Origin of the sequence: Halomonas sp. DN3 (assembly GCF_024137905.1) — a bacterium.
Lineage (GTDB): Bacteria > Pseudomonadota > Gammaproteobacteria > Pseudomonadales > Halomonadaceae > Halomonas > Halomonas litopenaei.
Genome location: NZ_CP099965.1, coordinates 4253569 through 4365653, shown reverse-complemented (window position 1 = coordinate 4365653; position 112085 = coordinate 4253569). Strand labels below are relative to the sequence as shown.

The 112085-nt window shown below is 63.9% G+C and carries 109 protein-coding genes, 5 tRNA genes, 3 rRNA genes and 1 pseudogene (1 of these 118 running past the window's edge); 80 read left to right on the top strand and 38 right to left on the bottom strand.

The window, feature by feature from the left end; all coding sequences use genetic code 11:
* The 9 genes from panC to dksA form a co-directional block, all read right to left on the bottom strand.
* Positions 1–702, bottom strand: the 5' portion of a protein-coding gene (gene panC / locus NKF27_RS18905) for a pantoate--beta-alanine ligase (RefSeq protein WP_253554265.1). Its footprint begins 147 nt before the window's first position; the window shows 702 of its 849 coding nt (coding positions 1–702); the start codon lies at positions 700–702; its stop codon lies off the left edge, out of view.
* A 10-nt stretch (positions 703–712) separates the two neighbouring features.
* The gene (gene panB / locus NKF27_RS18900) at positions 713–1504 is read right to left on the bottom strand and encodes a 3-methyl-2-oxobutanoate hydroxymethyltransferase (RefSeq protein ID WP_045993297.1); all 792 of its coding nucleotides are present in this window, start codon (positions 1502–1504) and stop codon (positions 713–715) included.
* A gap of 206 nt (positions 1505–1710) precedes the next feature.
* Entirely contained in the window at positions 1711–2229 is a 519-nt protein-coding gene (gene folK, locus NKF27_RS18895) for a 2-amino-4-hydroxy-6-hydroxymethyldihydropteridine diphosphokinase (protein WP_253554263.1), read from the bottom strand.
* Between the two features lie 5 nt (positions 2230–2234).
* Positions 2235–3641, bottom strand: a complete 1407-nt coding sequence (gene pcnB, locus NKF27_RS18890) for a polynucleotide adenylyltransferase PcnB (protein WP_045993295.1) — start codon at positions 3639–3641, stop codon at positions 2235–2237.
* A gap of 1122 nt (positions 3642–4763) precedes the next feature.
* On the bottom strand, positions 4764–6158 hold the full coding sequence (locus NKF27_RS18885; protein WP_108448695.1) for a sigma-54 dependent transcriptional regulator: 1395 nt from the start codon (positions 6156–6158) through the stop codon (positions 4764–4766).
* Positions 6136–9132 (bottom strand): ATP-binding protein, encoded by a 2997-nt coding sequence (locus NKF27_RS18880; RefSeq protein ID WP_253554261.1) that lies wholly within the window; start codon positions 9130–9132, stop codon positions 6136–6138. Before NKF27_RS18880 ends, NKF27_RS18885 begins: the two co-directional genes overlap by 23 nt.
* Positions 9122–9298 carry a hypothetical protein gene (locus NKF27_RS18875; RefSeq protein ID WP_045993292.1) on the bottom strand — a complete coding sequence of 59 codons (177 nt, stop codon included), beginning with the start codon at positions 9296–9298 and terminating at the stop codon, positions 9122–9124. The genes NKF27_RS18880 and NKF27_RS18875 overlap by 11 nt, the downstream gene beginning before the upstream one ends.
* Before the next feature lie 7 nt (positions 9299–9305).
* Entirely contained in the window at positions 9306–10223 is a 918-nt protein-coding gene (gene gluQRS, locus NKF27_RS18870) for a tRNA glutamyl-Q(34) synthetase GluQRS (RefSeq protein ID WP_124805259.1), read from the bottom strand.
* Positions 10224–10340: 117 nt separating this feature from the next.
* Positions 10341–10778, bottom strand: coding sequence for an RNA polymerase-binding protein DksA (gene dksA, locus NKF27_RS18865; RefSeq protein WP_045993290.1), 438 nt, complete (start codon positions 10776–10778; stop codon positions 10341–10343).
* Between the two features lie 283 nt (positions 10779–11061).
* Here dksA and NKF27_RS18860 point away from each other — a divergent pair, with 283 nt between their 5' ends.
* Both NKF27_RS18860 and sfsA read left to right on the top strand, forming a co-directional pair.
* On the top strand, positions 11062–12228 hold the full coding sequence (locus NKF27_RS18860; RefSeq protein WP_253554258.1) for an aminotransferase class I/II-fold pyridoxal phosphate-dependent enzyme: 1167 nt from the start codon (positions 11062–11064) through the stop codon (positions 12226–12228).
* Positions 12225–12986 (top strand): DNA/RNA nuclease SfsA, encoded by a 762-nt coding sequence (gene sfsA, locus NKF27_RS18855; protein ID WP_253554257.1) that lies wholly within the window; start codon positions 12225–12227, stop codon positions 12984–12986. The genes NKF27_RS18860 and sfsA overlap by 4 nt, the downstream gene beginning before the upstream one ends.
* Positions 12987–13011: 25 nt before the next feature.
* Here the strand turns inward: sfsA and NKF27_RS18850 are convergent, their stop codons facing one another.
* From NKF27_RS18850 to NKF27_RS18820, 7 genes are all read right to left on the bottom strand, one after another.
* Complete coding sequence (locus NKF27_RS18850) at positions 13012–14346, bottom strand: RNA polymerase sigma factor (protein WP_253554254.1); 1335 nt, start codon at positions 14344–14346, stop codon at positions 13012–13014.
* Positions 14336–14806: a DUF4426 domain-containing protein gene (locus tag NKF27_RS18845; RefSeq protein WP_253554251.1), complete on the bottom strand. Its 471-nt coding sequence runs from the start codon at positions 14804–14806 to the stop codon at positions 14336–14338. The genes NKF27_RS18850 and NKF27_RS18845 overlap by 11 nt, the downstream gene beginning before the upstream one ends.
* 107 nt (positions 14807–14913) lie before the next feature.
* Positions 14914–15510, bottom strand: coding sequence for a methionine biosynthesis protein MetW (gene metW, locus NKF27_RS18840; protein WP_045993286.1), 597 nt, complete (start codon positions 15508–15510; stop codon positions 14914–14916).
* Positions 15500–16675 carry a homoserine O-acetyltransferase gene (locus NKF27_RS18835; RefSeq protein WP_045993285.1) on the bottom strand — a complete coding sequence of 392 codons (1176 nt, stop codon included), beginning with the start codon at positions 16673–16675 and terminating at the stop codon, positions 15500–15502. The genes metW and NKF27_RS18835 overlap by 11 nt, the downstream gene beginning before the upstream one ends.
* A gap of 63 nt (positions 16676–16738) precedes the next feature.
* The gene (locus NKF27_RS18830) at positions 16739–17332 is read right to left on the bottom strand and encodes a YggT family protein (protein WP_045993284.1); all 594 of its coding nucleotides are present in this window, start codon (positions 17330–17332) and stop codon (positions 16739–16741) included.
* A 20-nt stretch (positions 17333–17352) separates the two neighbouring features.
* The gene (gene proC / locus NKF27_RS18825; protein ID WP_253554249.1) at positions 17353–18177 is read right to left on the bottom strand and encodes a pyrroline-5-carboxylate reductase; all 825 of its coding nucleotides are present in this window, start codon (positions 18175–18177) and stop codon (positions 17353–17355) included.
* Positions 18178–18255: 78 nt separating this feature from the next.
* Positions 18256–18951: a YggS family pyridoxal phosphate-dependent enzyme gene (locus NKF27_RS18820; RefSeq protein WP_253554245.1), complete on the bottom strand. Its 696-nt coding sequence runs from the start codon at positions 18949–18951 to the stop codon at positions 18256–18258.
* 66 nt (positions 18952–19017) lie between these two features.
* Here NKF27_RS18820 and NKF27_RS18815 point away from each other — a divergent pair, with 66 nt between their 5' ends.
* Positions 19018–20124, top strand: a complete 1107-nt coding sequence (locus NKF27_RS18815) for a type IV pilus twitching motility protein PilT (RefSeq protein WP_301271162.1) — start codon at positions 19018–19020, stop codon at positions 20122–20124.
* Between the two features lie 29 nt (positions 20125–20153).
* Here NKF27_RS18815 and NKF27_RS18810 read toward each other — a convergent pair whose 3' ends face one another.
* On the bottom strand, positions 20154–21287 hold the full coding sequence (locus NKF27_RS18810; RefSeq protein WP_253554244.1) for an anhydro-N-acetylmuramic acid kinase: 1134 nt from the start codon (positions 21285–21287) through the stop codon (positions 20154–20156).
* 178 nt (positions 21288–21465) lie between these two features.
* On the opposite strand from NKF27_RS18810, the gene tyrS reads away from it, so the two are divergent.
* The 6 genes from tyrS to NKF27_RS18780 all read left to right on the top strand — a co-directional run bounded on the left by tyrS (position 21466) and on the right by NKF27_RS18780 (position 30152).
* Complete coding sequence (tyrS, locus tag NKF27_RS18805; RefSeq protein WP_045993280.1) at positions 21466–22668, top strand: tyrosine--tRNA ligase; 1203 nt, start codon at positions 21466–21468, stop codon at positions 22666–22668.
* Between the two features lie 982 nt (positions 22669–23650).
* Positions 23651–25188: ribosomal RNA gene (locus NKF27_RS18800) — 16S ribosomal RNA — on the top strand.
* A gap of 113 nt (positions 25189–25301) precedes the next feature.
* Positions 25302–25377: transfer RNA gene (locus tag NKF27_RS18795), tRNA-Ala, on the top strand.
* A 200-nt stretch (positions 25378–25577) separates the two neighbouring features.
* Positions 25578–28582: ribosomal RNA gene (locus tag NKF27_RS18790) — 23S ribosomal RNA — on the top strand.
* A 107-nt stretch (positions 28583–28689) separates the two neighbouring features.
* Positions 28690–28805, top strand: a 5S ribosomal RNA gene (rrf, locus tag NKF27_RS18785).
* Together the 16S, 23S and 5S rRNA genes with 1 tRNA gene alongside form the textbook arrangement of a ribosomal RNA operon.
* Positions 28806–29588: 783 nt before the next feature.
* Positions 29589–30152 carry a type 1 glutamine amidotransferase domain-containing protein gene (locus NKF27_RS18780; protein ID WP_108449166.1) on the top strand — a complete coding sequence of 188 codons (564 nt, stop codon included), beginning with the start codon at positions 29589–29591 and terminating at the stop codon, positions 30150–30152.
* Between the two features lie 158 nt (positions 30153–30310).
* On the opposite strand, the gene nhaC is transcribed toward NKF27_RS18780, so the two are convergent.
* Together nhaC and NKF27_RS18770 are read right to left on the bottom strand one after the other, a co-directional pair.
* A complete protein-coding gene (gene nhaC, locus NKF27_RS18775; protein WP_108133873.1) occupies positions 30311–31804 on the bottom strand; it encodes a Na+/H+ antiporter NhaC in 1494 nt (497 codons plus the stop codon).
* 21 nt (positions 31805–31825) lie between these two features.
* On the bottom strand, positions 31826–32965 hold the full coding sequence (locus NKF27_RS18770; protein ID WP_253554233.1) for a PLP-dependent aspartate aminotransferase family protein: 1140 nt from the start codon (positions 32963–32965) through the stop codon (positions 31826–31828).
* 153 nt (positions 32966–33118) lie between these two features.
* Here NKF27_RS18770 and NKF27_RS18765 point away from each other — a divergent pair, with 153 nt between their 5' ends.
* The 49 genes and pseudogenes from NKF27_RS18765 to NKF27_RS18530 all read left to right on the top strand — a co-directional run bounded on the left by NKF27_RS18765 (position 33119) and on the right by NKF27_RS18530 (position 68319).
* Complete coding sequence (locus NKF27_RS18765) at positions 33119–33799, top strand: FadR/GntR family transcriptional regulator (protein WP_222517136.1); 681 nt, start codon at positions 33119–33121, stop codon at positions 33797–33799.
* Positions 33800–34167: 368 nt separating this feature from the next.
* The gene (locus tag NKF27_RS18760) at positions 34168–35220 is read left to right on the top strand and encodes a biotin--[acetyl-CoA-carboxylase] ligase (RefSeq protein WP_253554227.1); all 1053 of its coding nucleotides are present in this window, start codon (positions 34168–34170) and stop codon (positions 35218–35220) included.
* The gene (locus NKF27_RS18755; protein ID WP_045990874.1) at positions 35217–36056 is read left to right on the top strand and encodes a type III pantothenate kinase; all 840 of its coding nucleotides are present in this window, start codon (positions 35217–35219) and stop codon (positions 36054–36056) included. Before NKF27_RS18760 ends, NKF27_RS18755 begins: the two co-directional genes overlap by 4 nt.
* Before the next feature lie 55 nt (positions 36057–36111).
* Positions 36112–36222: pseudogene (locus NKF27_RS21265) on the top strand (type III pantothenate kinase); the annotation flags it as partial.
* A gap of 210 nt (positions 36223–36432) precedes the next feature.
* A tRNA-Tyr gene (locus NKF27_RS18750) sits at positions 36433–36516 on the top strand.
* Positions 36517–36634: 118 nt separating this feature from the next.
* Positions 36635–36708 (top strand) — tRNA-Gly (locus NKF27_RS18745).
* 41 nt (positions 36709–36749) lie between these two features.
* Positions 36750–36824, top strand: a tRNA-Thr gene (locus NKF27_RS18740).
* Positions 36825–36967: 143 nt separating this feature from the next.
* A tRNA-Trp gene (locus NKF27_RS18735) sits at positions 36968–37043 on the top strand.
* A gap of 72 nt (positions 37044–37115) precedes the next feature.
* Positions 37116–37484 carry a preprotein translocase subunit SecE gene (gene secE, locus NKF27_RS18730; protein ID WP_045990873.1) on the top strand — a complete coding sequence of 123 codons (369 nt, stop codon included), beginning with the start codon at positions 37116–37118 and terminating at the stop codon, positions 37482–37484.
* 8 nt (positions 37485–37492) lie between these two features.
* Positions 37493–38026, top strand: a complete 534-nt coding sequence (nusG, locus tag NKF27_RS18725; protein WP_045990872.1) for a transcription termination/antitermination protein NusG — start codon at positions 37493–37495, stop codon at positions 38024–38026.
* Between the two features lie 141 nt (positions 38027–38167).
* Positions 38168–38599, top strand: coding sequence for a 50S ribosomal protein L11 (rplK, locus tag NKF27_RS18720; RefSeq protein ID WP_045990871.1), 432 nt, complete (start codon positions 38168–38170; stop codon positions 38597–38599).
* Between the two features lie 2 nt (positions 38600–38601).
* Entirely contained in the window at positions 38602–39294 is a 693-nt protein-coding gene (rplA, locus tag NKF27_RS18715; RefSeq protein WP_045990870.1) for a 50S ribosomal protein L1, read from the top strand.
* A gap of 256 nt (positions 39295–39550) precedes the next feature.
* Entirely contained in the window at positions 39551–40054 is a 504-nt protein-coding gene (gene rplJ / locus NKF27_RS18710) for a 50S ribosomal protein L10 (RefSeq protein WP_045990869.1), read from the top strand.
* A gap of 80 nt (positions 40055–40134) precedes the next feature.
* Positions 40135–40509 carry a 50S ribosomal protein L7/L12 gene (gene rplL / locus NKF27_RS18705; protein ID WP_108133877.1) on the top strand — a complete coding sequence of 125 codons (375 nt, stop codon included), beginning with the start codon at positions 40135–40137 and terminating at the stop codon, positions 40507–40509.
* 234 nt (positions 40510–40743) lie between these two features.
* Complete coding sequence (gene rpoB, locus NKF27_RS18700; protein ID WP_045990867.1) at positions 40744–44823, top strand: DNA-directed RNA polymerase subunit beta; 4080 nt, start codon at positions 40744–40746, stop codon at positions 44821–44823.
* Between the two features lie 87 nt (positions 44824–44910).
* Positions 44911–49128: a DNA-directed RNA polymerase subunit beta' gene (rpoC, locus tag NKF27_RS18695; RefSeq protein ID WP_045990866.1), complete on the top strand. Its 4218-nt coding sequence runs from the start codon at positions 44911–44913 to the stop codon at positions 49126–49128.
* Between the two features lie 148 nt (positions 49129–49276).
* Entirely contained in the window at positions 49277–49651 is a 375-nt protein-coding gene (gene rpsL / locus NKF27_RS18690) for a 30S ribosomal protein S12 (protein ID WP_045990865.1), read from the top strand.
* A gap of 112 nt (positions 49652–49763) precedes the next feature.
* Complete coding sequence (gene rpsG / locus NKF27_RS18685) at positions 49764–50234, top strand: 30S ribosomal protein S7 (RefSeq protein WP_023007554.1); 471 nt, start codon at positions 49764–49766, stop codon at positions 50232–50234.
* 30 nt (positions 50235–50264) lie between these two features.
* Positions 50265–52385: an elongation factor G gene (gene fusA, locus NKF27_RS18680; RefSeq protein ID WP_045990864.1), complete on the top strand. Its 2121-nt coding sequence runs from the start codon at positions 50265–50267 to the stop codon at positions 52383–52385.
* A 28-nt stretch (positions 52386–52413) separates the two neighbouring features.
* A complete protein-coding gene (gene tuf / locus NKF27_RS18675) occupies positions 52414–53607 on the top strand; it encodes an elongation factor Tu (protein WP_045990863.1) in 1194 nt (397 codons plus the stop codon).
* Between the two features lie 160 nt (positions 53608–53767).
* Positions 53768–54079 (top strand): 30S ribosomal protein S10, encoded by a 312-nt coding sequence (rpsJ, locus tag NKF27_RS18670; protein WP_045990862.1) that lies wholly within the window; start codon positions 53768–53770, stop codon positions 54077–54079.
* A gap of 152 nt (positions 54080–54231) precedes the next feature.
* Positions 54232–54870: a 50S ribosomal protein L3 gene (rplC, locus tag NKF27_RS18665; RefSeq protein WP_045990861.1), complete on the top strand. Its 639-nt coding sequence runs from the start codon at positions 54232–54234 to the stop codon at positions 54868–54870.
* Positions 54871–54884: 14 nt separating this feature from the next.
* The gene (gene rplD, locus NKF27_RS18660; protein WP_045990860.1) at positions 54885–55493 is read left to right on the top strand and encodes a 50S ribosomal protein L4; all 609 of its coding nucleotides are present in this window, start codon (positions 54885–54887) and stop codon (positions 55491–55493) included.
* Positions 55490–55786, top strand: coding sequence for a 50S ribosomal protein L23 (gene rplW / locus NKF27_RS18655; RefSeq protein ID WP_045990859.1), 297 nt, complete (start codon positions 55490–55492; stop codon positions 55784–55786). Before rplD ends, rplW begins: the two co-directional genes overlap by 4 nt.
* Before the next feature lie 17 nt (positions 55787–55803).
* Positions 55804–56634: a 50S ribosomal protein L2 gene (gene rplB, locus NKF27_RS18650; protein ID WP_108133879.1), complete on the top strand. Its 831-nt coding sequence runs from the start codon at positions 55804–55806 to the stop codon at positions 56632–56634.
* Between the two features lie 33 nt (positions 56635–56667).
* Complete coding sequence (rpsS, locus tag NKF27_RS18645; protein WP_045990857.1) at positions 56668–56943, top strand: 30S ribosomal protein S19; 276 nt, start codon at positions 56668–56670, stop codon at positions 56941–56943.
* Between the two features lie 18 nt (positions 56944–56961).
* Positions 56962–57294 (top strand): 50S ribosomal protein L22, encoded by a 333-nt coding sequence (gene rplV, locus NKF27_RS18640; RefSeq protein WP_045990856.1) that lies wholly within the window; start codon positions 56962–56964, stop codon positions 57292–57294.
* Between the two features lie 11 nt (positions 57295–57305).
* Entirely contained in the window at positions 57306–58004 is a 699-nt protein-coding gene (gene rpsC / locus NKF27_RS18635; protein ID WP_045990855.1) for a 30S ribosomal protein S3, read from the top strand.
* 15 nt (positions 58005–58019) lie between these two features.
* Complete coding sequence (gene rplP, locus NKF27_RS18630; protein ID WP_045990854.1) at positions 58020–58433, top strand: 50S ribosomal protein L16; 414 nt, start codon at positions 58020–58022, stop codon at positions 58431–58433.
* Entirely contained in the window at positions 58433–58624 is a 192-nt protein-coding gene (gene rpmC, locus NKF27_RS18625; protein WP_045990853.1) for a 50S ribosomal protein L29, read from the top strand. Before rplP ends, rpmC begins: the two co-directional genes overlap by 1 nt.
* Before the next feature lies 1 nt (position 58625).
* Positions 58626–58886, top strand: a complete 261-nt coding sequence (rpsQ, locus tag NKF27_RS18620) for a 30S ribosomal protein S17 (protein ID WP_045990852.1) — start codon at positions 58626–58628, stop codon at positions 58884–58886.
* A gap of 48 nt (positions 58887–58934) precedes the next feature.
* The gene (gene rplN / locus NKF27_RS18615) at positions 58935–59306 is read left to right on the top strand and encodes a 50S ribosomal protein L14 (protein ID WP_009723896.1); all 372 of its coding nucleotides are present in this window, start codon (positions 58935–58937) and stop codon (positions 59304–59306) included.
* A 14-nt stretch (positions 59307–59320) separates the two neighbouring features.
* Positions 59321–59638: a 50S ribosomal protein L24 gene (rplX, locus tag NKF27_RS18610; protein ID WP_045990851.1), complete on the top strand. Its 318-nt coding sequence runs from the start codon at positions 59321–59323 to the stop codon at positions 59636–59638.
* Positions 59639–59656: 18 nt separating this feature from the next.
* Positions 59657–60196, top strand: a complete 540-nt coding sequence (gene rplE, locus NKF27_RS18605) for a 50S ribosomal protein L5 (protein WP_045990850.1) — start codon at positions 59657–59659, stop codon at positions 60194–60196.
* Between the two features lie 10 nt (positions 60197–60206).
* On the top strand, positions 60207–60512 hold the full coding sequence (rpsN, locus tag NKF27_RS18600; RefSeq protein ID WP_045990849.1) for a 30S ribosomal protein S14: 306 nt from the start codon (positions 60207–60209) through the stop codon (positions 60510–60512).
* A gap of 32 nt (positions 60513–60544) precedes the next feature.
* On the top strand, positions 60545–60937 hold the full coding sequence (rpsH, locus tag NKF27_RS18595; RefSeq protein ID WP_045990848.1) for a 30S ribosomal protein S8: 393 nt from the start codon (positions 60545–60547) through the stop codon (positions 60935–60937).
* A gap of 9 nt (positions 60938–60946) precedes the next feature.
* On the top strand, positions 60947–61477 hold the full coding sequence (gene rplF, locus NKF27_RS18590; RefSeq protein WP_045990847.1) for a 50S ribosomal protein L6: 531 nt from the start codon (positions 60947–60949) through the stop codon (positions 61475–61477).
* 9 nt (positions 61478–61486) lie between these two features.
* On the top strand, positions 61487–61837 hold the full coding sequence (rplR, locus tag NKF27_RS18585; protein WP_045990846.1) for a 50S ribosomal protein L18: 351 nt from the start codon (positions 61487–61489) through the stop codon (positions 61835–61837).
* Between the two features lie 11 nt (positions 61838–61848).
* Positions 61849–62349, top strand: coding sequence for a 30S ribosomal protein S5 (rpsE, locus tag NKF27_RS18580; protein WP_045990845.1), 501 nt, complete (start codon positions 61849–61851; stop codon positions 62347–62349).
* Between the two features lie 6 nt (positions 62350–62355).
* A complete protein-coding gene (gene rpmD / locus NKF27_RS18575; RefSeq protein WP_045990844.1) occupies positions 62356–62538 on the top strand; it encodes a 50S ribosomal protein L30 in 183 nt (60 codons plus the stop codon).
* Between the two features lie 3 nt (positions 62539–62541).
* Complete coding sequence (gene rplO / locus NKF27_RS18570; protein ID WP_045990843.1) at positions 62542–62976, top strand: 50S ribosomal protein L15; 435 nt, start codon at positions 62542–62544, stop codon at positions 62974–62976.
* Positions 62977–64308, top strand: coding sequence for a preprotein translocase subunit SecY (gene secY / locus NKF27_RS18565; protein ID WP_045990842.1), 1332 nt, complete (start codon positions 62977–62979; stop codon positions 64306–64308).
* Between the two features lie 49 nt (positions 64309–64357).
* Positions 64358–64471 carry a 50S ribosomal protein L36 gene (gene rpmJ / locus NKF27_RS18560; RefSeq protein WP_031384759.1) on the top strand — a complete coding sequence of 38 codons (114 nt, stop codon included), beginning with the start codon at positions 64358–64360 and terminating at the stop codon, positions 64469–64471.
* Positions 64472–64593: 122 nt separating this feature from the next.
* Complete coding sequence (rpsM, locus tag NKF27_RS18555; protein WP_253554226.1) at positions 64594–64950, top strand: 30S ribosomal protein S13; 357 nt, start codon at positions 64594–64596, stop codon at positions 64948–64950.
* 39 nt (positions 64951–64989) lie between these two features.
* The gene (rpsK, locus tag NKF27_RS18550) at positions 64990–65376 is read left to right on the top strand and encodes a 30S ribosomal protein S11 (RefSeq protein ID WP_013331014.1); all 387 of its coding nucleotides are present in this window, start codon (positions 64990–64992) and stop codon (positions 65374–65376) included.
* Between the two features lie 12 nt (positions 65377–65388).
* The gene (gene rpsD, locus NKF27_RS18545) at positions 65389–66009 is read left to right on the top strand and encodes a 30S ribosomal protein S4 (RefSeq protein ID WP_045990840.1); all 621 of its coding nucleotides are present in this window, start codon (positions 65389–65391) and stop codon (positions 66007–66009) included.
* 80 nt (positions 66010–66089) lie between these two features.
* A complete protein-coding gene (gene rpoA / locus NKF27_RS18540) occupies positions 66090–67088 on the top strand; it encodes a DNA-directed RNA polymerase subunit alpha (protein ID WP_108133880.1) in 999 nt (332 codons plus the stop codon).
* 39 nt (positions 67089–67127) lie between these two features.
* The gene (gene rplQ / locus NKF27_RS18535; protein ID WP_045990838.1) at positions 67128–67517 is read left to right on the top strand and encodes a 50S ribosomal protein L17; all 390 of its coding nucleotides are present in this window, start codon (positions 67128–67130) and stop codon (positions 67515–67517) included.
* Between the two features lie 226 nt (positions 67518–67743).
* Complete coding sequence (locus NKF27_RS18530; RefSeq protein WP_253554225.1) at positions 67744–68319, top strand: lysozyme inhibitor LprI family protein; 576 nt, start codon at positions 67744–67746, stop codon at positions 68317–68319.
* Between the two features lie 162 nt (positions 68320–68481).
* On the opposite strand, the gene uvrA is transcribed toward NKF27_RS18530, so the two are convergent.
* Complete coding sequence (gene uvrA, locus NKF27_RS18525) at positions 68482–71352, bottom strand: excinuclease ABC subunit UvrA (protein ID WP_045990837.1); 2871 nt, start codon at positions 71350–71352, stop codon at positions 68482–68484.
* Positions 71353–71536: 184 nt separating this feature from the next.
* Here uvrA and NKF27_RS18520 point away from each other — a divergent pair, with 184 nt between their 5' ends.
* Together NKF27_RS18520 and ssb are read left to right on the top strand one after the other, a co-directional pair.
* A complete protein-coding gene (locus tag NKF27_RS18520) occupies positions 71537–72922 on the top strand; it encodes an MFS transporter (protein WP_108133424.1) in 1386 nt (461 codons plus the stop codon).
* Positions 72923–73189: 267 nt separating this feature from the next.
* On the top strand, positions 73190–73855 hold the full coding sequence (ssb, locus tag NKF27_RS18515; protein WP_253554222.1) for a single-stranded DNA-binding protein: 666 nt from the start codon (positions 73190–73192) through the stop codon (positions 73853–73855).
* 191 nt (positions 73856–74046) lie between these two features.
* On the opposite strand, the gene nadE is transcribed toward ssb, so the two are convergent.
* Together nadE and NKF27_RS18505 are read right to left on the bottom strand one after the other, a co-directional pair.
* Positions 74047–74877 carry an ammonia-dependent NAD(+) synthetase gene (gene nadE / locus NKF27_RS18510; RefSeq protein ID WP_253554218.1) on the bottom strand — a complete coding sequence of 277 codons (831 nt, stop codon included), beginning with the start codon at positions 74875–74877 and terminating at the stop codon, positions 74047–74049.
* Between the two features lie 26 nt (positions 74878–74903).
* Positions 74904–75428 carry a CinA family protein gene (locus tag NKF27_RS18505; protein ID WP_045990833.1) on the bottom strand — a complete coding sequence of 175 codons (525 nt, stop codon included), beginning with the start codon at positions 75426–75428 and terminating at the stop codon, positions 74904–74906.
* Positions 75429–75633: 205 nt separating this feature from the next.
* On the opposite strand from NKF27_RS18505, the gene NKF27_RS18500 reads away from it, so the two are divergent.
* The 3 genes from NKF27_RS18500 (at position 75634) to NKF27_RS18490 (ending at position 78311) form a co-directional block, all read left to right on the top strand.
* Positions 75634–76407, top strand: coding sequence for a sulfite exporter TauE/SafE family protein (locus NKF27_RS18500; protein ID WP_045990832.1), 774 nt, complete (start codon positions 75634–75636; stop codon positions 76405–76407).
* A gap of 237 nt (positions 76408–76644) precedes the next feature.
* Positions 76645–77541 (top strand): sugar nucleotide-binding protein, encoded by an 897-nt coding sequence (locus tag NKF27_RS18495; RefSeq protein ID WP_108133427.1) that lies wholly within the window; start codon positions 76645–76647, stop codon positions 77539–77541.
* Complete coding sequence (locus NKF27_RS18490; protein WP_253554208.1) at positions 77538–78311, top strand: 1-acyl-sn-glycerol-3-phosphate acyltransferase; 774 nt, start codon at positions 77538–77540, stop codon at positions 78309–78311. The genes NKF27_RS18495 and NKF27_RS18490 overlap by 4 nt, the downstream gene beginning before the upstream one ends.
* Positions 78312–78380: 69 nt before the next feature.
* On the opposite strand, the gene NKF27_RS18485 is transcribed toward NKF27_RS18490, so the two are convergent.
* From NKF27_RS18485 to fabA, 3 genes are all read right to left on the bottom strand, one after another.
* The gene (locus NKF27_RS18485) at positions 78381–79136 is read right to left on the bottom strand and encodes a M48 family metallopeptidase (RefSeq protein WP_253554205.1); all 756 of its coding nucleotides are present in this window, start codon (positions 79134–79136) and stop codon (positions 78381–78383) included.
* 292 nt (positions 79137–79428) lie between these two features.
* Positions 79429–80646 carry a beta-ketoacyl-ACP synthase I gene (gene fabB / locus NKF27_RS18480; RefSeq protein ID WP_045990828.1) on the bottom strand — a complete coding sequence of 406 codons (1218 nt, stop codon included), beginning with the start codon at positions 80644–80646 and terminating at the stop codon, positions 79429–79431.
* 13 nt (positions 80647–80659) lie between these two features.
* Positions 80660–81175, bottom strand: a complete 516-nt coding sequence (gene fabA / locus NKF27_RS18475) for a 3-hydroxyacyl-[acyl-carrier-protein] dehydratase FabA (protein WP_045990827.1) — start codon at positions 81173–81175, stop codon at positions 80660–80662.
* A 222-nt stretch (positions 81176–81397) separates the two neighbouring features.
* Here fabA and NKF27_RS18470 point away from each other — a divergent pair, with 222 nt between their 5' ends.
* On the top strand, positions 81398–83254 hold the full coding sequence (locus tag NKF27_RS18470; RefSeq protein WP_045990826.1) for a bifunctional diguanylate cyclase/phosphodiesterase: 1857 nt from the start codon (positions 81398–81400) through the stop codon (positions 83252–83254).
* A gap of 19 nt (positions 83255–83273) precedes the next feature.
* On the opposite strand, the gene NKF27_RS18465 is transcribed toward NKF27_RS18470, so the two are convergent.
* The 10 genes from NKF27_RS18465 to NKF27_RS18420 all read right to left on the bottom strand — a co-directional run bounded on the left by NKF27_RS18465 (position 83274) and on the right by NKF27_RS18420 (position 93000).
* Positions 83274–83774, bottom strand: a complete 501-nt coding sequence (locus NKF27_RS18465; protein WP_253554202.1) for a DUF2878 family protein — start codon at positions 83772–83774, stop codon at positions 83274–83276.
* Positions 83775–83785: 11 nt separating this feature from the next.
* The gene (locus NKF27_RS18460) at positions 83786–85054 is read right to left on the bottom strand and encodes a cyclopropane-fatty-acyl-phospholipid synthase family protein (RefSeq protein ID WP_108133432.1); all 1269 of its coding nucleotides are present in this window, start codon (positions 85052–85054) and stop codon (positions 83786–83788) included.
* Complete coding sequence (locus NKF27_RS18455) at positions 85051–85860, bottom strand: DUF1365 domain-containing protein (protein WP_045990823.1); 810 nt, start codon at positions 85858–85860, stop codon at positions 85051–85053. Before NKF27_RS18455 ends, NKF27_RS18460 begins: the two co-directional genes overlap by 4 nt.
* Entirely contained in the window at positions 85857–87188 is a 1332-nt protein-coding gene (locus tag NKF27_RS18450) for an NAD(P)/FAD-dependent oxidoreductase (RefSeq protein WP_253554199.1), read from the bottom strand. Before NKF27_RS18450 ends, NKF27_RS18455 begins: the two co-directional genes overlap by 4 nt.
* Positions 87185–87997 (bottom strand): SDR family oxidoreductase, encoded by an 813-nt coding sequence (locus NKF27_RS18445; protein WP_253554192.1) that lies wholly within the window; start codon positions 87995–87997, stop codon positions 87185–87187. Before NKF27_RS18445 ends, NKF27_RS18450 begins: the two co-directional genes overlap by 4 nt.
* A gap of 219 nt (positions 87998–88216) precedes the next feature.
* Complete coding sequence (locus NKF27_RS18440; protein ID WP_253554191.1) at positions 88217–88657, bottom strand: nuclear transport factor 2 family protein; 441 nt, start codon at positions 88655–88657, stop codon at positions 88217–88219.
* Positions 88658–88795: 138 nt separating this feature from the next.
* Positions 88796–90226 (bottom strand): deoxyribodipyrimidine photo-lyase, encoded by a 1431-nt coding sequence (gene phrB / locus NKF27_RS18435; protein ID WP_253554190.1) that lies wholly within the window; start codon positions 90224–90226, stop codon positions 88796–88798.
* Positions 90227–90305: 79 nt separating this feature from the next.
* Positions 90306–91217 carry a MerR family transcriptional regulator gene (locus NKF27_RS18430; protein WP_045990818.1) on the bottom strand — a complete coding sequence of 304 codons (912 nt, stop codon included), beginning with the start codon at positions 91215–91217 and terminating at the stop codon, positions 90306–90308.
* A 315-nt stretch (positions 91218–91532) separates the two neighbouring features.
* Positions 91533–91919: a sirohydrochlorin chelatase gene (locus tag NKF27_RS18425; RefSeq protein WP_108133438.1), complete on the bottom strand. Its 387-nt coding sequence runs from the start codon at positions 91917–91919 to the stop codon at positions 91533–91535.
* Between the two features lie 52 nt (positions 91920–91971).
* Entirely contained in the window at positions 91972–93000 is a 1029-nt protein-coding gene (locus tag NKF27_RS18420; RefSeq protein ID WP_253554189.1) for an NAD(P)/FAD-dependent oxidoreductase, read from the bottom strand.
* Positions 93001–93359: 359 nt separating this feature from the next.
* Here NKF27_RS18420 and NKF27_RS18415 point away from each other — a divergent pair, with 359 nt between their 5' ends.
* The gene (locus tag NKF27_RS18415) at positions 93360–94271 is read left to right on the top strand and encodes a TIGR01777 family oxidoreductase (RefSeq protein ID WP_253554188.1); all 912 of its coding nucleotides are present in this window, start codon (positions 93360–93362) and stop codon (positions 94269–94271) included.
* A 256-nt stretch (positions 94272–94527) separates the two neighbouring features.
* Here the strand turns inward: NKF27_RS18415 and rapA are convergent, their stop codons facing one another.
* Complete coding sequence (gene rapA / locus NKF27_RS18410; protein ID WP_253554186.1) at positions 94528–97467, bottom strand: RNA polymerase-associated protein RapA; 2940 nt, start codon at positions 97465–97467, stop codon at positions 94528–94530.
* 343 nt (positions 97468–97810) lie between these two features.
* Positions 97811–98620 (bottom strand): TlpA disulfide reductase family protein, encoded by an 810-nt coding sequence (locus tag NKF27_RS18405; protein WP_108133442.1) that lies wholly within the window; start codon positions 98618–98620, stop codon positions 97811–97813.
* 169 nt (positions 98621–98789) lie between these two features.
* Between NKF27_RS18405 and NKF27_RS18400 the strand changes: the two genes are divergently transcribed.
* Entirely contained in the window at positions 98790–99050 is a 261-nt protein-coding gene (locus NKF27_RS18400; protein WP_253554183.1) for a hypothetical protein, read from the top strand.
* A gap of 9 nt (positions 99051–99059) precedes the next feature.
* Here the strand turns inward: NKF27_RS18400 and NKF27_RS18395 are convergent, their stop codons facing one another.
* Positions 99060–99479, bottom strand: a complete 420-nt coding sequence (locus NKF27_RS18395; protein ID WP_045994223.1) for a glyoxalase/bleomycin resistance/dioxygenase family protein — start codon at positions 99477–99479, stop codon at positions 99060–99062.
* A 411-nt stretch (positions 99480–99890) separates the two neighbouring features.
* On the opposite strand from NKF27_RS18395, the gene phnC reads away from it, so the two are divergent.
* From phnC to NKF27_RS18325, 14 genes are all read left to right on the top strand, one after another.
* On the top strand, positions 99891–100760 hold the full coding sequence (gene phnC / locus NKF27_RS18390) for a phosphonate ABC transporter ATP-binding protein (protein WP_253554181.1): 870 nt from the start codon (positions 99891–99893) through the stop codon (positions 100758–100760).
* 58 nt (positions 100761–100818) lie between these two features.
* Complete coding sequence (phnD, locus tag NKF27_RS18385) at positions 100819–101850, top strand: phosphonate ABC transporter substrate-binding protein (protein WP_253554179.1); 1032 nt, start codon at positions 100819–100821, stop codon at positions 101848–101850.
* An 89-nt stretch (positions 101851–101939) separates the two neighbouring features.
* On the top strand, positions 101940–102734 hold the full coding sequence (gene phnE, locus NKF27_RS18380) for a phosphonate ABC transporter, permease protein PhnE (protein ID WP_045994226.1): 795 nt from the start codon (positions 101940–101942) through the stop codon (positions 102732–102734).
* Between the two features lie 134 nt (positions 102735–102868).
* Entirely contained in the window at positions 102869–103636 is a 768-nt protein-coding gene (gene phnF / locus NKF27_RS18375; RefSeq protein WP_253554177.1) for a phosphonate metabolism transcriptional regulator PhnF, read from the top strand.
* The gene (phnG, locus tag NKF27_RS18370; RefSeq protein WP_253554175.1) at positions 103633–104076 is read left to right on the top strand and encodes a phosphonate C-P lyase system protein PhnG; all 444 of its coding nucleotides are present in this window, start codon (positions 103633–103635) and stop codon (positions 104074–104076) included. The genes phnF and phnG overlap by 4 nt, the downstream gene beginning before the upstream one ends.
* A gap of 2 nt (positions 104077–104078) precedes the next feature.
* A complete protein-coding gene (gene phnH / locus NKF27_RS18365; protein WP_253554173.1) occupies positions 104079–104777 on the top strand; it encodes a phosphonate C-P lyase system protein PhnH in 699 nt (232 codons plus the stop codon).
* A complete protein-coding gene (locus NKF27_RS18360; RefSeq protein ID WP_253554169.1) occupies positions 104777–105976 on the top strand; it encodes a carbon-phosphorus lyase complex subunit PhnI in 1200 nt (399 codons plus the stop codon). Before phnH ends, NKF27_RS18360 begins: the two co-directional genes overlap by 1 nt.
* Entirely contained in the window at positions 105973–106821 is an 849-nt protein-coding gene (locus tag NKF27_RS18355; RefSeq protein ID WP_253554168.1) for an alpha-D-ribose 1-methylphosphonate 5-phosphate C-P-lyase PhnJ, read from the top strand. Before NKF27_RS18360 ends, NKF27_RS18355 begins: the two co-directional genes overlap by 4 nt.
* Positions 106818–107639, top strand: coding sequence for a phosphonate C-P lyase system protein PhnK (gene phnK / locus NKF27_RS18350; protein ID WP_253554167.1), 822 nt, complete (start codon positions 106818–106820; stop codon positions 107637–107639). The genes NKF27_RS18355 and phnK overlap by 4 nt, the downstream gene beginning before the upstream one ends.
* Before the next feature lie 23 nt (positions 107640–107662).
* Entirely contained in the window at positions 107663–108436 is a 774-nt protein-coding gene (gene phnL / locus NKF27_RS18345; protein ID WP_253554166.1) for a phosphonate C-P lyase system protein PhnL, read from the top strand.
* Positions 108433–109578, top strand: a complete 1146-nt coding sequence (locus NKF27_RS18340) for an alpha-D-ribose 1-methylphosphonate 5-triphosphate diphosphatase (RefSeq protein ID WP_253554164.1) — start codon at positions 108433–108435, stop codon at positions 109576–109578. The genes phnL and NKF27_RS18340 overlap by 4 nt, the downstream gene beginning before the upstream one ends.
* On the top strand, positions 109578–110120 hold the full coding sequence (phnN, locus tag NKF27_RS18335; protein WP_253554162.1) for a ribose 1,5-bisphosphokinase: 543 nt from the start codon (positions 109578–109580) through the stop codon (positions 110118–110120). The genes NKF27_RS18340 and phnN overlap by 1 nt, the downstream gene beginning before the upstream one ends.
* Positions 110121–110239: 119 nt before the next feature.
* Positions 110240–111019 carry a phosphonate metabolism protein PhnP gene (gene phnP / locus NKF27_RS18330; protein WP_045994231.1) on the top strand — a complete coding sequence of 260 codons (780 nt, stop codon included), beginning with the start codon at positions 110240–110242 and terminating at the stop codon, positions 111017–111019.
* Between the two features lie 212 nt (positions 111020–111231).
* Positions 111232–111951 carry a DapH/DapD/GlmU-related protein gene (locus NKF27_RS18325; RefSeq protein ID WP_253554160.1) on the top strand — a complete coding sequence of 240 codons (720 nt, stop codon included), beginning with the start codon at positions 111232–111234 and terminating at the stop codon, positions 111949–111951.
* Positions 111952–112085: the final 134 nt, after the last annotated feature.

Sequence of the window (112085 nt, the reverse complement as noted above, 5' to 3'; positions counted from 1 at the left end):
GGAGGCCAGACGCGCGCGGCCCTCTTTAAGGGTGGCGTCGATGTCGGCGCCGGCCTCGAGGCTGCGCGCAAGCATTGCCAAGGTGGCCTGCAGTTCGGCGGCGGTGGCGTGCTCGGCCTCGCTCAGGTAGCCGTTGCGCGACGATAGCGCCAGACCCGAGGCCTCGCGCACCGTGGGCACCCCGACGATCTCGATCGGCATGTGCATGTCGTGGACCATGCGGCGAATGACCGCCAGTTGCTGGTAGTCCTTTTCGCCGAAGCAGGCGAGGTCAGGCTGGACGATATGGAACAGCATGCTGACCACGGTCGAGACGCCGTCGAAGTGGCCGGGGCGGGCGCCGCCACACAGGCCTTCGCTGACCTCGGGCACCCGCACCAAGGTCTGGCCGTCGAGGCCGTCGGGGTACATGGTCGCCGGGGTCGGGGTGAACACCATGTCGCAGCCGGCGGCCTCGAGCTTGGCCAGGTCCGCCTCGAGGGTGCGCGGATAGTTGTCCAGGTCTTCGCTGGGGCCGAACTGCAGCGGATTGACAAAGATCGAGGCGACCACCAGGTCACAGCGCTCGCGGGCCGCTTCCACCAGCGCCAGGTGGCCCTGGTGAAGGTTGCCCATGGTCGGCACCAGGCCGATGCGGGCACCACTGCGGCGGTGAGGCGCGAGCGCTTCGCGAAGCTTGGCGATGGCGGAATGGACGTGCATCGCAGACCTCCTAGAAGCAGTGCTCGGCAGCCGGGAACTCCCGCGCCAGCACCGCTTCGTGGTAGCGACGGAAGGCGCCTTCGATGTCCTCGGCTTCGGCCAGAAAGTTCTTGACGAAGCGCGGGGTCCGCCCGTGGGTCACGCCGAGCACGTCGTGCATCACCAGGATCTGGCCGTCGGTGTCGGGGCCGGCGCCGATACCGATCACCGGCACTTCCAGAGCTTCACTGACGGCACGGCCGAGACTCGCCGGCACGCACTCCAGCAGGATCACCGAGGCGCCGGCCTCGACCAGCGCCCGGGCGTCCTCGAGGATACGGCTGGCGGCTTCGGCCTCGCGCCCCTGGACCTTGTAGCCACCGAGCTGATGCACGGTCTGGGGGGTCAGCCCCAGATGGGCGCAGACAGGCACCCCGCGACGGGTGAGTTCACGGATGTCATCGGCCATCCAGCCCTCACCCTCGACCTTGACCAGCTCGGCGCCGGCCCGCATCAGCGCGGCGGCGTTGTCCAGCAGGCGCTCGCGACTGGGATTGCCCATGAATGGCAGATCGACCATCAGCAGGCTGTCGCCCTTGCCGCGTGCCACGCAGCGGGTGTGGTAGAGGATGTCGTCCATGGTGACCGGCAGGGTGCTGTCGTGCCCCTGCAGGACCATGCCAAGGGAATCCCCGACCAGCAGCACGTCGATGCCGGCGCGCCCGGCGGCGGCGGCAAAGGAGGCGTCATAGGCGGTCAGGCAGCTGAAGGGTTCACCGGCGCGCTTGCGAGCCTTCAGCGAGCTCAGGGTGACGGAAGTCATGGCGTGTTCTCGTGTTGGCGGTGGGGCGAGTTCTATGACCGCCCCAGAGTGATCACCGCGGATTGTTACCGATGGGTGAATCTGTGTCGATAGGTAACGTTGACCAAGGCAGTGCAGGGTTCAAGGTAACAGCGACCAAAGTGGTAGAGGTCGATCGGCGTCTAGTGAGTGCCCGGGAGGCTTCGGGCCACCTGGGGTCCAGGAGCTCAGCGAACGGCCTCGGTGGCGTTCAATGGGGATAGATCACCCGAGGTGAGGGCGCCGTTCCAGCGCTCGGCCAGCGATGCCAGGGTCTGACCGTCGGGCAATCTGAGGTCTGTTGCGATCTCGGCCAGCGGCAGTACTACGAAGGCGCGGTTCGCCAATTCCGGGTGTGGCAGCGTGAGGCGCGGGTGGCGCCACTCGGCGGCATCCATCCACAACAGGTCGAGATCCAGGGTGCGGGGCCCCCAGTGGCGCTGGCGTACGCGTCGATGACGTTGCTCCAGCGCCTGCAGTTGGTCGAGCAGGGCCAGCGGCGACAGCCGGGTGTGGAGTTCGGCCACGGCGTTGACGTAGTCGGGCTGGTCCTGGGGACCGACCGGGCGGCTGGCGTACAGCCGAGAGGCCGCGACTCGACGCGTCAACGGCAGCCGGTCGAGCTCCTCGAGAGCCTGCTCGACCTGACGACGGGGGGCGTCGAGATTGCTGCCGAGGCCGATAAAGGCCTGGGTATGGCGCCCCACCTGGTTCACTCGTCCGACTGCGGCGGTTGTTGCGGGCGCGGCTTGCGCCGCCGACGGCGGCGCTTGCGCGGGGCGGCGGTGCCGGCAGGGTCGGCGCCTACCTTGCCCAGCAGACGGCGCTGTTCGTGCTCGTCGGCTTCCTGGAAGGCGGTCCACCAGTCACCCAGTCCCGGTTCGAGTTCGCCGGCGGCCTCGCGCAGCAGCAGGAAGTCGTAGGCGGCACGGAAGCGCGGATGGTCCCGGGTCTGGAAGGCACGCTTGCCACGACGTAGCGGCAGACGCTGCTGCAGGTCCCAGATGTCTCGCATCGGCATGCTGAAGCGCTTGGGCAGCGATACGTGCTGCAGCTCGCGGCTGATGACCTGCTGGGCGGCGGTCTGCAGGGCAGGAACGGGAGGCATGCCGTCGGCCTCGAGATCGCGCTGGCGCAGCTGCACCGGCCCCCACATGAAGGCGGCCAGCAGGAAGGCGGGCGTGACCGGGCGATCCTCGCGAATGCGACGGTCGGTGCTTTCCAGTGCCTGCTCGATCAGCGGCTCGGCCCAGGGTAGCTCGGCCATGCACTCGTCGGCTTCGGGGAACAGCATCGCGAACAGGCCATAGTCCCGCAGCAGACGGAAGGTGGTCAGACCTTCGCCGGACAGGAACAGCTTGAGGATCTCGTCGAATAGCCGCGCCGGTGGAATCTGCAACAGCAGCGGCGCCATCTCGGCGATCGGCGCCTCGGTATCCGGGGCGATATCGAAGTCGAGCTTGGCGGCAAAGCGGATGGCCCTGAGCATGCGCACCGGGTCCTCGCGGTAGCGGGTCTCCGGGTCGCCGATCAGGCGCAGGGTGCGCGACTCGATGTCGTCGACCCCGCCGGCGAAGTCATGCAGGCTGAAGTCGGCGATGCTGTAGTACAGGGCGTTGACGGTGAAGTCGCGACGCAGCGCGTCTTCCTCGATATTGCCCCAGACGTTGTCGCGCAGCAGCAGGCCGTCATCGGACTGGGAGGCGACATGCTCGCCGTGGTCGTCACGGGGCTTGCCACGGAAGGTGGTGACCTCGATGACCTCGCGGCCGAAACGCACGTGCACGATACGGAAGCGGCGGCCGATGATGCGTGAATTGCGAAACAGCTGCTTGACCTGCTCCGGTGTGGCGTCGGTGGCCACGTCGAAATCCTTGGGAGCGATCCCGAGCAGGGAGTCACGCAGGCAGCCTCCGACCAGATAGGCTTCGTAGCCGGCGTTGTGCAGGCGGTAGAGCACCTTGAGGGAGGCTTCGCTGAACTGGCGACGAGACACGGGGTGTTCGTCGCGTGTGAGTACGCGGGGCATCGGCGGTCCTGCGGCGGCTTCCTGAGCGCCGAACAGCGACTTCAAGTGCTCGCCTGGGCTCTGTAGAAAGCGGGTAAATCCTTTGATCATGCGGCGATTTGGACTCGCGGGGTACGGAAAGGTGATGAGTGTAGCGGACGCTCCCGGCCTTGCAAAGCGCAGTGGACAAAGCCGCTCGGGTGTCAAGGACGACAGTCGGCGCAGTGTTCGAGCTGCGAAGAGGCGCAAAGCGTCTTGTTGCCCATGGCGATTTCGCCCTTGGGGGCTGTCTCGTCTGGCGGGGCAACGACTGGCTTGACGCTCGGAGGCCAGACAGCAGAAGGGGAGGCCAAGGGCCTCCCCATCAAAGCAGGATGCAGCGTCCGTGCTGCTAATTTTTCTTCGTGATGGCGCATCGCCTTGAATACGCACCACAGTCACCAAGGAGTTTCAGGCAAGCAATGATGTTGTTGTTATTGGCGCTCCTGACGGCGACCGTCTCGTATTCAAAACAATAGTCCAACCACGACGGCATGGGATCATGCCTCCTCCCGGATTATTGGCATTGTTGCCGGGAGTGCGCTCTGACGACCCTGTTGTTCTTGTTGGTCGGTCATCGTTGGCGCGTCGCGTCCTGGTACTCCGGGCCTCGTCGTCTTGTTGTTGTTCGACGAGTGATAGCTCCGCAGGTCCGTATTGTTGTTGTCAAGGCTGCGGTGCCTAGTGCCCAATCCGCCTGCTTCACCTGGAAGCGTTGTTGTTGTTGGGGCGGCGGATTCGATCGTGGCGGTGCAGGTTATTGTTGTTGGCTGCCCACGATCGCCGGAATTTGTTGTTCTTGCCCAGACTTACTGCAGTTGTCGTGCCTACTTTGATTTTTTTCTTTTTTATCAGCCGCTTGCTTCATTGTCGTTGGTTCGAAGCAAGCCGCCGGGTCATTTGTGTTACCTCGGGCTACCCATTTTGGCGCACTCCCCTGTGTGGGATGGTAACAACCGGTGCATCAAGAGGTAGCTGGCGTGCAGGGCCTACAATGCCTGTATTGATCGCTACAGACACTTGCACCATGGTCGAATGAACCAAAGCAGGGGGCATGGCAGGAAGCGGCAGGCAAGGGCGAGCCGAGGGGTGAGTCGAGGGGTGAGTCGAAGGGAGGGCAAGGTGAGCGGCCCAAGGGAGGCCGGGGCGAAGCGCGGGGCCAGGGCCCCAGGGTGTTGAGCCTGTGGTCTCGCGTCAGTGGCGCCGCGCCGCCTTCTTGCGTGGGATACCCAGACGCTGGCGGCGCTCCCACAGGCACTTGCGTGAAATTCCCAGCTTGTTGGCCAGCTCCGTCTCGCTCATCTGGTCCTGATGTTCGAGTACGAAGTGCTGGAAGTAGTCTTCCAGCGACAGGTCGTCCTCGGTAGCCGTGTCGGATCTTTCGGAGGCGGGCGCCTCCAGTGACGTGGCCGCCTCCTTGGGGGGACTGGGCGGGCGCGTTACCGGCACCGTTGCCAGGCCCAGGTCGTCCGGATGGATCAACTGGCCTTCGGCGAGGATCACGCCACGCTCCAGGGCATTTTCCAGCTCCCTGACGTTGCCTGGCCAGGGGTAGTCGGCGATGTCCCGCCGTGCGGCGCGAGACAGGTGCAGACCGTCGCGGGCGTGGCGCTTGCAGGCCTTGGCCAGCAGCACGTCGGCAATCTCGAGAATGTCGTCCTCGCGCTCGCGCAGCGGAGGCAGGTCGATCTGCATGACGTTCAAGCGGTAGTAGAGATCGAGACGGAAGTCTCCGCTGCGTGACAGGGCGCGCAGGTCACGGTGGGTGGCAGCGATCAGCCGAACGTCGACGTGGCGCGTTTCCACCGAACCGATGCGGCGTATCTCGCCTTCCTGCAGCACCCGCAGCAATCGGGCCTGGGCGTCCAGCGGCAATTCGCCGATCTCGTCGAGGAACAGGGTGCCGCCGTCGGCGGCCTCGACCAGCCCGGTACGCATGGCGCTGGCCCCGGTAAAGGCGCCCTTCTCATGACCGAACAGCTCAGATTCGATCAGCGTCTCGGGGATGGCTGCACAGTTGACGCAGACCAGCGGCGCCTCGGCACGGCGGCTCTGCTGGTGCAGGGCCTTGGCCACCAGCTCCTTGCCAGTACCGGATTCGCCCTGGATCAGTACCGTCACGTCTGCCGGGGCGGTCTTGCGGATACGGGTGTAGACCGCCTGCATCGCCGGGCAGTTGCCGATCATGGTGTGGCGCCGTCCACCCTCGTCGGCGATGGCGGGCGGCGTGCTGCGCTGACTCGCCTGGCGGTGCAGTACTCGAGCCACGGTTTCCAGCAGTTCATCATGATCAAACGGCTTGGCGACGTAGTCCACCGCGCCGAGTTTCAGCGCATCCACCGCCGAGCGCATGCTGGCGTAGCTGGTCATGATCAGTACCGGGCAGGGGGCGGCGGCCTTGATCAGGTCGGTGCCGGGTGCACCGGGCAGGCGCAGGTCGCTGATGATCAGGTCGTACTCGCCAAAGCCCTGCCCGCATGCCTGCTCCACCGACTCGCATTCGCACACGCGGTGGTCGTGGCGTTCGAGCAGGCGGCGCAGGGCGCTGCGGATGATGGCTTCGTCTTCAACGATCAGGATTCGGCTCATGGATCGGCATATCCCCGGCAGGTCGATGGACATCGGGAGAAGGTAACCATACCTGAATTCTGGTGCCACCGGCCTGCCCCGGCAGGGGCGACTCCACCTCGACCTTGCCCTGGTGCTCGGCCACGATGCTTACCACCAGGGCGAGACCAAGACCGGTACCTTGGCTTGGCGGCTTGGTGGTGGTGAAGGGCTCGAACAGGTTTTCGCGCACGCTGGGATCGATGCCGGGCCCCTGGTCGGTGACCGCCAGCCAGTGACGCTCACCCTCCTCGCCGGCGTCGATGACCACCAGGCCGTTGGCCGGGCTGGCGTCACGAGCATTGCTCAGCAGGTTGATCAATACCTGCAGCAGGCGCTGCTCGTCTCCCGTGATGTCGAGCCGCGCCGGACAGCGATTGTCGTAGCGAACATCGTCGCTCTTGCGGGCCAGCTTGAGCAAGTGCAGCGCCTGGTCGGCCAGATGCCTGGCCGATACCGGCGCGAAGTCGCTGCCGGTGACGTGGCGACCGCCGTGGGCAAAGCCCACCAGTGAGCCAACGATACGCGACACGCGCTTGGTCAGTGTCTGGATCTGTTCGGCGGTCTCGAGCACGTGGGGATCCGTGGTGTCATAGCGCAGGTTCTGGGCCAGCGATGAGATGCCGGTGATGGGGTTGCCAATCTCGTGGGCCACGCCGGCGGACATCTGGCCGATGGAGGCGAGGCGAGCCGCGTGGATGAGTTCGTTCTCCAGCCATTTCATCTCGCTGTGGTCCTCGACCAGGATGACCGTACCACCAGCGGCGTCTGCCGCAGGCTCGTCCACCAGGCTGGCCTTGAGCAGGCTGACGTAGCGCAGCCCCCGGGGCAGCTCCACGGCTTCCTGGTAGAGGTGGTCCTTGTCGCTTTCCAGAATGGTCCCGAGCAGCTCGGCCCAGGGCGCAGGCAGGGCCTGCCGATGGGCGCCAATGATCTCCTCGCCGGAAATCTCGCTGAGCTCGGCCAGGGCGTCGTTCCACATCAGTACCTCGCCGTCGTCACCGAAGGCACACAGCCCAACAGGCAGTCGCGTCAGCATGCGGCGATGGTGACGTCGCAGCTCGTCGAGTTCCCGCGCGAGGCCAGTGAGGCGAGATCGGTAGGCCTCCAGGCGGCTTTCGACGAAGTGGATATCTTCCTTCGGCGCTCGCCCATCGCGCCGATAGGGCAGGTAGTGATCGACGATGTCCTGGGCGACCGATGGGCCCATCAGGCCGGACAGGTTGGCCTGGATACGGTCGCGCAGACGTCGCAGCGCGTAGGGCCTGGCATCCTTGGCAGATTGATGGAGGCTTGCCAGCGCCCGGGTCACTTCGCGCTCGGCGACCTCGTCGCCGAGCGCCATGGCCAGGCGCCGCCTGACGTCATCACTGTCGGTCAGATTCAGCGGCAGGCGCTTGGGGCGGATGACCGCATCCACCGAGCAGGCCTCGGCGGCCGCTCGTTCTCCGGCGGAGGTGGGGGTGATCAACGACACCAGAATCAGGCTCAGGCCATTGGCGCCAAGCGATACCAGGGCGACCGGATACCAGGCGGGCGAGTCGGTGACAGCCTCGTCGCCCAGGAGCCCGAGCAAGGCGTCCAGCGGCGCAAGCAGCGGCGGCAGGTCGCTGAGCAGCGGCAGCCACAGGCCGGCACACCAGATCGCCACACCCAGGCCGAGGCCGGTCATCACCCCCTTGCGGTTGGCACCGGGCCAGTACAGCAGGGCCAGCAGACCCGGCAGACACTGAGCCATGCCAACCACCGCCACCAGCCCCAGTCGGGTCAGCTCGGTATTGGCGTCGACGGCCTGCGCGAACAGCCAGCCGGCGAGAATGATGGCGCCGATCAGGCCGCGCCGTAGCCAGCGTAGCCAGCGATAGAGGTCGGGGTGCTCCACCGGGGGATGGGCGACCAGCACCAGATGGTTCAGCACCATTCCGGCGAGCGCCAGCGCGCTCAGGATCAGGGTGCCGCAGGTGGCGGCCAGTACCGCGACAAAGGCCAGGGCGGTGACGGCGGGGCTATCGGACAGCGCGAAGATGACGTAGGCGGCCCCCTGGATATCATCGGCCACGCCCATGCGCTGACCGGCCCACAGCACCAGCGGCACCGGCAGTGCCATCAGCAGCAGCACCAGCGGCAGCCCCCAGCCCGCGCTGAGCAGGGTTCGGCGACTGAGCGGGCGGGCGAAGGTCACGTGAAACATGTGAGGCATCAGCAGCGCAGCGGCGAAGAACAGCAGCAGCAGGGTTCTCCATTGGGCGGCATCGAACTGGCTCGCCTGTGCCTGGTGGACGCGGCCGGGCCCGTCCAGCCAGTGCTGCAAGTCGCCGGGGCCGTCGAAGATGGCGTAGAGCGCAAAGGCGCCCAGCCCGAGAAAGGCGACCAGCTTGATCAGCGACTCCAGGCCGATGGCGGCGGTCAAGCCGTCGTAGCGCCGATGGACGTGGGTATGACGGGCGCCGAACAGTATCGCGAACAGTGCGATCAAGGCACACAGCAACAGCGACAGCAGGCCTGGAGAGGCAGCGTCGGTGTAGCGATGGATGGCATGTCTCATGGCCTCCACCTGCATCGCCAGCAGCGGCATGACCGCCACCAGGCTCAGCAGGGTGACGCAGGTGCCGACCCAGCGGGAGCGAAAACGAAAGGCGAACAGGTCCGCCAGAGAAGACAGCTGGTGGGTTCGCGTCATGCGCTGCAACGGCAGCAGCAGGACCGGTGCCAGCACAAAGGCGCCGGCGGCACCCAGGTAGTAGGCGAGATAACCAAATCCCCGCTGGTGGGCCACGCCAAGGCTGCCGATCACCGCCCAGGCGTTGGCGTAGACGCCCAGGGCCAGGATGCCGATCAGTGGGTGATGGACCAGCCGCCGCGGAATCCAGCCGCGCTCCACCGCGCTGGCGGTAGCGAACAGTGCCGACAGGTAGCCAAGCCCCAGCAGTACAAGGGAGACGAGCTCAGCGCTCATCCAGCGCTCGCTTCTGCTCGAGCCACAGGGTCAGGGCGATCAGTGCCCCCCAGATCAGGAACGGGCGGTACCAGGCGTTGCCGGGCTGGCCCCAGCCGGTCATCAGCAGCGGCGAGAGCAGATACCCGCAAAACACAAGCAGCAGCATGATGCGGTAGACGTACATGGCAGGCTCACTCGTTGGTGTCAGCGTCGTCGCCGTCCACTTGCAGCCCCTGCGAGGCGATGTCTGCGCGGGGGATCTGGCGAGGGCGCCAGCGGCGGCAGGCGGCCTCGAGCTGCTCGGCCACCGGCGCCTCGCTCGCCGCCGGGTCGGGGGACTGCCCCAGCAGTGCCAGGGTGGCATGCAGCAGCCGGCGTACGTCACGAGGATCTTCGGGCAGTGGCCGGGCCAGGTTCTGCTTGGACAGCTTCTGCCCATCCTGCCCTATCACCAGCGGCAGGTGAAGATAGCGCGGCGGCTCGGCACCGAGGGCTTCGAGCAGCTGCAGCTGCCAGGGGGTGTTGTCGAGAAGATCGGCGCCGCGCACCACGTCGGTGATGTGCTGGTCGATATCATCCACCACCACCGCCAGCTGGTAGGCCCAGAGGCCGTCCTTGCGCTTGAGCACGACGTCACCCAGGGCGGCAGGGTCGAAGCGCTGCAGACCCTGCAGCCGATCGTGCCAGCTGACCGGGCGCTGCCCCAGGTCGCTGCGCAGGCGCCAGGCCTGGGGGGCCTCGGGCTGGCATACGCCGTCGCGGCACCAGCCTGGATAGATGCCGTGGTCCCGCCACTGCTTGCGCGAGCAGCTGCAGGGGTAGGCCATGCCCTGCTCGGTCAGCCGCGCAAGGGCACGTGCATAGGCGTCATGGCGATGACTCTGGTAGCGCACCTCGCCGTCCCAGGCGAGGCCAAAGGTCTCGAGCTGGCGCAGGATGGTATCGACGCTGCCAGGAGGGCAGCGGGGGGGATCGACATCCTCGATGCGCAGGCTCCAGCGGCCTTGCTGGCTACGCGCATCCAGATAGCTCGCCACCGCGGCCACCAGCGAGCCGGCGTGAAGCGGACCTGAGGGGGTGGGGGCAAAGCGACCATGGACGTGGTGCATGGGGGCTCCAGCGCTATCGGGAACAGGCAACCCTCGTGAACAGGCAGCCGGGGGGCAGGTGATCACGCAAACGGGCACCCTGAGGTGCCCGTTGTCGAAGGTCCGGCGAGGGGGGGATCAGCCGCCGAGCTGCTTTTCCTTCAGTTCGGCCAGGGTCTTGCAGTCGACACAGAGGGTGGCGGTGGGACGCGCTTCCAGGCGACGGATGCCGATCTCCACGCCGCAGGCATCGCAGAAGCCGTAGTCGTCCTCATCGATCATCTCGAGGGTCTCGTTGATCTTCTTGAGCAACTTGCGCTCGCGATCGCGGGTCCGCAGCTCCAGGCTGAAGCCCTCTTCCTGGGTGGCACGGTCAGCCGGGTCGGCGTAGTTGTTGGCCTCTTCCTGCAGATGGCGAACAGTACGGTCGACTTCTTCCATCAGCTCCTGCTTCCAGCCAAGCAGGATCTGGCGGAAGTGCTCGAGCTGCTTCTCGTTCATGTATTCTTCACCCGCCGCCGGCTCGTACGGGATGAACTTCTTGGGCGCTTCCGGTTTTTTCTGTGCAACTGGCATGGGATTGCCTCATTACTTTAGTGACTGCTGATCAATACCCCACGCTAGGCTAAGGTATCTCACGCCAAAGGGAAGGTTGTTTAGCGGATATTTGGCCGTAGTGCAATAGTTTTGCGCGATAACTACCAGTTTTCTCCCCGAAAGTCGTAGCCCGCATCGTCCGGATCAATGATTGGCGTCCCGGACGGTGACGGACGGCGACGAGGTTCCATGTTTCAATACCTCCATTGGACCATCAAGCAGGGCTCGGGTTCGCTGCGGGCCGCGATCAAGAGAGGAAGCCATGAGCTTTAACGCCAGGGTCGAAGGGGTCGCCCCTTTCCGTGTGATGCATCTGCTGGAACTCGCTCAGCAGCGCGAGGCGGCCGGCGAGGACGTGATCCATCTGGAGGTCGGCGAGCCGGACTTCTCGACCCCACCTGCGGTGCGCGAGGCCGGCCACCGTGCCCTGGACGAGGGACGCACCCGCTATACCCCTGCCACCGGTATTCCTGCGCTTCGCGAGGCGATTGCCGGCCACTATCGTGAGCACTTCGATGCCGAGGTGGCGCTGGAGCGGATTATCGTCACCCCCGGCGCGTCCGGGGCGCTGCTGCTGGCGAGTCAATTGCTGGCGGGGCCTGGAGACGGCGTGCTGATGGCCGACCCGAACTATCCCTGCAATCGCCACTTCATGGCGCTGGCCGGCGCCCGGGTGGACGCGGTGCCGGTAGGGCCCGACAGCGGCTGGCAGCTGAACGCCGAGCTGATCGAGCGGCATTGGCGCGACGATACGCGCCTGGCGATGCTGGCCTCGCCGTCCAACCCTACCGGCCATGTGCTCGAGCGCGCGGCGCTCGGCGCGGTGGTGGACGCGGTGGCCGAGCGCGGCGGTGAGCTCTTGGTGGACGAGATCTACCAGGGGCTCAACTACGGCATGGCGCCGCTGTCGGTGGCGTCACTCAGCGATCGGGCCTTTATCGTCAACAGCTTCTCGAAGTACTTCGGCATGACCGGCTGGCGCCTGGGCTGGCTGGTGGCGCCCGAGGACGCCGTGGAGCCGCTGACGCGTCTGGCTCAGAACGTCTTTCTGGCCGCCTCCACGCCGGCCCAGCACGCGGCGCTGGCCGCTTTCAGCCCGGAGTGTCAGGCGTTGTTCGAGGAGCGCCGGCGAGAGCTCCAGACACGCCGGGACGCCTTGCTGGAAGGGCTGTCGCGGCTCGGCCTGGCACCGTCGCTGCCGCCCCAGGGGGCTTTCTATCTTTGGCTCGACATCTCCGCCTACAGCAACGACAGCCAGGCGTTCTGCCTGCGCCTGCTCGAAGAGGAGAACGTGGCGATTACCCCGGGGACCGACTTTGCCCTGCAGGGCGGCGAGCACCACGTGCGCATCGCCTTCACCACCGAGGTGCCGCGTCTGCAGGAAGCCCTGGCGCGTCTGGAACGTTTTCTGGCACGGCAGGGCTCATGAACTACCCCACCCTGGTCGGCGGCGTATTGCTGCGCCGCTACAAGCGATTTCTGGCCGATGTGCGCCTCGACGACGGGCGCGAAGTGGTCGCCCACTGCCCCAACACCGGCTCGATGCGCGCGGTCAATGTTCCCGGCGCCCGGGTCTGGCTGTCCCCCAGCGACAATCCGGCGCGCAAGCTGGCCTGGACCTGGGAATTGATCGAACTGCCGTCTGGCGACACCCAGGCCGGTGCTGCGTCGGCGTTGGCCTCGGTGCATACCGGGCGAGCCAACCGGATCGTCGAGGAGGCCCTGCGCTCGGGGACGGTGGCCGAACTCAGGGGTTATTCGGCGATCAAGCGCGAGGCCAAGGTGGCCAACGCCCGGCTGGACTTTCGCCTGGATGACGACGAGCGCCCGAGCTGCTTCGTCGAGGTCAAGCAGGTCACCCTCAAGGAAAGCGATGGCCACGGTTACTTTCCCGACGCGGTCAGCGAACGTGGGCGCAAGCACCTGGAAAGCCTGGCGCAGCTGGTGGCCGAGGGGAAGCGAGCGGTGTTGCTGTTCCTGGTCGCCCACGAGGGCATCGACGATGTGGCCCCGGCGATGCACCTGGATCCGGGGTACGGCGATACCCTGAGACGGGTGATGGCCGAGGGCGTCGAGGTGCTGGCCTACCGCATCCGCGCCCGGCGAGACGACCAGGGCAGGCCACTGGCGCTGACCCTGGATGCATCCTTGCCGGTGCGGCCGATGGCGCAGTTCGTCGAGGACTGAATCGGCGCTTCTGTGAGGGGCTGGTTCAGTCTGCTGCGGACGGACGGCAGTCGGGCAGGGCCGCGAGGACGCGCAGCATGGCGGTGTCGCCCTTGGCTCCCTCGCTGACCTGGTCCCACCACTGACGATGGATGCCGCGGACGCGCACCTCGACCCGTGGTATGCCGATCACCTGGGCCATGGCCATGCGGTGCAGCCCCTTGTTGATCTTGACCAGCTCGCCGTGCCGATCCACCGCCGCGCCCAGACGGTCCTTGCCGAGGCCATTGTCGAAGCCGAAACAGGCCATGGCCTCCATGTACAGGAGGTATCGGCGCAGATAGGCGAGGATGCGTTCGGGACGATCCAGCACCATGCCGTCGGAGTGCGAGGCCACCGGCTTGCCTCTGGCCAGGCGTTCGGCCAGCTGGTGGTAGCTGCGGCTCTGGCTTGGGTCGCGGCGGTGTGCCCAGATGTCGGCGATGAAGTGCATGCGACGGCTCGACAGGGCGTGGGTCGTCGACAGATCCCAGTCGCCGTCCCATAACAGGCGATCACTGATCCGGTGACGCTCGCGCCGATCCGGGAAGGAGCGTGGATAGTGGATCTGCTTGAGCAGCCGGCGTGGGTCGACGCTGACGTCCAGGGCCTCGCCGTAGCGTGATTCGATGCCGCGTCGGGGCAGGCCGCGGGCCTCGAGGGGCCGGCTGCCTGGGGCCTCGGACAGCCACAGGCGCAGGGCCAGGTGCTCCAGCGGCAGTGTCAGCGAGCGATTGACCAGTCCCTTGGCCCGCTGGGCCAGTCGTGACAGGCTCATGCGCGGGCCCAGGCTGGGATCGTACAGGCTGGGGTCGGCGGGCTCACCGCCGGGCGTCAGCGGCATGTCGCGGCTGGCATCCAGCAGGCTGATGGCACAGCACAGTCGTGCCTTCAGGGCATCATCCACCGACGCCGGAGGCAACTGCTGGTACAGCGCCATCAAGGCGTCCAGCGTCGGGCGCTGGGCATCCGTCAGCGGAGGCGGCAGAACGACGCGGTCGACATCGAGCCGCCAGGGCGTGGCATCGGCCGGTGTGGCCAACGCCAGGCGCTGGCTCGCCAGGCGCGAGGCGAACACCTGCATCAGCCACGCATGGGGGGACTCGGCGGCGGGGTCGAAGCGCCAGATGTTGTGCCATGCCAGCACCAGGGTGTCGTGGATCACGTCCTCGACATCCCTTGGCGCGTCGAGAAAGTGGCGGGCGATGGCGGTCAGGTGAGGCACCGTCAGCCTGGCAAGGGTCTCGAGGCCGCCGGTGGCGCCCTGAGCGCATTCTTTCAGGGCGTCGCCGACCGCCGAGGTGACGGGTGGCGCCGAAGAGAAAAGGGTATCACTGGTCACGATAGAACCGTTTCAAGAAGCTGACTGCCTCGGGGGAAGCGTTGCGGTCAAGCTGCAGCGAGAGCCGAAAGCGCATCGGCGCACTGGTGTCGATGGCGAAGGTGGCGTAGCGCGAGATGCCATCGCCTTCCCGCAGGGTGCGAAAGGCCAGAGGTGTCTCGCCGGGCTTGCCTACCACCGAGACGCTGCCTTCGGTGGCGACGTTGAGGGCCTGGCCATCGGCGTCGCGAACGCTGAGGCTGACCAGACCCTGGTGCGGGCTGCGCTGGATATCCAGACGGCGGGCCATCTCATCGGGGAGAAAGTCGGTGGTGATGGCGCTGTAGTGCGCCTCGATATCGCCGAAGCGCTCGAACTGCTGGGCCTGGGCTGGCGCCGTCGGCAATGCCTGCAGCGCCAGCAGCACCAGCACAGACAAGGCGAGCGCGTATCGTCGGTGGCTGGCTCGATTGACGTTCATCTCATGCTCCTTGGCAGCAGGCCTGCCTGCTGACGTCCGACCCATTACGGCCTTGACCCTCGGCCCATCCTGTCGCGCCGAGGCCTGTGGCGCGCCCGCGCCAGGTGTCAGCCGTCGCGGCTCACGCGAAAGATCGCGATCTCGCCAAACAGGTTGGGCCACAGCCGTGACAGCCGTCTACCTTCGTGGTCCTTGATGCCCACCGCGCGGTCGACGATGGTCACCCCCTTGTCACGACACAGCGCCTCGAAGTCATTGAACGTCGACAGGTGGATGTTGGGGGTGTCGTACCAGGCGTGGGGCAGCGACTTGGACACCGGCATGTAGCCGCGTAGCCCAAGATGGACCCGGTGGCGCCAGTAGGCGAAGTTGGGGAAGGTGATGATGCATTCCCGGGCCACCCGCAGCATTTCGTCGAGCATGCGGTCGGGGCGGCGCAGCGCCTGCAACGCCTGGGTCATGATCACCAGATCGCAGGCGTCATCCTCGAAGTTGGCGAGTCCTTCGTCGAGGTTCTGCTCGATGACGCTGACGCCCTTCTCGATGCAGGCGGTGATGCCGTCAGGATCGATTTCCAGACCGTAACCGGTGACGCCCTTGTCGCGCGCCAGAGCGTGCAGCAGGGTGCCGTCACCGCAGGCCAGGTCGAGCACATGGGCGCCCTCGGGAATCCAGCCGTGAATCAGGGTGAGGTCAGAGCGCATGGTCGGCCTCCTGGCGTGACGGCAGCTTGAGGTCATCGGCGACGCGTCTCATGAAGCCGGCGAAGATCGCTTGATAGCGCGGCTCCGGCATCAGGAAGGCATCATGGCCGTGGGGCGAGTCGATATTGGCGTAGCTGACCGACTTGCCGGCACGAATCAAGGCGTTGACCAGCTCCTTGGAGCGTGACGGCGGGAACCGCCAGTCGGTGCTGAAGCTGACCACCAGGAACGGACACTCAGCCGGGGCCAGGGCCTTGGCCAGGTCGCCCTGGTGGGACGAGGCCGGGTCGAAGTAGTCCAGCGCCTTGGTCATCAGCAGATAGGTGTTGGCGTCGAAGGAGGTGGAAAAGGCGTCGCCCTGGTAGCGCAGGTAGGACTCCACCTGGAACTCCACGTCGAAGCCGAAGTTGAGGTCTTCGCTGCGCAGATCGCGGCCGAACTTCGAGCCCATGGCGTCTTCGGACAGATAGGTAATGTGGCCGACCATGCGCGCCAGCTTCAGTCCGCGGCGGGGCAGGGTCTCGTGATCGGCGTAGTGGCCGTCGTGGAAGTCGGTGTCCGAGCGAATGGCCTGACGCGCGACCTCGTTGAAGGCGATGTTCTGCGCCGACAGCTTGGGCGTGGCGGCGATGACCACCGCGTTGGCGATGCGTTCCGGATAGGCCAGTGACCACTGCAGCACCTGCATGCCGCCCAGGCTGCCGCCGACGACGGCGGCGAAGCGGCTGATGCCCAGCCGATCGGCCAGGCGAACCTGGCTGTCGACCCAGTCGCAGACGGTGACCATGGGGAAGTCCGGCCCCCAGCGGCGGCCGGTGTCCGGGTTGATGCTGGAAGGCCCGGTGGAGCCATGGCAGCCGCCGAGGTTATTCAGCGAGATGACGAAGAAACGATCGGTGTCGATGGACTTGCCGGGACCGATGTGGGCGTCCCACCAGCCTGGCTTGCGATCGGCCTCGTCATGATAACCCGCGGCGTGGTGGTGGCCGGACAGGGCATGGCAGATGAGGACCGCATTGCTGCGGTCCTGATTGAGGGTGCCGTAGGTCTCGTAGACCAGGTCGTAGGCCGGCAGCGTCTTGCCGCAGACCAGGGGCAGAGGGTCGTCGAAGTGCGCCACCTGCGGCGTCACCAGTCCGACCGAATCGCGAGTCGTCTCGGGCATCAGTCGTGTGTGTCCAGTGAAAGTTGGTGTTGTCGTGGCCGTGTACGCGAGCGTTGGTCGAGCCTAGAGCCCGACCAGCATCCCGGAGATACCGGCGGCCCGGACCAGCGAACCCACCACGATGCCATCGATCAGGTTGATGCCGATGAACACCACGATGGGTGACAGGTCGAGCATCCCCAGCGGCGGAATCACCCGGCGTACCGGCGCCATGATCGGCTCCACCAGTTGCATCACCAGCAGCGCGCCGGGATGGCTGGCGTTGGGGGCGACCCAGCTGAGGATGATCATCACGATCAGCGCAAAGAAGTAGATCTTCAGGATCGCGCTGGCCAGGGCCGCGACGCCGGCGATGGCCAGGCCATCGAGCCTGGGCATGCCGACACCGGCCAGCTGCAGCAGGATGATGATGCTGATCACCTTGACCAGAAAGCCCGCGGCCAGGGTGGCCAGGTCAAAGCGGCCCATCACCGGGCCAAGCACGCTCTGGAAGGGACGCACCACCGGCTGGGTAATCTTGACCACCGACTGGCTCAAGGGGTTGTAGTAGTCCGCCTTCGAGGCCTGCAGCAGAAAGCGCAGCATCAGCAGGAACAAGAAGATGTTGATCAGGGTGTTGACCAGCAGCAGGCCAGCGTTTCCCAGTTGACTGCCCATGTGGGCTCCTCCGTCTTTGATTAACCCTTGCCGAGTTCGGCAGACATTTCCTGAGCACGCTTGGCACAGGCTTGCATGGCGCCGTCGAGCGCCTGCCGCAGTCCTGCCTGCTCCAGATATTCGATGGCCCTCTCGGTGGTACCCCCCGGGGACATCACATTGCGTTTCAGTTCACCGGGATCACGGTCGCTCTGCATCGCCATCGAGGCGGCCCCGTAGGCGGTCTGCATCGCCAGTCGGCGAGCGCTTTCTGCGCTTAGCCCGAGTTTGACGGCGGCCTCTTCCATGGCCTCGAACATCAGGAAGAAGTAGGCCGGTGCACTACCCGAGACGGCGGTGACCGCTTCCAGCAGGGCTTCGTCTTCGACCCATTCGATGATGCCGACGGACGTCATCAGCTCGCCGACCAGGGCTCGCTGCTCGTCGCTGACGCGCGGGTTGGCATACAGCCCGGAGGCACCGGCACCGACCAGCGACGGAGTGTTGGGCATGCAGCGGACCATCGCCAGGCCGCCACCCAGCCATTGTTCCAAGGTCTCGGCGCTGAGGCCAGCCGCCACCGACACGATCAGCGGCCGACGCTTTTGCACCGACTCCCGTAGAGTCTCGCACACCTGGCGCATGATCTGTGGCTTGACCGACAGTACGACCACGTCGGCGTGCTCGATCGCCGCCAGATTGTCGGTGGTGGTATGGATGCCCAGGCGCTCGGCGAGCGGCGCCAGGGTGGCGTCACGGGTGGCGGTGGCGGTGATGGCATCGGCTGGGTAGCCGCTGTGCACCATGCCGCCGAAGATGGCGCTGGCCATGTTGCCGGCGCCGATAAAGGTCACGTTGCTGGCCATGCGGGGCTCCTTGAAGGGTAGGGCATTGGGTATTCGGACAAACAGGGTAGCGTCACCAGGCCTGTCGTGGCGACGGGCTCACTGGCGCGAGCCAAAGATCGCGGTGCCCAGGCGCACGATGGTGGCGCCCTCGGCGACGGCAGCCTCCAGGTCGGCACTCATGCCCATGGACAAGGTGTCCAGCGGTGCGTCCGGCAGCTCTCGACGCAGCGATGACAAGGCCTCGGCCAGTAGCCGGAAGGGCTCGCGCTGCGCTTCTGGGTCTTCGCTGGGGGCCGGGATGGCCATCAATCCGCGCAGACGCACGCGAGGCAGCGCCGCCGCCAGGCTCGCCAGCTCAGGCAGCTCCTCCAGGCTGACGCCTGATTTGGTTGCTTCGCCGCTGACGTTGACCTGCAGACAGATATTCAGTGCGGGAAGGCCATCCGGGCGCTGATCGCTCAGGCGCTGAGCGATCTTGGCACGATCGACACCATGGACCCAGTCGAAATGGCTGGCCACGTCACGTGTCTTGTTGGATTGCAGCGGTCCGATGAAGTGCCAGTGTATGCCAGGGCAGTCGCCCAGTTGGGCCTGTTTATCCAGCGCTTCCTGTAGATAGTTCTCGCCGAAGTCGCGCTGGCCCAGGGTATAGGCATCCCGGATCATGTCGGCTGGCTTGGTCTTGCTGACCGCCAGCAGCAGGGCCGCGTCGGGCGCTCTTCCCGCCGTTGCAAGTGCCTGATTCAGGCGTGTCCGGGCTTGGGTCAAGGATTCGGCAATCGTCGTGGTCATCGGCCTGGGTCTGTCCTATCGTGGGGCTCCCTGCCCCCGAGTCGGGGGTTCAAGCCTGGTAAGCCCATGGATATTACCGAACTGCTGGCACTCTCGGCAAAGCAGGGCGCCTCGGATCTGCACCTGTCGGCGGGACTGCCACCGGTGATGCGCGTCAATGGTGAACTGGAGCGTCTGCCTGGCCCGCCGATGGGCGATGGTCAGGTCAGATTGTTGCTCGAGTCGTTGATGGATGAGGAGCTGCGCGAGCAGTATTCGCGCACCCACGAGGCCGACTTTTCCCACCAGATACCGGGTCTGTCGCGTTATCGCGTCAATGCTTTCGTCCAGCGGCGCGGGGCGGCGGCGGTATTGCGTACCATCCCCGATCGCATCCCGACGCTTTCGGAGCTGGGGATGGGCGAGATCTTCGAACGTCTTGTCGCCCTGCCGCGGGGCCTGGTACTGGTGACCGGGCCCACCGGGTCCGGCAAGAGCACAACGCTTGCGGCGATGATCGACCATATCAACCGCCACCGTCGCGACCATATCCTCACCATCGAGGATCCCATCGAGTTCATCCACCACAGCCAGCAGGCGCTGGTGTCCCAGCGAGAGGTACACCGCCACACCGAGGGCTTTGCCGTCGCCCTGCGCAGCGCCCTGCGCGAGGATCCCGACGTCATTCTGGTCGGAGAGATTCGCGACCTGGAAACGGCGCGCCTGGCCATGACCGCGGCCGAGACCGGGCATCTGGTATTTGCCACCCTGCATACCGCCTCCGCGGTCAAGACCATCGATCGGATCATCGATGCCTTCCCGGGTGATGAAAAGAATGCGGTGCGGACCATGCTGTCGGAGTCCTTGCAGGCGGTTGTCTCCCAGGCGCTGCTGCCCAGCAGCCGGGGCGGGCGAGTGGCGGCGCGAGAGATCCTCTTGATCAATCAGGCGATCCGTCATCTGATCCGTGAGGACAAGTTGGCTCAGATTTACTCGTCGATGCAGACCGGCGGCCAGGCCGGCATGCAGACCCTGGACGCCGATCTGGCGAGACTGGTGGCCTGTGGCGAGGTGGCGCCGGAGGATGCCCGGCGCCTGACCCGTGAATCTCTGGTCGATAGCGGGCCGAGCGCCGGCTGGAGTGGCGGGCAGAACGAGGGCTGGGTGAGCCCCCAGGGCGAAGGCTGGGGGTGAGGCGGTGGTTCAGAGCCAGTCGTTACCCTTTAGCGGGCGTAGAGCCCGCCGAGCACGCGCTCTGCGCTGGCGCCGGTGACCGACGGCAGGTTGCCGGGTTGCAGATTCAGTCGGGCATGGGCCAGCCAGGCAAAGGCGGCGGCTTCCAGCCAGTCGGCCGGCCAGCCCAGGGATTCGCTGTCCAGTAGAGTGGCCTCCGGCAGCTGGCGCGCAAGGCGTGCCAGCAGGTCCAGGTTGCGTGAACCGCCGCCGCAGGGCACCAGGTCGAGGGAGGCCGGGGCGGTAAAGTGCTCCCGCGCCATCTCGATGCCCAGGGCGACGCTGGTGGCGGTCAGTTCCGCCAGGGTGGCCTGGACGTCCTGTGGTGACTCTGAACCGTTCAACTGCGCCTCTGCCCAGTCGAGAGAGAACAGCTCACGCCCGGTGCTGCGAGGCGGTGGGCGGTGAAAGTAGGGCTCCGCCAGCCAACGCTCGAGCAGCGCGGTATCCACCTGGCCGCCGGCAGCCCAATCGCCGTTGGCGTCGAAGGGGGTGCCGCGATGGCGTTGGTGCCAGGCGTCGAGCAGGGCATTGGCAGGCCCGGTGTCGAAGCCCAGCGGAGCGCGCGGGTCCGAGGTCGGCGGCAGTAGCGTCAGGTTGGCGATGCCGCCAAGGTTCAGCACCAGCCGCCAGCGTTCGGGGTGGCGAAATACCTGCTGGTGGAAGATCGGTGCCAGTGGTGCGGCCTGACCACCGGCGGCCAGGTCGCGGCGGCGGAAGTCGGCGACCACGGCACAGCGGGTCAGCTCGGCCAGCCGGCTGGGGTTGTCCAGTTGCAATGTATAGGGGGGCGAGCCTGGCTGGTGGCCGTAGGGGGCATGCTCGATGGTCTGCCCATGGCTGCCGATGGCAGCGATGTCCTCGGGTTCAAGCCCCTGTTGCTCGAGCAATCTCTGGACTGCCTCGGCCTGGCACTGACAGAAAGCCTCCTCGGCCCAGGCCAGGTCAGCAAAGCTGACCTGATCGGCGTGGGCCAGTTGCCACAGCCGCTCACGCAGAGCCTGCGGCATGGGAATGCCGACGCTGGCCTCCAGAGCTGCCGTGCCTGTGGCGTCAAAGCGCACCAGGGCGGCGTCGATCCCGTCCATGCTGGTGCCCGACATCAGTCCAATGAAGCGTTGCATGGGCCTTGTCATCTCAACCGGTGGAAAGGTTCATGGTAACATCCCCGCCACTGTCTATACCTGGCGCCGGCGCCGTGACGACGTGCCCCTGCTGACGGGGGCGTCGATGTCCGCGCAAGGGCCGATTGACCAAGCCAAGCCGAGCTGGAAAGCCGAATTGATAAGTGGAGTGAATACCATGAGCGATGTGGACGAGGCCCTTGCGCTGATTCAGCGCGGCACGCACGAGATTCTGCTGGAGGATGAGCTGAAGAAAAAGCTCGCTTCCGGGCGCAAGCTGAGAATCAAGGCGGGCTTCGATCCGACCGCGCCGGACCTGCACCTGGGCCACAGCGTACTGTTGACCAAGATGCGCCAGTTTCAGGATCTCGGCCACGAGGTCATCTTTCTGATCGGCGATTTCACCGGACGCATCGGTGACCCCACCGGCAAGAACGTCACCCGCAAGCCGCTGACCGAGGCCGAGGTCAAGGCCAACGCCCAGACCTACAAGGAGCAGGTGTTCAAGATCCTCGATCCCGACAAGACCGAGGTTCGCTTCAACGCCGAGTGGTTCTCCGAAATGAGCGCCGCTGACATGATCGAACTCGCCGGTCAGACCACCGTGGCGCGGATGCTCGAGCGCGATGACTTCGAAAAGCGCTACAAGGGTGGCCAGGCCATCTCGGTACACGAGTTCCTCTACCCGCTGGTGCAGGGCTATGACTCCGTCGCCTTGAAGGCTGACATCGAGCTGGGTGGAACCGACCAGAAGTTCAACCTTCTGATGGGCCGCGAGGTGCAGAAGCACTTCGGTCTCGAGCCCCAGGTCGTCATTACCATGCCGCTGCTGGAAGGCCTCGACGGCGTGCAGAAGATGTCCAAGTCGCTGGGCAACTATGTCGGCGTCGACGAAGCGCCGGGGGCGATGTTCAACAAGCTGGTATCGATGCCCGACAGCCTGATGTGGCGCTATTTCGAACTCTTGTCGCTCAAGGACAATGCCGCCATCGAGGATCTGCGCGCGCGGATCGAGCGCGGTGACAACCCTCGTGACATCAAGATGGAGCTGGCGCGCGAGCTGATTGCCCGCTACCACGGTGATGAAGCGGCGGCGAACGCACACCGAAGCGCCGGTAACCAGTTGGCGGAAGGTGAGCTGCCCGAAGACCTGCCCGAGGTCGAGGTGGTCTTTGAAGGCAGCGATCAGGCGCCGATTGCGGCAGTGCTCAATCGCTCGGGACTTGCCAACAACAGCGCCCAGGCCAAGGACATGCTGGGTAATGGACGTGTGCGCGTCGATGGCGAAGTGGTGGCCAAGGATCTGATGCTGGCGCTCGGCCAGAGCTATGTCATCCAGGCCGGCAAGAAGCGTTACGCCAGAGTGACGCTGCGCGGCTGATCCGCCGGTGTGACCATCGCTTCCGGGACGCTCGCCACTGGCGGGCGTCCTTCGTTTTGCCACCCGCCTGCCTGCGACCTGTCCACAGGCGGGTGCGAGAAGATGGCTGTGGGTAACATGAAGGCGCGAGTCGTGGGGCAGGCGAAGGCCAGGGCCAAGGCTGGCGCAGCAAGGAAGGTGCAGCAGGCAAGGTGCATCAAACACGGTGCAGCAAGGAAGAGACGCAGCAAGGGTGGCTTGGCAACGACAGGCGAGGCTTCCGGGGGCGCAGCGGGAAGTGAAAGGACAGGCCGGCTCGCTGCACCAATCAGCTATGGAGTACTGGTCTGGAATAGCGCAGTAGAGACGTGAAGTAGGGGGTGGGTGTTGGAGGCTTCTGGCTCATGACGATGTGATGACGCCGGCGTGAAATTTTTTTACACGAAGTGCTTGCCAAGGCCGGCCCCGATCCGTAAAGTACGCATCCGCTGCCGGCGACGAGCAAACGTCACAGGCGGTGAAGGGTGGTAAAGTGATTGTTTTGAAAAGGCTTTTTCAAGTCTTCGAAAAATTCTCCACTTGACGGGCAACGAGAAATCGGTAGAATGCTCGCCACTCGATCGGAGTCGCCAAGACGGCATCGCAGGATGTGCGTCAGGCTCGCTTCGCTTTCTCTTGGGTCCTGCAGGCATCGCTTGCACGGCGAAAAAAGAAAGCCTTGACGAAACGCTTCGATTCTGTAGAATACGCCTTCCTCGCAGGGCGCTGCGCCAACAGGCGCTGCAAAGCGAGACGCTCTTCCGGCCGGGTGCCGCAAGAGCAGCTCTTTAAGCTCTCTATAGAGCCCAGAGCACGCTCTTTAATAATTTGATCAGGTAATTCATGTGGGCGCTTGCCGATGAGTCAGTGACACTGTCACTGAAATATCAAGGCAAGCGACTCGTCAAACGAGACGTTTGAACCTTGAGCCAAGTTTGGTCCGCTTAACGGACTATCAGACTTTAAACTGAAGAGTTTGATCATGGCTCAGATTGAACGCTGGCGGCAGGCCTAACACATGCAAGTCGAGCGGAAACGATCCTAGCTTGCTAGGAGGCGTCGAGCGGCGGACGGGTGAGTAATGCATAGGAATCTGCCCGGTAGTGGGGGATAACCTGGGGAAACCCAGGCTAATACCGCATACGCCCTACGGGGGAAAGCAGGGGATCTTCGGACCTTGCGCTATCGGATGAGCCTATGTCGGATTAGCTAGTTGGTGAGGTAACGGCTCACCAAGGCTGCGATCCGTAGCTGGTCTGAGAGGATGATCAGCCACATCGGGACTGAGACACGGCCCGAACTCCTACGGGAGGCAGCAGTGGGGAATATTGGACAATGGGCGAAAGCCTGATCCAGCCATGCCGCGTGTGTGAAGAAGGCCTTCGGGTTGTAAAGCACTTTCAGTGAGGAAGAAAGCCTTGAGGTTAATACCCTCGAGGGAGGACATCACTCACAGAAGAAGCACCGGCTAACTCCGTGCCAGCAGCCGCGGTAATACGGAGGGTGCGAGCGTTAATCGGAATTACTGGGCGTAAAGCGCGCGTAGGCGGCTTGATAAGCCGGTTGTGAAAGCCCCGGGCTCAACCTGGGAACGGCATCCGGAACTGTCAGGCTAGAGTGCAGGAGAGGAAGGTAGAATTCCCGGTGTAGCGGTGAAATGCGTAGAGATCGGGAGGAATACCAGTGGCGAAGGCGGCCTTCTGGACTGACACTGACGCTGAGGTGCGAAAGCGTGGGTAGCAAACAGGATTAGATACCCTGGTAGTCCACGCCGTAAACGATGTCGACTAGCCGTTGGGCTCCTTGAGAGCTTTGTGGCGCAGTTAACGCGATAAGTCGACCGCCTGGGGAGTACGGCCGCAAGGTTAAAACTCAAATGAATTGACGGGGGCCCGCACAAGCGGTGGAGCATGTGGTTTAATTCGATGCAACGCGAAGAACCTTACCTACCCTTGACATCGAGAGAGCTTTCCAGAGATGGATTGGTGCCTTCGGGAACTCTCAGACAGGTGCTGCATGGCTGTCGTCAGCTCGTGTTGTGAAATGTTGGGTTAAGTCCCGTAACGAGCGCAACCCTTGTCCCTATTTGCCAGCGATTCGGTCGGGAACTCTAGGGAGACTGCCGGTGACAAACCGGAGGAAGGTGGGGACGACGTCAAGTCATCATGGCCCTTACGGGTAGGGCTACACACGTGCTACAATGGCCGGTACAATGGGTTGCGAATCCGCGAGGTGGAGCTAATCCCATAAAGCCGGTCTCAGTCCGGATCGGAGTCTGCAACTCGACTCCGTGAAGTCGGAATCGCTAGTAATCGTGAATCAGAATGTCACGGTGAATACGTTCCCGGGCCTTGTACACACCGCCCGTCACACCATGGGAGTGGACTGCACCAGAAGTGGTTAGCCTAACTTCGGAGGGCGATCACCACGGTGTGGTTCATGACTGGGGTGAAGTCGTAACAAGGTAGCCGTAGGGGAACCTGCGGCTGGATCACCTCCTTAAACGACACGTCATCTGACTGTCGGTAAGTGCTCACAATGAATTACCTGATCAAGCAAGAGTAGCGACTGAAGGGTCAACGCTCGAGGCTAGAGTAGCTGGACCCTTGTAGTATGGGGCCATAGCTCAGCTGGGAGAGCGCCTGCCTTGCACGCAGGAGGTCAGCGGTTCGATCCCGCTTGGCTCCACCATTTCTCGATCTCGAGTAAAACAGTCGTCAAGTTCTAAGCAAGATGCTTGTTCGCCACCAGGCGATATCAAGTCTCTCGCTTAGAGCTTTTGCTCTAACGCTCTTTAACAATGTATATCATGCTGACAAAGTAAGATACGTTTCAAGCGTATCCGGCAATTGTCGTGACATCATCGATTGACAGACCCTTTGGGGTTATATGGTCAAGCGATGAAGCGCATACGGTGGATGCCTAGGCAGTCAGAGGCGATGAAAGACGTGGAAGCCTGCGATAAGGTTCGGCGAGGTGGCAAACGACCTGCGACCCGGACATCTCTGAATGGGGAAACCCACCCAAGGTAACTTGGGTATCTCATGTTGAATATATAGACATGAGAGGCGAACCGGGGGAACTGAAACATCTAAGTACCCCGAGGAAAAGAAATCAACCGAGATTCCCCTAGTAGCGGCGAGCGAACGGGGACCAGCCCTTAAGCAACACAACTGGTAGGTGAACAGACTGGGAAGTCTGGCCATAGTGGGTGATAGCCCCGTAACCGAAACCTGAGTGTTGTGAAATCGAGTAGGTCGAGGCACGTGAAACCTTGACTGAAGACGGGGGACCATCCTCCAAGGCTAAATACTCCTGACTGACCGATAGTGAACCAGTACCGTGAGGGAAAGGCGAAAAGAACCCCGGAGAGGGGAGTGAAATAGATCCTGAAACCGTATGCGTACAAGCAGTGGGAGCCAACTTGTTTGGTGACCGCGTACCTTTTGTATAATGGGTCAGCGACTTATTTTCAGTGGCGAGCTTAACCGTATAGGGGAGGCGTAGAGAAATCGAGTCTTAACTGGGCGACCAGTCGCTGGAAATAGACCCGAAACCGGGCGATCTATCCATGAGCAGGTTGAAGGTTGAGTAACATCAACTGGAGGACCGAACCAGGATCTGTTGAAAAAGATTTGGATGACTTGTGGATCGGAGTGAAAGGCTAATCAAGCCCGGAGATAGCTGGTTCTCCTCGAAAGCTATTTAGGTAGCGCCTCACGTATCACCGCCGGGGGTAGAGCACTGTTTCGGCTAGGGGGTCATCCCGACTTACCAACCCGAGGCAAACTCCGAATACCGGTGAGTGCAAGCGTGGGAGACACACAGCGGGTGCTAACGTCCGTTGTGAAAAGGGAAACAACCCAGACCGTCAGCTAAGGTCCCGAAATCCTGGTTAAGTGGGAAACGATGTGGGAAGGCTTAGACAGCTAGGAGGTTGGCTTAGAAGCAGCCATCCTTTAAAGAAAGCGTAATAGCTCACTAGTCGAGTCGGCCTGCGCGGAAGATGTAACGGGGCTCAAACCAGGTACCGAAGCTACGGGTGTGTTCGCATCACTTAAGGTGATTCGATAGTGTCAGTTCGCTGCCATCGCGAAGCGATGGCAAAGCGCTTCCCGAACGTTGAGTCGGGCAGGGCAAGGTGAACGGCCTGAGTCATTTTAAGGATGCGAACACGCGGTAGAGGAGCGTCGTGTAAGCCGATGAAGGTGTGTTGAGAAGCATGCTGGAGGTATCACGAGTGCGAATGCTGACATGAGTAACGACAAGGGGAGTGAAAAACTCCCCCGCCGGAAGACCAAGGGTTTCTGTTCGACGCTAATCGGAGCAGAGTGAGTCGGCCCCTAAGGCGAGGCCGAAAGGCGTAGTCGATGGGAAACGGGTCAATATTCCCGTACCTCACAGTATTGCGATGGGGGGACGAAGAAGGCTAGGTGAGCCAGGCGTTGGTTGTCCTGGTGAAAGCCGGTAGGCTGAGGATTCAGGTAAATCCGGATCCTCAAGGCCGAGAGGCGAGACGAACTGACTACGGTCAGGAAGTCATCGATGCCACGCTTCCAGGAAAAGCCTCTAAGCTTCAGATACTGTGAGACCGTACCCCAAACCGACACAGGTGGTCAGGTAGAGAATACCAAGGCGCTTGAGAGAACTCGGGTGAAGGAACTAGGCAAAATGGTGCCGTAACTTCGGGAGAAGGCACGCCGCATTAGGGTGAAGGTCCTCGCGACCGGAGCCTGACGCGGTCGAAGATACCAGGTGGCTGCAACTGTTTATTAAAAACACAGCACTCTGCAAACGCGCAAGCGGACGTATAGGGTGTGACGCCTGCCCGGTGCCGGAAGGTTAAGTGATGGTGTTAGCTCACGCGAAGCTCCTGATCGAAGCCCCGGTAAACGGCGGCCGTAACTATAACGGTCCTAAGGTAGCGAAATTCCTTGTCGGGTAAGTTCCGACCTGCACGAATGGCGTAATGATGGCCACGCTGTCTCCACCCGAGACTCAGTGAAATTGAAATCGCAGTGAAGATGCTGTGTACCCGCGGCTAGACGGAAAGACCCCGTGAACCTTTACTACAGCTTCACACTGGACGCTGATGTTGCTTGTGTAGGATAGCTGGGAGGCTTTGAAACCCTGTCGCCAGATGGGGTGGAGCCAACCTTGAAATACCAGCCTGGCATCATTGGCGTTCTAACTCAGGACCGTAATCCGGTTCGAGGACCGTGTGTGGTGGGTAGTTTGACTGGGGCGGTCTCCTCCCAAAGAGTAACGGAGGAGCACGAAGGTACCCTCAGCACGGTTGGAAATCGTGCAGTGAGTGCAAGAGCATAAGGGTGCTTAACTGCGAGACAGACACGTCGAGCAGATACGAAAGTAGGTTCTAGTGATCCGGTGGTTCTGTATGGAAGGGCCATCGCTCAACGGATAAAAGGTACTCCGGGGATAACAGGCTGATACCGCCCAAGAGTTCACATCGACGGCGGTGTTTGGCACCTCGATGTCGGCTCATCACATCCTGGGGCTGAAGTCGGTCCCAAGGGTATGGCTGTTCGCCATTTAAAGTGGTACGCGAGCTGGGTTTAGAACGTCGTGAGACAGTTCGGTCCCTATCTGCCGTGGGCGTTGGAGATTTGAGAAGCGCTGCTCCTAGTACGAGAGGACCGGAGTGGACGTACCTCTGGTGTTCCGGTTGTCACGCCAGTGGCATTGCCGGGTAGCTATGTACGGACGGGATAACCGCTGAAAGCATCTAAGCGGGAAGCCCCCTTCAAGATGAGATCTCCCTGAGGCCTTGAGCCTCCTAAAGGACCCAGCAAGACCAGCTGGTTGATAGGCCGGGTGTGGAAGCGCTGCAAGGCGTTGAGCTAACCGGTACTAATGGTCCGTGAGGCTTGACCATATAACACCCAAAGGGTTTTGGTCGATGATGTCTCGAATCAATTGACGGATACGTGGGACGTATCGAGCAGGACTTTGTCAGTAGTGATGTACATTGCCTTTTTTCCGCCTGACGACCATAGCGAGTGGGAACCACCTGATCCCTTGCCGAACTCAGAAGTGAAACCGCTCAGCGCCGATGGTAGTGTGGGGTCTCCCCATGCGAGAGTAGGTCATCGTCAGGCATTTATTCAGAAGAAGCCCAATTCCGAGAGGAGTTGGGCTTTTTCGCATGCATGGGAAGACCCCTCTCTTTATATGTGGGGCCGCGCCGATAACCCCCTCGGCGCGGTCCGGCCGCTCGCAAGCTCGCGTCGTTCGTCCCCCCTTGCAGCTTCGCTGCAAAAGCTCGGGGTGACTCACCCCCATGCGAGAAACATTGTTACCTTGGTGGCGTCATTCGGCAGTCTTCAGGGGCAGAGCGGCGCCCTGGGCGGGCGCTGTAGATCAGAAGGTCGGCCCGTCCGTCAGGTATCGATTCAAAAGAAGGCCCAATTCCGAGAGGAGTTGGGCCTTCTTTTGTGTAAAGAGTCGTACCCGCGCCACCGGTGAGCGCCATCGCCTGGACGTTTGCGTGCCGGATGCGCTGCACCCGGGACAGGGCTACCTCGATAGCCTGTTCGCCATCAGCCCCTCGCTGTGAGGGGGCGACGGCTAGCTGCCGCCGCGGATTGAGCGGTGCATCAACGACTATCAGGCACGACTTGTACAGGCCTGTCTTCCCAGTCTGTGCTGTTTGGCGGCGAGGACCAGGGCAGTGTGGGGTGGCCAGCAGCATGTCAGCTCATCGAGCAGCTGAGCCATCGCTATCACCGGAATCTTCCACCAGAAGGGGGGAGTGGCGACCGACAAACTTGATTTAGGCTTGTGCGATACGCGGGTTGAAGCACGGCGGCTGGACCTCCATCTTGTACAAGCACGTGACAGATAAAGTCGATTGTCTAATTTATCGATCCATGGAGGATGTCATGACGCAGCAAGTGGAAGGCAAACGTGTCGCGATTCTCGCCACTCACGGTTTCGAGGAGTCGGAGCTGGCGGTACCCAAGGCGAAGCTTCAGCAGCAGGGCATCGTGGTGCACGTGGTCTCCCCGGAGGCCAAGGGCATCAAGGCCTGGGCAGAAAACGACTGGGGTGATACCTACGACGTCGACGTGGCCCTGGATGATGTCAGCGAACATGACTATCACGCCCTGGTGTTGCCCGGCGGCCTGTTCAACCCTGACGCCCTGCGCCAGGACGAGAAGGCCTTGAGCTTCGTCAATGCTTTCTTCCAGGCTCACAAGCCGGTGGCAGCGATCTGCCACGCCCCCTGGATCCTGATCAACGCCGGGGTGGTCGAAGGTCGCAGGCTGACCTCCTACCCGAGTGTCGAACAGGATCTGCGCAATGCAGGCGCCGATTGGGTCGACGAGCAGGTAGTGGTGGATAACGGCCTGGTGACCAGCCGTAAGCCTGATGATCTGGATATCTTCTGCCACAAGCTGGTCGAGGAAATCCACGAAGGGCGTCACGAGAAGCAGCACGCCTGACGCTGTTCGATACAGCAACCTGGCGGAACGCAACAGGCCCCCGGCGACTTGGTCGCCGGGGGCCTGTTGCGTGTCGAGGTGGTGTTGGCTGGTGATGTAGCCGAGCCAGTTCGACGGGCTAGTTTGACGGGCTGGTTCGAAGGGCCAGTTCGATGGGCCTATTTGACGGTGGAAGAAGCGTTCATTGATGGAGTGACCGAATCGGTCTGTTCCTCGCCAGTGGGCTCGATGCGCTTTACGCCGAACCAGCCGGTCCAGGGTCCGATCATGGCCAGCAGGATCGAGAAGACGATACCCAGGTAGTTGAACAGCGCCCAGGGAGCGTAGTCGAGGGTGGCAACACCCAAGGTGCCTGCCATGTAGACGGCGGAGACGGTCCAGGGGGCCAGCGGCTCGGGAATCATGCCGCCGTCTTCCATGCTGCGCGACAGATTGAGCTGGTGCAGGCCTCGCTTGCGATATTGCTCGGCGAACAGCTCACGGGTCAAAAAGAAGGTTACGTAGCTGTTGCCGGTGGCCAGGATGATGGTGCTGCTGGCCGCCAGCGAGGCCAGGATGGTGCCGCGGGCGGAGCGCACGTAGGCCAGGCTGCGATCGAGCACGACCTTGAGGATGCCGGCGGCCTCCAGCGCCGAGGCAAAGAAGAAGGCGCACAGCGCGAACAGCACTGCTCCGTGCATGCTGTAGAGCCCGCCACGGTTCAGCAGGCTGACCAGTGCCGGGGGCAGGGTGGCGACGTCCAGGCCCGGGTTGAAGCCGGCCAGCAGGCTGACGTTGAAGCCCGAGACTGCGGCCTTGGCCACCGCCTCGGGACTGGCGCCCTGGAGCAGTATCGCCAGCAGGGCGGCGCAGGCCGAGGCCAGGAACAGTACCACCAGGGTCGGCTTCTTGCGCACCGAGCCGAACAGCACGATGGCCACCGGCAGCAGCAACAGGAGGTTCAGCTGATAGAGCCCGCCGATGGTCTCGGCGCTGGCGGCGATGGCCTCCGGGGTGCCTTCTGCCAGGTCCATGTTGAGGCCGAGTATCAGGTAGACCACAGCGGCCACCACGCTGGCGGGCAGCGAGGTGTACATCAGGTGGCGGATGTGTCGGTACAGGTCTTCGCCTACCACCATGGAAGCCATGATGGTGGTGTCCGACAGCGGCGACAGCTTGTCGCCGAAGTAGGCGCCTGAGAGCACCGCGCCGGCGGTGATCGCCAGGTTGATGTCCATGGCCGCGGCGATGCCCATGATGGCCACCCCCAGGGTCCCGGCGGAGCCCCAGGAGGTGCCGGTGAAGGTGGAGACGATGGCGGTGCCGAAGAACGCCATGACGTACAGGTAGCGGGGATCGATCAGCTCCAGGCCATGGTAGATGAAGTAGGGAATGGTGCCCGAGATCATCCAGGTGCCGATGATGATACCGATGCTGTAGAGCACCAGTAGCGCGGACAGGGCGGTGCGTACCTTGTTGCCCATGATGTCCATGACGCCTTCCCAGGTCCCGCCGTGCAGCAGACTGAACAGGGTGGCGGCGGCGCCCAGGGTGATCAGCACCAGTTCGGTGGGTAGGCCCGCCACCACGATGCCGTAGACGATGGCGAAGGCGATGGCGGTCAGCAGGATCAGGGATGGAACAAGTCCAGGTTGTCGTTGTATGGCTGGCATGGGATGTCCTCCTCGTGGTGATCAGCGTTCGAGCGCGGCGAACCCTCGCTCGAGGTCGTCGACGATGTCGTCGATGTGTTCAAGCCCGATGGCCAGGCGAATCAGCGGTTGTCCGCTGCCGTCGGGGCGCATGGGAGACAGCGCAAGACTTTCGTAGCCGCCCCAGCTGACGCCGATACGCATCAGTTCGAGGGCGTCGATGAAGTTCGCGATGCGCGAGTAGCTGGGGTGGTGAAGCGCAAGGCTGAGCAGGCCCGAATGGCCGTGCAGCTGGCGGGCGGCCCAGTCGGCGGCGGCGCCTTTGGCGAGGCTCGGGTGATGCACCGCTGCGACCTGCGGGTGGTCAGCGAGAAAACGGGCGACCGCCAAGGCGTTGCGCTGATGCTCGGCCATGCGCACCGGCAGGGTGCGTAGACCGCGCAGGATCAGTGAGGCGCTGTGGGGCGACAGAGCGGCGCCCAGCAACTGGTGGCCGTTGGCGAAGAGCCTGTCGATCAGCTCGGCGTCGGCGATGACTGCGCCGCCGACCACGTCGCTGTGCCCGCCGATGTACTTCGACAGCGAGTGCACCACCATATCGATGCCGTGGGTAAGCGGCTTCTGGAACAGCGGGGTGGCCCAGGTGTTGTCGATAAGCGTGAGGATGCCGCGTTTCCGGGCGATGGCGGAGATAGCCTCGAGGTCTGCCAGCTCCATGCGCAGCGATGACGGACTCTCGATGTAGATCAGGCGGGTCTCGGGCCGCAGGTGGTCGGTCAGTTGCTGGTCACCGGCGATACCGTCGTGGCTGACGCCGTAGCGGGCCATATGGTCGAGCAACTCGACGCTCGGCCCGTAGGTCTGGTTGATGCGCAGGACGTGGTCGCCGTGCTTCAGCAGCGAGAATAGCGTGGCGGAGATGGCGCCCATGCCGGAGGCAAAGGCCTTGCAGGCCTGGCCACGTTCCAGCGCCGCCAGCTTGTCCTCCAGCAACTTGACGGTGGGATTGAGCCCTCGGCTATAGATGAAGCGTTCGCGTTCGGCCAGCTGTGCGCGGCTGAAGCTTTCGAGGTCTGGGAAGGTGAAGATGCTGGTCTGGTAGACGGGAGGTGCCACGGCGCCGTGATGATCCTGGCGCTGTTCGAAGGCGTGACTACAGATATGGCGATCCTGTGGGTCCACGGTGCGGTCTCCGCAAGCAGGGTGGATTGAGCTATCAGCCTGTCTGATAGCTAAGCTAGCACGGCCCTGCTGGCCCCACAATTGATCCAGAAGAGGTTTGCCGTTACCGTCGATCAGGCCCCAAGACGCCTTTCCTGCCTGGATGCCAACGTCATGAAACGACTCTACTTATCGGACACCGTCGCCGGAGAGATCAGCGCCTATATCGCCAAAGAGCAGTTGGCGCCGGGGGCGCGCCTACCTTCGGTGGGGGAGTGGATGGAGCGCCTGGAGGTAGGTCGATCTACCCTCCGGGAGGGCCTCAAGAAGCTCCAGGCCGAGGGCATCATCGAGGTGGTCAACGGCAAGGGGATCTTCGTCAGCGAACAGCGGACCTTTCAACTGCTGGCCAGTCTTGGCATCCACGACGCCAGGGCGCATCTGCTGGAGATGCTCGAGGTTCGCCAGGCGCTGGAGGCCCAGGCCATTCTGTTAGCCGTGCGGCACGCCGAAGAGGCCGCCTTCGAGGCCATGGCCGGCCACCTGGATGACTATCGACGTGCTCGGGCGAGGGAGGATTTCCTCGCGGTCAGCGAGGCCGACGCGGCCTTTCACCTTGCGATCTATCAGGCCTGCGGCAATCGCGTGCTGGTTGGGCTGATCCAGATGATGCACGACGAGCTGTACCTGTCCTGGGACTCGCCGGACGATCGTCATGAAGTCTTTGACGCAAGTTTTGCCCACCACGAAGACCTGCTCGAGGCCATGCGGCGGCGTGATGAGCAGGCCGCTCTGGCCGCCTTCGACAACCTGGTCGGTGCCACGCGCAAGAGCGTCGAGGCCATGGTGTCGTGAAGACGCCGGCCTGGTGGCTGGTTCGTTGCGCCTGCAGCAATAGCGTACAGGGCGGGCTTCGCCCATCAGATATTGCTGCTTCGATGCAGCAAGCAGCGACGCAGTGGCCAGTCAGTAGGCGGCTGGCATTGGCGTTGTGGAGGACTTTCGAGTCCAGGCTCCGGCATTGTCCGCGTGGCTACAATCGAGCAGAGTGGCGGACGCTTGCATGGTGCCATTTTCCTTTTGCTCGCCACCGCCCGCCGGTGCTCGTAACACCTGGAGGAGTTGCTCAGAGGCACACCCACAGGAGTGTTGCAGACGCGTGGATTTCCGGCGACAGGCGACATTCGATAGACTATGCCCTTTTCCCGTGGAAGGGGCGAGGGATGACCATTGGTGAGCTGATTCGGCTGTTGAGTGACGGCGAGTTCCACTCCGGCCAGCAGCTGGGGGACAAGCTGGGCGTGTCGCGGGCGGCGGTGTGGAAGCAGCTGCGCAAGCTTGAGGATCTCGGCATCCCCATGGAGGCGGTCAAGGGGCAGGGGTATCGGCTAGCCGAACCCCTTGAGCTGCTCGATGGGCCCTCGGTGGTAGCCGCGTTGTCACGCGAGTCGCGTCGACACCTCTCGCGCCTCTTCGTGGAAGACACCCTGCCCTCGAGCAACGAGTTCCTGCGCGAGCGTTTTCGTCAGGGAGCAGGGCACGCTGAGGCCTGCCTGGTCGAACAGCAGAGCGCCGGCCGTGGGCGGCGCGGGCGCACCTGGACGACCCCCTGGGGGCGCACGCTGATGTGCTCCGTGGGCTGGCGCTTCGATTCGGGTGTCGCTGCCCTGGAAGGCCTCAGCCTGGCCATCGGTGTGGTGCTGGCCCAGGTGCTGGAACGCCATGGGCTCAAGCCCGGGCTGAAGTGGCCCAACGACGTGCTGTTGCCCTTGGGCCCGCAAGGGTCGGCTCAGCAAGGATTGGATGAGCAGGGAGCGACCGGGCAGGGGGCGGGTCAGCAGGGCTTTGGCAAGCTGGCCGGTATTCTGGTCGAGATGAGCGGTGACGCCGCCGGCCCCTGCGAGGTGGTGCTCGGCATGGGCATCAACGTGGATCTGCCGGAGAGCTTCCGGGCGAAGATCGATCAGCCGGTCGCTTGTGTGCATGATCAGGCTCCAGGGCTATCCCGTAACGTGCTGGCGGCCGAATTGCTGGACGGTCTGCTGGGCATGCTGGCAGGTTTCGAGGAGCAGGGGTTCGATGCCTGGCGCGACGCCTGGAACGCACGTCACGCCTTTGCCGGTTGGGACATCGAAATCATTCGAGGGGAGCAGCGCGAGCTGGCCCAGGCAGGAGACGTGGATGGCAGTGGCAATCTCTGGGTGCGCAAGGGCGTTGACGGAGAGCGGCAAGAGCGCCTGGTGGGAGGAGAGATCAGCGTGCGGGCTCGCCCATGATTCTTGATCTGGATATCGGCAATACCCTGTCCAAGTGGCGCCTGAAGGACGCTGACAGCAGCGAGATTCGCTCCAGGGGCGCGGTGTGGACCCGGGAGGAGTGGAAGCCCGGGTCGGACATTCCCGACCTCGACGTGGTCGAGACGGTGCGCATTTCCAGTGTAGCGAGGCGTTCGGTGCTGGCGCAGACCGAGTCGCTGCTCAAGGACCGGGTGCGTTCGGTGCACGTGGCGCGCTCCTGCCACGAAGCACTGGGCGTCACCAACGGCTATCACGAGCCGGGTCGACTGGGCGTGGATCGCTGGATGGGGGTGCTGGCGGGCTATCAGCTCGCCGGTGCCAGCTGCACGGTGGACTGTGGCAGTGCCATCACCATCGACTTCGTGCTGCCAGGCGGGCGTCATCTCGGGGGGTACATCCTGCCGGGGCTGCGTCTGATGAAAGAAAGCCTGAAGCTGGGCACCCGCAACGTGGCCATCGACCCGGACAGCGAGGCAGACGAGCTGCTCGCTCCTGGGCGGCGCACGGTAGAGGCGGTCAATCACGGTATCTACATGGCCGCTGTCAGCGCGGTCAATCGGATCTACAGCGAGGTCTGCGACCGGGAGGGGGTGGCGCTGCCGATGCTGGTCACCGGCGGCGATGCCAGGGTGGTGTCTCGTGGTATTCGCGTGCCCCACGCGATCTGGCCGGACATGGTCTACGCCGGTCTTGAAGCGTGTTTCCCTCTGACAGCAGCGGAGCGTGCCGGCAAGATGGCCGGGGCGCCGGTGCCGCCGGCTCCGGTAGCGCTGGAAAAGATCCGGGCGGGGTTGGCCTTCTCGATGCTGCTTTGATGCGTTGGTGACATGACTGACGGTATAACCGCGCTGGAGGCGGCTCTCTTTCCGGCCTCTGACGGCGGCAGAACGTGCCGGCAAGATGGCGGGGGCGCCGGTGCCGCCGGCTCCGGTGGCGCTGGAAAAGATCCGCGCGGGCCTGGCGTTTTCGATGCTGCTGTGACCGTGGTTTTCCGGTGCGCCGTAAAAAAAGCCTATGGAAGCCTTGCGTTATCCATTCTGCTTTGACACAATGCGCCGCGTTCCGAGGTACAGCGACCCGCGGGTTGCAGGCTGCCGTCGAGACAGGTTGTAAGAATTTTGCGTACAGCTTGATTCTTTTAAAACAACCACTTGACTTCTCGGGGCAGGGCGATAAAATACGTCGCCAGTTGGAGGGGTTCCCGAGTGGCCAAAGGGAGCAGACTGTAAATCTGCCGCGAAAGCTTCGAAGGTTCGAATCCTTCCCCCTCCACCAGATTTTGATCGACCAGAGTTGTGGTTTCTGGTTGATATGGAGCAGGCGGTCGGACGCTGCCAGGCTGGTTTGGGTTCGGTGGGCTTTGCTTCAGCAAAGAAGGTTTAGAACCGATTTTGCGGGCATAGTTCAATGGTAGAACCTCAGCCTTCCAAGCTGATGATGCGGGTTCGATCCCCGCTGCCCGCTCCAGAGTTCAGGCAATGTGAAGTAGTTGGATTGCCGAAGAGTGCGCTCATGTAGCTCAGGGGTAGAGCACACCCTTGGTAAGGGTGAGGTCGACGGTTCAAATCCGTCCATGAGCTCCATCTAAGAAAAGCGAGCCTAGGCTCGCTTTTTCTTTCTCCGCCGCGTCTGCAGGGCGGAGGGGGTTGCCAGGCGAGATCCGTTTCGCTATCATGGCGCCCGCTGTTGCAGAGGCTGCCCGCAAAGGGTGGTTTGCATCGAGTACAGGCCAGTAGCTCAATTGGCAGAGCAGCGGTCTCCAAAACCGCAGGTTGGGGGTTCGATTCCCTCCTGGCCTGCCAGTCTTCCCCAGGCTGGCAGTTTTTTATATACTTTCGTGTTTCGATTGCCGCGCCCTGAGGAGTCTCGTTTTCATGAAGCATAACGCCGAGGTGCAGGAGTCGCGCCACGACGGGCTCAAGTGGGCGGTTGTCGTCGTTCTTCTGGTGCTGGCCGTCGTTGGCAACACCTACTTTGCCGACCAGCCGCTTCTGTATCGTGTTCTGGGCGTTGTTGCCCTGTCTGTCGTTGCTGCCCTGGTCGCATTGACCACCACCAAGGGGCGTGAATTGGTGGAGCTGGCGCAGAGCGCCAGGAAGGAAATTCAACGTGTCGTCTGGCCGACGCGCCCCGAGACCATTCAGACCACCGCCATCGTGCTGGTGGCTGTGCTGGTGGTCGGGCTGCTGCTCTGGTTGATCGACACGCTGCTCAGCTGGGCGATGTCCGGCGTCATCGGTTAGGAGTCTTCATGTCCAAGCGTTGGTACGTCGTCCACGCCTACTCCGGCTTCGAGAAGCACGTCATGCGCTCGCTGATCGAGCGCGTGAAGATGCACGGCATGGAAGATCTCTTTGGTGAGATTCTGGTGCCGACCGAAGAAGTCGTCGAGATGCGTGACGGCAAGCGCCGCAAGAGTGAGCGCAAGTTCTATCCCGGCTACGTGCTGGTCGAGATGGAAATGGTCGACGAGACCTGGCACCTGGTCAACGAGACGCCCCGTGTCATGGGCTTTATCGGCGGGACCAAGGAGAAGCCGGCGGCGATCACTCAGCGCGAGGCCGACGCCATTCTCAGTCGCGTCAGGGATGGGGCCGAAAAGCCGCGTCCCAAGACCATGTTCGAGCCCGGTCAGTCGGTGCGCGTCATCGATGGCCCCTTCGCCGATTTCAACGGCGTGGTCGAAGAGGTCAACTACGACAAGAGTCGTCTGCAGGTCAGCGTGCTGATCTTCGGGCGCGCCACTCCCGTCGAGCTGGAGTTTTCCCAGGTCGAGAAGGAGTAGGTCGACAAGTTTCTTACGGTGGGTCTGCTCAGGCAGGCCCGCCGTCATGTGCTGAAAGTTTTCAGTGCGTAGGGGTCGCCTCGAGAGGCGGCCGTTTTGTCCGGGGAGCCGCAAGGCGCTACTACCCAACTGGAGTCCATCATGGCCAAGAAAGTACAGGCTTACATCAAGCTGCAGGTTGCAGCTGGTAAGGCCAACCCGAGTCCCCCCGTGGGTCCCGCGCTGGGTCAGCACGGTGTCAACATCATGGAATTCTGCAAGGCGTTCAACGCCGAGACGCAGAACATCGAGCCGGGTCTCCCGACTCCCGTGGTCATCACCGTCTACTCCGACCGCAGCTTCACCTTCGTCACCAAGACACCGCCCGCCGCGGTGCTGCTGAAGAAGGCCGCTGGCATCAAGTCCGGCTCTGGTGAGCCGAACAAGAAGAAGGTCGGTACCGTGACCCGCGAGCAGCTCGAAGAGATCGCCAAGACCAAGGAGCCGGACATGACGGCTGCCGATCTCGACGCCGCGGTGCGTACCATTGCCGGTAGCGCCCGCAGCATGGGCCTCAACGTGGAGGGTCTCTGATCATGGCAAAGCTTACCAAGCGCGCAAAGCAGATTCGCGACAAGGTTGACGCCACCAAGGTCTACTCCATCGACGAGGCCGTGGCTCTGCTCTCCGAGCTGTCCACCGTCAAGTTCAAGGAGTCGCTGGACGTCGCCATCAACCTGGGCGTCGATCCGCGTAAATCCGACCAGGTGGTGCGCGGTGCGACCGTGATGCCCAACGGTACCGGCAAGGACGTGCGCGTTGCCGTCTTTACCCAGGGTGCCAACGAAGAAGCCGCCAAGGAAGCCGGTGCCGACATCGTCGGTATGGACGACCTGGCCGAGCAGGTCAAGAAAGGCCAGCTCGACTTCGACGTGGTCATTGCCTCGCCGGACGCCATGCGTGTCGTCGGCCAGCTGGGTCAGATCTTGGGTCCGCGTGGCCTGATGCCGAACCCCAAGGTCGGCACCGTGACCCCCGACGTCGCTACCGCCGTCAAGAACGCCAAGGCCGGTCAGGTGCGTTTCCGTACCGACAAGAACGGCATCATCCACACCACCCTGGGCAAGGTCGATTTCGAAGCCGACGCCATCAAGGGCAACCTGGATGCGCTGCTCGCCGACCTTAAGAAGCTCAAGCCGAGCACTTCCAAGGGCGTGTACTTCAAGAAGATGACCCTGTCCACCACCATGGGCCCGGGACTGACCGTCGATCACTCCGCGCTGGTGTGATGCGACACAACAGGCAAGACACTTTGCGGTCCCCGTGCCGGGTGATTCACCCGGCCGGCGGGGCACCGTCAAAGACCGCAGGCGCCGCCGCCTGACCTTCGGGTCTACCGGCGGCTTAATCGCCCCCCCCGGGCACCTGCGCAGATGGTGTTGCCGCCAGGCATCTGGTGAGCACCATCATTGAAGCCCCTCTTCTACGGAAGGGGAGATGGTAACCATCGGAGCCCTCGGGTTCCGGCACGAAGGAGTGATCACAGTGGCACTAGCACTCGAAGGCAAGAAGGCAATTGTTGCCGAGGTCAGTGAAGTCGCCAAGGATGCACTCTCCGTCGTAGTTGCCGACTCTCGCGGCGTCGCGGTCCACAAGATGACCGAACTGCGCAAGCAGGCTCGCGAGAATGGCGTCCAGGTGCGTGTTGTGCGCAACACCCTGGCACGCCGCGCCCTGACCGGTACTCCCTGGGAGTGCCTGTCAGAGACCTTCGTTGGTCCGACTCTGCTGGCCTTCTCCAACGAACATCCGGGCGCTGCCGCTCGTCTGTTCAAGGAGTTCGCCAAGGATGAGAAGAACTTCGAAGTCAAGGCGCTGGCCTATGAAGGTGAGCTGATCCCGGCAAGCGATATCGACCGTCTGGCGACCCTGCCGACCTACGATGAGGCGATCGCCAAGCTGATGTCCGTCATGAAGGAAGCTTCTGCCGGCAAGCTGGTTCGTACTCTCGCTGCGCTGCGCGACCAGAAGCAGGAAGAAGCCGCTTAAGGCGTCGTCCTGTCGACCGACCACGATCCATTTCGCGTTCTCGGGTGACCGAGACGCCCGCAAAGTTAGGAATCTAGACAATGGCACTGACCAAAGAAGATATCATCAACGCCGTCTCCGACATGTCCGTCATGGAAGTCGTCGAGCTGATCGAAGCCATGGAAGAGAAGTTCGGCGTTAGCGCCGCTGCTGCTGTCGTGGCTGGCCCGGGCGCTGGTGGCGAAGCCGCCGCTGCCGAAGAGCAGACCGAGTTCGACCTGGTGCTGACCTCCGCTGGCGACAAGAAGGTCAACGTCATCAAGGCCGTCCGCGAGATCACTGGTCTCGGCCTGAAGGAAGCCAAGGGTGCCGTCGACGGCGCGCCGGCGACCATCAAGGAAGCGATGAGCAAGGACGACGCGGAAGAAGCCAAGAAGAAGCTGGAAGAAGCCGGCGCGTCCGTGGAGCTCAAGTAATCCTTGTGCCCATGGCTTTACGCGCTGCGTAAGCTTCCACGGCTGGTGGCGGGACGCCCGCTACCGGCCTTTTTCTGTTGTCACTAGCTGCCTGCCCCCAAGGGCCTGTAGCTTGCAGAATTCCGACGGCGAGTCACTCATCCGAGGACTTGCCGTCAGCGCCTGACGGAGACCGTCCGTCGGGTGGCGCCGACACGCATCGGTCACCCATGGTGAACAAGCTGGGGAATACAGATGGCTTACTCATACACTGAGAAAAAACGCATCCGCAAGGATTTCGGCAAACTGCCCCAAGTGATGGATGTGCCTTACCTGCTGGCCATCCAGCTTGATTCCTACTACGACTTTCTCCAGCAGGACCGCTCTCCCGAAGAGCGCATGGAAGTCGGCCTGCACGCCGCCTTCAGGTCCGTGTTCCCGATCGAGAGCTTCTCCGGCAACGCTGCGCTCGAGTACGTCAGCTATCGTTTCGGCACTCCGGCCTTCGACGTCAAGGAATGCCAGCTGCGCGGCGTCACCTACTCCGCTCCTCTGCGTGTCAAGGTTCGCCTGATCATCTACGACAAGGAGTCGTCGAACAAGGCCATCAAGGACATCAAGGAGCAGGAAGTCTACATGGGGGAGATCCCCCTGATGACCGAGAACGGTACCTTCGTGGTGAACGGTACCGAGCGCGTCATCGTGTCTCAGCTTCACCGTAGTCCCGGCGTGTTCTTCGATCACGACAAGGGCAAGAGCCACAGCTCCGGTAAGCTTCTGTACTCCGCTCGCGTGATTCCTTACCGCGGCTCCTGGCTGGACTTCGAGTTCGACCCGAAGGACAACGTCTTCGTGCGTATCGACCGTCGTCGCAAACTGCCGGCGTCCGTGCTGCTGCGCGCGCTGGGCATGAGCGCCGAGGAGATCCTCGACGAGTTCTTCGACACCAGCACCTTCCATATCGAGAAGTCCGGCTTCTCGGTGGAGCTGGTGCCGTCTCGCCTGCGTGGCGAGACCGCGACCTTTGACATCAAGGGCGCCGACGGTGAGGTCATCGTCGAAGAGGGTCGTCGTGTCACCCAGAAGCATATCCGCCAGTTGGAGAAGGCGGGTCTCGAGCGTCTGGAAGTGCCGATGGACTACCTGTTCGGCAAGACCCTGGCCAAGGATCAGATCAACCCCGCCACCGGCGAGCTGATCTGCCCCTGCAACTCCGAGATCACCCCGGAGCTGCTCGAGGCCCTCGGTCAGGCCGGCATCACCACCATCGAGACGCTCTACACCAACGATCTGGACTGCGGTCCCTTCGTCTCCGACACCCTCAAGCTGGACACCACCGGTTCCCAGCTCGAGGCGCTGGTCGAGATCTACCGCATGATGCGCCCCGGCGAGCCGCCCACCAAGGAAGCCGCCGAGACGCTGTTCAACAACCTGTTCTTCAGCGAAGACCGCTATGACCTGTCCGGCGTCGGCCGGATGAAGTTCAACCGTCGTCTGCGTCGTGATTCCGACACCGGTTCCGGTGTGCTGGATCGTACCGACATCCTCGACGTGCTGCGCGAGCTGATCAACATTCGTAACGGCTTTGGCGATGTCGACGACATCGACCACCTGGGCAACCGCCGCATCCGCTGCGTCGGCGAAATGGCAGAAAACCAGTTCCGTGTCGGCCTGGTGCGTGTCGAGCGCGCGGTCAAGGAGCGTCTGTCCATGGCCGAGAGCGAAGGCCTGATGCCTCAGGACCTGATCAATGCCAAGCCGGTGGCCGCTGCGGTGAAGGAGTTCTTCGGCTCCTCTCAGCTGTCCCAGTTCATGGACCAGAACAACCCGCTGTCCGAGGTGACCCACAAGCGTCGTGTGTCCGCTCTCGGCCCGGGTGGCCTGACCCGTGAGCGCGCCGGTTTCGAGGTGCGTGACGTTCACGCTACCCACTACGGCCGTCTTTGCCCGATCGAGACGCCGGAAGGTCCGAACATCGGCCTGATCAACTCGCTGGCGACCTACAGCCACACCAACAGCTACGGCTTCCTCGAGACGCCGTACCGTAAGGTCGTGGATGGTGTGGTCACCGACGAGGTGGTGCACCTGTCGGCCATCGAGGAAGGTGACTTCGTCATCGCCCAGGCCTCGGCCACCGTCAACGCCGACAAGAAGCTGGTCGACGATCTGGTCCAGGTGCGTCACCGCGGCGAGACCACCTTCATGCGTCCCGAACAGGTGACGCTGATGGACGTGTCTCCGCGTCAGGTGGTGTCCGTCGCCGCCGCACTGATTCCGTTCCTCGAGCACGATGACGCCAACCGCGCCCTGATGGGTGCCAACATGCAGCGTCAGGCGGTGCCGACCCTGCGTGCCGACAAGCCGCTGGTCGGTACCGGCATGGAGCGCTTCGTCGCCCGTGACTCCGGTGTCTGTGCCGTGGCCCGTCGTGGCGGCGTGATCGACTCGGTCGACGCCAAGCGCATCGTGGTGCGGGTCAACGAAGACGAGATCATCGGCGGTGAGGCCGGTGTCGACATCTACAACCTGACCAAGTACCTGCGTTCGAACCAGAACACCTGCCAGAACCAGCGTCCGATCGTTCGCCCCGGCGACAACGTCGCGCGTGGTGACATCCTGGCCGACGGTCCGTCCGTCGACATGGGTGACCTGGCGCTTGGCCAGAACATGCGCATCGCCTTCATGCCGTGGAACGGCTACAACTTCGAGGACTCCATCCTGCTGTCCGAGCGGGTGGTCCAGGAAGACCGTTTCACTACCATCCACATCCAGGAACTGACCTGTGTGTCCCGTGACACCAAGCTGGGGCCGGAGGAGATCACCTCCGATATCCCCAACGTCGGTGAATCGGCACTGGGCAAGCTGGATGAGGCCGGTGTGGTGTACATCGGTGCCGAGGTCGGCGCCGGCGACATCCTGGTCGGCAAGGTCACGCCCAAGGGCGAGACCCAGCTGACCCCGGAAGAGAAGCTGCTGCGTGCGATCTTCGGTGAGAAGGCGTCCGACGTGAAGGACACCTCTCTGCGTGCCCCCACCGGCATGAAGGGCACCGTCATCGACGTTCAGGTGTTCACCCGCGACGGCGTCGAGAAGGACTCGCGCGCTCTGTCCATCGAGCAGATGCAGCTCGACGAGGTGCGCAAGGACCTGCAGGAGACCTACCGCATCGCCGAGGACGCCACCTTCGAGCGTCTCAAGCGCACCCTGTCCGGTCAGCCGGTCAACGGTGGTCCGCGCCTGTCCAAGGATGATGTGCTGTCCGAGGACTATCTCGAGGAGCTGCCGCGTCAGCAGTGGTTCAAGCTGCGCATGCAGGACGAGAAGCTCAATGAACTGCTGGCTCAGGCCGACGAGCAGCTCGAGAACCGTCGCAAGGAGATGGACGAGCGTTTCGAAGACAAGAAGCGCAAGCTCACCCAGGGCGACGATCTGGCACCGGGCGTGCTCAAGATCGTCAAGGTCTACCTGGCGATCAAGCGTCGCCTGCAGCCGGGTGACAAGATGGCCGGCCGTCACGGTAACAAGGGTGTCATCTCGGCTATCATGCCGATCGAGGACATGCCGTTCGACGACAACGGTGAGCCCATCGACGTGGTGCTGAACCCGCTGGGTGTACCGTCGCGGATGAACGTCGGTCAGATCCTCGAGACGCACCTGGGCATGGCGGCCCGCGGTCTCGGCGTGAAGATCGAGCACATGCTGCGTGACGCCCGCGAGCAGCAGCTGGCTCAGCTGCGCGAGTTCCTCGGAGAGGTCTACAACTCCACCCAGGGTACCCGCGTCGAGGAGATCGAGTCGCTGTCCGATGACGAGATCATCGCGCTGGCCAAGAACCTGAAGAAGGGCGTGCCGATGGCGACGCCGGTGTTCGACGGTGCCAAGGAGCACGAGATCAAGCACCTGCTGAAGCTGGCCGATCTGCCGGATTCCGGCCAGATGACCCTGTACGACGGGCGTACCGGCGAGTCGTTCGATCGTCCGGTGACGGTGGGCTACATGTACATGCTGAAGCTCAACCACCTGGTCGACGACAAGATGCACGCGCGTTCCACCGGCTCCTACTCGCTGGTCACCCAGCAGCCGCTGGGCGGCAAGGCGCAGTTCGGTGGTCAGCGCTTTGGTGAGATGGAGGTCTGGGCCCTGGAGGCCTACGGCGCCGCTTACACTCTGCAGGAAATGCTCACGGTCAAGTCCGATGACGTGGAAGGTCGTACCAAGATGTACAAGAGCATCGTGGATGGCGATCACACCATGCAGGCGGGCATGCCGGAATCCTTCAACGTATTGGTGAAGGAAATCCGCTCGCTGGGCATCGATATCGAACTGGAGAGCTGAGGCGGCCCGAAAGGCGCTTCAATGAATGACGGTCCGCGGGGAGCAATAGCTCCCCGCCCATGACAACTCCGCAACGGAGCCGACCTAATGAAAGATTTGGTGAAAGTCCTCAAATCGCAGTCACAGTCCGACGAGTTCGACGCGATCAAGATCACGCTCGCGTCGCCGGACATGATCCGCTCCTGGTCCTTTGGCGAGGTCAAGAAGCCGGAGACCATCAACTACCGGACTTTCAAGCCCGAGCGTGATGGCCTGTTCTGCGCCAAGATCTTCGGTCCGGTGAAGGACTACGAGTGCCTGTGCGGCAAGTACAAGCGCATGAAGCACCGCGGCATCATCTGCGAAAAGTGCGGCGTCGAAGTCACCAAGGCCGCCGTGCGCCGCGAGCGCATGGGGCACATCGAGCTGGCAAGTCCGGTCGCCCACATCTGGTTTCTGAAGTCGCTGCCGTCTCGCATCGGCATGCTGATGGACATGACCCTGCGCGACATCGAGCGCGTGCTCTATTTCGAGAGCTTCATGGTCGTCGATCCCGGCATGACCACCCTCGAGCGTGGCCAGCTGCTCAACGACGAGCAGTACTTCGAGGCCCTCGAGGAGTTCGGCGATGACTTCGACGCCCGTATGGGTGCCGAGGCCGTCCAGGCGATGCTCAAGGATATCGATCTCGAGGAAGAGATCGAGCGTCTGCGCGAAGAGATCCCGCAGACCAACTCCGAGACCAAGATCAAGAAGCTGTCCAAGCGTCTGAAGCTGCTCGAAGCCTTCCAGGGCTCCGGCAACGATCCGGCGTGGATGGTGATGGAAGTGCTGCCCGTGCTGCCGCCGGACCTGCGTCCGCTGGTACCGCTGGATGGCGGCCGCTTCGCGACCTCGGATCTCAACGATCTGTACCGTCGCGTGATCAACCGCAACAACCGCTTGAAGCGTCTGCTCGACCTCAACGCGCCGGACATCATCGTGCGCAACGAAAAGCGCATGCTGCAGGAATCCGTCGATGCGCTGCTCGACAACGGTCGTCGCGGTCGCGCCATCACCGGCTCCAACAAGCGTCCGTTGAAGTCGCTGGCCGACATGATCAAGGGCAAGCAGGGGCGTTTCCGTCAGAACCTGCTGGGCAAGCGCGTCGACTACTCCGGCCGCTCGGTCATCACCGTGGGCCCGACCCTGCGTCTGCACCAGTGCGGTCTGCCCAAGAAGATGGCGCTTGAGCTGTTCAAGCCGTTCATCTACTCCAAGCTGCAGGCCAGCGGCCAGGCGTCCACCATCAAGGCCGCCAAGAAGATGGTCGAGCGCGAGCTGCCGGAGGTGTGGGACATCCTCGCCGACGTCATCCGCGAGCACCCGGTGCTTTTGAACCGCGCCCCGACCCTGCACCGTCTCGGTATCCAGGCGTTCGAGCCGCTGTTGATCGAAGGCAAGGCGATCCAGCTGCACCCGCTGGTGTGTGCCGCCTACAACGCCGACTTCGACGGTGACCAGATGGCCGTGCACGTGCCGCTGACGCTGGAAGCCCAGCTCGAAGCGCGCGCGCTGATGATGGCCACCAACAACGTGCTGTCACCGGCCAACGGCGAGCCGATCATCGTGCCGTCCCAGGACGTGGTGCTGGGTCTGTACTACATGACCCGCGAGCGCATCAACGCCAAGGGCGAGGGCATGGTGTTCTCCGACCTCAACGAGGTCGAGCGCGCCTTCGGCACCCAGAACGTGTCGCTGCACGCCCGCGTCAAGGTGCGCCTGGACGAGGTCGACATCGACGAAGAGACCGGCGAGCGCTCCGAGCACCGCCGTCTGCGTGACACCACCGTCGGCCGTGCGCTGCTGTTCCGCATCCTGCCGCAAGGGGTGCCCTTCGATCTGGTCGACCAGGCCATGAAGAAGAAGGCCATCTCCAAGCTGATCAACGAAGTGTATCGTCGCGCCGGTCTCAAGGCCGCGGTCATCTTCGCCGACCAGCTGATGTACACCGGCTTCCGTCTGGCCACCTGGTCCGGCGCCTCCATCGGCGTCAACGACTTCGTCATCCCGGACGCCAAGGCCGAGATCGTCGAGGCGGCCGAGGAAGAGGTCAAGGAAATCGAGGACCAGTTCTCCTCCGGTCTGGTGACCGCGGGCGAGAAGTACAACAAGGTCATCGATATCTGGGCGCGTGCCAACGACCAGGTCGCCAAGGCGATGATGGCGGGCATCTCCAAGGAGACCGTGATCGACCGCGAAGGCAAGGAAGTCGAACAGGACTCCTTCAACAGCGTGTTCATCATGGCCGACTCCGGTGCCCGTGGTAGCGCCGCCCAGATCCGCCAGCTGGCGGGTATGCGTGGTCTGATGGCCAAGCCGGATGGCTCGATCATCGAGACCCCGATCGTCGCCAACTTCCGTGAAGGTCTGAACGTACTCCAGTACTTCATCTCGACCCACGGTGCGCGTAAGGGTCTGGCGGATACCGCCCTGAAGACCGCCAACTCCGGTTACCTGACCCGTCGTCTGGTCGACGTCGCCCAGGACGTGGTCATCACCGAGGTCGACTGTGGCACCGAGCGTGGCCTGACCCTGCACCCGGTCATCGAAGGCGGCGACATCATCGTCTCGCTGGCCCAGCGTGTACTCGGCCGAGTGGTCGCTCAGGACGTCATCGACCCGAGCACCGACGAAGTGCTGATTCCGCGTGGCACCCTGCTGGACGAGGCCTGGTGCGAGCAACTCGACACCATGGGCGTCGACGAGATCATCGTGCGCAGCACCATCACCTGTGAAACCAGTCACGGTGTGTGTTCGTCCTGTTACGGGCGCGATCTGGCCCGCGGCCACCAGGTCAACATCGGTGAGTCGGCCGGCGTCATCGCCGCCCAGTCCATCGGTGAGCCGGGTACCCAGCTGACCATGCGTACCTTCCACATCGGTGGTGCCGCCTCGCGGGCCTCTGCGGTGGACAGCGTCCAGGTCAAGCATGGCGGCAAGGTGCGCCTGCACAACATCAAGTACGTGGAACGCGCCGACGGCAAGCTGGTCGTGGTGTCGCGCTCCAGCGCCCTGGCGGTGGCCGACGAGCATGGCCGCGAGCGTGAGTACTACAAGCTGCCTTACGGTGCCGAGCTTTCGGTGCGTGACGGTGACGCGGTCGATCCCGGCCAGGCCGTGGCCAAGTGGGATCCGCACACCCACCCGATCGTCGCCGAAGCGGAAGGCCAGGTGCACTACGTCGACATGGACGAAGGCCTGACCATGCACCGCAGCGTCGACGAGATGACCGGTCTGTCCTCGATCGAGATCATCGAGTCCGCGGCGCGGCCGATGGCCGGTCGCGACAAGCGCCCGATGATCATGCTCAACGACGCCGCCGGCAAGCCGGTGACCGTCTCCGGCAGCGACACTCCGGTGCAGTACCCGCTGCCCGGCAAGGCGATCGTCACCGTCGACAATGGCTCGTCCATCGGCATCGGTGAGATCGTCGCGCGTATCCCGGTGGAGGCGTCCGGCAACAAGGACATCACCGGTGGTCTGCCGCGCGTTGCCGACCTGTTCGAGGCGCGCAAGCCGAAGGAGCCGTCCATCCTGGCCGAGATCAGCGGTGTGATCAGCTTCGGCAAGGAAACCAAGGGCAAGCGTCGTCTGACCATCACCCCGTCCGAAGGCGACCCCTTCGAGATGCTGATTCCCAAGTGGCGTCAGATCGCGGTGTTCGAGGGCGAGACGGTCGAGAAGGGCGAGGTGATCTCGGATGGTCCGAGCAACCCGCACGACATCCTGCGACTGCTCGGCATCGCCGAGCTGGCCAAGTACATCGTGGCCGAGGTGCAGGACGTCTATCGTCTGCAGGGCGTTGGCATCAACGACAAGCACATCGAAGTGATCGTGCGTCAGATGCTGCGCAAGGTCGAGATCACCGACGCCGGTGACTCCGACTTCATTCCGGGTGATCAGGTCGAGCTGGTCCGTGTGCTGGAGCAGAATGCCGTGCTCCAGGCCAATGACAAGTTCCCGGCCAAGTACCAGCGCCTGCTGCTGGGTATCACCAAGGCCAGCCTGGCCACCGAGTCGTTCATCTCTGCGGCCTCCTTCCAGGAGACGACCCGCGTGCTGACCGAAGCGGCGGTCACCGGCAAGCGCGACTACCTGCGCGGCCTGAAGGAAAACGTGGTGGTGGGACGTCTGATCCCGGCCGGTACCGGTCTGACCCACCACGAGGAGCGTCGTCGCAAGCGTGAAGACACCGAGCGACTGCTCCAGCCGTCGGCCTACGACGTCGAGCAGGAGCTGGGCGCCCAGCTCACCGCGCTGGACTCGGACGACGACGAGATCTGATGTCGGCAAAAAGCCTGGAGCCTTTGCGGCTCCGGGCTTGACGCGCCTTGGCATCAGCCAGTAGAATGCGCAGCCTTTAACAGTGGGGTGGGTGTATCCGCGCCACTGTGAAAAGGCTTAGGCAACCCATTGGAGTCAGCTAACAGCTATGGCAACGATTAATCAGCTCGTGCGCAAGCCGCGCAAGCGTCAGGCCGCGAAGACCGACGTGCCTGCGCTTCAGGCCTGCCCGCAGAAGCGCGGCGTCTGCACCCGCGTCTACACCACCACCCCGAAGAAGCCGAACTCCGCACTGCGGAAGGTCTGCCGTGTGCGCCTGACCAACGGCTACGAGGTGTCCTCTTACATCGGCGGTGAAGGCCACAACCTCCAGGAGCACTCTGTGGTCCTGATTCGTGGCGGTCGAGTAAAGGACCTTCCGGGTGTGCGTTATCACACCGTTCGCGGCGCTCTCGACACCTCCGGTGTCCAGAACCGTCGTCAGGGCCGTTCCAAGTACGGCACCAAGCGTCCGAAGTCCTAAGGGCTGCGTCGCTTTCCATTACCAAGTTTGACCCGGTCTGATAAGAGTAAGGTCGAGCCGCCAAGCGCGAGTCTCGGGTTTACCTGAAGGACCCTTCAACCGAGGGCTTATCATGCCTAGAAGAAGAGTTGCGGCCAAGCGCGAGATTCTGCCGGATCCCAAGTTCGGATCCGAGCGTCTGGCCAAGTTCATGAACCACCTGATGATCAGCGGCAAGAAGTCCGTAGCTGAGCGTATCGTCTATGGTGCGCTGGACAGGGTTGCCGAGCGTTCCAATGAAGAGCCGCTGGAAATCTTCGACAAGGCGCTGGAAACCATCCAGCCCATGGTCGAGGTGAAGTCTCGCCGCGTCGGCGGTGCGACCTATCAGGTGCCGGTCGAAGTCCGTCCGTCCCGCCGCCAGGCGCTTGCCATGCGCTGGCTGGTGGACGCCGCTCGCCGTCGTGGCGAGAAGACCATGGTGCAGCGTCTGGCTGGCGAAATGCTGGATGCAGCCGAAGGCAAGGGTTCGGCAGTCAAGAAGCGTGAAGACGTGCATCGCATGGCAGAAGCCAACAAGGCCTTCTCTCACTACCGCTTCTAAAGCGCATCGCCAACCAACGGGAGTTACATCGTGGCTCGCAAGACTCCGCTTAAGCGTTACCGCAATATCGGTATCGTGGCCCACGTCGACGCCGGTAAGACGACTACTACCGAGCGTGTCCTGTTCTACACCGGTCTGTCCCACAAGGTCGGTGAGGTCCATGAGGGCGCCGCCACCATGGACTGGATGGAGCAGGAGCAGGAGCGTGGTATCACCATCACCTCCGCGGCGACCACCTGCTTCTGGCAGGGCATGAACAAGCAGTTCGATGAGCACCGCATCAACATCATCGACACCCCTGGACACGTTGACTTCACCATCGAAGTCGAACGTTCCCTGCGTGTGCTTGACGGTGCCGTCGTCGTGCTGTGTGGCTCCTCCGGTGTGCAGCCGCAGACCGAGACCGTCTGGCGCCAGGCCAACAAGTACGAAGTTCCGCGCATGGTGTTCGTCAACAAGATGGACCGCAGCGGCGCTGACTTCTTCATGGTCGTCAACCAGCTGAAGGATCGTCTCGGCGCCAACGTCGTGCCGATCCAGATCAACTGGGGCTCCGAGGACGAGTTCAAGGGCGTCATCGACCTCATCCAGATGAAGGCCATCCTGTGGGATGAAGACAACTTCGGGATGAACTACGACCTCGTTGATATCCCGGCGGAGCTCCAGGAGACCGCCGAAGAGTATCGCGAGCAGATGGTCGAGGCCGCCGCCGAGGCGTCCGAAGAGCTGATGGACAAGTACCTCGAAGAGGGCGAGCTGACCAACGACGAGATCAAGGCTGGTCTGCGTCGTCGTACCCTCGACAACGAGATCGTGCTGGTCACTTGTGGCTCTGCGTTCAAGAACAAGGGCGTTCAGGCCGTTCTCGATGGCGTCATCGAGTACATGCCGTCTCCCACCGAGGTCAAGGCGATCGAAGGTGAGCTCGACGACAAGGACGGCACCATCGCGACCCGTGAGGCCGATGACAGTGCGCCTTTCGCCGCGCTGGCGTTCAAGATCGCGACCGACCCCTTCGTTGGCACCCTGACCTTCATCCGCGTCTACTCCGGCGTGCTGAAGTCAGGCGACAGCGTCTACAACTCCGTCAAGCAGAAGAAGGAGCGCGTCGGTCGTATCGTCCAGATGCACTCCAACTCGCGCGAGGAGATCAAGGAAGTTCTGGCCGGCGACATCGCCGCCTGTATCGGCCTGAAGGACGTGACCACCGGTGATACCCTGTGCGACCTGAACGACAAGATCGTTCTCGAGCGCATGGAGTTTCCGGATCCGGTTATCTCCGTGGCCGTGGAGCCGAAGTCCAAGGCTGACCAGGAAAAGATGGGTATTGCACTGGGCAAGCTGGCCCAGGAAGATCCGTCCTTCCAGGTCAAGACCGACGAAGAGACTGGCCAGACCATCATCTCCGGCATGGGCGAGCTTCACCTCGACATCATCGTTGACCGCATGCGTCGCGAGTTCAAGGTCGAGGCGAACATCGGCAAGCCGCAGGTGGCCTACCGTGAGACGATTCGTCAGAGCGTCGAGCAGGAAGGCAAGTTCGTTCGTCAGTCCGGTGGTCGCGGTCAGTACGGTCACGTACACCTGCGCATCGAGCCGTTGACGGCCGAAGACAAGGGCGACGACGAAGAGATGCACTTCAAGTTCGCTTCCGAGATCGTCGGCGGCGTGGTTCCGAAGGAATACGTGCCGGCCGTCGAGAAAGGGGCCTATGAGCAGCTCCAGAACGGTGTCATCGCGGGCTACCCGATGATCGACGTCAAGGTAACGCTGTTCGACGGTTCCTACCACGACGTGGACTCCAACGAGACCGCGTTCAAGGTCGCCTCTTCCATGGCGATCAAGCAAGGCGCTCCCAAGGCCAAGGCAGTTCTGCTCGAGCCGGTGATGAAGGTCGAGGTCGTGACCCCTGAAGAATTCATGGGTGACGTCATGGGCGACCTGAACCGCCGCCGGGGCCTGGTCCAGGGTATGGATGACTCTTCCTCCGGCAAGGTCATTCGCGCCACCGTGCCGCTGGCTGAGATGTTCGGTTACGCAACCGACCTGCGCTCTCAGACCCAGGGCCGCGCAAGCTACACCATGGAGTTTGCGGACTACGAAGAGGCGCCGTCCAGCGTCGTTGAAGCCGTCATCAACCAGAACGGTTAACCGTTAGCTAACGAAAGAGGTCATAGCAGTGGCTAAGGAAAAATTCGAACGTTCCAAACCGCACGTCAACGTCGGCACCATCGGTCACGTCGACCACGGCAAGACTACCCTGACGGCGGCCCTGACTCGCGTTTCTGCCGAGGTGTTCGGCGGTGACTGGCGTGAGTTCGACACCATCGACAATGCTCCGGAAGAGCGTGAGCGTGGTATCACCATCGCCACCTCTCACGTCGAGTATCAGTCCGAGGAGCGTCACTACGCTCACGTCGACTGCCCGGGACACGCTGACTACGTCAAGAACATGATCACCGGTGCTGCCCAGATGGACGGCGCTATCCTGGTCTGTTCCGCCGCTGACGGCCCCATGCCGCAGACTCGCGAGCACATCCTGCTGTCTCGTCAGGTTGGCGTTCCGTTCATCGTCGTGTTCCTGAACAAGGCCGACATGGTCGACGACGAAGAGCTGCTCGAGCTGGTCGAGATGGAAGTTCGTGAACTTCTGTCCGAGTACGACTTCCCGGGCGACGACACTCCGATCATCACCGGCTCTGCCCTGATGGCTCTGGAAGGCAAGGACGACAACGGCATGGGTACTACCGCCGTTGCCAACCTGATCAAGGCTCTGGATGCTTACATCCCCGAGCCGGAGCGTGCTGTCGACCAGCCGTTCCTGATGCCGATCGAAGACGTGTTCTCCATCTCTGGTCGCGGTACCGTTGTGACCGGTCGTGTCGAGCGCGGCATCGTCAAGCCGGGCGAAGAGATCGAGATCGTTGGTATCAAGGACACCACCAAGACTACCGTTACCGGTGTCGAGATGTTCCGTAAGCTGCTCGACGAAGGTCGTGCTGGCGAGAACGTCGGTGCCCTGCTGCGTGGTACCAAGCGTGACGAAGTCGAGCGTGGTCAGGTTCTGGCCAAGCCGGGCACCATCACTCCGCACACCCAGTTCGAGGCGGAAGTGTACGTGCTGAGCAAGGACGAGGGTGGTCGTCACACTCCGTTCTTCAAGGGCTACCGTCCGCAGTTCTACTTCCGTACCACCGACATCACCGGTACCTGTGAACTGCCGGAAGGCGTCGAGATGGTCATGCCGGGCGACAACGTCCAGATGGTCGTCAACCTGATCGCTCCGATCGCCATGGACGAAGGTCTGCGCTTCGCCATCCGCGAAGGCGGCCGTACCGTCGGCGCTGGCGTCGTGGCCAAGATCCTGGTCTAAATCAGACCGGTGATCACCGAAGGGGGCTCCGCAAGGAGCCCCCTTTTCTGCGCATCGTCATTGAGGGTTTGACTCTCGATGGCGCGGCGCATATAATGCGCATCCTTTGAATGCGTGGGTTGACGGCTCGCGCCGTCAAGTTCCATTGGAGTTAGGGCAAATGCAGAACCAGAAGATTCGCATTCGGTTGAAGGCTTTCGACCATCGCCTGATCGACCAGTCCGCCGCGGAGATTGTTGAAACCGCCAAGCGTACCGGCGCCCAGGTTCGTGGTCCGATTCCTCTGCCGACCAATCGCGAGCGTTACACCGTGCTGGTTTCCCCGCACGTGAACAAGGACGCCCGTGATCAGTACGAGATTCGTACCCACAAGCGTGTGCTCGACATCGTCGAGCCGACCGAGAAGACCGTTGATGCCCTGATGAAGCTCGACCTCGCCGCTGGCGTGGACGTGCAAATCAAGCTCGACTGATATCACTAGACACTCGCGGCCCAGCGTCCCTCTCACCCAGTAGAGGTTCAGCAGCCGCCACGCCGGGATGGCGTTACACAACGTGCTAGTGGAATGCTCTGGAAAGGGCAGCCATAGCGGGTGATAGCCCCGTACACTAAAGGAGACTAAGCATGACTATCGGTTTGGTCGGTAGGAAGGCCGGCATGACCCGTGTCTTCACCGAAGACGGCGCGTCTGTGCCCGTAACCGTTATCGAGGTTGATCCCAACCGCGTGACCTGCGTGAAGTCTGTCGAATCCGACGGCTACGCCGCGGTCCAGGTGACAACCGGCTCCCGCAAAGCCAAGCATCTGTCCAAGGCCCAAGCTGGCCTGTACGCAAAGGCAGGTGTCGAGGCTGGTCGTTCCCTGATGGAGTTCCGCCTGAGCGAAGGCGACGAAGCTCCGGAAGTGGGCGGCGAACTCACCGTATCCCTCTTCGAAGCTGGTCAAAGCGTTGACGTGACCGGCACCTCCAAGGGTAAGGGCTTCCAGGGCGCAGTGAAGCGCTGGAACTTCCGTACCCAGGACAACAGCCACGGTAACTCTCTGTCCCACCGTGCTCCGGGTTCCATCGGCATGTGCCAGACCCCGGGTCGCGTGTTCAAGGGCAAGAAGATGGCCGGCCAGATGGGCAACGCACGTTGCACCGTTCAGAGCCTGGAAATCGTCCGTGTCGATGCCGAGCGCAACCTGCTGCTGATCAAAGGCGCCGTTCCTGGTGCTACCGGCAGTGATGTCATCGTGCGCAGCGCCGTCAAAGCTGGCTGAAGGGGAACTTTCCAATGAATCTGAATCTTGCAGGTGCAAGCGCCGGGACCGTTGAGCTGTCCGACGCTACCTTTGGCAAAGAATTCAACGAAGCGCTCGTGCACCAGGTCGTCACCGCCTATCTGGCTGGTGGTCGTCAGGGCACCCGCGCCCAGAAGAACCGCTCCGACGTCCGTGGCGGCGGCAAGAAGCCGTGGCGCCAGAAGGGCACCGGTCGCGCTCGCGCCGGTACCATTCGCTCGCCGATCTGGCGCAGCGGTGGTGTGACCTTCGCGGCCCGTCCGCAGGACCACTCCCAGAAGGTCAACCGCAAGATGTACCGTGCGGCCATGCGCTCGATTTTGTCCGAGCTGGTCCGTCAGGAGCGTCTTGTTGCCGTTGATGCCTTCTCTGTCGAGTCACCCAAAACCAAGCAGCTGGTCGCCAAGCTTTCCGACCTGGGCCTGGAGAAGGTGCTGATCGTCACCGAAGAAGTCGACGAGAACCTGTACCTGGCAGCCCGCAACATCCCCAACGTGGATGTGGTGGACGTCGCCGCCGCCGACCCGGTCAGCCTGGTCGCCTTCGACAAGGTCCTGGCTACCGTCTCCGCACTGCGCAAATTCGAGGAGAAGCTGGCATGAACCAGGAGCGTGTATTCAAGGTTCTGCTTGGTCCGCACGTGACCGAGAAGGCCGCCATGGCCGCCGAGCGTAACCAGTACGTGTTCAAGGTGGCGAGTGACGCAACCAAGCCCGAGATCAAGGCTGCCGTCCAGGAGCTGTTCGGCAAGAAGGTCGATCGCGTTTCTGTTCTGAACGTGAAGGGCAAGACCAAGCGCACCGCGCATGGTGTTGGTATGCGCAAGGGTTATCGCAAGGCGTACGTGACACTGGCCGCCGGCGAGACGCTTGAAGACTTCTCTGGCGCCGAGTAAAGGCAGGAGTACGGATCATGGCAATCGTCAAGACAAAACCCACATCCGCCGGTCGTCGCCACGTCGTCAAGATTGTTGGTGAGGAACTGTACAAGGGCCGCGCTTACGCGCCGTTGCTCGAGAAGCAGTCCAAGTCCGGTGGTCGTAACAACCAGGGTCGCATCACCACTCGCCACGTCGGCGGTGGTCATCGCAACCACTATCGGATCATCGACTTCAAGCGCACCAAGGATGGCGTTCCGGCCATCGTCGAGCGCCTGGAGCATGACCCGAACCGTAGCGCCCACATCGCGCTGCTGAAGTACATCGACGGTGAGCGTCGCTACATCATCGCCCCCAAGGGCGTGAGTGCCGGTGATCGCCTCGAGTCCGGCGTCAATGCGCCGATCAAGAAGGGCAACGCACTGCCGCTGCGCAACATCCCGCTGGGTTCCACGGTGCACTGCATCGAACTGAAGCCTGGCAAGGGTGCTCAGATCGCACGCAGCGCCGGTACCAGCGCCCAGCTGGTGGCTCGTGAAGGCAACTACGCCACCCTGCGTCTGCGCTCCGGCGAGATGCGCAAGGTGCTGGCCGAGTGCCGCGCGACCCTGGGTGAGGTGAGCAATTCCGAGCACAGCCTGCGTCAACTTGGCAAGGCCGGTGCAAAGCGCTGGAGAGGTGTGCGCCCGACTGTTCGCGGTGTCGCGATGAACCCGGTGGATCACCCGCACGGTGGTGGTGAAGGCCGCACCAGCGGTGGTCGTCATCCGGTGTCCCCGTGGGGTATGCCCACCAAGGGCCACAAGACCCGCAAGAACAAGCGCACCGACAAGCTGATCGTCCGCCGCCGCAAGGCTCGCGGTTAAGATCCCACGCCAAGACATTAAGAGGTAACGGCTGTGCCACGTTCACTGAAGAAAGGTCCTTTTGTAGACCTTCATCTGCTGAAAAAGGTTGAGACTGCAGCGGAAAAGAACGATCGCAAACCGATCAAGACCTGGTCGCGTCGTTCAATGGTCCTGCCCAACATGGTCGGGCTCACCATTGCAGTCCATAACGGTCGCCAACACGTCCCGGTGCACGTCTCCGAGGAAATGGTTGGCCACAAGCTGGGCGAATTCGCTGCTACCCGCACCTATCGCGGCCATGCGGCGGATAAGAAAGCCAAACGGTAAGCCAGAGAGGATTAAGAGATGGAAGTCACAGCAAAGCTGCGTGGCGCCAGTTTATCCGCCCAGAAGGCCCGTTTGGTGGCTGATCAGGTGCGCGGTAAGCCTGTCGCCGAAGCAATCGACCTGCTGACCTTCTCACCGAAGAAGGCGGCCAAGCTGGTCAAGAAGGTGCTGCAGTCCGCCATCGCGAATGCGGAAGAAAACAACGGCATGGACATCGACGAGCTGCGCGTCTCGACCATCTGTGTCGATGAGGGTACGACGCTCAAGCGCATCCGTCCGCGCGCCAAAGGCCGTGCGGATCGCATTTTGAAGCGCACTTGCCACATCACCGTCAAGGTAGCCGAGAAGTAGGAGTCGACCAGATGGGTCAGAAAGTCAATCCGACAGGCATCCGACTGGGTATCGTCAAAGACCATACCTCTGTCTGGTACGCCGAGCGCGGCGCCTATGCCGATAAGCTCAACAACGACCTCGCGGTGCGTAGCTTCCTGGAAGAGCGTCTGAAAAACGCCTCCGTTAGCAAGATCACCATCGAGCGTCCCGCGAACAACGCGCGCATCACCATTCACACTGCCCGTCCGGGCATCGTGATTGGCAAGAAGGGCGAAGATGTCGATCGCCTGCGTCGCGACGTCACCGAGATGATGGGCGTGCCTGTTCACGTCAACATCGAGGAAGTTCGCAAGCCCGAGCTGGATGCTCAGCTCGTCGCACAGAACATTGCCGGCCAGCTCGAGCGCCGTGTGATGTTCCGTCGCGCCATGAAGCGCGCTGTCCAGAACGCCATGCGTCTGGGCGCTGGCGGCATCAAGGTGCAGCTCTCCGGTCGCCTCGGCGGCGCGGAAATTGCCCGCACCGAGTGGTACCGCGAAGGTCGTGTTCCGCTGCATACCCTGCGTGCGGACATCGATTACGCCACCTACGAAGCAAAGACCACCTACGGCATCATCGGTGTCAAGGTCTGGGTCTTCAAGGGTGAAATCCTCGGGGGCATCGAGGAGGTCCGCGCCAAGGCGAAGCAGAGCCAGGCAGCGCCCTCCAAGAAGAAAGGTTCCAGGTAAGGGGAGAGCGATTCGATGTTACAACCCAAGCGTACAAAATTCCGTAAGGTGCAGAAGGGCCGCAACCGTGGCCTGGCGCATCGCGGAAGCAAAGTGAGCTTCGGCGAGTTCGGCCTCAAGGCCACCGGCCGCGGTCGTGTCACCGCCCGTCAGATCGAAGCTGGCCGTCGTGCCATCACCCGTCACGTCAAGCGTGGCGGCAAGATCTGGATCCGTGTCTTCCCGGACAAGCCGATTTCCAAGAAGCCCCTGGAAGTCCGGATGGGTAAAGGTAAGGGCTCCGTCGAGTACTGGGTCGCACAGATCCAGCCCGGTCGTGTCCTTTACGAGATCGAAGGCGTTTCCGAGGAACTGGCCCGCGAAGCTTTCGCACTGGCCGCCCAGAAATTCCCGGTCTCCACCACCTTTGTGAAACGGACGGTGATGTGATGAAAGCCCAGGAAATTCGTGAAAAGTCCGCCGAGCAGCTCAACGAGCAGCTCCTCGAACTCCTCCGCGAGCAGTTCAACCTGCGCATGCAGAAGGCCACCGGCCAGCTGAGCCAGACTCATCTGCTCAAGCAGGTTCGTCGGGATATCGCCCGCGTGAAGACTGTGCTCAACGAGAAGGCAGGTGTCTGAGATGGCCGAAGAGAAAAAAGCCCGTACGCTCACCGGCAAGGTGGTGAGCGACAAGATGGACAAGTCCATCGTTGTAATGATCGAGCGTCGTGAGCGCCACCCGATCTACGGCAAATACGTTAAGCGCTCCACCAAGCTGCACGCCCACGACGAGACCAACCAGGCCAAGGCCGGTGACACGGTATCCATCCAGGAATGCCGTCCGCTGTCCAAGAAGAAGGCCTGGACCCTGGTCGAGGTTGTCGAACAGGCCAAGGGTTAAGGCCACGGCCTTAACCTCGTGCAGTCAGTTTAGGTTTGGAGAAAACCGATGATTCAGACTCAGACAATGCTGGATGTCGCCGACAACAGCGGAGCGCGCCGGGTGCAGTGCATCAAGGTGCTGGGTGGTTCACACCGCCGCTACGCTCGCGTTGGTGACGTCATCAAGGTCACGGTGAAGGAAGCTATTCCGCGCGGCAAGGTCAAGAAAGGCCAGGTGCTGAAAGCGGTAGTTGTCCGGACCCGCAGTGGCGTCCGTCGCAGCGACGGTTCGCTGATTCGCTTCGATGGAAATGCGGCCGTCTTGTTGAACAACACCAACGAGCAGCCGATCGGTACCCGTATCTTCGGGCCGGTGACGCGTGAACTTCGCAACGAGAAGTTCATGAAGATCATTTCCTTAGCGCCTGAAGTGCTGTAAGGGAGCGAGGCGACATGCAAAAGATCAAACGTGATGATGAAGTGATCGTCATCGCCGGCAAGGACAAGGGTAAGCGCGGTACCGTGAAGCGCGTCCTCAAGGACGAGCGGTTCGTGGTAGCGGGTGTGAACATGATCAAGCGTCACACCAAGCCGAACCCCATGGCCGGCAATCAGGGCGGTATCGTCGAGCGCGAGGCTCCGATTCACGCGTCCAACGTAGCCATCTTCAATCAGGAGACCGGTAAGGCGGATCGCGTCGGCTTCCAGATCAAGGAAGACGGTACCAAGGTACGTATCTACAAGTCGACGCAAGCGCAGATCGACGCCTAACGCGAGTCGGGTAGCAAAATGGCGAACTTGAAAGAACGTTATCAAAACGAGGTGGTGGCTCAACTGAAAGAGCAGTTCAGCTACGCCAACGTTATGCAGGTACCCCGGATCACCAAGGTGACTCTGAACATGGGTATCGGCGAAGCGACCAGCGATAAAAAGCTGATCGACGCTGCCGTCGGCGACCTGGAGAAGCTCTCCGGTCAGAAACCGATGGTGACCAAGGCACGTAAGTCCATCGCGGGCTTCAAGGTGCGTGAAGGCTGGCCGATCGGCGTGAAGGTGACACTGCGCAGTGAGCGCATGTGGGACTTCCTCGATCGCCTGGTGAATATCGCGATCCCCCGCGTTCGTGACTTCCGTGGTCTCAACCCGAAGTCCTTCGACGGTCGTGGCAACTACAGCATGGGGGTGCGTGAGCAGATCATCTTCCCGGAGATCGAGTATGATAAGATCGACCGGATTCGTGGTCTGGATGTCACCATCACCACCACTGCCAACACCGATGACGAAGGTCGTGCGCTCTTGAGTGCACTGAACTTCCCGTTCAAGAAATAGGGGTGGGATCATGGCAAAGAAGAGCATGATTGAGCGTGAGCTGAAGCGCACGCAACTGGTTGAGAAGTATGCTGCCAAGCGTGCCGAGCTCAAGGCGATCATCCAGGACGTGAACAGCTCCGATGAGGAGCGCTTCGATGCGCAGCTGAAGTTGCAGTCGCTGCCGCGTGACTCCAGCCCCGTGCGTCAGCGTAACCGCTGCCGCGTGACTGGCCGTCCGCACGGCTACTACAACAAGTTCGGCCTCGGTCGTAACAAGCTGCGTGAAGCCGCCATGCGTGGCGACGTGCCCGGACTGAAGAAGTCCAGCTGGTAACGCCACGTAGAATCATCAGGAGCGCAAGTTAAATGAGCATGCAAGACACTCTGGCGGATATGTTTACCCGTATCCGCAATGCGCAGCAGGCCACCAAGGAGACGGTCACCATGCCGTCCTCCAAGATCAAGGTTGAAGTGGCCCGCGTGCTGAAAGAAGAGGGTTACATCACTGACTTCGCCGTGAGCGAATCAGCCAAGCCCGAGCTGACCGTCAGCCTCAAGTACTTCGAAGGCAAGCCGGTCATCGAGCATCTGCAGCGGGTTTCCAAGCCGTCCCTGCGTAGTTACAAGGGCAAGGATGCGCTGCCGAAGGTCGCCGATGGCCTGGGTGTCGCGATCGTCACCACCTCCAAGGGTGTGATGACCGATCGTGCCGCGCGTCAGGCTGGTGTCGGCGGCGAAGTCCTCTGCACCGTATTCTAGGAGTTTGGAATGTCCCGCGTAGCCAAATATCCGGTTAAAGTGCCCGCTGGCGTCGAGGTCAAGATCGACGGCGCCACGCTGACCGCCAAAGGCGGTCAGGGCACCCTCTCCATGCCCGTTCACGACGATGTCGTGGTCGCGCAGGAAGATGGCCAGCTGACCTTCCAGCCGAGCAAATCTGCTAAGAGCTGGGCCATGGTCGGCACCACCCGTGCCCTGGTTCAGAACCTGGTCACCGGCGTGTCCGAGGGCTTTACCAAGTCTCTCGAAATCATCGGCGTCGGTTATCGCGCTCAAGCGAAAGGCCAGACGCTCAACCTGACACTGGGCTTCTCTCACCCGGTCGACTATCAACTGCCTGAAGGTGTCACGGCGGAAACGCCGAAGAACACCGTCATCGTGCTGAAGAGCGCGGACAAGCAGAAGCTCGGCCAGGTCGCAGCGGAAATCCGCGCTTTCCGTCCGCCTGAACCCTACAAGGGCAAGGGTGTGCGTTACGCGGATGAGCAGGTCCGCCGTAAAGAAGCCAAGAAGAAGTAAGGCAGGGTTATGAACGCGAAGAAAGAATCTCGTCTCCGTCGTGCCCGCCGCGCTCGCGCGAAGATCCGCGAGCTGGGCGTGTCTCGCCTGTGCGTCAATCGTACCCCCCGTCACATCTACGCGCAGATTATCTCGCCGGATGGTGGCAAGGTCCTGGCCAGCGCTTCCACGCTGGACAAGAGCCTGCGCGAGGGTTCGACCGGCAATGCAGACGCCGCAGCCAAAGTTGGTGCGCTGATCGCTGAACGCGCCAAGGAAGCGGGCATCACCCAGGTGGCCTTCGACCGCGCTGGCTTCAAGTACCACGGTCGTGTGAAGGCCCTGGCCGACGCCGCACGTGAAGGCGGCCTGGAATTCTAAAGGGTTTTACGATGGCGAAGAACGAACAGCAAAACGGCGATCTGCAGGAAAAGCTCGTGCAGGTCAACCGTGTCGCCAAGGTGGTCAAGGGTGGCCGTATTTTCGGCTTCACCGCTCTGACTGTCGTGGGCGACGGTAACGGTCGCGTCGGCTTCGGTCGTGGCAAGGCACGTGAAGTGCCGGTCGCGATTCAGAAGGCGATGGACCAGGCGCGCCGCAACATGATCAAGGTGAACCTGGTCGGCGGTACCCTCCAGTATCCGGTCAAGGCTCGTCATGGCGCCTCCAAGGTGTACATGCAGCCGGCCTCTGACGGTACTGGTATCATCGCCGGCGGCGCCATGCGCTCCGTGCTGGAATTGGCCGGCGTGCACAACGTCCTGGCCAAGTGCTATGGCTCCACCAATCCGGTGAACGTGGTCCGTGCGACCGTGAATGGCCTGGCTTCCATGCAGTCGCCGGAAGACGTGGCCGCCAAGCGCGGTCTCTCAGTCGAAGCGATCACGGGGTAATACACCATGGCAGCTACGATCAAGGTTACCCAGACCCGCAGCACCATCGGCACGTTGGCCAAGCACAAGGCCACCATGAAGGGCCTCGGCCTGCGCCGCATCGGTCACACGGTTGAACTGGAAGACACCCCTGCCGTTCGCGGCATGATCCACAAGGTCAACTACCTTGTGCGTGTTGAGGGAGAGTAATCCATGAAACTTAACAGCCTGAGCCCGGCACCGGGCTCCAAGCACGCTGAAAAGCGCGTCGGTCGTGGCATCGGTTCCGGTCTGGGCAAGACCGGCGGCCGTGGCCACAAAGGCCAGAAGTCGCGCAGCGGTGGCAGCGTGAAGCCCGGCTTCGAGGGCGGTCAGATGCCCCTGCAGCGTCGTCTGCCGAAGTTTGGTTTCACCTCCGCCAAGTCTTTGGTTTCCGAGGAAGTCCGCCTGGCCGAGCTGGCCAAGGTCGCGGGTGACGAAGTCACTCTGGAAAGCCTCAAGGAAGCCAATGTGCTGAAGGATTCCACGCAGCATGCGAAGGTGATCCTTTCCGGCGATCTGAACAAGGCGGTCACCGTTCGCGGTCTGCGGGTCACCAAGGGTGCCCGCGCAGCGATCGAAGCCGCCGGTGGCAAGGTAGAGGACTAAATGGCCAAGTCAGGAAACATGCCGGCGATGGGCAGCGGTCTGAGTGAACTGTGGGCGCGTCTGCGCTTCGTGCTCCTCGCCATCGTGGTCTACCGTATCGGTGCCCACATACCCGTTCCCGGTATCAATCCTGACCAGCTTGCTGCCTTGTTCAGGGAGCAGCAGGGCACCATCCTGGGCATGTTCAACATGTTCTCGGGCGGTGCCCTGGAGCGCATGAGTATCCTCGCCCTCGGCATCATGCCGTACATCTCGGCGTCGATCATCATGCAGCTCCTGACCGCCGTCTCGCCCCACCTCGAGCAGTTGAAGAAGGAGGGCGAGAGCGGCCGCCGCAAGATCAGCCAGTACACGCGCTACGGCACGGTGGTGCTGGCCCTGGTTCAGGCCACCGGCATGTCCGTGGGTCTGGCCAGCCAAGGCATTGCCTATACGGCCGATCTCAGCTTCTATTTCACCGCGATCATCACCTTCGTGAGTGGCGCGGTGTTCTTGATGTGGCTGGGTGAGCAGATCACCGAGAAGGGCATCGGCAACGGCATTTCGCTGCTGATCTTCGCGGGTATCGTCGCCGGCCTGCCCGGAGCTGTGGCTCAAGCCTTCGAGCTTGCCCGCAACGAGGGCGCGTGGAATGTGTTGCCGCTGTTGGCGCTTAGCCTTCTGGGTATCGCCACCGTGGCGTTCGTCGTGTTCATCGAACGCGGCCAGCGCCGGATCACGGTGAACTACCCGCGCCGCCAGGTAGGCAACAAGATGTATGCAGGGCAGAGCAGCTACCTGCCGCTCAAGGTCAACATGGCGGGTGTCATTCCGGCCATCTTTGCCTCGAGCATCCTGTTGTTCCCCGCCTCCCTCGGTCAGTGGGTAGGTGCGGGCGACGGCATGGAATGGTTGCAGCGCGCGTCCCAGGCGTTGGCCCCAGGTCAGCCCCTTTATATCTTGCTTTTCGCGGCGGCGGTGGTATTCTTCTGCTTCTTTTACACAGCGCTGGTCTTCAACCCCAAGGATGTGGCCGACAACCTCAAGAAGTCGGGTGCCTTCCTGCCGGGGATTCGTCCTGGCGAGCAGACCGCTCGTTATGTCGACAAGGTCATGACTCGTCTGACCCTGTTCGGCGCTCTCTACATCACTGCGGTTTCCCTGATGCCCCAGTTCCTGATCGTAGCGTGGAACGTGCCGTTCTTCTTTGGCGGTACCTCGCTGCTGATCGTGGTCGTGGTCATCATGGACTTCATGGCCCAGGTGCAGTCGCACCTCATGTCGCACCAGTATGAGTCGGTGATGAAGAAGTCCAACCTGAAAGGCTACGGTAGCGGCGGCATCATGCGCTAAGGCGCCGCAGGCCGATTTGGCACGCCGCAAGCCGATTTTGGAGAGAACGATGAAAGTTCGAGCTTCCGTGAAGAAAATGTGCCGCAATTGCAAGATCATTCGTCGCAATGGCGCTGTTCGCGTCATCTGCACCGAGCCGCGGCACAAGCAGCGCCAGGGTTGATCCTGGCCTGAATTGAACCGGGTGCTGGCATACCCCTTGCCCTAATGACGGGAAGGGGGTATGCTATTGCGCCTTTTGTAGTTGATTAACCGAGCAAGCCGCTCAAACTTCGGAGTAAGCTGATGGCCCGTATTGCAGGCGTCAATATCCCGGACAACAAGCATGCGGCGATCTCGCTGACCTACATCTTCGGGATTGGCCGTACTCGCGCACAGGAAATCTGTGGAGCGACCGGCATCGCGCCGACCACCAAGATCCAGGATCTGTCATCTGAAGAGATCGACAGCCTGCGTAGTGAAGTCGGCAAGTATACCGTTGAAGGCGACCTTCGTCGTGATGTGACGCTGAACATCAAGCGTCTCATGGACTTGGGTTGCTACCGTGGTCTGCGTCATCGTCGTGGTCTTCCGATGCGCGGTCAGCGCACCAAGACCAACGCGCGTACCCGTAAGGGACCGCGTAAGCCGATCCGCAAATAACACGCACGTTCTGGCGTAAAGACAGGAATTGACATCAACATGGCTAACCCGCGTAGCAACCGTAAAAAGGTTAAAAAGCAGGTAGTGGATGCCGTTGCGCATATCCATGCCTCTTTTAACAACACGATCATTACGATCACAGACCGCCAGGGCAACGCTCTTTCCTGGGCGACAGCCGGTGGTTCGGGTTTTCGTGGTTCTCGCAAGAGCACCCCGTTCGCTGCTCAAGTGGCAAGCGAGCGTGCAGCAACTGCTGCAGCCGAGTATGGTGTGAAAAACGTCGACGTGCTGGTCAAGGGCCCCGGTCCTGGCCGTGAATCCGCCGTGCGTGCACTCAACGCCGCCGGCTTCCGCGTGCAAAGCATCACCGACGCGACGCCCATTCCCCACAATGGCTGCCGTCCGCCGAAGAAACGCCGCGTTTAAGGAGACAGATTCATGGCTCGTTACATTGGACCGAAGTGCAAACTGTCTCGCCGGGAAGGTACCGACCTCTTCCTCAAGAGCGGTGTCACTCCCTTCGAGAAAAAGTGCAAATCCGAACAGATTCCGGGTGTGCACGGCCAGCGCCGTCAGCGTCTTTCCGACTACGGCTTGCAGCTTCGCGAGAAGCAGAAAGTACGTCGCATGTACGGCGTACTCGAAAAGCAGTTCCGCAACTACTACAAGGAAGCCGCCCGCCTGAAGGGTGCGACCGGTGAGTTGTTGCTGCAGCTGCTTGAGTCCCGACTGGACAACGTCGTCTACCGCATGGGCTTTGGCGCCACTCGCTCCGAGGCTCGTCAGCTGGTAAGCCACAAGGCGATTGCCGTCAACGGCAAGACCGTCAACGTGGCCTCCTACCAGGTCAAGCCCGGCGACGTGGTATCCGTTCGTGAAAAGGCCAAGCAACAGGCGCGTATCCAGAACGCCCTGAGCATCGCCGCCAACCGTGGCGACGTGGCCTGGATCGAACTCGACGCCAAGAAGATGGAAGGCACCTTCAAGGCCCTGCCTGAGCGCGGTGACCTGACTGCCGACATCAACGAGCAACTGATCGTCGAGCTGTACTCGAAGTAAGCGGTCCGTCCGCGCCGCCCTCCTCCGGGAGGGCGGCGGTTATTACCGAGTATTCGTTTGGCAGCCTGAAAGGTGTTCATATGCAGCGTTCAGTGACAGAGTTTCTCCGTCCTCGCGACATCAAGGTCGAAGAGATCAGCGCACACCACGCAAAGATCGTGCTCGAGCCGTTCGAGCGTGGCTTCGGCCACACGTTGGGCAATGCTCTGCGTCGTATCCTGCTCTCGTCCATGCCCGGCTGCGCCGTGGTGGAGACCGAGATCGCCGGCGTCGACCATGAGTACAGCGCGATCGAGGGTGTCCAGGAAGATGTCATCGAAATCCTCCTGAACCTCAAGGACGTGGCGATCAAGATGCACAGCCGCGACGAGGCGATGCTCTCGCTGAACAAGCAGGGCCCGGCCGTCGTCACCGCTGGTGACATCGCCGTCGATCACGACGTCGAAGTGGTCAACCCCGAGCACGTCATCGCCCACGTCAATGAAGGCGCCGAGCTCAAGATGCAGCTGAAGGTGGCCCGTGGTCGCGGCTATGAGCCTGCGGATGTCCGCAGCGAAGCCGACGACGAGACACGCGCCATCGGCCGTCTGCAGCTGGATGCGACCTTCAGCCCCGTGCGCCGCGTTTCCTACAGCGTCGAAGCCGCCCGCGTCGAACAGCGCACCGACCTCGACAAGCTGATCATCAACCTGGAAACCGACGGCACCCTGGATCCGGAAGAGGCGATCCGTCGCAGCGCGACCATCCTGCAAGAGCAGCTGGCAGCGTTCGTCGACCTGGAAGCCGACAAGGAACAGGAAGTGGTCGAGGAAGAGGATCATATCGATCCCATCCTGCTGCGCCCCGTAGACGATCTCGAGTTGACCGTTCGTAGCGCCAACTGCCTGAAAGCCGAGAATATCTACTATATCGGCGATCTGATTCAGCGCACCGAGGTGGAGCTGTTGAAGACCCCGAACCTCGGCAAGAAGTCCTTGAACGAGATCAAGGACGTGTTGGCTGCTCGTGGTCTGTCCCTTGGCATGCGGCTTGAAAATTGGCCGCCGGCTAGCCTGAAGGACGACAAGGCCACCGCCTAAGCGTCGGCTCGAGTCCCAGTTTGGTAAGGAATCACAACCATGCGTCATCGTAAGAGTGGTCGTCACCTCAATCGTACCAGCTCGCACCGCCAGGCCATGTTTCGCAACATGAGCGTGTCGCTGGTCGAGCACGAAGTGATCAAGACAACCCTTCCCAAGGCCAAGGAGCTGCGTCGTCATATCGAGCCGCTCATCACCCTGGCCAAGGAAGACAGCGTCGCCAACCGGCGTCTGGCCTTCAGCCGTACCCGCTCGAAGGAAGCGGTCGGCAAGCTCTTCAATGAGCTGGGTCCGCGTTACGTCGAGCGTCCGGGCGGTTACGTCCGTATTCTCAAGTGCGGTTTCCGCACCGGCGATAACGCCCCCATGGCCTACGTCGAGCTGGTCGATCGCCCCGTCGTTGAAGAAGAGGCCGTCGGCGAGGAGTAATCCTTTCGACAGCGCTTCGACACGACGCGAAACCGACACCTCCGGGTGTCGGTTTTTTTGTGTCTGTCATTTGTCGACGAGTTCCTTGTGCACGATGACCGGAAGCTGGCCGGCACCAGAGGCTTGGCCACCAGGGGCAGCGATGACACAAACGCCAGGGCTGCGTGTCCGCACGGCGTGGCTTCCCCTATGCTGTCAGTCAGGGACAAGGTAACGGGGGAAAGGCATGCAAAGGACGTGGCAGAGGCTGTTGTCGATGCTGGTGCTATCGCCACTCATCGCCGTGGCGCAGACGCCGGGCGATCCGGGAGAAGCGGGCAAGGAGGCTGCCCAGGCGTCATCATTGGCCGAGGTGGGGCGCAGTGCGGCGCCCACGGTCGACGCCGCCGAGGTGCGCGACTGCTTTGTACAGATGGGCCAGGGGGCGGTGGGTGACTGCATCGGACTCGCCGCCGACGCCTGCCAGCAGAGCCCGGGCGGGGCCACGACCCTGGGCATCGTCGATTGCCTGGCCCAGGAGACCCGGGTCTGGGATGAGCTGCTCAACGCCCAGTATCAGGAGCTGCGCGCGCTGATGCGCGAGCAGGACGAGGGGAATCCTGACGTGGGTATCTCCCGGGTGGACGCGCTAAGAGACGTGCAGCGCGCCTGGATCACCTTCCGCGACGCCGAGTGCGGCTACGCCTATGCCCGCTATCAGGATGGCACCATCCGCAGCATCGTCGCCGGCTCCTGTCGACTGGAACAGACCGCCCGGCGGGCGCTTGCCTTGAAGGGCATCCTGCACGAGAGCAGCCTTTAGGTAGGGTGTGGCTGACGCTGCTGTGTCCTCGCGCTTCTGTGTGAAACAAAGCGCGAACCATCCGGAACAGAAAAGGGGAAGGCCTTGGCCTTCCCCTTTCGCTGCTTCTTTCATCAGTGTTTTCGATTGTCGCTGCGGCTACACGCGTTCCACCCGCGGGCCTCAGGCGGTCGCGGTTTCCTTGTCGCCCTTGCGCGAGGTGGGGGCGGCGCGTTTGAGCAGCGGCTTGAGGAAGCGCCCGGTGTGGGAGACCTCCATCTCGGCGAGCTGTTCCGGGGTGCCCTCGGCGATGATGCGTCCACCGCCGGACCCGCCCTCCGGGCCCAGGTCGATCAGCCAGTCGGCGGTCTTGATCACGTCAAGGTTGTGCTCGATGACCACCACGGTGTTGCCGTGGTCGCGCAGCCGGTGCAGGACCGTCAGCAGCTGGCGGATGTCCTCGAAGTGCAGGCCGGTGGTCGGCTCGTCGAGGATGTACAGGGTCTTGCCGGTATCGCGCTTGGCCAGCTCCCGGGCCAGCTTGACCCGCTGGGCCTCGCCGCCGGACAGGGTGGTGGCGCTCTGGCCCAGGCGGATGTAGGTCAGGCCCACGTCGACCAGGGTCTGCAGACGACGGGCGATGGCGGGCACCGGGCTGAAGAACTCCAGCGCCTCCTCCACGGTCATCTCCAGCACCTCATCGATGGTCTTGCCCTTGTAGTGGATATCCAGGGTCTCGCGGTTGTAGCGCTTGCCCTTGCACACGTCGCAGGGCACATAGATGTCCGGCAGGAAGTGCATCTCGACCTTGATCATGCCCTCGCCCTGACACGCCTCGCAGCGCCCGCCCTTGACGTTGAACGAGAAGCGGCCGGGCTTGTAGCCGCGTGAGCGCGCCTCCTGGGTGCCAGCGAACAGTTCACGAATGGGGGTGAAGATGCCGGTGTAGGTCGCCGGGTTGGAGCGCGGCGTGCGGCCGATCGGGCTCTGGTCGATGTCGATGATCTTGTCGAGCTGATCGAGGCCCTCGATGCCGGTGTAGGGTGACGGCGTCAGGGTAGTGGCCTTGTTCAGCTCGCGCGCGGCGATCGGCATCAGGGTCGAGTTGATCAAGGTCGACTTGCCCGAGCCGGACACCCCGGTAACGCACACGAACAGCCCCAGCGGCAGCTCCAGGGTTACGTCCTGGAGGTTGTTGCCCGAGGCGCCGGTGAGCTTGAGCATCTTTTCCGGGTTGCCGGGGATGCGCCAGGGCGGTACCTCGATAGCGCGGGTACCGGACAGGTACTGACCGGTCAGCGAGGCCGGGTTGGCCATGACCTCCTCCGGGGTGCCTTCGGCGACGATCTCGCCGCCATGGACACCGGCGCCGGGGCCGATGTCGAGCACGTGGTCGGCGGCACGAATCGCGTCCTCGTCGTGTTCGACCACGATCACCGTGTTACCCAGGTCACGCAGGCGTTCCAGGGTCTGCAGCAGGCGGTCGTTGTCGCGCTGGTGCAGGCCGATGGAGGGCTCGTCGAGGATGTACATCACGCCCACCAGGCCGGCACCGATCTGGCTGGCCAGGCGGATGCGCTGGGCCTCGCCACCGGACAGGGTCTCGGCGCTGCGCTCCAGGTTGAGGTAGTCGAGGCCGACGTTGACCAGAAACTCGAGTCTGGCCGAGATCTCGTTGAGGATCTTCTCGGCGATCTCGCCGCGCCGACCAGGCAGGCTCAGTTCACTGAAGTAGCGCTGGGCGTCGCCGATCGGCAGGCGCACCACCTCGGGCAGGGTGGTGTCGTCGACGAACACGTGGCGGGCTTCCTTGCGCAGGCGCGAGCCCTCGCAGGTGCGGCAGGGCTGCACCGCGATATAGCGGGCGAGTTCCTCGCGGACCATGCTCGACTCGGTCTCGCGGTAGCGGCGCTGCATGTTCGGCAGCACGCCCTCGAAGGGGTGCTCGCGGGTGACCTTCTTGCCACGATCATTGACGTAGCTGAAGGCGATGTCGTCCTTGCCGCTGCCGTTGAGGATCACCTCGCGCTCGTGGCGGGCCAGATCCTGCCACGGGGTCTCCAGGGTGAAGCGGTAGTGCTCGGCCACCGACTTCAGCTGGTTGAAGTAGTAGACGCTGCGCCGGTCCCAGCCCTTGATCACGCCTTCCGCCAGGGACAGCTCCGGGTGGCTGATCAGCTTTTCCGGGTCGAAGAACTGCTGCACCCCCAGGCCGTCGCAGGTGGGGCAGGCGCCGGCCGGGTTGTTGAACGAGAACATCCGCGGTTCGAGTTCGGCGATGGAGTAGCCGCAGACCGGACAGGCGAAGCGTGCCGAGAACGCCATGTCGTCCTGTTCACCGTCCATGAAGTGGACCATGGCGGTACCGTCGGCCAGACCCAGGGCGGTCTCGAAGGATTCCGCCAGGCGCTGCTCGAGGCCTTCGCGCACCTTGATGCGGTCCACCACCACGCTGATGTCGTGCTTGCGGTTCTTGTCCAGCGGGCGCACGTCGTCGAGTTCCAGCACCTGGCCGTCGACCATGGCGCGTACAAAGCCCTGGGAGCGCAGCTCCGCCAGCAGCTGCAGGTGCTCGCCCTTGCGTCCGCTGACCACCGGGGCCAGCAGCATCAGCTTGCTGCCTTCCGGCAGCGCCATCACCTGGTCGACCATCTGCGAGATGGTCTGGGCCTCGAGGTCCTCGCCGTGTTCCGGGCAGCGCGGGGTGCCGGCACGGGCGAACAGCAGGCGCAGGTAATCGTAGATCTCGGTGATGGTGCCGACGGTAGAGCGCGGATTGTGGGAGGTGGACTTCTGCTCGATGGAGATCGCCGGCGACAGCCCCTCGATATGGTCCACGTCGGGCTTTTCCATCATCGACAGGAACTGGCGCGCATAGGTGGACAGCGACTCCACGTAGCGGCGCTGCCCCTCGGCGTAGAGGGTATCGAAGGCCAGCGACGACTTGCCGGAGCCAGACAGCCCGGTGACCACGATCAGCTTGTCACGGGGTAGTTCGACGTCGATCTGCTTGAGGTTGTGGGTGCGGGCACCCCTGACCAGAATCTTGTCCATTCCCACCTCGAAGACGCGGCAAAAGGTCGATTATACGTGGCCGGTCGCCCGGCCGGCAAAGCCACTGGTGAAAAGACGCTTGTGAAATGACTCGAGTGTCGGCATTTTCTGGATCGCCCCCAGGCGCTAGAATATGCGGTCCACCTTCGGGGCTCTCTCCCCGCTCTCAAGCCGGAATTCGTTCATGTCCAAGGCCAGACTCTTGTTAGCCTCCGAGCGGCGCGCCATCGTCGGTCTGGCGGGGCTCTACGCCACACGCATGCTCGGGCTGTTCATGGTGTTGCCCGTACTCGCCCTCAACGCCGACCACCTGGTCGGGGCCACCCCTCTGCTGGTGGGGCTGGCGCTCGGCGTCTATGGCCTGACCCAGGCGGTACTGCAGATTCCCTTCGGTCTGCTGTCGGATCGCATCGGGCGCAAGCCGGTGATTGCTGCTGGCTTGGGGCTGTTTCTGATCGGCAGCGTGGTCGCCGCCCAGGCGGACTCCATCGCCATGATGATTGTCGGTCGCAGTCTGCAGGGCAGCGGTGCGGTGGCCGCCGCCATCATGGCGCTTCTGGCCGACCAGACCCGCGAGCAGGTTCGCACCGCCGCCATGGCGACCATCGGTCTGTCGATCGGCGTGGCCTTTGGCGTCGCCATGGTGCTCGGCCCGCTGGTGGCCAGCCACTTTGGCCTGGCCGGGGTGTTCTACTTCACCGCCCTGCTGGCGGCGCTGGGGATGCTGGTGCTGTGGAAACTGGTGCCGCCGGCGCCGCGCCGGCGCGGCCATCGTGACGTCGGCCTCGATCGCGGGCAGCTCGCCAGCATCCTCGGGCGCATGGACCTGTGGCGCATGGACGCCTCCATCTTCAGCCTGCACCTGATCCTGATGGCGATCTTCACCGCCGTGCCGTTCAAGCTGGTCGATGCCGGTGTCGTCGAAGCCCGCCATGGCCTGGTCTACCTGGTGGTGATGGGGCTGTCCTTCGTCGCCATGGTGCCGCTGGTGATCGTGGCCGAGAAGAAGCGCAAGATGAAGCTGATGTGCCTCGGCGCCATCGCCACCATCACCCTGAGTCTTGTCGGGCTGGGCCTCGCTGGTTCGGGCCTGGTAGCCCTGGGCGCCTGGCTGTTGGCCTTCTTTACCGCCTTCAACCTGCTCGAGGCCACCCTGCCGTCGATGATCAGCAAGCTGGCGCCGGCCGGGGCCAAGGGCACGGCCATGGGGGTCTATTCCACCAGCCAGTTCCTGGGGGCCTTCCTCGGTGGCGTGATGGGCGGCTTCCTGGCCCAGCAGTTCGGGCTGTCGGCGGTGTTCCTGGGGGCAGCGCTGCTGGGGCTTGGCTGGTTCGTGCTGATGCTCGGCATGCGCGCACCGCGCCACCTGTCCAGCGAGGTGGTGGCCCTGGCCGACGAACACGAGAGCGATACCCTGGACAACCTGATGGCGCGCTTTGCCGCCGTCGCCGGTGTCGAGGACGTGCTGGTGGTGCCGGAAGAGCGGCTGGCTTACTTGAAGGTGGATCGCGCCACCCTGGACACCGAGGCGCTGGCGCGGCTGACCCGTTCTTCGACCCAGCGCTCCTAGTAGCGGTAGATAGTTGCGGTAGATAGCCGCGGTAGATAGTCGCGGTAGATAGTGTCGGCACCTTGTCGCGACATCACGTCGCCGCACACTGTCTGCGCTCGAGTGCCGAGGCGTTCTTCACGGCGGCGAATCGTCTCGATCTCGCGTATAGTAGCGACATCCGCTTTTGTGGCGTCGACCGATCGACGCCGACCGATTGTCACCGGGGGCGTGGCAGCTATCCTGCCCGCCGGCCCGGCACCCATTGTCTGCATCAAGGAGTCAACCATGGCCCGTGGCGTCAACAAGGTCATCCTCATCGGCAACGTCGGCCAGGATCCGGAGGTACGCTTTACACCGTCCGGCACCGCCGTGGCCAACCTGAACCTCGCGACCACCGATACCTGGATGGACCGCCAGAGCGGCCAGCGCCAGGAACGCACCGAATGGCACCGGGTGGTGATGTTCAACAAGCTGGCCGAGATTTCCCAACAGTACCTCAAGAAGGGCTCGAAGCTGTACATCGAAGGCCGCCTGCAGACCCGCAAGTGGCAGGACCAGAACGGCCAGGATCGCTACTCCACCGAGATCGTCGCCAACGACATGCAAATGCTCGATGGTCGCGGTGAAGGCGGCCAGGGTGGCGGCTTCGGCGGCGGCCCTCAGGGCGGCGGCAACTTCGGCGGTGGTCAGCCCCAGCAGGGCGGTGGCAACTTCGGTGGTGGTCAGCCCCAGCAGGGTGGCAACTTCGGTGGTGGCCAGCCCCAGCAGGGTGGCAACTTCGGTGGCGGCCAGCCCCAGCAGGGCGGCAACTTTGGCGGTGGCCAGCAGGGTGGCGCTCAGCAGAACCGTCCGCCCCAGCAGGCGCCCAACCAGGGCGGTGGTCAGAAGGGCGGCTTCGGCGCACCGGACCCGGGCAACTTCGACGACTTCGACGACGAGATCCCGTTCTAAGTCCCGTTGTGGATGCCATCAAATGGCGTCATTAGCAAACCAGGGAGGCCCTGCATCGGCAGGGCCTCCTTGCGTTTCGGGTCTTCTTTTTTGGTCAGCGCCTTTTCAGTGCAGAGCCTCTTCTCGCCCAGTGCCTCTCTCTTGCAGCGTCTCTCTTCGGCCAAGGCGCTTCGCCTCAAGTGCCCGGGGTATCAGGGCGTCCTGGGCATGGCACGCTTGTGGGCGGTGCGTCGCCAGGTGGCGATGATGCGCTCGGCGTCCTCGGGGGCGACACTCTCGCCGGTGAGGAAGCGGTCGATGGCGGCGTAGCTGACGCCGAGGGCTTCCTCGTCACTCAACTGCGGGCGCAGTGACTCCAGGTCCGCCGTTGGTACCTTGTTGACCAGGGTGTCCGGGGCGCCCAGTTGTGCAGCCATGTCGCGGACCTGGCCCTTGGTCAGGCCGGCCAGGGGCACCAGGTCGCAGGCGCCGTCACCGTGCTTGGTGTAGAAGCCCATCACCGCCTCGGCGGCCTGGTCGGTGCCGATGACCAGGCCACCTTGAGCGCCGGCCACGGCGTACTGGGCGATCATCCGCTGGCGCGCCTTGATATTGCCCATCACGAAGTCTCGGTGGGCCTGGTCGCGAAACTCAAGGCCTGCCTGCTCCAGCGCTTCCAGCATGGCGTCGCTGGCCGGCTTGATATTGACCGTCAGGCACTCGTCCGGCTGGATGGCGTCCAGCGCCTGCCTGGCGTCGTCATCATCCTGCTGCTCGCCATAGGGCAGGCGCATGGCGATGAAGCGTGCTTCGGGCAGTCGCTCCCGCGCCGCCTCGACCGCCCGCTGGGCCATCAGGCCGGCGCTGGTCGAGTCCACGCCGCCACTGATGCCGAGCACCAGGCAGTGCTGGCCGGTGGTGTGAAGCTGGTCGATCAGAAACGCCTGGCGCCGCTGAATTTCATCCCTGATGTCCGCCCCGGGCTGGACTTCGAGTTCACGCGCGATGATGCGCTGCAACTGGTCGATATCGTCGTGGGTCATCCGTGCCTCCTTGCGGGATTGGGGTGTCAGTCGTGCTCACGCCAGTAGGGCGCGAGCTTGCCGTCGCGAATGTCGCGATGCCAGTCACACACCCGTTTGAGGGCATGATGGGCCGCCGCCAGGCGGACCTCGTTGCGATCCCCGTCGAAATGCTCGGTGGTGGTGATCACGTAGATCTTGTCCTCGTAGCGAAAACCCCAGCCCAGGCACACCGTGCCCTTGGGCGGTCCATCCTCGGGTTCGCCTGGGCCGGCGATGCCGGTGTTGGCGATCGCCAGCTTGGCGTTGGAGTTGTTCAGGGTGCCCAGCACCATCTCCCGGGTGATCTCCTCGCCGGTCAGGCCGTAGCGCGAGATGGTCTCGAAGGGGATCCCGAGGTAGCGGTTCTTGGCCTCGGGCGAGTAGACGGCCAGTCCGCTGTCGATGACCTGGCCGCTGCCGGGTACGCGGGCCAGTTCCGAGGCGATCAGACCGGCGGTGCAGGACTCCGCGGTGGCCAGCTTGATGTCGTGCTCGGTCAGGTAGTCGACAAGATCTTCCAGCCATTCCATGGCGTGCTCTCCTGCGAGGATGAGAGTGGGAAATGCTCGTTTTGGCAAATTCAGCATAGGGGCTGAAGGCCGGGTCTTCCAACCCACTCCTTGCGAGACGAATGCCTCTCCATCTCCACTGATGTCTTATGTTGCCGTGCAGCCAGACCGGCTAAAGTGATAAGCAGACAAATAATTTTAGTGGTGATCCAGGAGGGAGCGGCGGATGCAGGATCTGTTGTGGTACCAGTACGCGTTGATCGGGCTGATCTTCTGCTGGAGCGGTTTCGTGCGCTCCAGTCTGGGGTTCGGTGGGGCGGTGCTGGCGCTGCCCTTCCTGCTGCTGGTGCTCGATGAGCCACTGGTGTTCCTGCCGCTGGTGGCGGTGCATCTGTTGATCTTCTCGAGCTGGATCGCCTGGCGCGGCCATCGTCAGATCCAGCAGACCGGCAACACCGGCGACAGCAATATCGACTGGCGCTACTTGAAGCGCGCGCTGGCGATCATGATCGTGCCCAAGCTGATCGGCGTGGTTGGCCTCTTGACCCTGCCGGCTGAGCTGATGACGGCGGTGATCTTCGTGATCGTGATCGTCTACGGCGCCAGCTACGCCCTCAATCGCCCCTTTCGTAGCCGCAGCAAGACGGTGGACGTGGTGCTGCTGGCGCTGGGCGGCTACGTCAGTGGCGCATCGCTGATCGGCGCTCCGCTGATCGTCGCGGTATTCGCTTCCCATGTGGCCAAGCACCAGTTGCGCGACACCCTGTTTGTGCTGTGGTTCATCCTGGTGGTGATCAAGATGGTGTCCTTCATCATCGCCGGAGTGGACCTGCAGCTCGAGCATCACCTGTGGCTGTTGCCCTGCGCCATGGTGGGCCATGTACTCGGCGAGCGGGTCCACCAGGCGCTGCTAGGTGCTCGCTCCGAGGTGTTCTTCCGGGTGCTCGGGGTGGTGCTGGTGGCGGTCAGCCTGGTGGGGCTTGCGACCAGCGTCGGCTGATCGCGTCGTCCGGCCACCAGACGTTTCCACCTCGATGGATGGCGAGGGTCTGCTACCTCCAAGAGGGGCGCTGATCGATGAGCAGTTGGTGTAGAATATGGCCCTTTGGTGTCCTCGGGCGTGATGTGCGAGCGGTGGTTCTCGCCGCTATTCTTGTCGCAGCGTCTGGGACACCGGCCGTAACGCCCAGGGCGTCGTGCGAGTCTCGTGCGGCGCTCTCATGGACGAGGAGTCGTCGTGAAGCTGCTGATTCTGGACGCCGGGCATTGTCTGTCCCTGGCCCTGGCGCGGGAAAGCAATCGGCGCGGTGATACCGAGCTGGTGATCGATCCCGCGACCCGCGTGGATCCTGAAGCGCTGCGTACGCTGGCGCCGGACGCGCTGATCATTCCCCCCTTGTCGCGCCCCTTCAGCGTGCCGCCCGCCGCGGTGGTCGAACACGCCGAGGCGGTCGAGGCCTGCATGGAGGCGTGCCGTGACGTCGGCATACCGCTGGTGTGGTGCGTCTGTGACCAGCTCTACGAGGATGGCCACGATTCGCCCATCGACGAGCACGTGATTCCGGCCCCCCGGGACGAGGGGCTGCGCCGGCTGGTGGCGACGGGCGACCGTATCCGTGCCGAGTGCCCCGAGCACCTGATCGTGCGGGTCGGTCCCATGTTCGCCCTGGAGGGTAGCCACGCCTGGCTCGGCGAACTGCTCGATACCCTGATCGATGGCGGCACCGTGCCCGCCGAGACCGACGTGACCCTGTGCCCGACGTCCGCTGATGCCGTGGCCATGGCGCTGATCGGCATGCTGCAGCAGCAGGCCTGCGGCGCCAATGCCTGGGGCAGCTACCATCTGGCCGGGGTAGAGCCGGTCAGCGCCTATACCTTCGTGTGCATGGTGCGCACCCAGTTGGGCACGCGTCTGGAAGGTCAGGGCGAAAACATCGCGCTGGGCGAGGTGAAGGCGCTCAGCCACCACCATGATCAGCCGTTGCGCCGGGTACTCAACTGTCGCCGGGTGCTGGAAGTGTTCGGGGTACACCAGAAGCCCTGGCGGCTCGAGGTGGGTCGCATGCTCGACACCTGGTGTCGGGCGCGGGAAGACGTGGCCTGCCAGGCGACGAGTCAGGGGAAGGACGCATGAATCTGCTGCGCAGCGTGATCTTCTATATTGGCTATTTTGCCGCGATGCTGGTGTGTGGCTTGCTGTTTCTGCCGCCGGCGCCGCTGCTGCCGCTGCGCTCGCGCTATCGGCTGCTCAACCTCTACAACCACTTCATCATCGCCTGGTTCAGTCTGGTGTGCGGGGTGCGCTACGAGATGAAGGGGCGTGAAAAACTGCCCGATGGGCCGGTGGTGATCCTGTCCAATCACCAGTGCGAGTGGGAAACCGTCTATCTGCAGTTGCTCAAGCCTCCGGTGTGCACGGTGCTCAAGAAGGAACTGTTGAACTTTCCGATCTTTGGCTGGGGGCTGCGCCTGTTGCACCCCATCGCCCTGGACCGCTCCAAGCCTGCCCGGGCCATGCGCCAGGTACTGAGCCAGGGAGGCCAGCGGCTCAAGGAGGGGTTGTCGGTGCTGATATTTCCCGAGGGAACCCGGGTAGAGCCAGGCAAGCGTCGCCGCTACAACAAGAGTGGGGCGGTAATCGCCTGTCGCGCCGGGGTGCCGGTGGTGCCGGTGGCCCACAACGCCGGCGAATGCTGGCCGGGGCGTGACTGGATCAAGCGGCCTGGCCGCATCTCGCTGGTGGTGGGTGAGCCCATCGCCACCGAAGGACGCACCCCTGAAGAGGTGCTGGTCGAGACCGAAGCCTGGATCGAGGCGCGCCTGGAAGAGATTTCCAGCGTGCCGAGGCCGCAGCAACAGCCCGGCGCCACCGCCTCGGCGAAGGATGTCTCCAGCCACATCTGAGCTCTAGCGGGCCCCGGTAGCAAGAAGCCTCTTCCCTGGAAGAGGCTTCTTTATTACGCGGTCAAAGGATCAGCCGTTGGCCAGGCGCTCGCGGATATTGTCGGCGCGTTCCTTGGAGCCCGGGTGTGAGGACATCAGGCTGCTTTCACCGCCAGTGAGCTCAGCGAACTTCTGGAAGCCGGTCATCAGGCCCTCGCGCGGGATGTCTCGCTCGGTCAGTAGATCAAAGGAGAAGTTGTCGGCGTCGCTTTCCTGACTCTGGGAGAACTGGGCGTTGATAAACTTCTCGCTCAGATCACCCAGCTGGGAGTTCGACAGAGCCGCCATCGCGCTGTTGCCGGATGCCGCCATGGTGTCCCTGGCGATCGAGGTGGCGTAGGCCGTCTGCATGGCCTTGCGGCTATGCCCCAGGGCCACGTGGCCCAGCTCGTGGCCCAGCACACCCTCGATCTCGTTGTCGTTCATCATGTCCATCAGCCCGCTGTAGACACGCACGCAGCCGTTGGCCATGGCCCAGGCGTTGATGTCGTCGGTCATGTAGACCTTGTAGTTGACCGGGGTACCTTCGATCTGGTGGCCCAGGCGGTCGGCAATGCGTTCCAGGCGCTGTGCATACTCAGAGTCGGGCGACGCCAGGACAGATTGGCTGTCCATCTGCTGGCAGCTCTGGTCAGACATGTTTCTGACCTCGGCGTCGCTGATGGTAGCGGCGTTGAAGCCGGCGAGTCCGGTGTTGATCATGCTGTCGGTAGACATGTTCTCGCAGCCGCTCAGCAGACTGGTGCAGCCAATCACGGCGACAGAAAGCGTAAGGCGTAGGTTCATGCTCATCATCCTTGATGAAAGAGGGAGTCGGGAAGGTTCCTGCAGGACAAGGTCCTGATCGGCTGTTGCGCGCGCAGGATCGCGACGTGATTTTCTGGAGCGCAAGCTGACCGTGTTTGGAGTTGTAGCACGCGCTGTTGCAGCGCAACAAACCTACTCATTTTTCGTGTTTTTCAGGGAATACTTTGTCAGCAATATCGTCTTGCTCTCCCTGGTAGTGGGAATAGCGCTATCCACAAACAACGACGGCGCCCCGAGGGGCGCCGTCGTGTTACTACCTGGCCGGGCTGGATCAGTCGTTGAAGCGCTGCAGCACCAGACAGGCATTGGTACCGCCGAAGCCGAAGCTGTTGGACAGTACGCGATCCAGCTTCACGCCATCACGGCGGCTGGTGACGATATCGAAGCCCTGGGCCTCGTCGTCCAGGTCGCTGACGTTGGCCGAGGCGGCGATGAAGTCGTTCTCCATCATCAACAGCGAGTAGATCGCTTCCTGCACGCCGGTGGCGCCCAGGGAATGCCCGGTCAGAGACTTGGTGGAGCTCATCGCCGGGGTGCTGTCACCGAAGACCTCGCGCACCGCCTTGAGTTCGGCCACATCGCCCACCGGCGTGGAGGTGCCGTGGGTGTTGATGTAGTCGATGTCGCCGTCGACGCTGGCCATGGCCTGGCGCATGCAGCGAATGGCGCCTTCACCTGACGGCGCGACCATGTCCTTGCCGTCGGAGGTGGCGCCGTAGCCGACCACCTCGGCGTAGATCTTGGCGCCGCGAGCCTTGGCGTGCTCGAGCTCTTCAAGCACCAGCATGCCGCCGCCGCCGGCGATGACGAAGCCGTCGCGGCTCTTGTCGTAGGGGCGAGAGGCGGTCTGCGGGTCGTCGTTGTAGCTGGTCGACAGCGCACCCATGGCGTCGAACAGGCACGACAGCGTCCAGTGTTCCTCCTCGCCGCCGCCGGCGAATACCACGTCCTGCTTGCCGAGCTGGATCTGTTCCATGGCGGAACCGATACAGTGGGCAGAGGTGGCGCAGGCAGAAGAGATGGAGTAGTTCACGCCCTTGATCTTGAACGGGGTCGCCAGACAGGCCGAGACGGTGCTGCCCATGGTGCGGGTGACCCTGTAAGGGCCCACACGGCGCAGACCCTTCTCGCGCATCACGTCGGCGGCCTCCACCTGGTTGGCGCTGGAGGCGCCGCCGGACCCGGCGATCAAGCCGGTACGTTCGTTGGACACCTGCTCGGGCGTGAGGCCGGAATCCTCGATGGCCTGGGCCATGGAGACGTAGGCGTAGGCTGCAGCGTCACCCATGAAGCGGCGCAGCTTGCGGTCCACCAGTTCGTCCAGGTCGATGTCGACCACGCCGGCGACGTGGCTGCGGAAGCCACGCTCGGCGTATTCTTCCTTGAAACGAATGCCGGACTGGCCGTTCTTGAGTGCCTCGAGTACCTGTTGCCGGTCATTGCCCAGGCACGACACGATGCCCAGACCGGTGACTACCACTCGTCGCATGGGAGCCTCCTGATCAGAAATTCGCGGTGGAGGTGAACAGGCCGACACGCAGGTCGTTGGCCTGATAGATATCGCGGCCATCGACGGAAACGGTGCCGTCCGCCATGCCCAGAATCAGGCGGCGGGTGATGACGCGCTTGATATTGATGCGGTAGGTGACCTTCTGGGCGTCAGGCATGATCTGCCCGCTGAACTTGACCTCGCCGCAGCCCAGCGCCCGGCCGCGTCCGGGGTGACCGAGCCAACCGAGGTAGAAGCCCACCAGCTGCCACATGGCATCGAGGCCGAGGCAGCCGGGCATGACGGGGTCGCCCGGAAAGTGGCAATCGAAGAACCACAGGTCAGGGCGGATATCGAGCTCGGCGATCAGTTCGCCCTTTCCGTACTCGCCACCCTCTTCGTAAATGCGCGTGATGCGGTCGAGCATCAGCATGTTGGGGGCCGGCAGCTGGGCATTGCCCGGGCCGAACAGCTCACCGCGGCTGCAAGCCAGCAGTTCATCGCGATCAAAAGAGTGTTGCTTGGTCACTGGAGCGTTCCGAGAGTCGAAGTGATGTACGCCGCGCACGGCAATCTGCCGCCATGCGGCCTGCCTAGTCTACTGTTCGTGGGGGCTGAATGCACCCCGTGGGCCTTCGATCATGGTCGTGGTAGACAGAAAGTCTGCTTTGACACTACAGATTCGGGGGAAAGCGCCGATAACGACAGCACACTTTTTTCGAGTTCTCTATCGCGGGAGTCCAATTCGACCATGTGGCCTCGGTTATCTTTCAATCGCCCGCTGATCTGGCTCGGGCTCTCGGCGATGTCAGCCGTCCTGTGGCTGCCGAGCGTCTCGCTCAGGCTCGGTGCGCTGTTGCTGATGGCGGTGGCCATGTGGGACGGCTGGCGTCAGGTGAAGCTCGAGCAGCGTCGCTCGCGGTTGACCGAGCAGGTGATGCGACAGTCGGGGGAGGCGGTGATGATCACCGACGATCAGCACCGTATCCAGGCGGTCAACCCGGCCTTTACCGAGCTCTCGGGGTTCGAGCTGTCCGAGGTGGCCGGCCTCAGCGCCAGCAACCTGGCAGCGGCGCGCCATGACAGCGCCTTCTTCGAGCGCTTCTGGCAGGCGCTGATCAGCGCCGGTCGCTGGGAAGGCGAACTGTGGCAGCGACGCAAGGATGGCAGCGAGTACCCCATGTGGCTGGAGGTCCAGGTGATCACCGACCCCCATGGCCGCGCCGAGCACCATATCGCCACCTTTACCGATATCTCGCTGCGCAAGGCCCGGGAGCAGGACCTCAGGCGGATCGGTCGGGAAGACCCGTTGACCGGGCTTCCCAACCGTTTCCGTCTTCATGAATTGCTGGCCTCGCGCCTGCGTCATCTGCGTGCCGGTGAGTGTCTGGATCTGGCGCTGATCGATATCGATGGTTTCAAGGAGATCAACGACGGCCTCGGTGTCAGCGCCGGTGATCGATTGCTGGCACGTTTCGGCAAGCGCCTGGCCGGGCATGTGGCCGGCGGTGTGGTTGGGCGGCTGGGTGGGGACGAATTCATGGTCCTGCGTACCACTACCTACGACGATCACGAGCGCTGGGTCGAGGGCTTGAGGAGCCATCTGGGGGAGCCGTTCGAGATCGACGGCAGCACCTTGAGGCTCGGCATTACCATCGGCAGCTGTCGTGCCCCGGAAGACGGCAACGATGATGGCGTGCTGTTTCAGCGCATGGAGGCGGCGCTGGCGTCCGCCCGCCGCCATGGCGGTAATTGCTGCCAGCGCTTTCGGCCTGCCCTGGACGTCGGCGACGGTCCCAATCTGACGCTGCTCAATGACCTGCGGGAAGCGCTGGCCCAGGGAGGGCAGCTGGAACTTCACTACCAGCCGCAACATCGCCTCGCCGATGACGCCATGATCGGCATGGAGGCCTTGCTGCGCTGGCGTCATCCCCGCGACGGGATGATCTCCCCGGCGGAGTTCATCCCCTTGGCGGAGCGTCATGGACTGATGGCGCCGCTGGGTGACTGGGTGATTCATCAGGCCTTGACCCAGCTCGCCCACTGGCGCTCGCGGGGGCTATCGCCGCTGCCGGTGTGGATCAACATCTCGGCGATGCAGCTGTTCCAGGGCGACCTGGAGAAGACCCTGGCCACCGGCCGCGCGCGCCATGACGTGGCGTCCCAGTGGCTGGGGCTCGAGCTGACCGAGTCGGTGCTGCTGGACGATCGTGGCGGCGATATCGTGCCGCGCCTGGAGCGATTGCGTGACCTGGGCCATCGCATCGCCCTCGACGACTTCGGTACCGGCTATTCGTCGCTGGGCTATCTCAAGGAGTTGCCGCTGGACAAGCTGAAGCTGGATCGTGCCTTCATCAAGGCGCTGCCGGGAGACAGCGCCGATGCGGCCATCGTCAACGCGGTCACGGCGATGGCCCGAGGGTTGTCACTGGAGATACTGGCCGAGGGCGTCGAAACCGCAGAACAGCGCGACTACCTGCGCCAGGCCGGTTGTGATGAGGTGCAGGGGTACTTCTACGCCCGGCCGATGCCGGCCCACGAGCTCGAAGCCCTGTGGCGGGAAAGCGCTACCCGTCAAGAGGCCAATACCCGTCAGGCGGTGGCCTGATGGCGCCTTTAGCCCTTGTTCAGCCTGAGCGTCGACGCAGGCCGATGCCGATGACCAGGCACAGCGAGGCCCAGATCAGCGCCTGGGTCGGCAGCAGCCACTCGGCCAGCTCGACGCCCGCCAGTGCCGCGCCGCCCAGGTAGGACGAGGGGCCGCCGATCAGGCCGCCGAGGGCGGCGAGCCAGGGGCGCGTCCATAGCCACTCCAGCGAGTGATGAATCAGGGTGGCGAACAGCGGCCATAGCCACAGCAGCCACAACGCCAGCGGACCGAGGCTCGGGCTCTGCGGGTCGAAGCGATAGCCGCCCAACGCCGCCAGCGAGCCATCGATCACGACCCCAGCCAGCAGAAACCCCAGCAACCAGCGCCATTCTCCGGGCTTGGCCAGCCAGCGCAGGTGCGCCACGATCACCGCCAGGGCAATGGCTCCGCCGGCCCAGGCGCCCATCAGCACACAGCCGAACCAGCCCAGCTGGAAGCCCGCCACATTGAGCAGCGAGGCCTGCCAGCGGGGGGGCATCGGTCCCCTGATCACGGCTTGCCGAGCCGAGTTCGCGGCCGCGCATCGGGCTTGGCCAGCAACAGGTGGCAGGTGCTGATGGTGCGCTCCGCGAAACCCGCCTCGCAGTAGCACAGATAGTAGCGCCACATCCGCACAAAACGCTCGTCGTAGCCCAGCTTGCCGACCTGATCGAGGCTCGCCTCGAAACGCTGGCGCCACTCACGCAGGGTGCGGGCGTAGTGCGGGCCGATATCATCCAGATCGACCAGGTTCATCGAGGTGTGTTTCGTCAGGTTCTGCAGCAGTACCGTGGGCGATGGCAGAAAACCACCGGGAAAGATGTAGCGCTTGATGAAGTCCATCTCTCTGCGCGCCGCTTCATAGCGCTGGTCACGTACGGTGATGGCCTGCAGCAACGCCAGCCCCTGGGGCGCCAGCAACTGGTCCAGGGTCTTGAGGTAGCGCGGCAGGTAGTCGGCGCCGACCGCCTCCACCATCTCCACCGAAATCAGCCGGTCGTAGCGCCCGCTAAGTTCGCGGTAGTCCTCGTTGAGCAGGGTGACCTGGTCCTCGAGTCCCTCCTCGGCCAGGCGGCGAGCGGTATGCTCGTATTGCTCGCGGGAGATGGTGGTGGTGGTCACCCGGCAGCCGCGGGTACGGGCGGCATGGATCGCGAGTCCGCCCCAGCCGGTGCCGATCTCCAGCAGGTGGTGGTGAGGTCTGACGTCCAGCTTGTCGAGCATGACATCGAGCTTGTGCGTCGAGGCCTGCTCGAGGGTAGCCTCCGGGGAGGGGAAGATGGCACTGGAGTACATCCAGTGTTCACGGTCCAGAAAGGTCGCGAACAGGTCATTGCCGATGTCGTAGTGGGCCGCAATGTGGCGCCGGGAGCCCTTGCGGGTATTGCGCTGCAGACGCAGCAGCGTGGACAGCAGGGCGCGTCCCAGGCCGGCCAGGCCGCCTTCCACATCGTCATTGACCCGGTCGATGTTGCGCGCAAACAGGCGCACCAGTCCGACCAGATCGTCCACGTCCCAGTCACCGTCCATGTAGGCTTCTGCCGCCCCCAGGGTGCCGCCCAGCGCCATGCGCTTCCACACCCGACTGCGGCGTACCACCAGGGTTACGCTCAGTTCCCCCTGTTCCCCAAGCTGATGGCGCTCATGGCCGTCGACAAGGGTGATGCTGCCGTGGCGCAGTTGGCCCAATTGCGCCAGCACCCGAGGCTTGAGCCAGTGGCTGAGCCTGTCGCCGCGTCGGCTGATGGTGACGCCTTGTTCGCTCCTGAGTGTGGTCAAGACGGAGTCTCCTCGGATCTGGATGAGAGGCCTTCGGCCGGCGGTGGGTGATCGTGCAGCGGGACGCCCTTGAGCCACAGCCTGATTGCCTCCCAATGGATGGCTGCCAGGGTCTTGGTGGCCATCCAGGGTTGCCGCGCAAGGCCGGCGAGCAGCGCCGGTCGAGTAGCCGGCCGGCCTGCCAGGGTCAGGGTGGCATCGAAGTGGCGCTGGCCATCCCGCCAGGTCTCCATGTGCATGGCGAGCTCACGCCCCGGGCTGTTGAAGCGCCAGTGGTAAGTCATGCCCATGGGCAGAAAGGGCGATACGTGCAGGTCCTTGTCGAACTCAGCGCGGTGGCTGTGACGCTCGGGGTCTACCGCGGCAGCGTAACGGGTGCGCTCGCGCCAGGGGGTATTGGTGACTTCACCGAGTATCGCGCCCAGACGCTCGCGTCCCTCGCCGTCGGGTTCGTGGTAGAGGTAGTAGAGCGAGATGGGATTGAACGACACCCAGGGAGAGCCAAGCTGGGTCAGCAGGCAGACGCGGCCCTGGGGCGCCTGGCCCAGGCGCTCGCGGACCTCGGCCCTGGCGGCGTCGGCCAGGGTTATCTCGCTGCCCCGTGCCGGCAGGTAATCCTCGCGCCTGAAGCGGGCCAGCGCCGGCCTGCGGGCACTGAAGCCGGGCACCCGGTCGAACAGTTCGGGCAGCTCCTCCAGGTCGAGCCAGGCCATCCATACGCGATAGGCAAACTCGTGGGGTCGCGGCAGAAAGCGCCGATGGCGCAGGGTGCCGCGGTAGATCCGCGAACGCGGCTTGGCGATCATGGTGCCACCGCCTCCAGCCGCTCATGGTCGCTTTCCTCGCAGCCCAGCGCCTTTGCCACCCGCAGCGCGCTCCATACGCCATCCTCGTGAAAGCCGTTGCGCCAGTAGGCGCCACAGAAGTGAGTACGCAGCGCCGCAGAGGAGATCTCGGCATGACGCGCCTGGGCCAGGCTTCCCTGGCCCGTGAACTGGGGATGGGCGTAGCGAAAGCGCCCGAGCACCTTGGCCGGGTCGATGCTGTCGGCGTCGTTCAGGGTCACGCAGAAGGTGTGCGGCGCGCTCAGGCGCTGGAGGATATTCATGTCGTAGGTGACCGAGACCCGGTCAGCGTCGCCGCGGCCGTCGAGGCGATAGTTCCAGCTGGCCCAGGCGCGCCGACGGCGCGGCAGCAGGCGGGTATCGGTGTGCAGTACCACCTCGTTGTCGGCGTAGGGCAACGCCGACAGCACCTCGCGTTCGGCGTGGCTGGGGTCATCGAGCAGCCCGAGCGCCTGGTCGGCGTGGCAGGCCAGCACCAGTTGGTCGAAGCGTTCCTCGCCGGCATCGGTGCGCAGCACCACGCCGTCGTGTTCCCGACGAATACCGCGCACCGGCGTCGCCAGGCGGATGGCGTCGGCGTAGGGCGCCACCATGGCATCGATATAGCCGCGCGATCCCCCTTCCACGGTGTACCACTGGGGCCTGTCGTTGACCGACAGCAGCCCATGGTGGTGGAAGAAGCGCAGGAAAAAACGTGTGGGAAAGGCGCGGATATCGGCCAGGCTGGCCGACCAGATGGCGCCTCCCATGGGCAGCAGGTAGTGGCGCTGAAAGTCGTCGCTGAAGCCATGGCCATCGAGATAGTCGCCAAGGGGCATCAGCAGGGCATCGCTGGACGTATCCTGGCCCGGTCGCGCCAGATCGGCGATGGCCAGTCGGTTGAAGCGCAGGATCTCGCCCAGCAGGCGGTAGAACGCAGGGCGCAGCAGGTTGCGACGCTGGGCAAACAGCGAGGTCAGGGTGTGGCCGTTGTACTCGAAGTCGCGGTCGGTGCGATGCACCGAGAAGCTCATCTCGGTGGCCTGAGCGTTCACCCCGAGGTGTGCCAGCAGGCGCTGGAAGTGCGGATAGGTGCGGTCGTTGAAGACGATGAAGCCGGTGTCGATGGCGTAGTCCCGTCCGTCCAGGCTGACATCCACGGTAGCGGTGTGTCCCCCCAGCCGGTCGGCGGCCTCGAACAGCGTCACCTGGTGACGCGCGCTCAAGTAGCGAGCGGCGGCCAGGCCGCTGATACCCCCACCGATCACCGCGATGCGCTGGGCCTCGAACGGCGGTTGAAGGCGAGTCATTGGTTGCGTTCCTTGTGGGGGGTGGAATCGTCATCGTCTTCGCGCCTGACCAGGCGCTTGCCCAGGGCGATCCTCAGCCGCAGGGGCAAGATGCCCATGAGCTTGAGCAGGTAGGTGAAGCGCCGCGGGAAGTGGATGTCCCGTCGGCGTGCCGACAGTCCTTCGAAGATCGCCTTGGCCGCCTGTTCCGGCGTGACCGCCATGGGCATGGGGAAGTCGTTGCGTTCGGTCAACGGCGTCTTGACGAAGCCGGGGTGGATCACGCTGACGTCGATGCCTTGATGGGCCAGGTCGAGTCGCAGCGACTCGAGAAAGTAGCTCAGTGCCGCCTTGGACGCGCCGTAGGCTTCGGCACGCGGAAGCGCCAGATAGGCCGAGGCACTGGACGTCGCCACGATCTGCGGGCGGGCACCCTGGCGTCGGGCCTTGTGCAACAGCGGCAGAGCCACCTCGATGCCATGGATGGTGCCGAAGAAGTTGGGTTCGAAGTTGTCGCGAACCAGGGTGGTGTCGACGCGGCCGCCGTCGAGGTAGACGCAGGTCCCGGCGTTGAAGATCACCATGTCGAGGCCGTCGAAGGCCTCGTCGATGCGTGCGGCGGCCTCCTGCATCGACGCGCGGTCGGTGATGTCGGCGGGGACCGGCATGGCATTCTCGTGATCCTTGGCCAGTCGTTCCAGGCCAGCCTTGCCGCGCGAAGTCAGGGCGACGCGATGGCCATCGTCGAGCAGGCGTCGTGCCAGTGCCTCGCCGATGCCGGAGGTGGCGCCGGTCAGCCAGATGCGCTGAGGGTTGGGGTCGCGTGCCATCTACTGTCGCTCCTTTTGCGGTGCGGCCTTGCTGTCTGAGCTTGCTGTGGGCTCGATTCACGCTCGCTGCGATTCACGCTTGTCGAGACTCACTCTTGTTGTACAAGGTCGGATCAGAATTCTGGGCCTGCTGTCAGCTACGTATCGGCGCCGTCCATGGTTTCAGCCGACGGTGCGTATATTTACCGAAGGCGCGGGCATCGACCGGCGCTGCCAGCCTCAACCGGCGGCGTATCGCTTGATGCTGCGTATCACCGCGCCGAGCAACGGCAGGCGCTCGTAGAGCAGCGCACCGGCGTCGAAGTGGTCCTGGTGGTGGACCACCTTGCCGCCGTCCGGTGAGGCGAAGCGCAACACCGAGCAGCCTTCCACGTCGATCCGGCGGCCTTTGCAAAGGCGCCGGTGGCGCAGCGCCATGGTCCAGCACACGAAGCCCCGGTCGCCGTCCCGCAGGCCATGGTGAAAGCGGAAGCGGCAGTCGATCACGTTGGCGTACAGGGCGTCGAAGTCGCGCTTCAGTGCCTCTATGCCTTCCACCCGATGCAAGGGGTCGATAAAGACGATGTCACTAGAATATATACTGTATAGCTTTTCTGTACAGGTATTGTCTAGTTTATTGAAGGTGTCGCAGAAGGTCGCCAGCACAGGGTCCTGGATCATGGGGGCTCCTTGTCGGTGTTGTTGTCGTCGGCAGATCGGACTGAGGTGGATCGGGCTGGGGCGGATCAGCAAAGGGACCACAGGATGACGCTGGCTTGTGCCGGGCTATCTCACGCCAGGCCAAGCCAGACAGTGTCCTTATCCCGCGTCCTTCGACAGGCTCTTGAAGGCGTCGAGTGCGCGCTCGCGGGCGGCGCGGTGGTCGACGATGGGGGCGGGGTAGTCGAGGTCGGTGAGCAGATCCCGGGTCGGGGCATGTCGCTTCTTCGGCGCCAGTGATGCAAGCTCCGGCACCCAGCGCGCGATGAATTCGCCTTCGGGATCGAAGCGTTCGGATTGGGTGGTGGGGTTGAAGATGCGGAAGTAGGGCGCGGCGTCGGTACCGGTGGACGCCGCCCACTGCCAGCCGCCGTTGTTGGCGGCGAATTCACCGTCGACCAGGTGCTCGAGGAAGAATCGCTCTCCACGTCGCCAGTCGATCAACAGGTGCTTGGACAGGAACATGGCGGTCACCATGCGCAGGCGATTGTGCATCCAGCCGGTAGCGACCAGCTGGCGCATGGCGGCGTCGACCAGCGGATAGCCGGTGCGTCCTTCGCACCAGGCGGCAAAATCCTCGGGGGCATCGCGCCAGTCCAAGGCCTCGGTGTGGCGTTGAAAGGCCCGATGGCGGCATACCCTGGGGAAGCCTGTGGCCACGTGCTGGTAGAACTCTCGCCACACCAGTTCGCTGACCCAGGCGGTCAGGCCGGCGTCGCCGTCGCTCAAGCTACCGTCGTTGATCGCCATCACCGCCTGCATGCACTGACGCCAGGAGATCATGCCCAGCGCCAGATAGGGCGATAGCTCGCTGGTGCCGCGTCTGGCCGGGAAGTCCCGCTGCTCCTTGTAGCGCTTCGCCGGGCTGTCAGGGAAACCTCGCAGAAAGCGCGACAGGCGGTCACTGGCGGCCTCCTCGCCGGCCGGCCAGTGGCGACCATCCACGCTCTTGTTTGGATAGTCGGGGCGCCGGCTGGCGCTGGAGGACAGCTCCAGCGGCGCCTGGCGCTCCGGTGGGTCCAGCACCTCGAGTCGCTCGGCGCTGATGGCCTTGTGCCAGGCCTTGGCGAAGGGGGTGAAGACGCCGTAGTAGCCGCCCTTGCCGGTCAGCAGCTCGCCGGGACTGAAGGCCACGGCGTCGCGCAGGGCACGCGCCTCGAGGCCGCTGTGCTCGGCCTGCGCCAGCACCGCCTGGTCGCGCTTGACCTCATCGAGAGGGTACTCGCGATTGAAATAGAGGGCGTCGGCGCCGAGCTCCTCGGCCAGCGCCATCAGCACCTGGGGAGCGTCGTCGAAGCGCGCTACCTGTCGCTGGATCAACGGGATATTGCGCTCGGCCAGGGCTTCGCCCAGGGCCTCCACGCCACGACACAGAAAGTCGAGCTTGTTGTCGCCGTGGCCATGTTCGCGCCACTGCTGCTCGGCGTGCAGAAAGACACCGATGACCGGGCCGCGTCGGGCGGCGTGGTAAAGCGCAGTATTGTCGTGAATACGCAGATCGCTGCGAAACCAGACCAGAGTGACAGGCATGGGGAGCTCCCGCGAATCGTGTCGTGGTTAGAGGGGGCATCGCGCCGCGACGGGGATGATCAGGCTGTCTTGTCGTGGCTCAGTGCTGGCGAATCAGCGGCCTCAGCCGGTCCAGCGCCATGGGGATGTCGTCACCGAGCACCTCGATCTGGCTGTCGGCCAGTTCGGCGGCGCGGATGCGTGCCACCGGGCCGCACAGCGCCAGCGGAGTGTCGAGCTGTTCGGCCAGGCGAGGCAGCAGTCGACGGACCACGTCGGAGCGTTCGGCCTTGCCGCTGCACAGCACCACCGCACCGGGGCGCAGGCGCTCCAGCGCCAGCGGCAGATCGGTGAACGGCAGCGGCGCATCCATCAGGGCGATGCGGTAGCCGCGTTCACTGGCGGCGAGCGCCAGCATCAGGGTCCACAGCGAACCGTCATCGTCCGGCAGGGTGTCCAGCAGCAGGGTGGAACCACGGGCGGTGCGATTGGCGTGAAACAGGCGAATACCGATGCGCGTGCGCAGGAAGCTCTCCAGACTGCGTCGCTGCAAGGCCGCGCCAAGCTGCCCCTCCCAGCGCTCCTCGAGCTCCTGGACCACCGGCTGCCACAGCTCACTGATGCAGGTGCCGACCGGGTAGAGGGCCAGGGACTGCTGGTACAGGCCGTCCAGATGATCCATGTCGAGAGCATCCACCGCGCCCAGCATCTGGCGGCGCTGCGAGGTCCAGTCGCCGGCGGCGGGCGGTGCCGTCTCGGCGGGCTCGGGCTGGGTCAACAGATCCTTGACCTGACTGACCGGGACACCGCGGTTGAGCCATTGCAGAATACGCTCGACCCGCTCGATGTCTTCCCGAGCGTAGAGGCGATGCCCCTTGGGCGTGCGGCGCGGCTCGATCAGTCCGTAACGCCTCTCCCAGGCACGCAGGGTCACCGAATTGACCCCGGTGAGCCGCGACACTTCGCGGATGGGGTAGAGAGGAGATTCGGTGGGGGGCGCCGTATGACTCATGAGGGCCTCGATGCGTGTCCTGGTGCGATTGTGAAGGCGCAAGCTGCGCCCTGTCCCTGGAAGTTGTCGATGGCGTAGGTGACTCGACGTTTCCGTAGCTGTACAGACGCTACAAAGTGTACAACAGTTTTACCGCTTTTCGCTCACGCTGATTGAACGTCTAGGCTTAGTCCGAAAAGTCGGCGAGCGAAGGTTAGACAAGGCAAAAATCGGTGAGACAGCGCAGTTTACGGGGTGTAAATGAGCATGTTGATCCGATTTTTAACGCCGTATTACCGAGCGTAGGCACTTTTCAGACAAGCCCTAGGGGGCTGATCAGGGGGCCGGTGATAGCGTCTCGCCGACCTGATCGGCCACTGCGCTTGCCAGCGCCTCGACGAACACGGGGTGTTCTCCTACCGGCGCCAGCAGCGTCAGTTCGAGCCCCGGGTGTTCGCTGCGCAGGGCGTCGATCTGGGCAGGCACATCCTTGCGCAGATGACGACCGGCGGCGAAGAACAGCGGCAGCACCTCGATGCGGGTAACGCCGGCTGCGCTCAGTTCGGCCACGGTGGTCTCCAGCGACGGCTCGCACAGCTCCATGTAGGACAGCCGGATCGGCGTGCCAAGGCGTGGCGCCAGGGCGTCGCGGAAGTGCTCGAAGGGCGCCCGCCAGTTGGGATCGCTGGAGCCGTGTGCAAGTAGTACCAGTGCGTATGACATGTTCGGTTTCCTGATGACCTGAAAATGGGTAAGCCTGCGACTGGCGCCCGCTTCAGGCGTCGGTGGCAGTACGATGCAGGGCCTCGGCGACGTGCACGCCCGACAGCCAGGCATCCTCGATACGTCCGCCGCGCAGACCGTCACCGGCCAGTGCCAGGCCATCCTCGCCTAGACGGTGATCGGGCGCCGCCAGCGTAAGGTCCGCGGTGGCGTAGCGCCAGCGATGGGCACCGCTGGCCGTGATCTGGGGCAGAGAGGAACCTGTCGGCAACCGGGTTGCGAGGGCCTTCTGCAGGGCTGCCGTCAGCCTGCTGACCACGTCCTCGGCGTCGTCCTCGAGATGGCGCTGACTCCACTCGTCCCGGGCCAGCAGCGAAAGCGTCTCGCTCTGGTGCTCGCGTCCGGGCTTGCGATTCTGGCGAACCGCCAGGCGCAGCGGCCCCTGGTCAAAGCGTACCACTGGCCAGTCGGCGTCGATGCCCTCGAGCGTCAGCGCTGTGTCGAAGCGCACCCAGGCACTCCAGCAGGGCAGCATGCGGATCTCACGACAGGCCTGCGCCAGCGCCTCGTCGTGGGGGCGCAGCAGGGGTTCGGCCTGGGCCGCCGGCGCGGTCACCACCACCCGGTCGAAGGGGCCGTAGCTGTCGCCCTGCGGGTCCTCTAGCCACCAGCCGTCCAGGCGATCGGTCAGGCGGGTGACGCGAGTCGCCGCAAACAGCTCATGGGGGGCGGCCAGGTGACGGGTGATGGCGCTCATGCGTGGAGTGCCGCAGTAACGATGTTGATCGTCGCCTTCCTCATGCCAGGCGCCCGAGGCGTCGACCCGATAGCTGGAGGGCGGCCAGGGCGTGGCCACCCCTGCGGCTTCCCAGCGGTCGACCTCGGCGGCGAAGGCAGCATCACGCACGCTGAAGTATTGAGCACCCAGGTCGAGGGATTCGTCTCCCTCGCGGCGAGAACTGGCGCGCCCACCGGGCCCTCGGCCCTTGTCGAACAGCACCGCACGGTGACCGTGTCGGCGGAGCTGGCCGGCGCAAGCCAGGCCGCTGAACCCCGCTCCAATGATGGCGACCTGCAGCATCGACGGAAGCCCTCCTCGAGCCTGTGGTGTCAATATCTTGGATGTAGCGTATAAGTGATGTACAACTTGAGTCAAATGAAGTCCTAGGCTCAGTCCGAAAAGTCGACGAGCGAAGGTTAGACAAGGCAAAAATCGGTGAGAAAGCGCAGTTTACGGGGTGTAAATGAGCATTTTGATCCGATTTTTAACGCCGTATTACCGAGCGCAGGCACTTTTCAGACAAGCCGTAGACCGGCCAGCGCACAACCGACTAGGCTGAAATCAGGCTGGTCGCACGCTGCGGTGGTCGCTGCCGTCAGAGAGGGCCGACGGTATGTGGTCGGGGCCAGGGATCGTTGTGTATTGCGAGAGGACAAGCTATGCGAGTACTGATCACCGGTGGCAGTGGCTTTGTGGGCCAGCGTCTGTGTCGACGCTTGGTGGACGCCGGTCACCGCGTACAGGTGGTCTCCCGCTCACCAACGCAGGCGGCGAAGGTGCTGCCCGAGGGGGCGGATGTACGGGTCAGCGCGCTGGACTTCGTCGACGCGCCGCCCGGGGTGCTGGTCAACCTGGCAGGCGAGCCCATCGCCGACAAGCGCTGGAGTGACACCCAGAAGGAAAGACTTATCGATTCGCGCATCAACGCCACCAGGGAACTGGTGATGCTGTGCGAACAGCTGTCGCAGACCGCCAAGGCCCCCAGGGTGCTGGTCAGTGGTTCGGCCATGGGCTTCTACGGCGATCAGGGCGGGGGCGAGGATGCGCCGCCGGTAACCGAGCAGACAGCGCCCCATGATGAATTTGCCCACCGCCTGTGCAAGCGCTGGGAACAGGCCGCCGCTGGCGTGAAGGACTTCGGCGTGCGCCTGGCGATCCTGCGCACCGGCCTGGTGCTGGATGAAGGCGGCGGCATGCTCAAGAAGCTGCTGCCACCGTTCAAGCTGGGGCTGGGGGGGCGGCTCGGCAAGGGCGATCAGTACATGCCCTGGATCCATCGCGAGGATCTGGTGGAAATGATCCTGTGGTTGATCGAGAAGGAGCACCTGAGCGGGCCCTTCAACGGCAGTGCCCCGGAGCCCGTCACCAACCGCGAGTTTACCGAAGCGATCGGGCGTCACCTGAAGCGCCCGACGCCCTTTCCGGTGCCGGCGATGGTGCTGGAGACCGCCTTCGGCGAGATGTCGCGGCTGTTGTTGACCGGCGCGCGGATGGTGCCGCAACGCTTCGAGGAGGAGGGCTTCAGCTTTCGCTACCCGACCCTGGACAAGGCGCTGGACGACATTCTTTAAGACGGCCTGAGCACTGCTGTTCGATACTGGCGGTCGCTCCCCGGTAGCCCCCCAGGGCCAGCCAGTCGGGGGTGGAAGCCCCGCGATTGGTACCTTGCAGCGAAAGGCGCATGCCTACAAAAGGAGCCCCGCGCTGCGACCGACAGCGCGGGGCTCCTTTGTTGATGGCGGGTGCTGAAATGTCGGTCGTCGTGGACGCCACCGTCGTGAAAGTGGCGAGGGCGACGCTGCCGGGCCGCCCTTGCCGAGACAGCCGCTAGCGGCTGTCGTCGTCGATGGTCACGATTACGCGCACGGCGTCCAGGCGCAGGCGGGTGCCTTCGATGGCCTGGTCCAGCGCCTGGCGCTCGTCGCGCAGGGCGGTGATCTCGTCCTCGCGTACCGACGGGTTGCGCTGCGCCAGGGCCTCGAGTCGGGTCAGTTCGTTGTCCAGCGTCTGGCGCATGCGCACCTGGGCGGCCTCGACGATCGTCGGCAGCTCACGCTGGGCCTCGGCTTCGGCGCTGTCGAGCAGGTCGCGCAGCTGGTCGTGGCGACTCTTGATCAGGTCCCGCGCCACCGCCTTCTTGACCTTCTTGAGGTTCTTCGAAAGACCGGTGAAAGACACCTTGTCGGTGAGGTTGGCACCGGACTCGTCGAGCAGCACCCGCACCGCGGTGGGCGGCAGGAAGCGATTGAGGTGCAGACGCTTCGGTGCCGGGCAGTGGGTGCGGAACACCAGCTCCGCCATCAGCCGCCCGGCAGGGATCGCCGGATGCTTGAGCAGGGCAAGGGCGGTGTTGCCCATGTTGCCGTCGAGGATGCGGCCCATCATCTCGCGCAGCAGCGGGTGTTCCCAGGACAGCCGCTGGACGTCGTCCCGGGCCAGCGCGCGGGAGCGCGAGGTGGTCACGGTGAAGCCTTCCTCACCCTTCACCAGCCCCGGCAGGCCGTCGAGCATGTGCGAGCCTGGTGACAGCAGGGTCAGGTCATTGCCTAGCTCGCGACTGTCGACGCCGAAGATGTCCAGCGCCTGGTCCAGGTAGCGCGGCAGGGCGCGGTCCTCGTCGAGTTCGACGATCGCTTCCTTGACCGACTCGACCCGTTCGGGACGGCAGGCGTTGAGCTCCAGCAGGCGATTGCGGCCGGCGTCACGCTCGGCCAGCTTGGCGTCGAACAGCGCGCGGGTCTCGCCGATGACTTCTTCCAGGGCCTCGTCGTCGAGCAGGCTCTCGGCCAGGTCGTCGCCGAAGGCGTCGAACAGGTCGTTGCCGATGCCGTGCGGTGCGCTGAAGGCGTCCATCCCTTCCTGGTACCAGCGCAGCAGTTTCTCGCCGGGGCTGCCTTCGAACACCGGCACATGGATCTCGATGGCGTGGCGCTGGCCGATGCGATCGAGACGGCCGATGCGCTGCTCGAGCTGATCCGGGTGCAGCGGCAGGTCGAACATCACCAGATGGCGACAGAACTGGAAGTTGCGGCCTTCGGAGCCGATCTCGGAGCACACCAGTACCTGGCAGCCGTCCTCGTCGTCGGCGAAGGCGGCGGCGGCGCGGTCGCGCTCGACCAGCGACAGGTCCTCGTGGAACACCGGCGCCTGCACGCCGCCGAGCACGCGCAGGCCGTCGGACAGCCCCTGGGCGGTCTCGCGGTCGTGGGCGATCACCAGCACCTTGTCGTCGCCCATCTCGGTCAGCCGTTCGAGCAGCCAGGTCACCCGGGGGTCGAACTGCCACCAGGGCTCGGCGTTGAGCGGATCCTCGGTCAGGGCGCTGTACATGCCGTCCAGGTAGACCATCACCTCGGGGTGGTCGAGGCCGGTCTCGATCAGCAGCTCGTCGAGGTAGTCCTCGTCCCGCGCCAGGCGACGCAGTACCCGGCGATAGGACGACGGCAGCTCCAGCTTGTCGACGTGGAGGCGACGTTCGGGGAAGCCGCCGACGTGGCGACGGCTGTTGCGGAACATCACGCGGCCGGTGCCGTGGCGGTCGAGCAGCTGGTCTCGCAGCTGGGCGCTGGCCTGCTGGCGCTGTTCCAGGCTGCACTCGGGGTTGGACAGGGTCGCCAGCAGCGCCTGGCTGTCGCCGTCGTCGGCGACCGCACCGATGGTGTCCCGGGCGCCGGCGTCCAGCGGCCCGTCGACATCGGTCAGGGCGTCGATGGCCTCGGCCACCGCCACATAGCCCTGCTCCTCGGCGCGGAAGGCTTCCAGGTCCGAGTAGCGATCGCGATCGAGCAGACGCAGCCTGGCAAAGTGGCTGGCCAGCCCCATCTGCTCCGGCGTCGCGGTCAGCAGCAGCACTCCCTCGGTGGCGCCGGACAGGCGCTCGACGCAGGCGTAACCGGGGCCGACCTCGTCCTCGCTCCACTCCAGGTGGTGGGCCTCGTCGACGATCAGCAGGTCCCACTCGCAGGCTTCGGCCTGCTGCTGACGGTGGGCGTTGGCGAACAGCCAGTCCTGGCTTGCCAGCACCAGCTGGCCGGCCTCGAAGGGATTGGCGTCGCCATGGGCCTGGCTCTGCTGTTCGTCGAGCAGGGTCACCGACAGCGAGAAGCGTCGCAGCAGCTCCACCAGCCACTGGTGAGTCAGGCTCGCCGGCACCAGAATCAGCGCCCGCTCGACCCGCCCGGTCAGCAGCAGGCGATGCAGGATCAGTCCGGCCTCGATGGTCTTGCCGAGGCCGACTTCATCGGCCAGCAGCACGCGAGGCGCCTGACGTGAGGAGACCTCGTCGGCGATGTACAGCTGATGGGGGATCAGATCGATGCGTGGGCCGGCCAGGCCCAGCGCCGGGTTCTGCTCGATGCGGTGGTAGTGGTGCAGGGTGCGAAAGCGCAGGTCGAACCAGTCGTTGCGATCGACCTGGCCGGTCAGCAGACGATCCCTGGCCTGGTCGAACTGCATGCTGTCGGCCAGCCGGGCCTCCGGCAACTCGCACAGCTCGCCCTTGTCGTCTTCGCCGATATAGACGATCAGTCCGTCGATTTCCTTGGTGTCGTCCACCGTCATCTGCCAGCCCTCGGCGGACTGGATGCGATCACCACTGCCGAAGGCGACTCGGGTCAACGGGGCGAGACGGGTACTGTAGGTGCGGGTTTCCTGGCTGGCGCCGAAGAGCACGGTGACGCTGCGCGCGTCGCAGTTCAGGATAGTGCCCAGGCCGAGTTCGGCCTCGCCGTCGCTGATCCAGCGCTGGCCGGGAGAGAAGTCGCTCATGATGCCTCGGGAGATGCGTCGTTACGGTTCGTGGTCGCGGGCCAGGCCCGCCGCCGACAGGGCGCGGTATCTTACAGCAATCTTCAGTCTGGCTTAAGCGCCATCGTCATGCCCGTGATCAGATGTCGCATGGCGGCTGAAACCTTCGCATCGAGGCGTTCCCGAAACGCCCCCGCGCTTGCCGCCGTGCCCGGGCCAGCGATGAGCTTGGCCGTGAGGTGGCGGATTCAGGCTACGTCAGTGCAGGAAAAGACAGGTTGGGCGGGCCGAGGCGGGGTGTCCCCCTCGGCCCTGAGACTGCGGGTGCGGTTCACCTGCAGTATGTGCTCAGGTTGGCAAAGTTTCAGCGCGCCAGCCAGTCGTCCAGCAGAGGCAGGGTCAGCTCCCCCACATGGCGCTCGAGCAGCTTCCCTTCGGCGTCGAACAGCAGTGTCGTGGGTAGTCCGGGAGATTGACTCGCTGCCAGCAGTTGCTGGCGCGGGTCGAGCAGGGGGTAGCGAAAGTCCAGGCCGGCCTCGTCCAGGTAGCGCGCGACCTGAACCAGCGGCTCGCCCTGATTGGCCACGACCACGGTGACGTCGTCGCGTTGGTCGATGTCGGCCAGCAACGGCATCTCGCGCCGGCAAGGCGGGCACCAGGTGGCCCATAGATTGATGATCAGCGGCTTGCCGGTGGGGCCGCCTGCCAGCGAGGCCAGTTCGATGGGGGCGCCGTCGACGTCTTCCAGGGTCAGCTCTGGCACGCGTTGCGGCGCCGGACTTGCCGACAGCGGCGCCCAGCTGACCAGCGCCAGCCAGGCAAGCGAGGCGACCAGCGTCAGACCCAGGGCGCCGAGCAGGGCGCCAAGGCGATCACGCAGTGACCACAGGGTCCACAGGGCGGCGGCGACCAGCCCCCAGACCCCGCTGTAGCCGGGTAGCCACAGCTTGATGATATCCAGCCAGTTGTCCTGATAGGCGGCCCAGTGCGGCAGCACGTGCCCGAGCCGAGCGCCGACCAGCCAAGCCAGCATCAGGCCGTTGAACCAGCGACCGTGGCGGCGGCGGGGCAGGCCCAGCAGGAAGGCGCTGGCGGCCAGCAGCAACAGGGTGACGACGAGGGCGTAGAGACGCGGCAGGCTCACTAGCACCGGTCCGATGGCGATGGCATCCATGGATGGGGCGAACTCCATTGGGGAAACGCGAAAGCACGAAAATGCGCAGGCGAGCAGGTACACTTGGTGGGCTCGATCCGGCAAGGCTACTGCGCCCGATGCGCGCTGTCATCTCGAGCCGCCTGCCGGGCCATCGGTTTTCGAGCCATCTCTCTGATCAGGATCTGTGATGTCACCACCCAAGACCTTCGACCCCCTGCGCGCCCTGGCCATCGGCAGCCAGGCCCTCGGCTTCGTGATGATCTTTGTGCTCGGCACCACCCTGGACCACCCGCGCCCGTGGCAGGGGCTCACCCTGGGGCTGATGCTGGTGGTGGCGCTGGTAGTGGCGATTGCCCGTCGATACCGCAACAACCGTGTCCAGAAGTTCCGTGACGAACGCCGCCAGCGGCTTTTGTCAGAAGACGAGGGGGACGAGGGACATGACTGACCAACAGCGTCAGGCCCGGACCTCTCGGGTCGATGAGGCGCAGCGGGCCGGATCGATGGCGGTAAGCCTCAGCCAGTGCCCCTCCGGCATCCGGCACAGCACCACCCGAAAGGCGCACTGACGCGAGGTGCTGTTGTCTCCCTCCCAGCTCTGTACAAAGCCGCACTCGTGTCCGCAGTCTTCCAGGCGTCGACGCAGCGCAGGAAAGCTGGCGGCGTCGACCTCGAGATTCAGTGTTCTCGGCGGCGTCGGGGTGTGGCTCGCCAGCAACATCAGCACCTGGGTGTTCTCGCCGCCTCCCAATTCCAGGGTCACCCCAGTGTCGCTGGCGACCAGCACCCGAAGGCCCAGTGTCGTCTCGAAGAACCGACGCATTCCCGCCAGGTCGCTGACCTCCAGGGCGCCCGGCTCCAGACTGAGATGCTGCATGACATGCCTCCGTGGGATCATGTGTCGGATTCAGTCTGGCGCCGAAGCCGCCGGTTTTCCCTTCAAGCCTGTTTATGGCCTCTATCGCCTGGCGCTATGGGCGTGGCGATTGGCCGCTTGCAGGTGCCTCCTTGCAGCCCTTTCCAGGGCGTCTTGTCCAACTTCCTTTTCGTACAAGTGGACGACGTCTTCGTCGACAGGTCGCCCTGCCTGAGTATGACGAATCGGCGGCAATGACGTGACCGCCGCATGACAGCCGCCCCCAACTCCTTGTTTTTTATACCTCTGGCGAGGTAGTACCGGAGCGCTTGCTCCGTGTACAGGGAAATTTGTCATCTCAATGACATTGTCTAGACAACTGGCCTTCATCTTTGATGTCCAGACTGGCGCCATTCCTAGAGGAGAGGCGTCATGTCCATTCCCACCATCATCGTCGAGCGACTCAACAAGAACTTCGGCCATAGCCGAGTGCTCGAGGATGTCAGTTTCGAGATCACCCCGGGGGAGATCGTTGCGCTGATCGGCCCGTCCGGCTCCGGCAAGTCCACCCTGATGCGTCATCTGGTCGGGCTGACCTGCTGCAACCGTGAAAGCGGTGGCCGCGTCAGCCTGCTGGGGCGCGAGATCCAGGCCAGCGGTCGCCTTCGCCGGGCCAGCCGTGGCCAGCGCTGCCGGGTCGGCTACATCTTTCAGCAGTTCAATCTGGTTAACCGCCTCAGCGTGCTGACCAATGTGCTGATCGGCCAGCTCGGGCGCATGCCGAGGGCGCGGGCGCTGCTCGGTCGTTTCAGCGACGAGGAACGCCAACGGGCCCTTCAGTGCCTGGCTCGGGTCGGCCTCGAGGGCATGGCCTACCAGCGTGCCAACACCCTTTCCGGCGGTCAGCAGCAGCGGGTGGCCATCGCCCGGGTGCTGATGCAGGACGCCGACGTCATCCTCGCCGACGAGCCCATCGCCTCGCTGGATCCGCGCAGCGCCCGGGAGGTGATGGAGATCCTCGAGCGGATTCACGCCGAGGATGGCCGCACCGTGGTCATCACCCTGCATCAGGTCGATATCGCCCGGCGCTACTGCCATCGGGCCATCGCGCTCAAGGATGGGCGCCTGTACTTCGACGGCAAGACCTCCGAGCTGACCGACGCACGCCTCAAGACCCTGTACGAGAACGCCGGCCTCGACGAGCTGCGTGCCGGCAGTCAACCCGACCTGCCGTCACCGCTGCGTGAGCCTAGCTACACCCAGGCCCAGGCGGCTGTCTCGGCGCAGGTCGTCCATAGCTGAGCCACCACATCCTGCGACACCTGTTCCCACAACGACCGATAACCTTCAGGAGAATCCCATGTCTCTCGCATCCTTTCGTCGCCTGTCGCTGCCGTTGATCGTCGGTATCGGCCTTGCCGCCAGCGCCCAGCTGGCCGCCGCCGAGACCGAGACCCTCAAGTTCGGCATCATCTCCACCGAGGCCAGCCAGAATCTGGCACCGCTGTGGGACCCGTTCCTGGCCGACATGTCCGAGCAGATCGGCATGGAGGTCGAGCCCTTCTTCGCCACCGACTACGCCGCGGTGATCCAGGCCATGCGCTTTGATCAGATCGACCTGGCCTGGTACGGCAACAAGTCGGCCATGGAAGCCGTCGATCGTGCCGACGGCGAGATCTTCGCCCAGACCGTGGCGGCCAACGGAGCCCCGGGCTACTGGAGTCTGATGATCACCCACCAGGACAGCGACATCGAAAGCGTCGATGACGTCCTAGCCAACGCCTCCGAGCTGGTGTTCGGCAACGGCGATCCCAACTCCACCTCCGGCTATCTGGTACCGGGGTACTACGTCTTCGCCAAGAACGGTGTCGACGCCTCGTCAGCCTTCAAGCGCACCCTGAACTCGAGCCACGAGACCAACGCCCTGGCGGTGGCCAATCAGCAGGTGGACGTCGCCACCTTCAATACCGAAGGCATGGAGCGTCTGGAAGTGACCGCGCCGGACAAGGCCGAGCAGCTGCGGGTGATCTGGAAGTCGCCGCTGATCCCGTCCGACCCGCTGGTGTGGCGCGGCGACCTGGACGACGCCACCAAGGAAAAGCTGCGTGAGTTCTTCCTGAACTACGGCGACGACGCCGAAGAGCAGGCGATTCTCGAGCCGCTGCAGTGGTCTGGCTTCGATGCCTCCGACAACGACCAGCTGTTGCCGATCCGTCAGCTGGCGCTGTTCAAGGAGCGCTCCGAGGTGGCCAAGGACGAAAGCCTGGACGAAGGCGATCGCGAGGCCCGACTGGCCGAGATCGACAGCCAGCTCGACGATCTCGACGTGCGCATGAAGGAAGTGCAGGCCGCCGAGGCGATGCCCGAGGACGCTGCCGCCAACGCCGGCTGATGTGACGCCAGGCCGCGCCGGGACGAAGGCCCGGCGCGGCCTGGACTGCTCACGCTGTCACCGCTTTCTCAAGTTCCCCAGGAAAACGCATGACCACCCAGACACAACTTTCCGGCATCAGCCTGCCGCCCAAGCGTAGCTGGACCACCCTGGCGCTGTGGGGCGTCGGCCTGGCGGTGCTGGCCTGGTCCTGGCAGGGCGTCGAGATGCGCCCGAGCCTGCTGGTGACCAACGCCGACAATATGGCGACCCTGGCCGGCGACTTCTTTCCCCCGGCTTTCGGCAACCTCGGCCACTACATCGAGCAGATGCTGGTGACCATCCAGATCGCCATCTGGGGCACCCTGCTGGCCATCCTGGTCGCCATTCCGGCGAGCCTTCTGTGCTCCGAGAATCTGGTGCCCTGGTGGGTCTACCAGCCGGTGCGCCGACTGATGGACGCCACCCGCGCCATCAATGAGCTGGTGTTCGCCATGCTGTTCGTGGTGGCGGTGGGGCTTGGGCCCTTCGCCGGGACCCTGGCGCTGTTCATCCACACCACCGGGGTGCTGGCCAAGCTGTTTTCCGAAGCGGTGGAAGCCGCCGAGGCCGGGCCCATGGAAGGCATTCGGGTCACCGGAGCCGGGCGCATCGAGGAGATCGTGTTCGGCCTGATTCCCCAGGTGCTGCCGCTGTGGATCTCGGTGAGCCTGTATCGCTTCGAGTCCAACATCCGCTCGGCCACGGTGCTCGGCATGGTCGGTGGCGGCGGTATCGGGGTGGCGCTGTGGGAGACCATGCGCGGATTCCAGTACGCCGAGACGGCCACCATCATGCTGGTGATCATCATCGCCGTGACGGCGCTGGACATGGCCTCGCAGTTCGTACGCAAGCGCTTCATCTAGGCTGACACAACAGAGCCGAAGCCGCAGACCTGACACAACAGAGCCGAGACAGCAGACCTGACACAGCAGACCAGAACGGCTGGTCTGCCGGTGGCTTCGGCCACCACCCGATACCTCTTTTTTTTGGAGCAAAGATGTCTAGACAAGTGACCGAGGCAGGCAGCCCGCCGCGCTATCGCCAGTTGGCCGATGTCCTCTCGCGCGAAGTCCGGGCGCAGTACTCACCCGGCGATCTGCTGCCCAGCGAAGCGGCGCTGTCCAGACGCTTCGGTGTCAACCGCCACACCGTACGCCGGGCGCTGGACGAACTGGTGGCCGCCGGCATGGTGACTCGTCATCAGGGCCGTGGCACCCAGGTGGTGGACCGCCGCCTGGACTATGCGGTCAACGCCGCCAGCAAGGTCACCCACAACCTGGCGGAACTGGGCCTGGCCACCGAGACCTGCTGCCTGGCCCAGGGCCTGGCGGTACCGCCGGAGGCCATCGCCCAGCGCTTTGCGCGTGGGCCGGGCGAGAGCCTTCTGTGTGTCGACACCATGCGCCACGTCGACCGGGCCCCGCTGTTGCGGCTGCGCCACTGGTTCGACCCCGAACGGGTGCCGGGCTGGCTGGATCGCTATCGCGGTGGTTCGACCCGGGCGCTGCTGGACCAGCACTACGGGCTGCGACTTAGGCGCTCCCGGGTGCGCCTGGAAGCGGTCCAGGCCGACGCCGACGACAGCCGCATGCTGCAGTGCGCCCGCCTGGCGCCGCTGGTGGTGCTGACCAGTGACAACGTCGATGCCGATGATCGTCTGGTGGAGATCTCCGTCAGTCGGGCACGGGCCGATCGGCTGGCCTATCACTTCGACTTTCCCGCGGACGAGCGTCCGCAGTCCCACGACGACGAGGGCTTCTCATGACACCGACCATGACCCCGACGCAACGTCATCGCCTGCTCGCGTTGACTCCTTTCGACCGTCTTGCGCAAGGCTGGCAGTCCCTGGGCATCCAGGCGAGCCACCGCTGCGTGCGTGGCCCCGAGACCGGCATGGCGATGGTTCGTGGCCGCATGGGCGGCAGTGGATCGGCCTTCAACCTGGGCGAGATGACCCTGACCCGGGCCAGCGTCGCCCTCGATGACGGCACCCTTGGCCATGGCTGGGTGCGTGGTCGCGACAAGGCCCACGCCGAGTTGATCGCCCTGGTCGACGCCTGTGCCCACCACGACCACTGGGCCAGGCGTATCGACAGCGAACTGATGGCACCGCTCGAGCAGCAACTCGATGAGCAGCGCAACCAGGCCTCGCAGACCGCCGCCGCCACCCGCGTCGACTTCTTCACCATGGTAAGGGGCGAATGAACATGACCCAGCAGACCTCCGAGGCCGTCCGGCCCCACGACTGGCCGGGACTCGTTGATCCCGTTCACGACAGCCAGCGGCTGTTTCGTCAGCTGCTCGGCGCCATGTCCGAGCCCGGCACCCTGACCGAGCTTGTCTTGCCGGAGCTTCCGGCCGGCGCAGCGATCTCGCCCGCCGCCTGGGGCGCGCTGCTGGCGCTGTGCGACCTCGATACCCGGGTGTGGGTGGACGAGGGGCTTGCGCGCGCCAACCTCGCCGCCGCCCTGGCCTTCCACACCGGGGCGCGACTGACCGACGATCCGGCCCAGGCGGACTTCGCCCTGGTGACCCCTGACACCCTGTCCCGCGAGGACGGCTTCGCGCTGGGCTCGGACGCCTGGCCCGATCGCAGCACCACCCTGATCGTGATGGTCGAGGCGCTGGCGCAGGGCGAGGACTGGTGGCTGTCCGGTCCCGGGGTACCCGGTCAGCGCGGCCTTGCGCTGGGTAACGCCGAGCGCGCGCTGCCGTTGATGCGCGTGCTCGCCGCCAATCTTGCCCACTTCCCCCGAGGGCTGGACGCCTTCGTCAGCAGTGGGGTGCGCATCGCTGCCATCGCCCGCAGCACCCGCCTGTCGGGAGCTGGCTTGTCCGGAGATGGCTTGTCCGGCGCAGGATTGGCGGGAACAGACGACGCCGAACATCAAGAGGAGACCGCCTGATGTATGTCGCCGTGAAAGGAGGCGAGAAGGCCATCGCCAATGCCCATCGCTGGATGGCCGATCGTCGTCGTGGAGAGCGCGACCAGCGCGAACTCGAGGTGTCCCAGGTCCAGCAGCAGCTGGGGCTGGCGGTGGACCGGGTGATGGCCGAGGCCTCGCTGTACGATCCCGAGCTCGCAGCCCTGGCGCTCAAGCAGGCCAGCGGCGACACCGTCGAGGCGGTGTTTCTGCTGCGCGCCTATCGCACCACCCTGCCGAGGCTGGCCGAGACGCTGCCGGTGGATACCGGCGCCATGCGCATCGAGCGTCGCATCAGCGCCACCTTCAAGGACGTGCCCGGCGGCCAGGTGCTGGGCCCGACCTACGACTACACCCACCGGCTGCTCGACTTCATGCTGCTGGCCGGCGTGGAGGTCGAGACCGATACACCAGCGCCGCAGGGTGCCGAGGAAGGTCTCGAGGCCTGCCCCCAGATCCTCGACTGTCTCAACCATGAAGGCCTGATCGAGCGGGAAGAGGACGACGGCAGCGAGCCCTACGACATCACCCGCGATCCCCCCGACTTTCCGGTGGATCGCGCCACCCGGCTGCAGATGCTGGCGCGTGGCGACGAGGGCTACCTGCTGGCGCTGGGCTATTCGACCCAACGGGGCTACGGGCGCAACCACCCCTTCGCCGGCGAGATTCGCCAGGGTGCGGTGGAGGTCGAGATCGAGGTCGAGGGCTTCGACGGGCCGGTGTGCGTCGGCGAGATCGCCATGAGCGAGTGCCAGATGATCAACCAGTTCGCCGGCAGCGGTGACACCGCCCCCCAGTTCACCCGGGGCTACGGCCTGGCCTTCGGCCGCAACGAGCGCAAGACCATGGCCATGGCACTGGTCGACCGCGCCCTGCGCGCCGAGGAGCTTGGCGAGCCGATCCAGAGCCCGGCCCAGCAGGCCGAGTTCGTGCTGGCCCACGCCGACAGCGTCGAGGCCTCCGGCTTCGTCTCGCACCTGAAGCTGCCGCACTACGTCGACTTCCAGTCGGAGCTTGAGCTGATTCGCCGCCTGCGTCGAGAGCACGCCGAGCGTACCGCCGCCACGGCCGAGGCCGTGTCTGACACCCAAGCCGCCAGCGCACGTCCTGCACCAGGCGATGGCGACAAGGCCGATCCCGAAAAGGCCCAGGCCAAGAACGTCCAGGAGAACGTCCGATGAACACCGCCATCAACAGCGGCTACAACTTCGCCTACCTGGACGAGCAGACCAAGCGCATGATTCGCCGCGCCCTGCTCAAGGCGGTGGCGATCCCCGGCTACCAGGTGCCCTTCGGCGGGCGCGAGATGCCGATGCCCTACGGCTGGGGCACCGGCGGCATGCAGCTGACCGCCAGCGTGCTGGGCGCCGACGACACCCTCAAGGTGATCGATCAGGGCGCCGACGACACCACCAACGCGGTCAGCATCCGTGCCTTCTTCGAGCGCGTCGCCGGGGTCGAGACCACCACCGCCACGGCAGAGGCCAGCGTGATCCAGACCCGTCACCGGATTCCCGAGAAGACCCTGCGCGCCGACCAGATCCTGATCTTCCAGGTGCCGATCCCCGAGCCGCTGCGCTTTATCGAGCCCAGCGAGGAGGAGACCCGGGTCATGCACGCCCTCGAGGAATACGGGGTGATGCACGTCAAGCTCTACGAGGACATCGCCCACCACGGCCATATCGCCACCACCTACGCCTACCCGGTGAAGGTCGACGGGCGCTACGTGATGGACCCCTCGCCGATTCCCAAGTTCGACAACCCCAAGCTGCACATGAGCGAGGCGCTGATGCTGTTCGGCGCCGGCCGCGAGAAGCGCCTCTACGCGATTCCGCCACACACCCGGGTGGAGAGCCTCGACTTCGAGGACCACCCCTTCGAGATCCAGGCCTGGGACGAGCCCTGCGCCATCTGCGGGGCCACCGACAGCTACCTGGACGAGGTCATCATCGATGATCAGGGCGCACGCATGTTCGTGTGCTCGGATACCGACTACTGCAACTCCCGCAGCGAGGAGAAGGCATGAAGCGCCCACAGCTTGAACGTCCCGCCCTGCTCGAGGCCCGCGCCATCCAGCGCCTGTACGGCCCCGGCAAGGGCTGCGAGGAGATCGATTTCACCCTGCACCAGGGCGAGGTGCTGGGCATCGTCGGCGAGTCCGGCTCGGGCAAGTCGACCCTGTTGCGGGTGCTCTCCGGGCTCGAGGCGCCGGATCGCGGTCAGGTGGTCTATCACGCAGGGGAGGCCGGCTCGGTCGGCGGCAGCCCCGGCAAGGACGAAGTGCTCGACCTCTACGCCATCAGCGAGGCACGCCGCCGCGCCCTGCTGCGCATGGAGTGGGGCCTGGTCCACCAGAACCCCCGGGACGGCCTGCGCCTGGGCGTCTCCGCCGGGGCCAACGTCGGCGAGCGGCTGATGGCGCTGGGCCAGCGTCACTATGGCGAACTGCGCGCCGCCGGCCAGGACTGGATGGGCCGGGTCGAGCTCGACCCGGCGCGCATCGACGACGCCCCCCAGACCTTTTCCGGTGGCATGCAGCAGCGCCTGCAGATCGCCCGCACCCTGGTGACCCAGCCGAGGCTAGTGTTCATGGACGAGCCCACCGGCGGCCTCGACGTCTCGGTCCAGGCGCGGCTTCTGGACATGCTGCGCACCTTGACCCGGGAGCTCGGCCTGTCGGTGATCCTGGTCACCCACGACCTGGCAGTGGCCAGGCTGCTGGCCCACCGCCTGATGGTGATGCGCCGGGGCAGGGTGGTGGAGGCCGGGCTGACCGATCAGATCCTCGACGATCCGCAGCATCCCTACACCCAGCTGCTGGTGTCCTCGGTGCTGACGCCATGAATTCGCTTTCTCAGGAGTCCAAGATGACGTCCCCCTTTCTTACCGCCCGGCGGCTCGACAAGACCTTCGTGCTGCACGCCCAGGGCGGCCAGGCGCTGCCGGTGATGCGCGGTCTCGATCTGTCCCTGTCGCCGGGCGAGTGCCTGGTGCTGGCCGGGCGCAGCGGCATCGGCAAGAGCACCCTGTTGAAGATGGTCAACGGCAACTACCGGGTCAGCGGCGGGCAGCTGACGCTGCACTTCGAGGACGGCGAGCTGGAGCTGTCGGCGCTGCCGGCCCACGCCTGGCACCTGCTGCGGCGCGACGTGATCGGTTACGTCAGCCAGTTTCTGCGGGTGGTGCCCCGGGTCTCGGCCCGGGAGGTGGCGATGGAGCCGCTGCTGGCCCGGGGCTGTGACGCCGGCGAGGCCCGCACCCGTGCCGAGGCCCTGCTGGCGCGGCTCAACCTGCCCGAGCGACTGTGGGAGCTGGCGCCGGGGACCTTCTCCGGCGGTGAGCAGCAGCGGGTCAATATCGCCCGTGGCTTTATCGCCGAGCACCCGCTGTTGCTGCTCGACGAGCCCACGGCGTCGCTGGACGCCGCCAACCGCGAGGTGGTGGTGCAGTTGATCGATGAGGCCAAGGCCCGTGGCACCGCCATGCTCGGCATCTTCCACGACGAGGAGGTGCGCGAGCGGGTCGCCGATCGCCTGCTGGAGCTGGAAGGGCATATGCTGCTTGGTGGCACCGACGCTGACCACACCGCGTCAGACCAGACCTCATTTCGTCAGACCGACTCCGGGGAGTCCCTTTCATGAACCAGGATCAGATTCTGACCAACGCCAGGCTGGTGCTCGACGACGAGGTGGTGCACGGCAGCCTGGTGATCAAGGACGGCGTGATCAAGGCGCTGGAACGCGGCCCGGTGTCGCTGCCGGGGGTGATCGACTGCCAGGGCGATATCCTGATGCCTGGCATGATCGAGCTGCACACCGACAATATGGAAAAGTACTTCCAGCCAAGGCCCAAGGTGTCCTGGCCGGGCCGCCAGGCGGCGCTGGCCCACGACGCCCAGATGGCCGCCAGCGGCATCACTACGGTGTTCGACGCGGTGTCGATCGGTGACGTCGACGAGCAGAGCATGCGCCACGGCGCCCTCGACGAGATGGTCTCGTCCCTGGCTGATATCAACGACAACGGCATGGCCCGGGTCGACCACCGTCTGCACCTGCGCTGCGAGGTGTGCCACCCGGATACCCTGGCGCGTTTCAAGAGCTTCATGGACTCGCCGCTGCTGGGGCTGGTGTCGCTGATGGATCACTCGCCGGGCCAGCGCCAGTTCGCCAGCCTCGACGCCTACCGCGTCTACTACCAGGGCAAGTACGGCCTGGACGATGCCAGCCTCGAGGCCTTTATCGAGAAGCAGCTGGCCAACAGCGCCGCCTATTCCAGTGCCCACCGTCGCGCCATCGCCGAGCTGTGCAGCGAGCGCGGCCTGGCCCTGGCCAGCCACGACGACGCCACCGTCGCCCACGTGGCGGAAAGCCTCGAGTACGGCACCCGGGTAGCGGAGTTTCCCACCACCCGGGAGGCCGCCGAGGCCTCCCATCGTCACGGCATGGCGGTGATGATGGGCGCCCCCAACGTAGTCCGCGGCGGCTCCCACTCCGGCAATATCGCCGCGGCCGAGCTGGTGCGCCTGGGCGTGCTCGACATCCTGTCTTCCGACTACTACCCGGCGGCGCTGCTCGATGCGGTCTTCCGTATCGCCGCCATGGAGGACGGCTACGACCTGCCCCGCGCGGTGGCCACGGCCTCGCGCAGGCCGGCCGAGGCCGTGGGCCTTGATGATCGCGGGCGTATCGCTCAGGGGCTGCGCGCCGATCTGGTGCGGGTGCGCGAGGTCGACGGCCATCCGCTGGTCCAGCGCGTGTGGTGCGCGGGCAGGCAGGTGCACTGATGCTGGTCTACCTGATCGGCGCCAGCGGCGTGGGCAAGGACAGCCTGCTCGACGCCGTGCGAAAGCGGCGCCCGGACCTGCTGGTGGCGCACCGCTACATCACCCGGCCAAGCGGCGTCGGCGAGGACTCGGTGGCGCTGTCGCCGGCCGAGTTCGAGGCCCGGCGCACGCGCGGCCTGTTCTGCCTTGACTGGGTCGCCCACGGGCTTCACTACGGCGTCGGCATCGAGGTGGAGGCCTGGCTCGCGGCCGGGGCCACGGTGCTGCTCAACGGCAGTCGTCGTGAGCTCGCGGCCGCCCGCGCGCGCTTCGGCGAGCGCCTCACGCCGGTGGTGGTGACCGCCCCGCCCGAGGTGCTGCGAGAGCGGCTCGCCAGGCGCGGGCGCGAGAGCGTCGATCAGATCGAGGCGCGCCTTGCGCGCCACGCCGAGGTGGAGGCCGAACTCGAGCGCTGCCATCCGGCGCTGGATCGCGTCGACAACGGTGGCAGCCTGGACGAGAGCGTCCGGGCGCTGGAGGCGATCATCGCCTCCCGCCACTGACGGAGCCGGCGTCGAGCCTGTCGGCGCCGGCCTTGTGTCGATCGCCGACTACAGCGGCAGTGCGTACCACCTCATCAGCGCAAGCGGCTTGTGCCCCTTGCTTCAGCTCGGAGACTTCCATGGAGTTTCGCTTCAACGGCACCGGAGACAGTGCCCAGGTGCCTCGCTTCGGCTGCGACTGCCGCGCCTGCACTCGGGCCAGGGTGTTCACCAGCCATCAGCGTGGCCCCTGCTGCGCCGAGCTGAGCGTGGACGGCCGGCGCTACCTGCTCGACGCCGGGCGCATGGACCTGGCCCATAGCTGCGAGCTGGAGCGTCCCGCCGCCTTCTTCGTCACCCACTACCACGCCGACCATGTGCAGGGGCTGTTTCACCTGCGCTGGGGGACCGGCACGTCGATCCCGGTCTACGGTCCCAAGGATCCCAACGGCTGCGCCGATCTCTATCGCAACAGCGGCATCCTCGACTTCCAGCCGGGGCTCAAGCCGTTCAAGCCGCTGGACTTCGATGGGCTGACGGTGACCCCGGTGCCGCTCAATCACAGCAAGCCGACCCTCGGTTACTGCCTGGATGATGGCGGCACCCGCCTGGCCTACCTGACCGACACCCAGGGTCTGCCCGGCGCCACCGAGCGTTTTCTGCGCCAGTGGGACGCCGACGTCGTCGTGCTCGACGCCTGCCACCCGGCCAGCCAGCTCGAGACGCGCAACCACAACAGCATCACCCAGGCGCTGGAGATCATCACCCGGCTCGACCCGCCCCGGGCCTATCTCACCCACATCAGCCATGAACTGGACGCCGAGCGCCTGGACCAGCCGACCCCCTTGCCGCCCAAGGTGCGCATCGCCCGGGACGGCGAGACGCTGGAGGACTGGGATCGCCTGGACGCCGTCTGCTAGGGCTTGCATGAAAAGTGTCGGCGCTCGGTAATACGGCGTTAAAAATCGGATCAACGTGCTCATTTACACCTCGTAAACTGCGCTGTCTCACCGATTTTTGCCTTGTCAAACCATCGCTCGCCGGCTTTTCGTACTAAGCCCAGGCAAGGCGCTGCTCCAGTTGCGGCCTTGGCTTCCTTCATGCTGACTTATCTGCGAGAGCACTCCTGATCATGTCCGATATCCCCACGCCGTCTGTGCCTGACGGCTCCTTGCCTTGTGACTCGCCCAGAGACTCATCCAGCGCGCTGGACCAGCCGACGTCCCCGCGTCTGTCCGAGCGGCCCAACGTCGCCGCGGACGCACGCCTGCACCACAGTGAGCTGGGGCGCTTCACCGAGGTTGGCAGTCGCTGCGTGTTCAACCATGTCAGTCTCGGCGACTACAGCTATATCGAGCGTGACGGCGACGTCATGTTCGCTACCATCGGCAAGTTCACCTCCATCGCCGCCAGTGTGCGCATCAACCCGAGCAACCACCCTTGGTGGCGGCCGACCCTGCACCACTTCAGCTATCGCCCCGGCAAGTTCGGCTTCAGCGACGAGGCCCTCGACGGCGAAGTATTCGCCTGGCGCGAGGCCGACCGGGTGGTTATCGGCCACGACGTCTGGATCGGCCACGGCGCCATCGTGCTGCCCGGCGTGACCATCGGTCATGGCGCCATCGTCGGCGCCGGCAGCGTGGTGACCAGGGACGTGCCGGCCTACCACATCGTGGTGGGTAACCCCGCCCGGGTGCTCAGGCCACGCTTCGATGATCCCGCCATCGCCGAACGGCTCGAACGCCTGGCCTGGTGGGACTGGCCGGACGAGCGTATCAAGGCCCATCTGAAGGGCTTTCAGGGGGACGTCGAGGACTTTCTGGCCGAGGCGGAGCGGGGGACATCCAGGTAGGGACAAGAGGGGCAGGCGGTGTGGGGGAGGCTTCATGGCCCCTAGTCGGTTGGACATTGACGTTATAGGGCGCCGACATACGCCAGCGACTTTGCTGAATTGAAACGATTGATGACGCTTTGATGGCAGCGTTG

Coding starts and splice junctions, on each gene's coding strand:
- rplN (WP_009723896.1), top strand. CDS start 58,935: ATGATTCAGACTCAGACAATGCTGGATGTCGCCGACAACAGCGGAGCG.
- phnE (WP_045994226.1), top strand. CDS start 101,940: ATGACCACCCAGACACAACTTTCCGGCATCAGCCTGCCGCCCAAGCGT.
- rplE (WP_045990850.1), top strand. CDS start 59,657: ATGGCGAACTTGAAAGAACGTTATCAAAACGAGGTGGTGGCTCAACTG.
- NKF27_RS18485 (WP_253554205.1), bottom strand. CDS start 79,136: ATGAACCTACGCCTTACGCTTTCTGTCGCCGTGATTGGCTGCACCAGT.
- NKF27_RS18445 (WP_253554192.1), bottom strand. CDS start 87,997: ATGGCACGCGACCCCAACCCTCAGCGCATCTGGCTGACCGGCGCCACC.
- NKF27_RS18885 (WP_108448695.1), bottom strand. CDS start 6,158: ATGAGCCGAATCCTGATCGTTGAAGACGAAGCCATCATCCGCAGCGCC.
- rplV (WP_045990856.1), top strand. CDS start 56,962: ATGGAAGTCACAGCAAAGCTGCGTGGCGCCAGTTTATCCGCCCAGAAG.
- rplA (WP_045990870.1), top strand. CDS start 38,602: ATGGCAAAGCTTACCAAGCGCGCAAAGCAGATTCGCGACAAGGTTGAC.
- rplC (WP_045990861.1), top strand. CDS start 54,232: ATGACTATCGGTTTGGTCGGTAGGAAGGCCGGCATGACCCGTGTCTTC.
- dksA (WP_045993290.1), bottom strand. CDS start 10,778: ATGCCAGTTGCACAGAAAAAACCGGAAGCGCCCAAGAAGTTCATCCCG.
- rplD (WP_045990860.1), top strand. CDS start 54,885: ATGAATCTGAATCTTGCAGGTGCAAGCGCCGGGACCGTTGAGCTGTCC.
- pcnB (WP_045993295.1), bottom strand. CDS start 3,641: ATGATCAAAGGATTTACCCGCTTTCTACAGAGCCCAGGCGAGCACTTG.
- phnL (WP_253554166.1), top strand. CDS start 107,663: ATGACGTCCCCCTTTCTTACCGCCCGGCGGCTCGACAAGACCTTCGTG.
- NKF27_RS18860 (WP_253554258.1), top strand. CDS start 11,062: ATGAGCTTTAACGCCAGGGTCGAAGGGGTCGCCCCTTTCCGTGTGATG.
- NKF27_RS18430 (WP_045990818.1), bottom strand. CDS start 91,217: ATGAGTCATACGGCGCCCCCCACCGAATCTCCTCTCTACCCCATCCGC.
- rplL (WP_108133877.1), top strand. CDS start 40,135: ATGGCACTGACCAAAGAAGATATCATCAACGCCGTCTCCGACATGTCC.
- rpoA (WP_108133880.1), top strand. CDS start 66,090: ATGCAGCGTTCAGTGACAGAGTTTCTCCGTCCTCGCGACATCAAGGTC.
- metW (WP_045993286.1), bottom strand. CDS start 15,510: ATGCGCTCTGACCTCACCCTGATTCACGGCTGGATTCCCGAGGGCGCC.
- rplO (WP_045990843.1), top strand. CDS start 62,542: ATGAAACTTAACAGCCTGAGCCCGGCACCGGGCTCCAAGCACGCTGAA.
- rplP (WP_045990854.1), top strand. CDS start 58,020: ATGTTACAACCCAAGCGTACAAAATTCCGTAAGGTGCAGAAGGGCCGC.
- NKF27_RS18520 (WP_108133424.1), top strand. CDS start 71,537: ATGTCCAAGGCCAGACTCTTGTTAGCCTCCGAGCGGCGCGCCATCGTC.
- NKF27_RS18505 (WP_045990833.1), bottom strand. CDS start 75,428: ATGGAATGGCTGGAAGATCTTGTCGACTACCTGACCGAGCACGACATC.
- rpmJ (WP_031384759.1), top strand. CDS start 64,358: ATGAAAGTTCGAGCTTCCGTGAAGAAAATGTGCCGCAATTGCAAGATC.
- NKF27_RS18500 (WP_045990832.1), top strand. CDS start 75,634: ATGCAGGATCTGTTGTGGTACCAGTACGCGTTGATCGGGCTGATCTTC.
- rpoC (WP_045990866.1), top strand. CDS start 44,911: ATGAAAGATTTGGTGAAAGTCCTCAAATCGCAGTCACAGTCCGACGAG.
- NKF27_RS18875 (WP_045993292.1), bottom strand. CDS start 9,298: ATGTACGTCTACCGCATCATGCTGCTGCTTGTGTTTTGCGGGTATCTG.
- phnK (WP_253554167.1), top strand. CDS start 106,818: ATGAAGCGCCCACAGCTTGAACGTCCCGCCCTGCTCGAGGCCCGCGCC.
- NKF27_RS18470 (WP_045990826.1), top strand. CDS start 81,398: ATGTGGCCTCGGTTATCTTTCAATCGCCCGCTGATCTGGCTCGGGCTC.
- rplB (WP_108133879.1), top strand. CDS start 55,804: ATGGCAATCGTCAAGACAAAACCCACATCCGCCGGTCGTCGCCACGTC.
- NKF27_RS18425 (WP_108133438.1), bottom strand. CDS start 91,919: ATGTCATACGCACTGGTACTACTTGCACACGGCTCCAGCGATCCCAAC.
- phnP (WP_045994231.1), top strand. CDS start 110,240: ATGGAGTTTCGCTTCAACGGCACCGGAGACAGTGCCCAGGTGCCTCGC.
- rplQ (WP_045990838.1), top strand. CDS start 67,128: ATGCGTCATCGTAAGAGTGGTCGTCACCTCAATCGTACCAGCTCGCAC.
- sfsA (WP_253554257.1), top strand. CDS start 12,225: ATGAACTACCCCACCCTGGTCGGCGGCGTATTGCTGCGCCGCTACAAG.
- NKF27_RS18755 (WP_045990874.1), top strand. CDS start 35,217: ATGATTCTTGATCTGGATATCGGCAATACCCTGTCCAAGTGGCGCCTG.
- NKF27_RS18415 (WP_253554188.1), top strand. CDS start 93,360: ATGCGAGTACTGATCACCGGTGGCAGTGGCTTTGTGGGCCAGCGTCTG.
- phnC (WP_253554181.1), top strand. CDS start 99,891: ATGTCCATTCCCACCATCATCGTCGAGCGACTCAACAAGAACTTCGGC.
- rpmC (WP_045990853.1), top strand. CDS start 58,433: ATGAAAGCCCAGGAAATTCGTGAAAAGTCCGCCGAGCAGCTCAACGAG.
- proC (WP_253554249.1), bottom strand. CDS start 18,177: ATGGCCAGCAACGTGACCTTTATCGGCGCCGGCAACATGGCCAGCGCC.
- rplF (WP_045990847.1), top strand. CDS start 60,947: ATGTCCCGCGTAGCCAAATATCCGGTTAAAGTGCCCGCTGGCGTCGAG.
- panB (WP_045993297.1), bottom strand. CDS start 1,504: ATGACTTCCGTCACCCTGAGCTCGCTGAAGGCTCGCAAGCGCGCCGGT.
- phnD (WP_253554179.1), top strand. CDS start 100,819: ATGTCTCTCGCATCCTTTCGTCGCCTGTCGCTGCCGTTGATCGTCGGT.
- nadE (WP_253554218.1), bottom strand. CDS start 74,877: ATGACCCACGACGATATCGACCAGTTGCAGCGCATCATCGCGCGTGAA.
- fabB (WP_045990828.1), bottom strand. CDS start 80,646: ATGCGACGAGTGGTAGTCACCGGTCTGGGCATCGTGTCGTGCCTGGGC.
- NKF27_RS18395 (WP_045994223.1), bottom strand. CDS start 99,479: ATGCAGCATCTCAGTCTGGAGCCGGGCGCCCTGGAGGTCAGCGACCTG.
- rpsJ (WP_045990862.1), top strand. CDS start 53,768: ATGCAGAACCAGAAGATTCGCATTCGGTTGAAGGCTTTCGACCATCGC.
- rpsG (WP_023007554.1), top strand. CDS start 49,764: ATGCCTAGAAGAAGAGTTGCGGCCAAGCGCGAGATTCTGCCGGATCCC.
- NKF27_RS18360 (WP_253554169.1), top strand. CDS start 104,777: ATGTATGTCGCCGTGAAAGGAGGCGAGAAGGCCATCGCCAATGCCCAT.
- NKF27_RS18815 (WP_301271162.1), top strand. CDS start 19,018: ATGGATATTACCGAACTGCTGGCACTCTCGGCAAAGCAGGGCGCCTCG.
- NKF27_RS18820 (WP_253554245.1), bottom strand. CDS start 18,951: ATGACCACGACGATTGCCGAATCCTTGACCCAAGCCCGGACACGCCTG.
- phnG (WP_253554175.1), top strand. CDS start 103,633: ATGACACCGACCATGACCCCGACGCAACGTCATCGCCTGCTCGCGTTG.
- NKF27_RS18340 (WP_253554164.1), top strand. CDS start 108,433: ATGAACCAGGATCAGATTCTGACCAACGCCAGGCTGGTGCTCGACGAC.
- rpsN (WP_045990849.1), top strand. CDS start 60,207: ATGGCAAAGAAGAGCATGATTGAGCGTGAGCTGAAGCGCACGCAACTG.
- NKF27_RS18420 (WP_253554189.1), bottom strand. CDS start 93,000: ATGCTGCAGGTCGCCATCATTGGAGCGGGGTTCAGCGGCCTGGCTTGC.
- rpsK (WP_013331014.1), top strand. CDS start 64,990: ATGGCTAACCCGCGTAGCAACCGTAAAAAGGTTAAAAAGCAGGTAGTG.
- NKF27_RS18880 (WP_253554261.1), bottom strand. CDS start 9,132: ATGAGCGCTGAGCTCGTCTCCCTTGTACTGCTGGGGCTTGGCTACCTG.
- NKF27_RS18780 (WP_108449166.1), top strand. CDS start 29,589: ATGACGCAGCAAGTGGAAGGCAAACGTGTCGCGATTCTCGCCACTCAC.
- gluQRS (WP_124805259.1), bottom strand. CDS start 10,223: ATGCACCACGTCCATGGTCGCTTTGCCCCCACCCCCTCAGGTCCGCTT.
- NKF27_RS18760 (WP_253554227.1), top strand. CDS start 34,168: ATGACCATTGGTGAGCTGATTCGGCTGTTGAGTGACGGCGAGTTCCAC.
- NKF27_RS18400 (WP_253554183.1), top strand. CDS start 98,790: ATGTCACCACCCAAGACCTTCGACCCCCTGCGCGCCCTGGCCATCGGC.
- NKF27_RS18450 (WP_253554199.1), bottom strand. CDS start 87,188: ATGACTCGCCTTCAACCGCCGTTCGAGGCCCAGCGCATCGCGGTGATC.
- rplW (WP_045990859.1), top strand. CDS start 55,490: ATGAACCAGGAGCGTGTATTCAAGGTTCTGCTTGGTCCGCACGTGACC.
- tyrS (WP_045993280.1), top strand. CDS start 21,466: ATGAGCGATGTGGACGAGGCCCTTGCGCTGATTCAGCGCGGCACGCAC.
- rplX (WP_045990851.1), top strand. CDS start 59,321: ATGCAAAAGATCAAACGTGATGATGAAGTGATCGTCATCGCCGGCAAG.
- phnH (WP_253554173.1), top strand. CDS start 104,079: ATGACCCAGCAGACCTCCGAGGCCGTCCGGCCCCACGACTGGCCGGGA.
- rapA (WP_253554186.1), bottom strand. CDS start 97,467: ATGAGCGACTTCTCTCCCGGCCAGCGCTGGATCAGCGACGGCGAGGCC.
- phrB (WP_253554190.1), bottom strand. CDS start 90,226: ATGCCTGTCACTCTGGTCTGGTTTCGCAGCGATCTGCGTATTCACGAC.
- secE (WP_045990873.1), top strand. CDS start 37,116: ATGAAGCATAACGCCGAGGTGCAGGAGTCGCGCCACGACGGGCTCAAG.
- ssb (WP_253554222.1), top strand. CDS start 73,190: ATGGCCCGTGGCGTCAACAAGGTCATCCTCATCGGCAACGTCGGCCAG.
- rplK (WP_045990871.1), top strand. CDS start 38,168: ATGGCCAAGAAAGTACAGGCTTACATCAAGCTGCAGGTTGCAGCTGGT.
- NKF27_RS18465 (WP_253554202.1), bottom strand. CDS start 83,774: ATGCCCCCCCGCTGGCAGGCCTCGCTGCTCAATGTGGCGGGCTTCCAG.
- NKF27_RS18810 (WP_253554244.1), bottom strand. CDS start 21,287: ATGCAACGCTTCATTGGACTGATGTCGGGCACCAGCATGGACGGGATC.
- phnN (WP_253554162.1), top strand. CDS start 109,578: ATGCTGGTCTACCTGATCGGCGCCAGCGGCGTGGGCAAGGACAGCCTG.
- NKF27_RS18490 (WP_253554208.1), top strand. CDS start 77,538: ATGAATCTGCTGCGCAGCGTGATCTTCTATATTGGCTATTTTGCCGCG.
- rpsL (WP_045990865.1), top strand. CDS start 49,277: ATGGCAACGATTAATCAGCTCGTGCGCAAGCCGCGCAAGCGTCAGGCC.
- NKF27_RS18765 (WP_222517136.1), top strand. CDS start 33,119: ATGAAACGACTCTACTTATCGGACACCGTCGCCGGAGAGATCAGCGCC.
- NKF27_RS18355 (WP_253554168.1), top strand. CDS start 105,973: ATGAACACCGCCATCAACAGCGGCTACAACTTCGCCTACCTGGACGAG.
- NKF27_RS18405 (WP_108133442.1), bottom strand. CDS start 98,620: ATGGATGCCATCGCCATCGGACCGGTGCTAGTGAGCCTGCCGCGTCTC.
- NKF27_RS18830 (WP_045993284.1), bottom strand. CDS start 17,332: ATGGGCAGTCAACTGGGAAACGCTGGCCTGCTGCTGGTCAACACCCTG.
- NKF27_RS18530 (WP_253554225.1), top strand. CDS start 67,744: ATGCAAAGGACGTGGCAGAGGCTGTTGTCGATGCTGGTGCTATCGCCA.
- rpsC (WP_045990855.1), top strand. CDS start 57,306: ATGGGTCAGAAAGTCAATCCGACAGGCATCCGACTGGGTATCGTCAAA.
- NKF27_RS18440 (WP_253554191.1), bottom strand. CDS start 88,657: ATGATCCAGGACCCTGTGCTGGCGACCTTCTGCGACACCTTCAATAAA.
- rplR (WP_045990846.1), top strand. CDS start 61,487: ATGAACGCGAAGAAAGAATCTCGTCTCCGTCGTGCCCGCCGCGCTCGC.
- rpsH (WP_045990848.1), top strand. CDS start 60,545: ATGAGCATGCAAGACACTCTGGCGGATATGTTTACCCGTATCCGCAAT.
- rpsD (WP_045990840.1), top strand. CDS start 65,389: ATGGCTCGTTACATTGGACCGAAGTGCAAACTGTCTCGCCGGGAAGGT.
- nhaC (WP_108133873.1), bottom strand. CDS start 31,804: ATGCCAGCCATACAACGACAACCTGGACTTGTTCCATCCCTGATCCTG.
- rpoB (WP_045990867.1), top strand. CDS start 40,744: ATGGCTTACTCATACACTGAGAAAAAACGCATCCGCAAGGATTTCGGC.
- NKF27_RS18835 (WP_045993285.1), bottom strand. CDS start 16,675: ATGCCCGAGACGACTCGCGATTCGGTCGGACTGGTGACGCCGCAGGTG.
- secY (WP_045990842.1), top strand. CDS start 62,977: ATGGCCAAGTCAGGAAACATGCCGGCGATGGGCAGCGGTCTGAGTGAA.
- phnF (WP_253554177.1), top strand. CDS start 102,869: ATGTCTAGACAAGTGACCGAGGCAGGCAGCCCGCCGCGCTATCGCCAG.
- rpsQ (WP_045990852.1), top strand. CDS start 58,626: ATGGCCGAAGAGAAAAAAGCCCGTACGCTCACCGGCAAGGTGGTGAGC.
- uvrA (WP_045990837.1), bottom strand. CDS start 71,352: ATGGACAAGATTCTGGTCAGGGGTGCCCGCACCCACAACCTCAAGCAG.
- nusG (WP_045990872.1), top strand. CDS start 37,493: ATGTCCAAGCGTTGGTACGTCGTCCACGCCTACTCCGGCTTCGAGAAG.
- rpsM (WP_253554226.1), top strand. CDS start 64,594: ATGGCCCGTATTGCAGGCGTCAATATCCCGGACAACAAGCATGCGGCG.
- rpmD (WP_045990844.1), top strand. CDS start 62,356: ATGGCAGCTACGATCAAGGTTACCCAGACCCGCAGCACCATCGGCACG.
- NKF27_RS18455 (WP_045990823.1), bottom strand. CDS start 85,860: ATGATCGCCAAGCCGCGTTCGCGGATCTACCGCGGCACCCTGCGCCAT.
- rpsE (WP_045990845.1), top strand. CDS start 61,849: ATGGCGAAGAACGAACAGCAAAACGGCGATCTGCAGGAAAAGCTCGTG.
- NKF27_RS18325 (WP_253554160.1), top strand. CDS start 111,232: ATGTCCGATATCCCCACGCCGTCTGTGCCTGACGGCTCCTTGCCTTGT.
- NKF27_RS18845 (WP_253554251.1), bottom strand. CDS start 14,806: ATGAACGTCAATCGAGCCAGCCACCGACGATACGCGCTCGCCTTGTCT.